Genomic DNA, 114,726 nt, shown 5'->3' with positions numbered 1-114,726 from the left:
CGCGGACGTTGCGCTGAGGGCGCTGGGCCGCTCCCATGAACATCCGCTGCAGGAGGCGGCATGAGCAGTACCACCGGAACAAGAGGAGAGTCAGTGACCCCGGTGAATCCGGCTTTCGACACCGTGGCCGACACCACGGACGTCACCGCGCTTCTGGAGCGCGGACGGGCCCTTTACATGCCGGTGCTCCGGGCCGCTGTGAACCGGCTCGCACCGCCCATGGACACTGTCGCCGCCTACCACTTCGGTTGGATCGACGCCCAGGGGCAGCCCTCCGCCGGCGACGGCGGCAAGGCCGTCCGCCCGGCGCTCGCCCTGCTGTCCTCACAGGCCGCGGGCGCCGCCCCCGACGCGGGCGTGCCCGGCGCCGTGGCCGTCGAACTCGTGCACAACTTCTCGCTGCTGCACGACGACCTGATGGACGGCGACGAACAGCGCCGCCACCGCGACACGGTCTGGAAGGTGCACGGCCCCGCCCAGGCGATCCTGGTCGGCGACGCGCTGTTCGCGCTCGCCAACGAGGTCCTGCTGGAACTCGGCACCTCCGAGGCGGGCCGCGCGACCCGCCGCCTGACCGTCGCCACCCGCAAGCTCATCGACGGACAGGCCCAGGACATCGCCTACGAGCACCGCGAACGGGTCACCGTCGAGGAGTGCCTGGAGATGGAGGGCAACAAGACGGGCGCCCTGCTCGCCTGCGCCTGCTCCATCGGTGCGGTCCTCGGCGGGGCCGACGACCGCACCGCCGACATCCTGGAGGCGTACGGCTACCACCTCGGCCTCGCCTTCCAGGCCGTCGACGACCTGCTCGGCATCTGGGGCGACCCCGAGTCCACCGGTAAGCAGACCTGGAGCGACCTGCGGCAGCGCAAGAAGTCGCTCCCGGTCGTCGCCGCGCTCGCCGAGGGCGGACCGGCCTCACGGCAGCTGGGCGAGCTGCTCGCCGCCGACGCCAAGAGCAGCGATTTCGACAGCTTCTCCGAAGAGGAGTTCGCCGCCCGTGCGGCACTCATCGAGGAGGCGGGCGGCCGTGAATGGACCGCCCAGGAGGCGCGTCGACAGCATGCGGTCGCCATCGAGGCACTGCACCGCGTCGACATGCCGGAAACCGTGCGGGCGCAGCTCACGGCGCTCGCGGACTTCGTCGTCGTACGAAAGAGATGATCGCCATCTGCTCCATATGACTCGCAGTCGCCGGGCCGCGCCCCCCCGGGGGCCCGCCCCCCGCGCCCCCCCCCCCCCCGAGGCCCACACATGCCGCATGGGCAGCCCAGACCCAGCCGCCCCACCGGAGCCCCGGGGGCGGGCGCCCCCCCGGGCGGGGGGGGAGTACGGCGCGGTCCCAATGTTTGGACCCCCACGGGCCCCGGGGGGGGGGGGGGGCCGGGGCGCCCCCCCCGGGGGCGCCGCCCGACGGAGACCCCAGCACAGCAGAGGACAAGACTGCACGAAGGGGAAGCCATGACAGCGACGACCGACGGAAGCGCCGGGGCCGTCAACCCCCGCGCGGCCACGACCAGTATTCCGACCGATACGAACCTCGCCGCGGACGACGTGCTCGAATCCGCGCGGCGCGCCGCGGACCGCGCGGTGGATCACCTCCTCGGCAGGCAGGACGAGCAGGGTTGGTGGAAGGGCGACCTCGCCACCAACGTCACCATGGACGCCGAGGACCTGTTACTCCGTCAGTTCCTGGGCATCCAGGACCAGTCCGTCGTCACGGCGGCTGCCCGCTTCATCCGCGGGGAGCAACTGGGCGACGGCACATGGGCCACCTTCCACGACGGCCCCGGGGATCTCTCCGCCACCATCGAGGCGTACGTGGCCCTGCGGCTGGCCGGGGACCGGCCGGACGACCCGCACATGGCCCGCGCCGCACGCTGGATCAGGGAACAGGGCGGCATCGCGCAGAGCCGCGTCTTCACCCGCATCTGGCTCGCCCTCTTCGGCTGGTGGAAGTGGGAGGATCTGCCGCAGCTCCCGCCCGAGCTGATGTTCCTCCCCGCGTGGGTTCCGCTCAACATCTACGAGTTCGGCTGCTGGGCCCGCCAGACCATCGTGCCGCTCACCATCGTCTCGGCGAAGCGGCCGGTGCGCCCCGCGCCCTTCCCGCTCGACGAACTCCACGCCGACCCGCGCGACCCGAACCCGTCCCGCCGCCTCGCTCCCGCGGCCAGCTGGGACGGCGTCTTCCAACGCCTGGACAAGGCGCTGCGCCTGTACCACCGGATTGCACCGCGCAAGCTGCGCCGGGCCGCCATGAACAACGCGGCGCGCTGGATCGTCGAACGCCAGGAGAACGACGGTTGCTGGGGCGGTATCCAGCCACCTGCCGTCTACTCCGTCATCGCCCTGCACCTGCTCGGTTACGACCTGGACCACCCCGTGATGCGGGCCGGACTGGCCTCCCTCGACCGGTTCGCCGTCTGGCGCGAGGACGGCGCCCGGATGATCGAGGCGTGTCAGTCGCCGGTCTGGGACACCTGCCTCGCCACCATCGCGCTGGCCGATGCCGGGGTGCGCCCCGACCACCCGGCGCTCGTGAAGGCCACGGACTGGATGCTGGGCGAGCAGATCGGCCGGCCCGGCGACTGGACCGTACGACGTCCCCGACTCGCCCCGGGCGGCTGGGCGTTCGAGTTCCACAACGACAACTACCCGGACATCGACGACACCGCGGAGGTGATTCTGGCGCTCCGCCGGGTGCGCCATCCCGACCCCTCGCGGGTCGAGGACGCCATCGCGCGCGGTGTGCGTTGGAACATCGGCATGCAGTCCCGTAACGGGGCGTGGGGCGCGTTCGACGCGGACAACACCAGTCCGTTCCCGAACCGGCTGCCCTTCTGCGACTTCGGGGAGGTCGTCGACCCGCCGTCGGCCGATGTCACCGGACACGTGGTGGAGATGCTGGCCGTCGAGGGCCGGGCCGCCGAGCCCGCCGCCCGGCGCGGCGTCCAGTGGCTGCTCGCCCAACAGGAGGAGAACGGCGGCTGGTTCGGCCGTTGGGGCGTCAACTACGTGTACGGCACGGGGTCGGTGGTGCCCGCACTGGTCGCCGCCGGTCTGCCCGCCGCGCACCCGGCGATCCGCCGGGCCGTCTCCTGGCTGGAGTCCGTGCAGAACGACGACGGCGGCTGGGGCGAGGACCTGCGCTCGTACCGCGAGGAGAAGTGGATCGGCCACGGCGCCTCCACCGCCTCGCAGACCGCGTGGGCCCTGCTCGCCCTGCTCGCGGCGGGACGGCGGGACACCGAGGCCGTACGGCGTGGGGTCTCCTGGCTGACCGGGGCCCAGCGGGCCGACGGCTCCTGGGAGGAGCCGTACTTCACCGGCACCGGGTTCCCGTGGGACTTCTCCATCAACTACCACCTCTACCGCCAGGTCTTCCCGCTCACCGCGCTCGGGCGGTACGTGCACGGCGAACCGTTCGCCGACCGCGCGGCCGATCGTGCGGTCGGCCGCAAGGGGGCCTGATGGGTGACGGGCCCCGGCCGCCCGGCCCGCCGGTGCCGCTGCTGATCGCCTGCGCGCTCGGCATCGAGCGGCTCGCGCTGCGCAGCGGCAGGGGGCGGGCCGGCGGCGCGCCGGGGCCGGTGTCCGTTCTCCGCACGGGCATGGGCCCACGAGCCGCCGACGCGGCCGTGACCAGGGCGCTCGGCGGAGGACGGCCTCCCGGCACGGCCGTCCTGGCCTCCGGGTTCTGCGCCGGGCTGGCGCCCGGCATGCACCCGGGGGACCTGGTCGTCGCCGACGAGACCCGAGGCGCGGGCGCCCCGACCGCCTGCACCGGTACCGGGCTGCTCGCCGAGGCCCTCGTCCGGGCGGTGCCCGGGCGCACCGTCCACACCGGCCCGCTGACCTGTTCCGCCCATGTCGTACGCGGGCACGAGCGGGCCGAGCTGCGGGCCACCGGAGCGATCGCGGTGGACATGGAGTCCGCCGCCACCCTCGGTGCCGCGCTGCGGTCCGGGCCGCGTCCCGTTGCGGCCGTACGGGTGGTCGTCGACGCCCCTGAGCATGAGCTCGTCCGAATTGGCACAATACACGGTGGAATATCTGCTTTCCGTGTTCTCTGTGCCGTCCTACCTGCTTTTTACGAATGGCACCGATCTTTGTTGCTCCCCAGGAGGTGAGCCAGATGGCCATGCCGCTTCGTCAGTCCATCAGGGTTGCGACGTATCTCATGGAACAGAAGCTCCGCAAGCGGGACAAGTTCCCGCTCATCGTGGAACTGGAGCCCCTGTTCGCCTGCAACCTCGCGTGCGAGGGCTGCGGGAAGATCCAGCATCCGGCGGGAGTGCTCAAGCAGCGCATGCCGGTCGCCCAGGCCGTGGGCGCCGTGCTCGAATCGGGGGCTCCGATGGTCTCCATCGCGGGCGGCGAGCCGCTGATGCATCCGCAGATCGACGAGATCGTCCGGCAGTTGGTGGCACGCAAGAAGTACGTGTTCCTCTGCACCAACGCCATGCTGTTGCGGAAGAAGATCGACAAGTTCTCGCCCTCCCCGTACTTCGCCTTCGCCGTGCACATCGACGGGCTGCGCGAGCGCCATGACAAGTCGGTCGCCAAGGAAGGCGTCTTCGACGAGGCGGTGGCGGCGATCAAGGAGGCCAAGCGGCGCGGTTTCCGGGTCACCACGAACTCCACCTTCTTCAACACCGACACCCCGCAGACCGTCATCGAGGTCCTCAACTACCTCAACGACGACCTCAGGGTCGACGAGATGATGATCTCGCCCGCCTACGCCTACGAGAAGGCGCCCGACCAGGAGCACTTCCTCGGGGTCGAGCAGACCCGCGATCTGTTCAAGAAGTCGTTCGCGGGCGGCAACCGGTCACGCTGGCGGCTCAACCACTCACCGCTCTTCCTGGACTTCCTGGAGGGCAAGGCGGACTTCCCGTGCACCGCGTGGGCGATCCCCAACTACTCGCTGTTCGGCTGGCAGCGGCCGTGCTACCTGATGAGCGACGGCTACGTCCCCACGTACCGCGAACTCATCGAGAAGACCGACTGGGACAAGTACGGTCGCGGCAAGGACCCGCGGTGCGGCAACTGCATGGCGCACTGCGGCTACGAGCCCACCGCCGTCCTCGCCACCATGGGATCGCTGAAGGAGTCCCTGCGCGCCATGCGCGAGACCGTCTCCGGGAACGGGTGACGCCCCGATCGCCGAACACCGGTCGCACCCGGGCCTCCCGCACCGACCGGCCCGGCCGCTCCCGACCCGCCGCCCCGCGCGGCGCGTCCGGGGCGGCCCGGACGCGGTGCACGGGGGTCGCCCGCCCGGCCGGCGACCCCGGCGCGTGACGCCGGGCGCGAGCACGGCCGGCGGCGGACCGGGCAGGCAATGGGCGGGGACACCGCCAGGGGTTCCCGCCGTCAGTGTGAGCCGAACGCAATCAGAGAGGGGGCCCGGGCGTGGCGATTTTGGAGAACATCCGGGGACCGCACGACCTCAAGGCGCTGAGCGAGGCGCAACTCCGTGAACTCGCCGGGGAAATCAGGGAGTTCCTCATCCGGTCGGTGGCGAGGACCGGCGGTCATCTGGGGCCGAACCTGGGTGTGGTGGAGCTCACCATTGCCCTGCACCGGGTCTTCGACTCACCCGCGGACCGCGTCCTGTGGGACACCGGACACCAGAGCTATGTGCACAAACTGCTCACCGGGCGCCAGGACTTCTCCAAACTCCGCGGCAAGGGCGGGCTGTCCGGCTACCCGTCCCGTGAGGAGTCCGTGCACGACGTCATCGAGAACTCGCACGCCTCCACCGTGCTCGGCTGGGCCGACGGCCTGGCCAAGGCCGACGAGATCCTCGGCCGGGACGACCACGTCGTGGCCGTCATCGGGGACGGGGCGCTCACCGGCGGCATGGCCTGGGAGGCGCTCAACAACATCGCCGCCGCCAAGGACCGCCCGCTCGTCATCGTCGTCAACGACAACGAGCGCTCCTACGCCCCGACCATCGGCGGCCTCGCCGACCACCTCGCGACGCTGCGCACCACCGACGGCTACGAACGCTTCCTCGCCTGGGGCAAGGAGGTGCTTCAGCAGACGCCGGTCATCGGACAGCCGCTGTACGAGTCGCTGCACGGCGCCAAGAAGGGCTTCAAGGACGCGTTCGCCCCGCAGGGCATGTTCGAGGACCTCGGGCTCAAGTACCTCGGGCCCGTCGACGGCCACGACATCGGTGCCGTCGAATCCGCCCTGCACCGGGCGAAGCGCTTCCACGGACCGGTGCTGGTGCACTGCATCACCGAGAAGGGCCGCGGCTACCCGCCCGCGCTGCGCGACGAGGACGACCGCTTCCACGCCGTCGGGGCCATGGACCCCCTGACCTGCGCGCCGCTCGTCCCGGCCGAGGCACCGTCCTGGACGTCGGTGTTCGGCGACGAGATCGCCGCGATCGGGGCGCGACGGCCGGACGTCGTGGCCCTCACCGCGGCGATGCTGCACCCCGTCGGGCTGACGAAGTTCGCGGAGGCGTTCCCCGACCGGGTCTGGGACGTGGGGATCGCCGAGCAGCACGCCGCGGTCTGCGCGGCGGGCCTCGCCACCGGCGGGCTGCACCCGGTCGTCGCCGTCTACGCCACCTTCCTCAACCGGGCCTTCGACCAGGTGCTGATGGACGTGGCCCTGCACCGGTGCGCGGTGACGTTCGTCCTCGACCGGGCGGGCGTCACCGGTCCCGACGGGCCGTCGCACAACGGCATGTGGGACATGTCCGTGCTCCAGGTGGTCCCCGGGCTGCGGATCGCCGCCCCGCGCGACGCCGACGAACTGCGCGCGCAGCTCCGCGAGGCCGTCGACGTCGACGACGCGCCCACCGTGATCCGGTTCCCCAAGGATTCGGTCGGCGAGCGGATCCCGGCCGTCGGCCGGATCGGCGGCATGGACGTGCTGCACCGGACGGACGACCCCGATGTGTTGCTCGTGGCCGTCGGCGCGCTCGCCCGGGTCTGCCTGGGCGCCGCCGATCTGCTGGCCGAGCGCGGCATCCGCTGCACCGTCGTCGACCCGCGCTGGGTCAAACCCGTCGACGCGCACCTCGCGCCGCTCGCCGAACGGCACCGCCTGGTCGCCGTCGTCGAGGACAACAGCCTGTCCGGGGGGGTGGGTTGGGCGGTCGGGCAGGCTCTGCGGGACGCCGGTGCCGACGTGCCGTTGCGGACGTTCGGCATCCCCGAGCAGTTCCTCGCGCACGGCAAACGCGCCGAGGTGCTGGCGGACATCGGACTCACGCCGGTCGAGATCGCCGGACGGATCAGCGCCGTACTGGTCGCGGGGGGAGCGGCCGGGCGCACCGAGGAGGGCACGGGATGAAGGACGACGAGACCAAGGGCTTCGATCTGGCCCGGCTCCTCGCCGAGCGTGGCGCCGAGCGCTACGAACTGCACTCCCGGCACCTCAACCACCAACTGCCCCGCATGCTGCGCACCATCGGTTTCGACCGGGTCTACGAACGGGCCGAGGGCGCGTACTTCTGGGACGCGGACGGCAACGACTACCTCGACATGCTCGCCGGGTTCGGCGTGATGGGCCTCGGCCGCCACCACCCCGTCGTGCGCAAGGCGCTGCACGATGTCCTCGACGCCTCGCTCGCCGACCTCACCCGCTTCGACTGCCAGCCGCTGCCCGGACTGCTGGCCGAGCGGCTGCTCGCGCACAGCCCGCACCTGGACCGGGTCTTCTTCGGCAACAGCGGCACGGAGGCCGTGGAGACCGCTCTGAAGTTCGCCCGGTACGCCACCGGCAGGCCCAGGGTCCTCTACTGCGCGCACGCCTTCCACGGGCTGACCACGGGCTCGCTGTCGGTCAACGGTGAGAGCGGTTTCCGGGACGGCTTCGCGCCGCTGCTGCCGGACACGGCCCTCCCGCTCGGCGATCTCGACGCGCTGAGCCGCGAACTGAGGCGCGGCGACGTCGCCGCGCTGGTCGTCGAGCCGATCCAGGGCAAGGGGGTGCACGCCGCGCCGCCCGGCTATCTGCGGGCCGCCCAGGAACTGCTGCGCCGGCACCGGGCGCTGCTCATCGCCGACGAGGTGCAGACGGGGCTCGGCAGGACCGGGGACTTCTACGCGTACCAGCACGAGGAGGGCGTCGAGCCCGATCTGGTCTGTGTCGCCAAGGCGCTGTCCGGCGGCTATGTGCCGGTCGGGGCGACTCTCGGCAGGGACTGGATCTTCAAGAAGGTCTACTCCTCGATGGACCGGGTCCTGGTGCACTCCGCGAGCTTCGGATCCAACGCCCAGGCGATGGCCGCCGGGCTCGCGGTCCTCGCCGTGATGGAGGAGGAGGACATCGTCGCGGGTGCCCGTCGCACCGGGGATCTGCTGCGGGAACGGCTGGCCGCGCTGATCGACCGCTACGAGCTGCTGCACGAGGTGCGCGGGCGCGGGCTGATGATCGGCATCGAGTTCGGCCGGCCGTCGTCGCTGAAGCTGCGCAGCCGCTGGACGATGCTCCAGACGGCCCGCAAGGGCCTCTTCGCGCAGATGGTCGTGGTGCCCCTGCTCAGGAAGCACCGCATCCTCACCCAGGTCTCGGGCGACCACATGGAAGTGATCAAGCTGATTCCGCCCCTGGTGATCGGGGAACCCGAGGTCGACCGGTTCGTCACGGCGTTCACGGCCGTCATGGATGAGGCGCACAACAGCGGGCTGATGTGGGACTTCGGCAGGACCCTGGTGAAGCAGGCCGTCGCCCACCGCTGACCCGGGCCGGGCGGCCCCGCGTGACCCTGTCCGGTCAGGGCCGGGCGCGGCTCGTCCCGCCCGGCCCTCCTCATACGATGCCGGGGCGGAAGCACTGGGACATTTTTTGCCTCTGAGGTAAGCGATTTGCCTGAGGGGAAAGTTTTTGGCCCAATGGGTACATGAACACTCCGGACGGAGCGGCGGCCGACGAGCTGCCCGAGGTCGCGCCACGCCTGCGCGACCTGCGCCGTGGCCGCGGTCTCACCCTGGAGGCCGCCGCCCAGCGGGCCGGGCTGTCGCCCGCCCATCTCTCCCGGCTGGAAACGGGGCGGCGGCAGCCCTCGCTGCCGATGCTGCTCGGTCTTGCCAGGATCTACGGTACGACGGTCTCCGAGCTGCTCGGCGAGCGGCCTCCGGAACGGGAAGCGATCATCCGCGGCGGCGTGTTCGAGGGTGCCGCGGCCGACGGCTGGCAGTACCAGCCGGCCGGCAGCCCCGGCCGGGCGATGCAGGCACTCCGCGTCCGGGTCCCGCACGGCGCGCAGGGCGACCTGGTGCGCGTCCACCCCGGTGAGGAGTGGCTGCACGTGCTCGCCGGCCATCTGCGGGTCACGCTCGGCGACACCGTGCACGACCTCGGCCCCGGAGACAGCGCGCACTACGACTCGCTCACCCCGCACCGCCTCACGGCCATCGACCGTGGTGGTGCCGAACTCCTGTTCGTCCACACCCTCCTGCAGAGCCCCGCCGCCGAGCTGTGCCTCGGCGACGGTATCCACCGCCGCTGAGACCGGCCCCGGCCGGTCCCCAGAGAGGACCACCATGTCCGATTCAGAGAACTTCGACCCGCTGGGGTCGAGCAAGAAGTACGAAGCCCAGGAACGGAAGTTCCCGCGCGGCGTCGTGATCCGGCTGATCGCCTACCTCATCGCCGGACACGTCGTCGCGGCCTTCCTCTACATCCTCTTCGCGGTGGCCGCCAAAGGCTGACCACCGCGACCGCCGGGCGGCTGCTGTCAGACCGTCTCGATCAGCCGGTCGCGCAGCCGCTCACGGGTTTCCGGGGACAGCCGCAGGCCCTCCGCCAGATAGCGCTCGGTGTCGCCCCAGGTCTCCTCGATGGAGGCGAACGCCGCGGCGAGGTAGTCGCGGTGGGCGCCGAAGAGCGGATTGAGCAGTTCCAGCACCTCGGCCGACATGCCGTCCGCAGAGGTGTCGCTGCGGCGGATCCGGTAGCGGCGGTGCGCCTGATCGGACTTCAGGTAGTCGGCCTCGATGGCGTCGCGCTCGACACCGACCGCGAGCAGGGACACGGCCATCGACAGACCGGCCCGGTCCTTGCCCGCCGCGCAGTGCATCAGCGCCGGAACACTGTCCTCGGCCAGCGCGTGCAGCACCCGGCTGTGCTCCGCGGTGCGCTCCAGGACGATCTCGCGGTACGAGGCGATCATCCGGTTCGCCCCCTTCCCATCGGCCAGGAGCGAGCGCAGCTGCTCCAGGTCGCCTTCGCGGACCATCCGCCAGAACCCCGCGCCGTCCGCCGGGTCTGAGAGCGGGATGTTGAGGTTCCGTACGCCCGGCAGCTCCACGTCGTGGCCGTCGAGCCGAAGGTCGGCCGCGTTGCGGAAGTCGAAGATCGTATGCAGCCCCAGGTCGGTGAGGAAGGCGGCGTCCTCGGGGGTGGCGTGCGCGAGATGACCACTGCGGAAGAGTGTTCCGTACCGCACCCGCCTGCCGTCCGCGGTGGGCAGTCCGCCCACGTCACGGAAGTTGCGGACACCCGTCAGCTCGGGTTCCGTCGACGGGATCTGCGGCAACTGCTGCGTCACACTGACTCCTGGGCGTCCGGCCGTCGGCGGGAGTCGCCGACAAGGCCACTTCCGCGACGATACGACATCGGTTCCTCAGGCAATCATCTCGTCCGCCCCGCTGTCGATACCCGTGTCGATCCGCCCGTCCCCGAGGGAAGTCGGTCGTGGTCAACGGCCCGTGGCGGACGGCGGGCGGTCCGGGTGACCCTGGCGGAGCCCGGGCCCCGGACCGGCCTCGGGGCCGGGCTCGAACCCTTCTCGCTCCTGCTGCGTCCGGGGGCTTCCACGCGGCCTGAAGCCCGCTGACCGATGAAGGGCATGGGACAGCCCTTCGGTACGTGGCCCCCGCCGGAAGGACGGGAAATGGCCGAAGCGGTTTTGATCTCTTGTCACGCGCACTTCTGATCATTTATCGAGCCGGCTCGCGAGGGGGCGCGATTTCCCGAGGTGCTGCGGCCGGATTCCATTGTCAACTGATGCGCGGTCAGTGCATGGGGGTGTCCGGGATTATCTTCTGGATCACCGGAATTGCCGATCTTCGTGCCTGCCGGGACATGGGCGGCGGGATTTCTGTCACATCGTCGCGGGTGCGGGAGGCCGGGGCTCCGACGCGCATGGTGCCCACTCGATGTCCGTATTGAGGCTATTTATTGATGTATATCCGTTTTGGTTTCCCAGGCTGATCACCGCTCGTGAGCGGAATCATATCCGTGACCGTGCGTGCCGATCGGCCGTTCGGGCATTCCTTGCGCGGCGCAGGAATTCAGGATCCCGGATCCACGGAGTGTGACGGGAATTCGGTTCTGAATTCCCGGTCCCGGATTCCTTCCGGGAGTCAGTGGCTTGTTCTCGCCGTCCGGCTCGCTTACGGTCACCGTCAAATCCGGACGGACCGCCTAATCCTGCCGCCGCCCGGATATCGCATCCACTCGACGCGTGGCAGGAGCGGGGGAACCAGGTAGGCCGCCGACCGGTGAAATCCGGTCGGCTCGGGGTGAAGTCGCGCTCGCCGCGGCCGGGCATCTCCAGCCCGAACCCGACAGCTCACCTCGTAGGCGCCGGAGAGGAAGCGCATCATGCCCATCCCGGGTAAGCACCGCCGTACCAAGTCCAGCGTGATCGCCCGCGGCGTCGCCGCCGTGAGCGCCGGTGGCGCCATCATCGCCCTGCCGCTGCTCGGCGCCACCGGCGCCCACGCCGCGCCGCAGACCGCCCCGGCCTCCGCCGCGCACACCGTCCCGGTCCAGCGGGCCGCGCAGGAGCCGGCCGCCGCCACGACGTACTCCGTCGTCCCCGGCGACTATCTGTCGAAGATCGCCGCCGAGCACGGGATCGAGGGCGGCTGGCAGAAGCTCTACCAGGACAACCGCGAGGCCATCGGTGCCGACCCGGACCTGATCCGCCCGGGCACCGAGCTGACGCTCGGCTCCCAGGCGTCCGGCCACGCCGCGTCCGCCGGTGCGGGCGCGGGCTCCGCCCTTCCGTCGAAGGTGCTCTCGGTGCCGTCGACGGTCCAGAAGTCCGCTCCGGCCAAGCCCGCTCCGGCCAAGCCCGCGCCGGCGCAGCCGCAGGCGGCCACGAAGGCGAAGACCTCCGCCCCGGCCGCCGCGAGCACCGGCTCCGGTTATGTCCACCCGGTTCCCGGCAACCACACCACCGGATACCGGGCCTCCGGATCCAACTGGTCCAGCGGCAGCCACAGCGGCATCGACTTCCCCGTCTTCACCGGCACCAGCGTGAAGTCCATCGCCTCCGGCACCGTCGTCACCGCCGGCTGGGGCGGTGCGTACGGCAACCAGGTCGTCGTCAAGCACGCCGACGGCCGCTACTCGCAGTACGGGCACCTGTCCTCGATCTCCGTTTCGGCGGGCCAGTCCGTGGGCGCAGGCCAGCAGATCGGCCTCTCCGGTTCCACCGGCAACTCCACCGGACCGCACCTGCACTTCGAGGTCCGCACCGGCCCGGCGTACGGTTCCGACATCGACCCGGTCGCCTACCTCGCCGCGCACGGCATCTACGTCTGAGCCGAACGCTCCGACGGACGGCAGAGGCCCGATCCGGTCCCGACGAGGGGGTGGCGCGTCACGACGACGCGCCACCCCCTCGTGGCGCCTATTCCCCCCTCGGAGTCCTGACCGGGTGGTCTATCTCACCATCCGTCAACCCCTTATTACGGTCGCGTAGGTCACATTCGACGGTGCAGGATAGACGCTTGTGGCAGACGATTCGAGAAAATTCCAACGTGGCGTCATCAATCGGAAGGGCCTCATCGGGTCGTACGCGGCGATCGGCGACAGCTTCACCGAAGGTGTCGGCGACCCCGGACCGGACGGTACCTACATCGGCTGGGCGGACCGTTTCGCGGTGCTTCTCGCGGACCGGCTTCCGGACCCCGGCGAGCGGACGAACGCCGACGGCCCCACGCACGCGGACTTCCGGTACGCCAATCTCGCCGTACGCGGACGCCTCCTCGACCAGATCGTCGAGGAACAGGTCCCCCGCGCCAAGGAACTGGCCCCCGACCTGGTGAGCTTCTGTGCCGGCGGCAACGACATCATCAGGCCCGGCACCGACCCGGACGACGTGGCCGAGCGTTTCGAGCGCGCGGTCGCCGAACTGACCGAAGCGGTCGGCACCGTCATGATCACCACCGGATTCGACACCCGGGGCGTTCCCGTGCTGCGGCACCTGCGCGGCAAGGTCGCCACGTACTCCGCCCATGTGCGGGCCATCGCCGACCGCTACGGCTGCCCCGTCCTCGACCTGTGGTCGCTGAGGTCCGTCCAGGACCGGCGGGCCTGGGACGACGACCGGCTCCACCTGTCGCCCGAGGGGCACACCAGGGTCGCGCTGCGCGCCGCCCAGGTCCTCGGGATCGACGTGCCGGCCGACCCCGACCAGCCGTGGCCCGCGCAGGCCCCGCGCGGCACGCTCGAAGTCCGTCGCGACGACATCCACTGGGCGCGCGAGCACCTGGTGCCCTGGATCGGCCGACGGCTGCGCGGTGAGTCCTCGGGCGACCACGTCGTGGCGAAGCGGCCGGATCTCCTGCCGCTCTGAGGACCGTTCCCGCAGCGGCGGCGCCCGTCAGGGGAGGGACGGGCTCCGTCGTCGCACGTCCCCGTCCGGCCGCCCCTCGTGCGCCGTGTCGGGGCGGTCGTGTCCGAATATCGGGCGCTCTTTACCCCCGTCCTCCCTTACGGGAGTAAATCGCGTCATTCTCGGAGCCCCGGCGGGGCCCGGCGGTGCCCGCTCCCACCCGTCGGATGCCCCTCCTCGCCTGGTGCGATCATATGAATGGCGGCGCTCGGTTCCGTTGGGGAACCTTCCAATTCCGGACGGCCGGGGCGAGTGGCCGACCGGTCGTGGTGCAGACGGGGGGCGGGCCGTCTTCTAGCCTCCCGCCATGCGCATCACACAGCTGAGACATTTCGGTCTCGCCGCAGTCATCGCCCTTGCCCTCGCCCTGTTCGGGACGGCCCAGCCGGCCAGTGCCGACGCTCCTGACCTCACCTTCTCCGTGGCTCAGCCCACTGTCACCCCTGGATCGAGCGTCGACATCACGATGACGCTCACCAACAACCAGGAGACGGACATCTGGTTCGTCTTCCAGTCGCTCCAGCCGACCTGGCTGACCTCCCAGCGCACCGATGTGAAGTACAGCTTCACCTCCTGTACCTCCGCGGATGTCTCGTGCACCGGCATCGGTTCCACCAGTCTCGGCTTCGGCTACTCCATCCCGCTGGCTCCCGGGGCGAGTCGTACCGTGACGCTCACGTACCAGATCGCCGCAGACTCCGGCTGCAACGCGGACATCGCGTTCTACTCGTACCTGTACTACGAGTACAACTACGGACAGAACGTGAAGGACGGCACCTACGATGTGCCGGCCGCCCGGGTGACCTGCCCGACGCCTCCCGCTTCGGGGGCTGTTCACTCCTGACCGCGCCGACCGGCGGCCCGCTCCGGTGGGGGCGGGCCGTGCGCGGGGGCCGTCCGGGGCACGTCTTCGGGGGCAGTCGGAGAGCCGCCCCGGGATTGCTCACATTTTTCCGTCATGTTTTCACAACAGTCACACGAAACATCCACGACTGCCGCATCATATGAACCGTCATGCGCGGCGTCCTTCCCCGCGGGGGAGTCGATGCCGTGCCGGGGGGAAGGCCCATGGCCGGGAAATCCGGTCGGGCGCAACCAGGGGAGGGGACCCACCGAATGAAACGCACCACACGCGGCCAACGCGCCTTACGTGCGACCGCGCTCGGCGTCGGAGTGCTGCTGCTCGCACTGGCGTCGCCGTACACGACCGCGTTCGCCGACGAGCCGTCACCCGCGGCCCGCGTCGACCTGCGCGTTCTGGTCGTCTCCGACGGCGGCCCCGCCACCGCCGCCATCGCCGCCGAACTCGACGGCGCCGGAACCCCGTACACCGTCGTCGACCTGAACAGCGCCGGCCGGCCCGTCATCGACGCGGCCTTCCTGGCGGACACCGTCGACGGACGACCGCGGGCGAAGTTCCAGGCCGTCGTCCTGCCCAACGACAACCCGTTCGCCGTCGGCTCGGCCGAGATGGCCGCGCTCGTCGCCTATGAGAAGACGTACGCGATCCCGCAGGTCGACGCGTACACCTATGCCCGGCCCCAGGCGGGTCTCCAGGTCCCCGTCCCCGCCAACGGCGGTTACAGCGGTTCGCTGGACGGAGTGCGGGCCGAGGTGACGGCCGCGGGCAGCGACGGCCCCTTCGGCTATCTCCGGGGAACGGTCCCCTTCGAGGACAACTCACCCACGGTCGCCGAGAGTTACGGCTACCTGGCCCGGCCCGCGGCCGGCGCCGACTTCACCACCTACGTCGACGCGCAGGTCCCCGGCTCCACCGGTCGCGGTTCGCTCATCGGCGAATACCGGCACGACAACCGCCGGGAACTGGTGGTCACCTTCGTCTACAGCCAGTACCAGCAGCAGTTCCGGCTGCTGGCCCGGGGCATCGTCGACTGGATGACCCAAGGAGTGCGCCTCGGCGCCGCGCGGAACTACTTCGCCGTCCACGTGGACGACGTCTTCGCCGCCGACGACCGCTGGGACTCCACGCTCAACTGCACCCCCGGCGACGTGGACTGCCCGCCGGGCCAAGGCGCCACCGACCCGATCAGGATGTCGGTCGACGACGTCCGCGACGCGGTCGCCTGGTCCCGGCAGCGGAACTTCACGATGGACCTGGCGTACAACGGCGGCGGCAGCGACGAGTACCGCGACGAACACAACGGCACCGATGACACCGCCGACGCGTTCATCGCGAAGCGAGCCGATTTCCGCTGGCTGAACCACACGTACGAACACACCTACCTCGGCTGCGAGCAGAACGTCACGGTCATTCCGTGGACGTGCGCCACCAACCCCGACGGCAGCATCCGCTACGTCGGTCAGGCGGAGATCTCCCGGCAGATCTCCCTGAACCAGCAGTGGGGCGAGCGGGCGGACCTCCCGCTGACGAGCAGCGAACTCGTCACCGGTGAGCACTCCGGCCTGAAACTGTCGCCGCAGCAGCCGGACGACAACCCCCATCTCGCCCCTGCGCTCGCCGCCAATGGCATCGCCTGGCTGGGATCCGACATGTCCCGCGACCCGGGCCAGCGTCCGATCGGCCCCGCGCTCACCGTTGCCCGGTACCCGATCAACATCTTCTACAACGCGGGCCACGTCTCCGAGCAGGTCGACGAGTACAACTGGCTCTACACCAGCCGAGCCCAGGGCGGCAGTGGCATCTGCGAGGACCAGCCCAACACCACTTGCCTCGACGAGCCGTTGGACATCGCCACCGGCTTCGACGACTACATCGTGCCACTGGAGACACGGATCGCGCTGAGCCACGTACTCGCCAACGACCCGCGTCCGCACTTCATCCACCAGTCGAACCTCGCCGAGGACCGCATCGGATACCCGGTGCTCGACGGGGTGCTCGACACGTACGAGAGCCTGTACGCCACCAACACCCCGCTCGTGAACCTCCGGATGAAGGACATCGGCGAGGAGCTGCGCAAGCGGGCCGCCTGGAACACCGCGGTCGAGAACGGAAGCGCGAGCGGCTACCGCATCGGTGCCGCCGTGACCGTGACCGCCCCCACCGGCACCGAGATCACCGCCACCATGCCCGCGGGCAGCCTCCAGAACCATCCGGCCGGTGCCACCGACTTCGGTCAGCCCTACGCGGGCACCGTCTCCGGCTGGGCCGCACCGGCCGCAGGGCAGAGCGGCGTCGCGCTGACGCTGCCCACCGCGCTCACCCCCCACGCCACCCCGGCCGAGGGCCGCCCCGCACACGGTGTGGAGCGGGCTTCGGGGCAGAACGCCCCCCGTCCGCCCGTCCCCGCCGCCGTGCTGCGGCCGACGCGCGCCGTCGGGCACTGAACGACAGCGATTCCGTACATCCTCCCGGCAACCGGGTCCTGTCCGTCGCACGGCGGACAGGACCCGCCACGCCTGCCACACCCTTCCCGCCGTGGAGCCCACCCATGCCCCTGCGTCACCCCGCGCCGCGTTCCGACACCGCGCGTGTCACCCTGCTCACCGAAGGCACGTACCCGCACAGCCATGGTGGAGTGAGTGTCTGGTGCGACCAACTCGTCTCCGGGATGCCGGACATCGAGTTCGACATCATCGCCGTGACCGCGACCGGCCGCGAGAGTACCGTCTGGGATCTGCCCGCCCAGGTCAACGACGTCACCTCGGTCCCCATGTGGGGACCGGCCCCCGCCGGATCCGTGCCGCGCGGCCGTCGGCTGCGCAGGCTCACGGAGGCGTACGAGGGCTTCCTGAGCGCACTGCTCGACCCCACCGCCGAAGCGGAATTCAGCCCAGGGCTCTACGAGTTGGCCCGCGCCGCACAGGACGGCGTGCTGAGCCCGACTCTGCGCGACGACCGCGCGGTGAGCGTCCTGACCGCCGTCTGGAACCGGAAGGGGCTCCCGGTCCGCGAAGCCTGCCCCACCCTGTACGACGCCGTCACCGCCACCGGCCTTCTGGAGCACGCGCTGCGGCCGTTCGCCGTGCGTCCGCCCGAGCGGGGCGTCACCCACGCGGTCAGCGGCGGCATCGCCGCACTCCCCGGCCTGGCCGCGGCCGAATTCCACGGTGTCCCCCTGCTGCTCACCGAACACGGCGTCTACCTCCGGGAACGGTACCTCGGCTACCGGACCGCCCCGTACCGCTGGCCTGTCAAGGCCGTCCTCCTCGGCTTCTTCCGGCTGCTGGCCGAGGAGACGTACCGCAGAGCGGCGCTGATCACCCCGGGGAACCGCTACAACCGGCTCTGGGAGGAACAGGGCGGCGCCGACCCGAAGCTCATACGCACCGTCTACAACGGTGTGGACCCCGCGGCCTTCCCGCCGGCAGGACCCGAACCGGACCGCCCGACCCTCAGCTGGGCCGGGCGCGTCGACCCGATCAAGGACCTGGAGACGCTGATACGCGCGTTCGCGGAGGTCCGCACCGCGCGACCGGAGACGGCGCTGCGGCTCTTCGGCGGCACCCCGCGCGGCGGCGAGGCGTACCGCGAGCGGTGCGAGAGGCTGGCCGCCTCCCTCGGACACGGCGACGCGGTCACCTTCGAGGGACGGGTGGACGACATCCGGGACGCCTACGCGGCGGGCAACGTGGTGATGCTCTCCAGCATCAGCGAGGGCTTCCCCTTCACCCTGATCGAGGCGATGTCGTGCGGCCGCGCGACCGTCTCCACGGACGTCGGCGGGGTACGGGAAGCGGTGGGCGACGCCGGCCTGGTGGTCCCGCCCCGCGACCCGGCCGCGATGGCCTCGGCTGCCCTGGAACTGCTGGCCGACCCCCCGCGCCGCGCCGCGATGGGAGAGACGGCCCGGTTGCGGGTGATCGAGCAGTTCACCCTCCGGCAGACCGTCGACACCTTCCGCGCGATCTACCTCGACCTCCACGCAGGCGACGGCTCCGGCCGCGCCGCCGTGCCGCCCGTCGCCCCTGCGGCGGACGCGCTCCACGCATGGGCCCCGGCCGGGCTGCCGAGCCTGGTCGCGGTCGGGGCAGCCGCCCCCGCAGGGCGCCCGGCCACGGCCGGACTCGGGGAGATGGCCGGATGAGCGGGCCGATGTCCCTGGAGCCGGACGACGGACGCGAGGACACCCTCGCCCTACGACTCGCCAGGGCTCACGGACCGGCCCGGGGCCGGGAGGCGGCGCGCACCGGCGGACCGGTACGCGGCGGCACGGGAACGAGGCACGACGGGGGAAGGAGGGCAGGCCACCGTGGGACCGTCGAGGAGCGGGCGGCCGGCCGCCCGCGCGAAGACGGCCTCGCCCTGAGACCGGGACAGCTCCCGTCACCGACGGCCGGCCCCGGAGCCGACGGGGGCCGCAACGGTATGAACGCCGGTCCCGTACCCGCCGAGGACATGCCCCCCGCCCTGCGGCTGCCCCGTGTCCCGCACCCGGCCCAGCGCTCGCGCACCGACGCGCCCGTGGACCGGCTCGCGGCCGAGCTGGCCGAGCAGATCGGGCCCGCCGTACACGCCTACGAAGTCGCGGCAGTTCTGGAGTCCGAGGGCCTGACCAGTGATGTCATCCAGCACAAGTACGGCCACCCCGACCTGTTCTCACTCGCCGCGGACCTCTACGGCAGAGTGCCGCGCTCCTTCCCCGAACCGCCCGCGCCCCCCGATCCCTGGACCCCCGACCATGTCCGGTGCGCCCTGCGCGGGGCGCTGTTCGCGCTGCCCGCGCTCGCCTATCCGCTGGTTCCGCGGATGTGGCACGGCCACCGGGACACCCTGGCCCTGATCGCCGCCGGCCTGCTCTCCTGGGCGTGGGGGCAGGCCCTCGGCCACCGCACCTATCTGCGGCTCGCCACCGGACCGCGTGAGGCGGGCCGGACCATGCTCGTCGGTGCCCCGGCCGGTGCCGTCCTGGCGTCGGCGACCGGGCTGGCCGTCGCGGGCCCGGGGACCGCCGCCGTCTTGGCGGTCGGCCAGTCCTGCTACCTCGCGGCGGCGGGCGTCCTGCTGGTCCTCGGCAGAGAACGTCTCCTGCTGTGCGCGCTCCTCCCGCTCGTCCCGGGCGCGGGACTGCTGTTCTGGTGGGAGCCCGGCCCCCTGCCACGGATCGGCATTCCGCTGCTCACCCTCGTCTCGGCGATGGCGGCGGCGGGCCAGGTGATACGGGAGAAACTCAAGGCGCCGCCGGTGCCCGGAACCCCGTGCCCCCTGGTGCGCTCCGTCCCGTACGGGCTGTTCGGGCTGGCCGCCGGGGTCCTCGTGGCCTTCTCGGCACGGCAGGGGCACACCTTGTCGATCGTCGTCCTCACCCTCAGCATGGGGTCCGCCGAGTGGCTGCTGTACCGCTTCCGGGGACTGTCGGTGTCCGCCCTGCGCGCGACCGGGACCATGCGCGGTTTCCGACTGCGGTCGGCGGCCGTGCTCGCGCTGTGCCTGCTGTGCTACCTGCTCCCGTTGATACCGGGGGCGCTGCTCACCGGCGCCGACCCCGTGGCGCTCGCCGCACTGGGCGCGACGCTGTGGACGGCCCTGCTGCTCCAGGCGTTCGGTATCGCCTGGCTCCCGGCCGGGATCTGTGCCACGGCTGCTGCGGGAGTCGCCGTCGTTCACCTGCTGGACGCGCCGGATGGGCCGCTCGCTCTGCGGCTGTACTGCGGCGCGGCGGCGATCGCGCTGGCCGTCTGCGCGCTCCGGTCGCTCGGCCGACCCACCGCCCATGTCTGACCGGGCGCGGGCGTCCGCCCCTCTCGCACCCCGGCATGCGGGGGCGACGTACTACGACCACACGCACATCCACGAACGCGACGGGACGACGAACGGCCGCACGGAGCACCACGGTTCACCGGGACCACCGCACCACCGGTACTTCGTCCAGCCGCTCTCTCCGCAACACCCCTCTCCGCGACCACCGGCCACACACCACCTCAGACCGAAAGGACACCCGTTGACATCCGCACCTCTCGCAGCGGTCACCGGAGCCGAGGGCTTCATCGGCTCGCACCTCACCGAGGCCCTGGTGGCCTCCGGCCACCGCGTCCGCGCCATGGTCCAGTACAACTCCTTCTCCTCCTACGGCTGGTTGGAGTCCCTGGCCCCCGACGTCCTCGACCACGTCGACATCGTCCTCGGTGACGTCCGTGACCCCGGCTCCGTCCGGGCCCTCGCCGACGGTGCCGGGACCGTCTACCACCTGGCCGCGCTCATCGCGATCCCGTACTCCTACCGGGCCCCGCACAGCTACGTGGACACCAACGTCACCGGCACCCTCAACGTGCTGGAAGCGGTCCGCGCCCTCGGCACCCCCCGGCTGGTGCACACCTCGACCAGCGAGACGTACGGCACGGCGCGGACCGTCCCCATCACCGAGGACCACCCGATCAACACCCAGTCCCCGTACGCCGCCTCCAAGGCCGGCGGGGACCGGCTCGCCGACAGCTACCACGCGAGCTTCGGCACCCCCGTGGTCACCCTGCGCCCCTTCAACACCTACGGTCCCCGTCAGTCGATGCGAGCCGTGATCCCCACGGTCATGGGTCAGATCGCCGCCGGCTCGCGCACCATCACACTCGGCGACCTGCGTCCCACCCGCGACTTCACCTTCGTGACCGACACCGTCCGCGCCTTCCTCGCCGTGGGCACCGCGCCCGCCGAGGCCATCGTCGGCCGGGTCTTCAACGCGGGTACCGGTGAGGAGGTCTCGATCGGTGACCTGGTCCGGCTGATCGGCAAGGTCATGGGGGCCGAGCCGGCCGTGGCAGGGGACGAGCAGCGCATCCGCCCCGCCGACTCCGAGGTCATGCGCCTGGTCGCGGACGCCCGGCGGCTGCGCGAGGCCACCGGCTGGGCGCCCGAACAGGACCTGGAGAGCGGCCTCACCGCGACGGCGGACTTCTTCCGCGACCCCGCCAACCTCGCCCGCTACAAGACCGGTGTCTACAACGTCTGACCAGCACGACCGCACACGCGCCACCCGACAGCGACACGAGACAGGAAGCCACCATGCACGCAGTGATACTTGCCGGAGGCAAGGGCGTCCGGTTACGGCCCTACACCACCGCACTCCCCAAGCCGCTCGTGCCGATCGGCGACCAGCACGCCATCCTGGACATCGTGCTCCGCCAGCTCGCCGCAGGCGGATTCACGAGCTGCACGCTCGCCATCGGACACCTCGGACACATCATCAGCGCGTACGTCGGTGACGGTTCGCGCTGGGGACTGGCTATCGACTACGCGACGGAGGAGAGTCCGCTCGGCACGATCGGCCCGCTCCTCGCGATACGAGACCGGCTGCCGGACACCTTCCTGGTGATGAACGGCGACATCCTCACCGATCTGGACTACCGCGACGTCCTGCGGACCCACCGGGCCTCGGACACCCCCCTGACGATCAGCACCTATGCCCGCGAGGTGAACATCGACTTCGGCGTCCTCACCGCAGACGGCGGAAGGGTCGTCGCCTTCACGGAGAAGCCCAGCATCGACTACCGGGTGTCCATGGGGGTGTACGCCCTCAGCCGCAAGACCCTGGAGGGCTACCCCCAGGGTCTGCCGCTCGGCTTCGACGAACTCGTCCTCGACCTGCTCCGCAAGGGTGAGCTGCCGCACGCCTACGAATTCGACGGTTACTGGCTGGACATCGGCCGGCCCGACGACTACGACCGGGCCAACGCCGAATTCACCACCTACCGGTCCCTCCTGCTCAAGGGAGCTTGAACCCCCTATGCGCATCATCGTCCTGGGCCACTCGGGATACCTGGGCGGACATGCCGCCGAGCAGTTGGGCGCCGTGCCCGGCGTCCGACTGGTCGGTGGCGGCCGGACCCCCGCCTCTGATTTCGAGGCCGATCTCGCCACGGTCGGCACCGCCGAACTCGCCGAGCGGATCGCCGCGTTCGCCCCGGACGCGGTCGTCAACTGCGCCGGAGCCGTCGGAGGCGACGCCGTGACGCTCGCCGAGGTCAACGCCAGGGGCCCGGCGGTGCTCTGCGCGGCCCTGCGCGAAGCCGCCCCCGGAGCCCGGCTCGTCCACCTCGGCTCCGCCGCGGAGTACGGTCCGACCGCGCGCGGCGAGCGGGTCACCGAGTACGCGGCCACCCGCCCGGCCGGCCTCTACGGTGCCACCAAACTCGCCGGGACGATCGCCGTCACCACGTCCGGGCTCGACGCCGTCGTTCTCCGCGTGACCAACCCGGTCGGTCCCGGCGCCCCGGCGGCCGGTCTGCCCGGCGGACTCGCACGGCAACTGCGGCGGGCGGGCACCGGCCCGGACGCGGTCGTCCGGCTCGGCGACCTGTCCGCGTGCCGAGACTTCGTCGACGCGCGTGACGTGGCTCACGCGGTCGTCCTCGCCGTCACCGCTCCGGGCCCGCTGCCCGGCGTACTGAACATCGGCAGTGGACACGCCGTGCCGGTACGAGAACTGGTCCACGGATTCACGGACGTGACCGGCTTCCGGGGCAGTGTGCGGGAAGCCGCCGACAGGTCCGGCGGGTCCACCCGTTCCGCCCAGGTGTCCTGGCAGTGCTCCGACCCGGCCGCCGCCCGCGCCACGCTCGGCTGGGCCCCCCGGCACTCTCTGCGGGAATCGCTCACCGCCCTCTGGGCAGCCACGGCCCCCGGACAACCCGAGGACCGGATCCGGTGACCCTGCTCGTACCGCTGTACGCCCACCCCGTCCTCGATCCCGGGGGCTGGCACCAGCTCATCGGGGCTGCCGAGCAGATCTACGGTGTGGTGCTCAACCCCGCCGGAGGCCCCGGCCAGTGGCGCGACCCGTCGTTCGTGGCGGTGGCTCGCGCGCTGCGCGGGGCGGGGACCCGGGTCCTCGGCTATGTCGACCTCGACTACGGAAAACGGCCTGCCACCGCGGTGATCGACGACCTCGCCCGCCACCGCGAGCTGTACGACACCGACGGCTGCTTCCTCGACCGCGCGCCCTCCTCCACCGCCGGGCTGCGTCGCTGCCGGGGGCTGGTACGGGCCGCGCGGTGCGGCGGCGCGGCCACGGTCGTCCTCAACCCGGGGGTGCACCCGGCCCCCGGGTATGCCCGGATCGCCGATCTGCTCGTGACATTCGAGGGGCACTGGATGAGCTATCTCACCGACTTCGTTCGTCCCCGTTGGACCACCCGGAAGCCACCGGAACGGTTCTGCCATCTCGTGTACGGGGTGCCCCCCGCACTCGCCCCCGTCGCTGTCCGCACTGCCCGGGAACGCGGGGCAGCCGTGTGCTGCCCGGTCCCGGGTGAACTGCCCAATCCCTGGGCGGCCCCGCCGTCCGCTCTCCTCGGGAGGACCTGATGACCCGGAACCTTCGTCCGTCGTCCAGGTACGCGGCCCGCAGCGCGCCGCTGGTGGTTGCCGCCCTGCTCCTGCTGACGGGCTGTTCGACCGGCATTCCGGGGGCCGACGGCCACCCCTCGACCCCGCCGCACGCGGGTACTCCGGCGGCCTCGTCCGCCCCGTCCGGCTCATCGTCCCCGTTCCCGAGTCCTTCCTCCGCCTCCCACGCGCCTTCCGCCTCCGCACCCCTTCCCCCGGCCGCGTCCTCGCCCGCCGAAGGGGTCGGGCGCTGGCGGCCCCGGCCCGGCACGGCCTGGCAGTGGCAGCTGAACACCCGGGTGGACCCCAGCGTCGACGTGCCCGTGTACGACATCGACGGATTCGAGAACACCGCAGCCGATGTCGCCCGACTCCACCGGGACGGCCGTAAGGTCATCTGCTACATCAACGTCGGTGCCTGGGAGAGCTTCCGCCCGGACAGCGGTGCGTTCCCGGCTGCGGTACGAGGCGGCACCAACGGCTGGGAGGGCGAACGCTGGCTGGACATCCGGCGCATCGACGTGCTCGAACCCCTGATGGCCAAGCGCTTCGACATGTGCCGTGCCAAGGGCTTCGACGCGGTGGAGCCGGACCTGGTCGACGGGTACTCCAACGACACCGGCTTCCCGCTCAAGGCCGGACACCAACTCGCGTACAACCGCATGATCGCCAGGCTCGCCCACGAGCGGGGCATGTCCGTCGGCCTGAAGAACGACCTGGCGCAGATCCCCGCCCTGGTAGACGTCTTCGACTTCGCCGTCAACGAGGAGTGCGCGCAGTACGACGAGTGCGATCAGTACCGGCCCTTCGTGCAGGCGCGCAAAGCCGTCCTCCACGTCGAATACGCCGTGCCCAACAAGGAATTCTGCGCCGAAAGCCGCAGGCTGGGTCTCTCCTCGATGAGCAAGAACCTGAAGCTCGACGTCTGGCGCGGCCCGTGCTGAACGCCCGCCACAGGGGCCGCCCGGTTTCACGGCCGGGCGGAGAGCGACGAGAGCGGACCCGCCGGAATGCGCTCCAGCACCCCGCCCGCGAACACGTCGTACAGCGGCAGCGTCTCCAGATGCACATAGCCGATATGGCAGTCGCACGCGGCCAGTGGACACGCACGCGGGCGCAGCGCCTTCCGGTAGCTCCCGTCGTAGAGGTTGCCGAGCTCCGCCCGGACGAAATGGCAGCGCCGCACCGTGCCGTCGCCGTCCACCGAGATCACCGACTCGCCCGTCCGGCACGGCAGCCCGGCCGAACGGTGCGGATGACGGCTGAACGGGAAGAGCGGGTCGAGCGCCGTCCAGCGGTCCGCCTCCTCGTCCGTGTAGACGTGCCCCTCCGCGGCGTTCACCCACAGATAGACCGCGTCCGGCAGCGCGGCACGCAACCGCCGCGCCTCCTCCAGGTGCTCGTCGAGCCCGACCACACCGACGCTGTGGCGGATGCCGAGCGTCGACAGCTCCCGGCATTTGCCCAGGAACCGCTCGTACGGCGTCTGCCCCGGGTGGTACGTGCACCACAGCGCGATCTTCTCCCGCCCGGCCTCACCCGCCTCCGCCAGCCACCCCGTCCGGCCGCTGAGATTGGTCTGGATCGCGACCCGGCCGACGTGCGGCAGCCGCGCGAGACCGACCAGCGCCCGCCGGTACCAGGAGCGGACCAGCCCCTCGCCCCACGGGGTGAACAGGACCGAGATCCGGTCGCCGGTCTGTGCCGAGGCCCAGGCGGTGAACCGCTCCAGCGCCGCACGGTCCGCGCGCAGCTGCTCCGGGCTGTCGCGCCGCTTGGCGAACGGGCAGTAGGGACAGTCGTAGTCGCAGGACGCGAGCGGACCGCGGTAGAGGATGGTCAGGTCCATGGGCGCGCTCACCTCAGTTCGTACGCGGCCATCGCGGCCCGCACGGTGGGGGAGAACAGCTCGGGGCCCAGCGCGTCCGAATGGGCCAGACCCTCGGGCGAGAGCCGCAGCAGACCGGACGCACCGGCGGCCGTGTCGAGCCAGCCGCGCTCCTCGAAGCGGGCCAGCTCGGCGGGGAAGTCGTCGGCGGGCAGGCTGCCGAACCGCTCATGGTAGTCGGCCGACGCCATGCCCTGGGCCTGGAGCACCGACTGCAGCAGATGGCGCCGGCGGGCCTCGTCGCCGTCGACGTACCGTCCCACCTCGGCGCGCGAGAAGTCCTCGGTCGAGGTGTAGCCGTCGATGATGGCCCGCACCTCGCGCATCTCCACCGCGTAGTCGAAGGAGTAGTGCAGCCGCGAGGTGTATGAACGGGCCCCGCACCCCAGGCCGATCATGCCGTCCGTCTGGCAGGCGTAGTCGTCGGGGCCGTCCGTGCGCGGGGCGTCGGCGCGACGGAACATCCGCATCGACACCTGCTCGTAGCCGTGGGCGAGGAGATGGTCCCGGCCCGCGCGGTACAGCCGCAGCCGCTGCTCGTCCCAGGCGGCGTCAGCCGCGGACCCGTCGCCCGCCTCCGTTCCCGTGCCGAGCCGTCCGAGTCCGGTCAGCGGGCGCACGTACAGCGGGTAGAGGTACAGCTCTTCCGGCCGCCACCGCAGGGCCGCGTCGAGCGAGGTGCGCCAGCTGTCCTCGGTCTGCCCGTCGATGCCGTAGATCAGGTCGATGTTGAGGATGGGGACCCCGGCGGCGCGTATCCGGTCCAGCGCGCTCTCCACCTCGGCCCGGTGTTGCGGTCGCACGGCGGCGCGCGCCTCGGCCTCGACGAAGCTCTGCACCCCGATGCTGATCCTCGTCGCGCCCCGGTCGGCGAGGACGGCCAGCCGGTCGGCGGTCGCGGTCGACGGCGACGTCTCGACGGAGAGCGGAACGGACCGCAGATCGGCGCCCATGCGCTTCTCCGCGATGTCGCAGAGCCGCTCCAGCTCGGCGGCGGTCAGGAAGGTGGGCGTGCCCCCGCCGAACGCCGCCGCCGCGAACCGCACCGGATCCCCGTCGCCCAGCGCGTCCCGGACCGCGGCGGCCTGCCGGTCCAGCGCGTCGAGGTAGCGGGTGGTCAGCTCGTCCGGGGCGCCGATCCGGGTGAACAGATTGCAGAAGCCGCAGCGGACCTCGCAGAAGGGTATGTGGAGATAGAGCGAGAGCGCGTCCTTGGGCTCGGACGCCCACAGCTCGCGCAGCGCCGGCCGGTCCGGCAGAGGGCGGTAGGCCGTCTTGTGCGGATAGGCGTAGACGTAGCTCTGGTACGGGCGGACGGCCCGCACGGTGGTCGTGGCGCGGCTCATGACGTTGTGCCCCCCGGTTCCAGGAAGAAGTGCGCGTACGGGACCGTCCACACGCACTCGTGGCCGATCCGGTGACCGGTGTGGCCGTCGTCCCCGTACGCCGTGCCGTGGTCGGAGCAGACGATGGCGAAGCAGCGGCGGCGGCTGCTCGCGGCGGCGAAGAGCCGCCCGATGTGGGCGTCGACGTATTCCAGAGCGGCGGCGTGGGTGGCGCGGGAATCGCCCGCCTCGCGTGTGGCCCCCGGGGTGTGGAACCAGTTGGGCTGGTGCAGCGCGGACACGTTGACGAAGAGGAACAGCCGCTGCTCCGGGTCCAGACCGGCGATCACCTGCTCGGCACGGGCTACCTGCGCCTCGAAGGAGGTGGGCGAGGCGACCCCGAACTCGGGCTCCCAGTGGCTCTCCCGGAACAGTCCGGGCAGCACGGACCCCAGCGCACCCTGCTTGTTGAAGAATCCGACGCCGCCGATGCAGACCGTGTGGTAGCCCACCGCGGCGAGGCCGGACGGCAGATCCGGCGTGTCGAAGACGAAGGTGCCGGGGGCCGTGGACTCACTGCCCGCGAACCGCGCCGCGAACAGCCGCGGATGCGGTCCCGGGCCGACCGGTGTCGGCAGGAATCCCGCGAACATCGCCTGGTGCGAGGCGTAGGTGAAACTGCCGGGTGCGTGCCGCTCCTCCCACCTGCCGCCCGGCAGATGCCGCGCCAGATGCGGGATGCGTCCCGTGGCCGCGAGCTCCCGCGCCACGTCGTGGCGCAGCGTGTCGAGGGTCACGAAGAGCAGGTCGTGGCTGCCCACGATCTCGCTCATGTCCGGGTTCTCGTGGACCGCGACGGTGCGCGCGGGGTCACTGGGTGGGGATTGCACGGTGGTTCCTTGCTCGGTTCAGTACGGCGGCGACCTGCGCCGCGTAGGTGTCCAGTCCCTCGGCGCCGCTGCCGGGGAGTCCGGACAGCCGCGGCAGCAGGTCGCCGAAGGCGTTGACCTCGCAGACGGCGAAGCGACGCAGGTCGGACGAGGGCAGCAGATCGACGCCGACGCACAGCGTGTCCGGGAAGCACATCGCGGCCCGTTCGCACACGGCCAGGGCCTCGGCCCAGTTGCCACCCGCGGCCGCGACGGCCGCGCGGAAATCGTCGAGGTCCCCCCGCGCACCGCCGAGGTGCAGATTGGTCATGGGGGAGCGGCTGGTGCGCACGACGGCATGGGTGGCGCGTCCCGCCACCACCACGACCCGCAGATCCGCCGCCCTGCCGTGCCGGGTCGCCTTGGGGAGCCAGCGCTCCACGTGCAGTCCGTCCGGTGCGAGGGCGTCGATGATCGCCGCGACCTCCCGCTCCGTCGTGCATCGACGCACGCGCAACGAGTTGTGGAGCCGGCCGGCCGCGTCGCGTTCCACCGAGGTGGTGGCCCGCACCCGGCCGGGCCCGGCCGTCTCCACGGCCAGAACCCCTGAGGCGGACGAGCCATGGGCGAGCTTGACGAAGGCCCTGGGCATGCCGTGGGCCGTCATCCGCTCGCGCACGTCCGCCCAGTCCCGTACCTCGGGAGCCGCGGCCCCCGAGGTCGGCGACTCGGGCACCGGGATGCCGGCGCCGTCCAGCACGGCATGGCACAGCCGCTTGTCGAACAGCACGGCGATGTCGCCGGGGGCGTCGAGCAGCCGGGCATCGGACGCGGCGGCGGCCCGCGCCACCGACCGTACGGCGGCGGTGAACCGGGCGTACCACAGAGCGGTGCCCTCGACCCTGGTGGGATCGTCGACCGCCCGGAGCCGACGCTCCACCTCGGCGTCCTCACCGGGCGAGTCCATGCGCACGGTCTCGCCCGGCCGGAAGACGGCCTCGCCGTCCAGCACGTCCAGCCAGGGAACGACCCGCGCCGGCGGCAGCCCGGCGGCGCGCACGGCGTCCTGGAAGAAGGCCACCCGGCGGTTCCCGGGCACGCCCACCACGGCGAGACGCGGTGCAGGGGCCACCGGAGTCGGGCTATTCGCTGATGGCGACATAGCGGAACTCGTCCTCTTCCGGATCCCAGTACGCGACCTCGTCGACGTCGCAGTCGACCCGGTCGGGACCGAGCAGGTTCCTGAGACGGTCCATCAGCGCCTCACCGGCGTAGTGGTGGTGCACGTCCAACGAGGTCAGGTGGGTGAGCGGCTGGCCCGAGAGCAGTGCTTCGACACCCTCGTCGCCCAGCGTCCCCATCGCGAGGGAGAGCGATTCGAGCTGGGCGACGACCGGGGCGGAAGCGATCGCGGCCGCGATCTCGTCCTGGATCTCGCTGTTCTGCAGTCCGAGGTGGCGCAGGGCGGGGAACGAAGCGCCGGACAGCACGGGCGCCAGGTCCTCGACGCCCGTGTCCCCGCCGTACTCGGTCACGCCGAGCCAGAGCTCCAGGTGCTCCAGCGCGGGCAGTTCGGACGCGCCGACCGCCCGCACGACCTCGGACGGCAGCCCGCCCGATTCGAACCGCAGCTTCTTGAGCGAGGGGTGCCGCACCGGGCGCAGGCCGAGCTTCGTCCGGCCGTCGAACGCGTCGCCGCAGCCACGCACCGTGAGCTCCTCCAGCGCGCCGAACGCCTCGACGACCGGTGTGATGTCGGCCATCTCCAGCCAGGACAGCTCGCACTCCTCGCTGACGACATCGGCGAGATAGAGCGCTTTCAGGGCCGGGAAGCGGTCCGCGTCCCCGGCCAGCAGCTCGACGACCGGGGCGAAGGACACGTAGTCCTCCTGCCACCACGGGCCGATCAGCAGGGCCCGCACCTTCGTCGTGTCGACCGTGTCCAGGAAGTGGTGCCACAGCGCGGCGAACGTCAGATCGCCCTGCCAGGCACTCTCCAGCCGCCAAGCGACCGAGTCCGCCGCCGGGAGGGGGCCGGTGTCCTCCGGGCCGGGAACCGGCAAGGTCAGGACCGGAAGGCCGTGGAACGTCTCGGGGTGTCCGATGTCACTCATGGCGCATCACTCCGAGACGGCGGTGTAACGGCCCGCGGGACCGCGGTCGTCCCAGGGCTTCTCGCGTTCCGACACGTCGACCCGCACACCGTGGGGCTCCAGTTCCTGGACGACCCGGCGCTCCACGGCCTCGGTCATGAAGTGGTGGTGCAGATCGAGGCATTCGAGATGGGTGAGCGGCTGGCCCTCCAGCAGCGCCGCCGCGCCCTCGTCGCCCAGCGTGCCGTTCGACAGGTCGAGGACCCGGAGCTGCGCGACGACCGGAGCGGACGCGACGGCCACCGCGATCTCGTTCTGCAACTCGCTGTTGCGCAGACCCAGATGCGTCAGCTTCGGGAACCGGGAGCCGGCGAGCAGCGCGGCCAGGTCCGCCACATCGGCGTCGCCCCCGTACGCCGAGACGCCGAGCCACAGGTCGAGCCGCTCCAGCGCGGGCAGCTCGCTCTCCAGGATCCCGCGCAGCGCGCCGGCCGGCATCCCTCCGGTCTCGACGGTCAACGCCCGCAGCCGCGCGTGCTTGCAGGGGGAGAAGACCAGCTCCGAACCACCGCGCACCCCCAGCTCCAGCAGACCGGGGAACGCGTCGAGCAGGGCCGTGACATCCGACTGCTCGATCCAGGAGATCTCGTTCTCCTCCATGGTCATGTCGCCGACGAAGACGGCCTCCAGCGAGGTCAGCCGGTCGGCGGCGGCGATCACCAGACCGATCGGGTAGGAGGAGGTCTCCTCGTACGACTCGCCCCACTGACCGATGATCAGCGCGCGGACCCCGGCGGGGTCGACGGTGTCGAGGAAGGTCCCGAACGCCTCCTCCCAGGTCTTGTCGTCGTCGTACGGGTCGACCGAGATGCGCCAGGCCGCCGCGTCGGCGGCCTGCGCGGGCGTCTCGCCCGTCGCGTGCTGGAAGTCGACGGCGGGCAGGCCGAGCAACTCGTGCAGGTGGTCCACACCGGACATGGCCCTGAGCTCCTGGTACTGGGGAACGACTGATGTCCGCAAGGTTTATCAAGTCCCACTGACAACGCCGTGACCGGGGACCGTCCGGAACGTGTCCGATGCGCCCCGCGAGGCCGCTCGGCGGCCGGTTGTCAGACCCTGCCCTTAGCGTCTTTCCCGTCGCCGCCACAGCGGTTGCGGCCGTCGAGGGGAGAGGTCTGTGTACCGACAGGGCGATGTACTGATCGTGCCGTTGGAGGAGTCGGCGGTGTCCGCGCATCTTGTGGAGGCGCCGGGCGAGCCGAGGGACGGCCGGGGACGCATGGTCCTCGCGCTGGGGGAGGTCACCGGCCACGCCCACGCGGTCCAGGGCCCGGGACGGCTGATGCGTGAGGCAGGTGCCTTCGGGCCGATGCTGCTGCACCTTCCCGAGGGCGGCCGGGTGGTGCACGAGGAACACGCGGCGATACCGCTGCCGAAGGGCTGGTACCGCGTGGTGCGTCAGCGGGAGTACGCACCGGGTGCGGTCCGCATCGTCGCGGACTGATCCGGCCGCAGCTCGGCGGGGCGCACCTGAAGGCGCGTCGTGAACGGCGGTCCGGTCCGTGCCGGATGACCGCGGCCCGCAGCGCACGCGGGACCTCGCGCGCACCGGCGTGGTGTGCGCGGCGCGGCACGCGGAACATCTCCGAATTCCGCATGTCGCATACCGAACATCGAACACCTGACAACGAAACACACCGACAGGGGACGGGGAAGACGGATGCAGTACGTGGACTCATGGCGGGCCGTGGCGGCGGCGACGGGAGCAGCGGACCGGGCCGCGGCCGAGGACGGGCTCCGGCTCGCCTACCGCCGCGCGGGGCTCGCGGAGCCGGAACGGATCGTGTGGGTCGACTCACCCAGGGCCGCCGTGGAGGCCGTCGAGAAGCTCGTCGACGCGGGCTGTTCGGTGCGCGACGAGGTACGGACCCGGCCCTGGGCCCGTGAGCGGCGCCGGATGTACGACGAACTGGGCCCGGCGGGCTGGTCCGCCCTGTGGTCGGCCACGGGGGCGCAGCTCTGGGAGACGACGGCGGCGCTCGCCGAGCGGATCAGGGTCGGCATCGTCGCCGATCTCGCGCGGAGCCCCGAGGAGGAGGCCGGGGTTCGCCTGCTGCTGCTCGACGCGGTCCTGGGGCAGCACGACGCGGCCTGGCTCTCCGCTTTCGACGGCCGGGGCGACCGGCTGGACGGCCTGGCCGAGGTGGCCAGGCACGCGGGCTGGTGGTGGCCCTACGAACGCGTGGTGGTGATCAGCGAACGCCCGGAGGCGCTCCACCGGGACGAGGCGGGCCGCCTCGACCGCGGGGACGGACCGGCGCTCGCCTACCGGGACGGTTTCTCGCTCTGCGCCTGGCGGGGCATGCCCGTGCCCGCGGAGTTCCTCACGGAGCTGAACGCGCTGACGCCCCGGCGGATACGCGAGGAGGAGAACGCCGAACTGCGCCGGGTGATGCTGGAGTTCTACGGCTACGAGCGTTACCTCTCCGAGTCGGGAGCCGAGCCGGTCCACCGGGACGAGACGGGGGTGCTCTGGCGGATCCCGCTGCAGGGCGACGAGGACGTGGTGATGGTCGAGGTGGTCAACTCCACCCCGGAGCCGGACGGGACCCACCGCACGTACTGGCTCCGGGTACCGCCCGGCACGAGGAGCGCCAAGGACGGAGTGGCCTGGACCTTCGGGCTCTCGGGGGACGCCTACGCGCCGGTGCGCCAGACCTGACGCCCGTGCCGGGCCGACGGCGCCGCCGGCCCGGCGCCGTCCCCGGACAACCCGGAGCACGAATGCACCGAACCGTACGGTCGGCAGACGGGGGGCGCGGACCGTGGCGGCCGGTCGCGACTTCCGGCCGGGCATCTGGCCGCGCTCGGCAGAAAGCGCCGCGAGACTCCGTGGGCGGATGCGTATGCCGTCGACGGACCGTGAGGTGTCAGCCCGTCAGCACCGCGTGGTCGATGCCCAGTTCGCGGGCGAGGGCCTCGTCCGTCCAAGCCAGCATCGTGGCGTGGGACAGCGGTGCCGCGTACGACGTCATCTGTACTGTCAGGCCGTCCAGCAGCGCGGTGAGCCGCCAGGCCACGGACATCGGGTCGTCGCAGTGGAACTCACCGGCGGCGGCGCCCTCTTCGATGACCTCGGCCAGCTCCGCCTTCCACTGCTGGTCGAGATCGCCGGCCACGTTACGCAGGACCGGGTCGCGCACCGCGGCGGCCCACGCCTCGATCCACAGCCGCCACACCTTGGCCCGGCCCGTCGGCGCGTACCAGCGTACGGCGGCGCGCAGCCGCCGTACCGCGCTGGTGCGGCGGCTCAGCAGCTTGCGCAGCTGGACGAGATCGGCTTCCGCGGCGTGTGCGAAGGCGGCCGCGATGAGCTTCTCCTTGGTCGAGAAGTGGTAGAGCACGAGCGCGTTGCTCACGCCGAGCACGGCGGCGACATCCGCGATCCGGAACGCCGCGACTCCCCTTACCTCGATCTGCTCGACGGTGGCGCGCAGGAGTTCCTCGCGTCGTTCGGCCACGCCCAGTCGCACACTTGCCACGGTGCCAGCCTAACCAATGCGCCGTCCCCGGGAGGACCGGGGCGCCGCCGGGCCGGAAGCGGAACGGGAGCAAGGTGGTGCGGAATCCCGCGGCGGCGAAGGGCGTTGGACCCTGCATGACGGGAATCGACGCACAGGAAGCACGGCGGGGAGCGCTGCTCGGTCTGCTCGGCGAGGCGGACGGCGGAGTGCTCGTGACGCTCGGGCGGGACGGCAGACCACAGCTCTCCAATGTGAACCACCACTACGACGCCGGGGAGGGTGTGGTCCGCGTCTCGGTCACCGAGGGCCGGGTCAAGACGAGGAACCTCCGGCGCGATCCCCGGGCGAGCTACCACGTCACCAGCGCGGACCGCTGGGCCTGGACGGTCGTGGACGGCACGGCCGAGCTGACCCCGGCGGCGACCGACCCGCACGACGAGACGGTGGAGGAACTGATCACGCTCTACCGCGATGTCCGGGGCGAGCACCCCGACTGGGAGGAGTTCCGCGACGCGATGGTCCGGGACCGGCGCGTCGTGCTGCGGCTGTGCGTCGAACGCGTCTACGGGCAGCCACGCGGCTGATGGCACCGACGGCGTCGAGCGGTCCGCTGGGCGCTTCCTCTCGCGCTCCGTCAGGTGGTTCCGCGCTCGCGCGGGTGTGCGCCCCGCACATAATTGATGACGACACCGACTCCCCCAGGAGATGATGTGACCGGCGCCGACCCCTCTCCTCCGCTCCGTGCCCGGCTGCGTTCGCTGCGCCCCGCCGCCTTCGGCGCCGAGCCGGAGGGCGCACGCATGGAGCGGATACGCCGTTCGCCCCACTTCGCGGACGGCGTCTTCCAGAACCCCGAGGGCGCGCGGACCGGACCGTCGGGATCGGCGCTGGAGTTCGCGAAGGTCTACTTCCGCAAGGAGGGACGGCTGCGCAGGGCTCCGGCCGGCACCATCCCCGTCCACGCCACCACTTACGCCGACCTGGCCGAACCGCCGGCCACCGGGCTGCGGCTCACCTGGATGGGCCATTCCGGTGTGCTGGCCGAGATCGACGGCAGACGGGTGCTGTTCGACCCGGTGTGGGGCGAGCGGTGCTCGCCCTTCGCGTTCGTCGGCCCCCGACGGCTGCATCCGGCACCGCTTCCGCTCGCCGCTCTCGGCCCCGTGGACGCGGTGGTGATCTCACACGACCACTACGACCACCTCGACCTGCCGACGATCAGGGCCCTCGCGGCGGCGGGCACGGTGTTCGCGGTACCGCTCGGCGTCGGCGCCCACCTGGAACGATGGGGGGTGCCCGAGGACCGGATGCGCGAGCTGGACTGGAACGAGACCGCCAGGATCGCCGGAATCGCCCTCACCGCCACTCCGGCCCGGCACTTCTGTGGACGCGGTCTGCGCAACCGGCAGCACACGCTCTGGGCGTCCTGGGCCGTGGCCGGGCCCGAGCACCGGATCTACCACAGCGGCGACACCGGCTACTTCCCGGGCTTCAAGGACATCGGCGCCGAGCACGGCCCGTTCGACGCGACCATGATCCAGATCGGCGCCTATTCCGAGTACTGGCCCGAGAACCACACGGACTACACGCCCCTGCCGGGGGCCTGGCCAGACGTTCACATGTCGCCCGCCGAGGGGGTGCAGGCCCACCTTGACCTGCAAGGAGGCCAGCCGGGTGGTGTTCTGCTCCCGATCCACTGGGGCACTTTCAACCTGGCTGTCCACGCCTGGGCGGAGCCGGGGGAGTGGATGAAGTACGAGGCCGACGAGGCCGGCCAGGCAGTGGCGTTTCCCCGCCCCGGCGAGCCGTTCGAGGCTGCGGGGAAGCTGCCTGTGGAGCCGTGGTGGCGGGGTGTGTCGCATCCGATCGCGCGCCCGTGGCGTCGCCCGCGACCTGTTGGGGTCGTTGTCGAGCCGCGCAGCGACGATCTCGACCTCGCGGGCGAGCGGTGACCTCGATCGGGGGCGACCTTGCCGAGGTCGCGCGGATGGTGGAGCGTCTCCCGCCCGAAGGGCGCGACCGTGTGCTGCGAGCCTTGGACGGGCCACCCCGCGGACAGCGTTCAGTTGTCGCTCAGCGGTTCGCGAAGCTGAGAATCGCAGGCAGGTGCCGGGGGGTGAACACCGCGTTTGGGCACTCCAGGCAGCCCCACACCACCACGGGGCAGCCGGACCCCGGCCGGCGGGCGAACGGCGAGGCGTGGAAGTCACGGCAGGACGCCAACCACACGTCGCTGTCCCCGGACAAGGCCACCGCAACCTCTTCGGGGGGAAGTTCGGCCGTAGAGGTGTCCAGTCGGCGGCCTTGGTCGTCAAGAACGACGGACGCTTCCAGCGCGGCGTCCAACGCCTCGCGCAGGCCCTTCTCGACGGCTTCCTCATGCAGCGGACGGTGCGCTTCGATGTCGGCGTAGTGCTTGGCCGCGACCCGAGGGCTGTGGCCATCGGAGAAGTCCTCCAGCACTCCTCCGGTCTGCTGGTAGCGGCGCGACTTGTCGGTCTTGCGCAGCCGCCGCAGGTTCAGCGACGCCTCTTCGCGGGATGCCTCGAAGAGCGCGGTGAGCTGGTGGCGTTCGAGGAATGCCTGCTTGACCGGGCCGAGGGAGGTGGCCTGGTGACGGCCGAAGGTGGCGATCACCTCCCCGCTGTGCAGCGTGTGAGCCCACAGCAGGTCCGTGTCGGCCAGACGACGGCCGTGAGCGGTCAGCCGCATCGCGAGGCGGATCAGGCCGCCCGGCTGGTGCACGGCGCCGCCGTCGGTCACCCGCAGTGTCTTGCGCGACTGGCCGTGGGCCCGGTTCTTGACGTAGGCGATGCTCACGTACCCGCGGGACGGGTTGATCAGGCAGTTGGCCGACAGGCGGCACGCGGCTTCCGGCTCCAGGCCGGTCTGGCACATCAGCAGCACCACGAACGCCAGCACGTCGTGCGCCGTGAGGAAAAAGTGGCTGTTGAGCCTGCCGATCCCGCCCAGCTCCGTGATCTTGTCCATGGCGCCGCGCTCGGCGCGCAGTGCTCCTGTCAGTGGTCCGCGGTGGGCGATGTGCCACGCCGCGTTCTCCCGGGTCCAGCCGTGCCAGCCCCCGCCGACCGGATCTCGGCCAGCCGTGGCCAGCCGCTCACCGGTCAGCATCCGGTCGCGGGCTGCCCGCACGTCGGCCAGGGCCGCAGCCTGGACCGCCTCGAACAGCGCATCGGGATAGGCGTCCAGCGGCCGGCCGCGGCCCTGGCCGACCTGGACCGTGGTGAAGCCCAGCCGGGCCTGCATCGCCCTGCCCAGCCTGTCAGGGTGTTCCTCCTGGACGAGCCGCAACAGCTTCACCACCTGCTGCATTCGCAGATACGGCGTGATGCTGGACTCCCCGTACCGGGCGGCCAAGCTCGTCTCGAAGGAATCCAGAAACTCCGGGAGCAGGTCCTCCAGATCCATGTCGCCCGGCATGTCCGTGGCCTGCGCCAGGTGGGTGACGAACTCGGTCAGCGTGTGGGCGTAGCCGTCCGTCGTTCCCACGTACTTGTGGCGGTTCTCCACCCCGGCCAAGCCCGCCAGCGCTCGGGCCAAGTGCCGGACCAACCGAGGGCACGCCAACGCGGAGAAGTCGTAGCACCGCTCGACCCCGCCGGAGAACCTCGCGGTGAACACCACCGGACCCACCGCCGGGAACGCCTCCGGCTCTGGCGGCAGATCCTCCGGCGCGGGAAACCGCACCCGCCGGCTCACGACGCCTCCCCGGCCCGCTCCAGCGCCATGCTCTGCGCGTCCCACTCGGCCAGCGCGGCCAGCACAATCTCCTGCGCCTCGTCCAGCACGTCGAGACAGACGTAGACGGTGGCCTCGCGGGCGTGGCCGAGGAGCAGCTGGAGGATCCGCATCGGATTACCGATCAGCAGCCGTCGCAGCTCGGCGCGCGAGAGCGGCCCGTCCAGCGGGCGGCCCAGCGCCCGGACCTGCCGCAGCAACAGCCCCAGCATGTACACGGCATAGGAATGCCTTGTGTCCGCAGAGGGCGTGTGCGGTGAGGCACGTGTAGCGATTGAGCAGGCCATCCATGGAGGCCACGTTTGCAAGGCCCGCCATTGGGCGTGTTGCATTTCGGCGAGGCCATGGTGAGGCAGATCACGCCTTGCGTCGCCCGACCAGTGCCTCGTGAAGCCGGTGCAGATCTTCTTTGTCCGGCTTGTGAGGGAACTCAGTGATGGTGGGATGCGCCTCGTACTGCCCCAGCTCACGTAGCCGGGCACGCAAAGAGTCCAATGCCGAACGGGCTTCTATGAAGTCGTTTTCCAGGGGGCCTTCCGTCGAGCGGCAGTAAGGACATCCGTAGGGCTCGACCATCGTGTAGGCGGTGATGGCCTCGGTGGTTTTCATGATGGCAAGCTGGAGGGCCGCCCTGCGATCGGCTGCTTCGGCGGCGGCCTGCTGGGTGCGGTGCCTGCGGCCGTTGGCGGGAGACGGCACGAACGCGATGAGCCAGTCGGTGACGGCCTCCACCAGGCGGTTTGGCTCGTTCTTCCGCTTCCTGAGCAGTATCCCCCCGAGGGTGCCTAGAGGCAGGGCCACAAGAGCGGGAACGTTCTGGGCGCCCCAGTTGAGGATGGTGTTCACCGACGACATGTCCTTCCTTCTGCGTGGTGCGATCCGACGGCCGGAGGGCCTCGGATCGCACCAACTCTCCTCTTCTTTACCAGGGTTTCAGCGAGTGACGGTGCAGCTCACACTCCTGTGGGTGACTCAACTGCAGCTTCCGATCGCCGTGGTTCGCGGCGTTGGAAGGTGCCTGACCTTGGATTCCCCGGCGGTCGCTTCGCGGAGCCGGACGATCTCCTCGTGCTGGGCGGCGAGCCGGGCCAGGGCCTGGCTGCGGAAGTCGGTGAGTTCTTCGACCGTTTGCTCTGACTGGGCCAGCCGTTCCCGGAGCTTGGTGATCTCTGCCTTGAGCCGGGTGATCTGGGCCTCGCGAGGGTCGGGAATTTCGCCGGTCTCTTGAAGTGCCTGTAGACGCCGTTCGAACTCGGTGCGGAGGGAAGCGTAGGGGCGGGTGCCGTAGAACGCGGTGCGGTCGACAGCCGCCTCGTTGGCGAGGGTCTTGATGTCGCACTTTCCGCCGGGCGGGATCTCGCCTCGGAGGAGCCGGTCCATGGCGGCCCGGATGCGGTTCTCGTTCTCGGTCCGCTGTGCTGCGGAGATTCTCATGCGGAGTCCTCGTCCACGGTGTTGGCGATGTCGATCTCGGCGATGACGCGGAGAGCCCGGTCGTAGTCGCCCTGGAGCCTGGCGCGTTCGGTCTTGCGTGTGGTGCCGAGTTGGCCGAGGAAGATCTCGGTGCGGTCGGCGTGCTCAGCCCAGACGGGCCGGTGGCAGGGGTGATGGGTGGCCTGCGGGCAGCGGGCGGAGTCACACATCCCGATCAGCGGGCGGTTGGCCGTCGGGGTGCCGGCCAGTTTGAGGCAGAGCGCCCGGGAGGGGTCGGTGAACCAGCAGTAGTTCGCGGACCCGAGGTGGAGAACCTTGGCGCGTTTGGTCAGCAGGTTGAGGACGTCGCGGTCACTGCGCTGTGTCTTGGGTGCCAGGGCTGTTGCCGGGTCGAGCTTCTCGTCGATGCTGGCGAAGAACTCGGTGAGGCTGCGGGCTCCGGGACCGGCCGGGAGGATGCCCTGCTGGTAGTTGCGGAACTCCTCCAGGACCAGGGCCAGGTTCCGGTCGCTCTCGTGCTTGTTGACCTCGGCCAGCAACTCGGCCTGAGCTCCGCCGGGGCGGGACGCGTACCCTTCCGTGGTGGCCACTGTGATGTGCTTGAGGTGCAGCTTGGAGGCCAGCACGCCGCCCGGACGGTAGGCCATTTCCAAGGCCAACGTGCGACGCAGCCGCCTCAGATTGACCTGGCCGTCAGGGATCGGAGCGAGTCCGAGGCGGCGGCCTGCAGGGGAGTTGACCCAGTTGCGGAACCACTTGTAGCGGACGGAGAAGGCGAACCGTCCGAAGAGCAGAGCGCCTTCTTGCCGGTCGTCATGGAGCTCTTCGGCGAGTTCGACGGCGCGATAGACGGGCTCGATGACGACCCATTCGTCGTCGGTGCCGCCCAGTGGCTGCCCTTTGACGACTTTGCTGGCGAGCCGGTAGCGGGTGAGTCCGGGGACGGGCTCTTCGAGGCGTCGGCAGCCGATGCGAAGCTCCATCAACTCGCTCGCGCGCATGCCGGAGGCCGCGGCCAGCACGATCATCGCGGCGGTGCGGACGATGCCGACCAGAGCGACGGCCTGGAGCCGGTGCAGCGGCACCGTCCAGGGCAATACGGACGTGGTGTCCGCCGTGGTGATCGCGGCGGCGTCTCGGGCGAAGACCTCCTTCACCCCGACCGATGCGACCGCGTTCTCCATCGGGCCGCGTAGGTGGCGCATCCATCGGGCCTCGAACTGCGTGATCCCGGCCTGACGGGCCAGCACTCCTGTGGCCACCGCCAACAGGGGGTCATCCGGAGACCAGCCGTTCGCGAGCCGGTCGGCGACGTGGTGGTCGGCGAGCATCGGCAGGGGTGTGCACGTATCTCTGTACTCGTTCAGCAGCTCGGTGAACTCGACCACCGGGGCCACGTGGACGGCCCGGAGCCCCGGTGCCTTGCGGGTGGAGAGCTTGTCGGTTTCCCGGATCTGCCGGGTGAGTTCAACGGCGTGCGGGCCCAGGGACGACATGAGAAACAGGGCGGCAGCGAGCATCGGCTGCATGACGGCGGTGTCGACAGGCTGGGTCTTGTTCTCGATCCGGCCGCAGGGCATCTCGGCGATGGCGGAGGCGGTGGCCCCGCCCCAGGGCCGCAGATCGGCCGGGACACGGTCAGCGGTGAACAGTTCACGGTAGTTGACCAGATCGACCACGACCTGCGCGGCCCTGCGGCGGGTTCCCGGGCTGTTCTCGCCGACGACTTCGCCGTTCTCGTCGAGGATGTAGCGCCGGTGGGCCATGTAGGCGTCGCAGATACGGGTGTCGATCTGCGCGAAGCCCGGAACCCCCTGTTCGGACAGCCACCGGCAGAATCGTATGAGCTCGTCCAGATGGCCCGCGCAACTGCGCAGGTGCAGGGCGGTGCGATGGGCCCGGGGCAGCGGAGCGACCGCCGGGTGCCGAGGGGTGAGCATGGTCAGGACAAGTTCCTTGCCGACCAGCCGCCACCGCTCGTCCGTGATCTCGGCGAAGTCGAAGCGGCGCGTGCAAAGGGCAAGTTGGACGGGTAGGCCGACGACGTCGGTGAAGTCCCAGACGTCATCTTCGAACACCGGCCGCTCTGTTCCCTCAGGCAGGGTGAATCCAGCTTCGCGGCAGACGTCGGCGCCGGCGAAGGCCACGGATCGGCCGTCGAAGGCGGCAGCAGTGGTAAGAGCGGTGGTCACGCGGTCATCTCCTCGGGCCGCAGCGGCAGTTCGCCGGCCTGGTCCTCGACGTGGTCGGCCGCCGCGGCAATGACGCCAGGGTCGAAGCGGTCCAGGACCTGCTGGATGCGGGTGGCATAGGGGCCGAATACGGCCATGAAGTGGGCTGCAGGCATCTGCTGCCACTGCCGGGAGAAGAACACCTTGAGCCGCAGCAGGTTGCCCGCGTGCCGGGGAGCGAACACGGCCAGCGGGCAGAGCAGGCAGACCCAGGGCCGGGCCGGGCACGGCTTCCCCTTCGGGCCGTGCAGCCCGGACAGCTGGTCCCCGCAGGCGGCGGTGAACACATCGCGCTGCCCGCCCACCAGCTCGGCGATCACGGAATCGTTCAGGTTCAACTCCGCGACCAGGTGCGGATAGCCGTCCGCCAGCGCGGCCGCTTCCTCATCGGTGATCACGGTGGGCGGGTGAGCCCGGCGGAGCATGTCATGCTGGGCGTCCTCGATGACCGTCTCGACCGCGTGCCGCTGGGCCGGGGTGGTGGCGGTGAGGTAGTGATCGCCCTCGACGTCCGGGGTGTGGTTCGGGTCGATCGTGGCCCGCCCACTGCCCGTCCACGTGCTCTTGTCCCGCATGGCCTCGTGGGTGGTACGAATCCGAGAACGATGGATCTTGAGGGGCTGTCTGTCGTTGCCGACGACCGCATGGCGAACAGCCCACCGCTGGACGGCGACCCGGTCGACCTTGCGGACCCGGCGATCGCCTCCGGCCCGGCTCACGCCCACCCAGAGTTTGCGGCGTTCCTCCTCAGTCACGAAGGTCCGTAGTAGTGCGGAGTGCGCGAGCCACTGTTCCAGCAGGCGGACCGCCCGGCGGGGCAGGTTCAGGCTCTCCGCCGCGGTGCGGCGTTTGATGTAGGAGAGCAGGACCGTCGAGTCACCGGCCCAGTCGATGTCCTCGAGAACCAAGTCCGCGATGCCGTCGGGGACGATGCCGGTATAGATACCGAACAGCAGCCGATAGGCGATCAGCACGTCCAGGTGCGGGAAGACCGCCCGGATCGCGTCGTGGAAACCACCGCGGTTATGGACCACCGCCGCCGAGATGTCCAGGTGCCCGCCGAACACGCTGATGCTGACGGGCCCGACCCGGGCCAGCAGCCAGCGCAAATTGCCCGGCTGCCAGCCGCCTTCACCAGGATGCCGACCGTCGGCAGCATCGGCGAGGGCCTGGCGGTGGGCGGCATACGAATCGTCGACCAAGGTCCGGCAGACCTCTGTCAGCCGCTGCCATTCCTCCTTCGCATAGGGCGGCAACGACTGGCGGAAGGGCTGGATGTTGAAGTGCCGCCCGGCAGCAAGCTCCAGAACTCCATCTGCCAAGGCGCCCCCGCTTTGGGCATAGCCCTCCAGCAGGCTGCGGGTCATGGCCTCCAGCCTGGGCGGGCCAGGCATCCAGAACTCGGCCAGCTGTCCCCGTCGCAGCTGAGCGGCGCCACCGGTGAACCCCTGAGCCGCGAGGGTGCAGACCATGCTCCGCAGGGACTGGACGTAGAAGTTGACGGTGCCCTCCGAGTCCGCAGTGCCGTGCGGATGGATCAAGTCCACGAGACCGATAGCCAGGTCCCGGGCCAGGCGAGGGTTGGGCAGGTCGTCCAGGAGATAGTCGGCGCGGCCGCCGTCGCTGAACACGCAGGTGAGACCAAGGGGTTCGTCGATCAGCATGGTCGGCATCACAGATCACCGCCCCTGGCCTCGTCAGCGAACTCGGCCGCGGCTTCCCGCTCGGCGACCGTATCGTCGGTCAGCCCGGCAGCGGCTCCGGCTCCCTCGTATGCCTCCCGGTAGATGCGGGTCGTGTCCAGGCGGCGGAGGTACTTTTCCGTGGTCAGAACAGTGGAATGCCCGAGAAGGTCACGAAGTACCAGCAGCGGGTCAGCCTTGCTCAGGTAGAAGACCAGGGCGGCGTCGGCATCGGTCTCCCGCACGAGTTTCGCGGCCTGCCGGTAGTGCCCGGTGACCAGGTATTCCAAGGTCCTCATCGAGAAAGTGTGGCGACATCGGTGGGGCCAGACATGCGGGAACCGGGGCTCGAATCGGGCCCGTATCCGGCCCGAGGTCCGCTCGAAGACCGTGGCCCAGGCCGTGAACGGGCCACCCCCGTTCTTCACCGCCAGCAGGCACGAACCGCCCTCCGGGGCGACCAGACGGCGCCGCTCGGCCGGAGTCAGGGATGCCCAGGGGCGGCGGACCCCATTGATCAGCCCGCCCCTCGCGTCCGGCTTGCTCACCATCAGCGGTTCACCCCACCGCCGTGGAGGCCGCCAGAGCGAGCCCTCCGTCGTGGCGGTCCGGTCCAGGTCGAGATAGTCGTGCAGCCCAGCGAGGGCCTCGTAAGAGGTCCACGTGGTGCGGAACTTCTTGCCCTTGGTGATCCCGGCCGGCACCGGGAACGGGATCGGAACCGCGGTTGGCTCCGGCGGCAGGGCGGGAATCTCCCAGGGCAGCAGGTAGGTGAACTCCTGCAGCCGCATCCCGGTGGCCAGCGCGTGATCCCCGACCGCCGCGTTGCGGGTCATCTCCCGCCCGTGGAAACCGGTGTCCTGCGAGCCGTCCGGCGCCAGCCCGCGCAGGCCCTTGCGGAACAGTTCAGTGAAGTCCGGCTCAAGGTACTTGATCGTCACGTGCGGCTTCGGGGTTCGACGGACCGCTAGATTCACCTTCACCTCCCGGCCGGTCCCGGCGAACAGAGCCCGCGCAGCCCGGTAGGTGAACGGCTCGGCCGTCGCATACTCCTCGTTGATCGCCCACCGATAGAACAGCGACAGGATGCTCATGTGCTGGCCCCACGTCGTCGCCGCGAACCGGGCCTTCAACGGACCCGCCGCCCGATGCTCGGCGTACCGGCTCAACCCCGCCTTCAGTCGTACCCGCGAGTCGAACAGCCCCACTCCATGTATGGCCAGGAACTCCATCCACTCCTTGACCACCCGCGCGTAGTTCTCCCATGAACTCGGCGCCGGCGCCCCGCTGGCCGGAAGCTCACGCAGCCACCGGTTCACCACCGCCGTCTCACGCGGCGCAGCTGGGCCGTCCTCGAAGCGAAGATCGTTGTCGATGAGCACGGGCATCCCCTCAGGGATCAACGGCCGATGCTCGGTGTCCCAGGACTCCCAGCCTCGGGACGAGAAATAGCTCAGGATCATGAGCGCCGACAGTAGAAACACCACACCGCTCAACGCAATGCACAAACTTCCAGGCCACAAGCCCAGTCGTACTCAATCGCGACACGAAAACTAAGCGGAGACAATGTGCCGCAGGGTGTGCGGATGCACCTCGATCTCGATCCCAAACGAAGCACACCGCGCGTTCGCCCGCCGGAATACCGCCTGCCACGCGGCTGGCTCAAGCGGCCGCCGTCATCGGCCAGCCACAACCACAGCAGCTCCCCGGTGCGCCTCACCGGGCGGCGCCGCTCCGCCGGGCCGATACGCCCGTACGGCCAGTTTCGGGCACTGCCATCCAGCACCAGCGCATACGGGCCCGTGCGGAGCACCGTCCGGTCCGTGGCCGCAGGCGTGAAGCGGCCATCGGCAGTGCAGCGGGCCACGATCGCGTCGCGCTCCACGGCCAGGAAGTGGTGCAACTGGCGCACCTTGCACGGCGGCAGGAACACCCGGCGGCCCTTGCGCCGCTTGGCCACCGCCCCCGCTACTCGGAACTCCGCCGGCCCGCCCGGCGAGGGCACCTCAGGCACCAGCAGACAGGACGCCTCACCCAGCCGCATCCCGCTGTGCGCTAGAACATCGGCGAACAGGGCGTTTCGCTCGCCGTGTCGGCCTCGCCACGGTGGATCAGCGCCGCCTTCCGGCAGTTCCCCGCGCAGTCCCACGTTCCGCCACAGTAGGTAGTCCTCGAAGGACACGAACCGCAGCGGCTCGTCCTGCGGATCTGTCTCCATTTCGGCATTCACGTGGACCCGGCGGGTCCGGCAGGTGTCATCACCGTCTTGTCGACGTACCGGAACGGCGCTCGCTTCAGCAATCCGGCGTCCAGTGACCACGCCACCCACTTGTCCAGCGCCGCCACCGACCGGTTCCAGGTCCCCACCGACACAGCACCCGGCCCGCCACACCTCAAACGCACCCGTCTGTAAGCTCGCAGGTCGTCACCGTCGCACGCCCAGATCGACGTGCCATACCGCGATGTCTCCAGAAACCGGACGAACAGCAACACGTCCCGGGCGTATCCCAGCACGCTGTTCTCTGCCCTCACACCCCAACTCGGTAACTCGCGCAGAAAACGGTTCAGTTGCAGGTCATACGATCCGTCGCCTCCCAGAATGAACGGCTGCCCTTCGCGAACGCCTACACGGTCGAGCACTGCCACCGAGCCAGCAGTACCCAGGCAGCTCTCCAGACGGGCTCGGCTCGTGGTACGCGCGCCGCGCTGGGCAGGCCGACACGTGCGAAGTCCGCCCCTGTCGGGCACGTGTGATGGCCCTCGACTTCCGCCCGGCGTCAGGGCCGTCGTCGCGCCCGCGCGGAGAAGGCCGGCCGGGAAGTTGCCCCGCAGCGCCTGGAACGGACAGAACGACCGGGGGACGGGTCAGGCGCCGACCTCCGGCCGTCTGATTCCCTTTCTGGTCCCGGACAGGCAACAGCTGAACCTGCCCAACCGGTCCGCCGCCGGGCGACCGGTCGCGAGGACTGGGCCTCGGCCGGGTGCCGCCGCCCTGGCTGTGGCCTGCGCGGCTTGCGGGCCGAGGCTGGGGTCCAGGCGTCGCGTATCTGGCGTGGGGCTTGTCGCCGCTCTCGCCGGGACCGAAGCCCGTCTTGCGGAGCTGACCACTGCTCAGAGGGTCCTCTCCGCACTCGCGCCGAGCAGAGCCGAACCTGATACGACCGAACAGGCCGTCACCTGCCAAGGCATCATGAAAGCGGACTTAGTGTCACCTAAGTGCTCTAAGTACTTCGAAGGAGTCGATATGGTGTTCGCCGCAGGAGTCGATGGCGTGGGCCCTTTGAGGTTCTGGTGCCGACGTGGCTCTCCGTGGAACGAAAGGGCTGGGTGTGAGAATGGCGAGCAGGGTACTAGGAAGATCGATACGGGTTGCGCGTGCGGTGATGACGGGTCTTCTCGCGTCCGTCGTGCTCTCCGCGTCTGGAACGGCTGCGGCGTTCGCTGACGCCGCTGAGTCTCCACGGGAGGGCGGCACGGTGTACATCGGTGCCCGAGAGGGGCACAGCGGTACTGGAGCCTTCCCCATCTACGCACGGACACCGGCGAACCCCGGCGAGCCGGGTGAGCCGGACCTCTGGGCGTACTGCATCGAGCACGACGTGCCTGCACGGACGCGGATCGAGGGCACGGTGGGCGATCTCGGGAGCTATCTCGGAGCCAACCGTTTCACCGATCCGACGGTCCAGAGCAAGGTCCTCTGGGTGCTCGCGCACAGCTATCCCGCCCTGAGCCTCGAAGAGTTCGGAACTGTGGCAGGAGCGCCCGGGATCTCACGCAATGACGCGATCGAGGCGACGCAGTACGCGATCTGGCGGTACACCGACCTCGACTTCGACGCGCCCTGGGAGTGGGAGACCGCCGATTCGGAAAAGGCCTACCGCTACCTCCTCGCCGGTGCGAACGCGAGCACCGGGATGACGCCGTCGGAAGCCGCGACCACGATCTCGATCTCCGCGCCGAGTACCCCTCAGGATGCCGGAACACTCGTCGGCCCGTTCGTCGTGAAGACCAACCGGCCCACGGTGAGCGTCTCCGTCGACCCCGCGGCGACGCTGACTGATGCGGATGGGGCCGTTCTCGACCCGGACTCCGTCGTCGACGGCCAGGCCCTGTACCTCGATCTCCGAGGCACGAACAAGTCCGGGACCGCAACGATCAAGGTGAAGGCCGCAGGTTCGGCGGTCACCGGCCACATCGTCTCGGTTCCCACCACGTCCGGAGGCACGCCCACCGCGGCGGACCACGCTCAGTCGATCATCCTCGTGGCGCCGAGCAAGGCCACGACGAGTGCCGAGGCCGTCGCGCGGTGGAACGACAGCGGGGACGACGGCACCACCGACGGCGGGGACAACGGCACCACCGGCGGGGACAGCGCTACTGGCGGGGATAACAGCACTGGTGGGGACAACGGCACCACCGGCGGTGACAACACCACCGGCGGTGACAACACCACCGGCGGGGACAACGGCACCACCGGCGGGGACAACACGGGTTCCACCACCGGTGGGGCGACTCCGTCCGCAAACCCGAGCGTGTCGGACTCGCCCACGCCCGGCGGTCCGATGGCCGAGACCGGCAGCAGCGGCACTCGTGTGATCGCGGGTATCGCCGCAGCGCTCGTACTGGTCGGCGGTGGCGCCCTGTTCACCTTCCGCCGTCGGCGTTCCGCCCGGCACTGATCCAGCCCTGCAGGCCCGCCGCTTCGCACTGCGCGAAAGCGGCGGGCCTGTCATGTGTGCGGGACTCACCGGTCGGCCGGAAGAGACGGCCGGTACGGGGAGGAGACGGGAACCCCAGCACACCCCTGCCGCACCGGGACATCGCCAACGGCGATGACCGTGGACGAGCCCGCCATTCCCCAGCGACGCCGGCTTTGATCAGTTCGGCCGGCTCACCATCGGTACGAGGGCTCCCGATCGTGCCTTTGAGACCCCTGATCGACGGCGAGCATCTGGTGGCGCAGCCCGAAGCGCGGGCCTTCGCGTGCGGCGGGGGCCAGTGAGCTGCTGTGTCCAGGGGCAGTTGGGCACCACAGCGGCCTGCCGGCCGATCGGACGCTCACGCGCCACCCCTGCCTCAGCCCGAAACCGAAGCGTCCGTCGTCCCCGAGACCTACGCCCGCTCGGGCCCGGACACCGGCCGGGCGGGCGTAGGTTCTGGCGCTGCTGAGCCGGCCGGAGTACGCCGACCTGCCATCCGCCCAGGTCTGGGCACGTGAGCTGGACGCGGGAATCTCCTGGTGTTCGCAGCGGACGATGTACCGGATCCTGTCCGCCGCTGGGCAGAACGGCGAACGTCGCCGACAGGTAACCCACCCGCCCAGAACGATCCTCGAACTGGTCGTGCACGGGCCCTCTCAGGTGTTCGCCCGGGACATCACCCGGCTGCCCGGTCCGGCCAAGAGCATCTGGTTCCACGCCTAAGTGATCACCACATCTTCAGCGCTGCATCGTCGGTCACACGGTCGAACGCGCCGAAACCGCCGAACTGGCCGAGGAGTTGATCCGCGAGACCATCGAGCGCAACGGCATCGTGCCCAAGACCGTCCACGCGGGCCCCGACACCTCCGTGACCAGCAAGAAGGTCTCCCAGTTGCCGACCGGCCTCGGTGTCACCAGGAGCTGTTCCCGCCCCAGGGGTGAGCAACGACAACCGGTTCGGCGGAAGCGGTTCCGCACCACGACGTGCGGCGCCGACCACCTCGAACGCTTCGACTCCCTGGCCCACGCCAGGCAGTGGACGGAGGCGTTCATCAGCTACTACAACCACGAGCACCGGCACTCCGGGATCGGCCTGCACACCCCCGCCTCGGTCCACTTCGGTACCGCCTACGAAGTGAGGGACCAGCGGGCCGTCACCCTCGCCGAGGCTTGCGAACGTCACTCGGAGCGCTGTGCCCGACGGTCGAAACCACCCGAGATGGCCCTCCAGGTCCGGATCAACGATCCCATCAATCGAGCGCAACTATAGCTAAATCGCCCATAGCCGAATAAACATCTCATTTTACTTGACAAGTGCCGTCCAGGTCAGAAAGATCGTCAAGCACATGCCAAACCCCTTCGCGGAGCCGACGTCCCGTACCGGCCCCGTCTCCGATCGATGACCGGGGCGAGCCACAACTACCAGCAAGCAGGACAGCGGTTGCCCGGAACCTGGCCGCCCGTCCCCAAGGTCCGACTGAAGGAGCGGAGATGGCATCCCGGCTGAACAAGACCCTGCGTGACCGCCTGACCGGCGCGGCCTGCCTCGTCACCGGAGGTGCCCAAGGCATCGGTTGGGCCGTGGCACGCCTGCTAGCCGAGCATGGCGCGATGGTCCACGTCTGTGACATATCGAGGAGTCACATCGAGGCTGCGCGCTCCACGGCATCGTCCGGATCCTTCCGCTTCGAGCAGGTGGACGTAACCGACCGGCAAGCCCTGGAGGCGTGGATATCCGCTTCGCACAGCCACCATGGGCGTGTTGACGTACTCGTGAACAATGCGGCGTACAGCCGCTGGGTAGACGACGCCGACATGAGTGATGACGACATCGAACGCACCATGCGGACCAGCTTCGACGCTATGGTGCACGCGACCCGCGCGGTGGTCCCTTTGATGCTTGCCGGCGGAGGCGGGCAGATCATCACGATGGGATCGCTGGCAGGGAGCGTCTACGTCCGCGGCCCCGCTGCAGCGTACGCCGCGGCCAAGGCAGCAGCGGAGGCGTACAGCCAGATACTGCGCCTGGAACTCGCCTCTACCCCCGTCGATGTGACGCTAGTGCGCCCCGGAGCGGTGGCTGGTACGAATTTTTTCCGTCACGTGTCCTCCCGGAGAATGTCGCGGCTCAGCGACATCTTCCCGGCAGCGACACCGGAGCAGGTCGCACGGAGTATCGCCAAGTCCCTGGTTCGACCACGTCCTGTGGTGAACGTCCCCGCCTACGTGCCGTACGTCGCGGCTTTTCACACGCTCGCGCCGGAAAAACTGAGGTGGCTCGCCCAGCTCAGCGGTGAGTCGAGGCGTGACTATTCGATGGTGAGGGGCCAGCGCACCGGGAGACGGGAACTCTGATGAAGATCGCGCTACTGGATATGGACGGCACACTCACGCCCACCGCGCTGGGGATGGCCATGCTCGGATCCCAACGTGCCACGAAGCTCATAAACCCTGCGGCGATGAAGGACCTCGGCCGCCTTTACCAGGATGCCCGGAGCTCCGTCACGGGCATGTACGCGCTCTACGAAAAATACGCTCAGACGCTGGCCGGCCTGCCCGAGTCGGCGATACAGGAGCTGGCGGAGGAGGTGTGGCAGCGCGAGAAGGTATCCGTCTACCCCCATACGAAGCCACTGATCGACACACTCCATCTGGCCGGGTATCGCACGCTTCTCGTCTCCGGGAGTCCGGACGAGATCGTGCGTCTGGTCGCCCGGGACCTCGGTGTCCATGCCGGGAGCGGAACTCGACTCGTGCGCGCCGAGGGCCAGTACACCGGCCATATCGAACTGGCTCCTGCGCTGCCGGGAGGAAAAAGGGCTGTACTGGAGGAGGCGGTGCAGCCCAGGACGGTGGACTGGAGTGTCGCGTACGCGCTGGGAAACTCCTGGCCGGACATCGAGGTGCTGAACCGCGCCGGATTTTCGCTGCTGTTCGAGCCGCACCCTCATATTCGTGAGGCCGCCGAGTGGTTCGGAATCCGCCAGGCGAATCGTCAAACCGTGCTGGAGCAGACTCGGGAGCTGCTGTCGACATCACTGACGGCGTCAGCGCGCGCCGTTGGAGGGCGAAAGTGACGAGAAGTCGGCGAAAGGCCCGGATTGCGATCATCGGCGCCGGGGTCTCCGGGATCTGCCTCGCGGTCAAGCTCAAGCAGGCCGGAATCGACGACTTTGTCGTATACGACAGAGGAAAGGCCGTGGGGGGAGTGTGGCGAGAAAACGTCTATCCGGGTGTTTCATGTGACGTCCCGAGCAGGATCTACTCCTTCTCGTTCGCACCGAACCCTGACTGGGATTCCTATTTCGCCCGAGGGGATGAGATCCTCTCATACCTCAATAGAGTGGTGGAAATGTACGGAATCGGCCCTCACCTGAGACTGGGGGAAGAGGTGGTAGAGGCCCGGTTTACCGCAGGGGAGTGGAGAGTAAGGACGTCCCGGGGCGAGGAGTCGCGTTGGGACTTCCTGATATGTGCCACAGGGCTGCTCGTGCAGCCAGCCCTGCCCGAGTTGGAAGGGAGGAGCGCCTACCGGGGGGTCATGATGCACTCCGCTCAATGGGAAAGCGGGGTGGACACACGAGGGAAGCGCGTCGCGATCATCGGCACGGGGGCGACAGGAACGCAGATGACCTGCGCACTTGCCGCAGAGACCGAGCACCTCTATCTGTTCCAGCGCACCGCGCAGTGGGTCTTCCCGAAGCCCGCGCAACGGTACTCCGCGATCGCGAAGAGACTTCATCGCGTGGTGCCGGGCTTCAGCCGGCTCGCAGATCGCTTCTGGCGGGTGGTCTTCCAGGGAACGATAAGTGCGGCAGTGGTCAGAGCAGGATGGCAGCGGAGACTGATCGCGGGGGTCTGTCGACTGTCTCTCAGACGGGTCCGTTCCAAGGAGTTGCGGCGACTTCTCACACCTCCGGACAACCCAATGTGCAAGCGGTTGGTGGCGGCTTCCGGGTTCTACCGGGCCGTGCAGCAGGAAAACGTCACAGTAATCGGTGAGGAGATCGATAGAATCACGGAACGGGGGATCTTGACCCGTGACGGTGTGGAAAGGGAAACAGATGTCATCGTTTTCGCCACGGGGTTTCGTGCAGATACCTTCATGCGTTCGATGAAAATAGTAGGAAAATCCGGAAGAACGCTTGAAGATTTCTGGTCCGACGGCCCCAAGGCCTATCGGACGGTCGCACTGCCGGGCTTCCCGAATTTCTTCATGCTCATCGGCCCGAACAGTCCGTTCTCAAGCGAGTCGGTCATGCGCATCGCCGAGACGCAGTCAGATTACGTCCTTCGCTGGATCGAACTCTTCAAATCCGGTGCCGTTGCGGAGATGTCCCCCACCCAGGAAGCCTCGGACAAATTCAACAAACTTCTGCGGAGTGGCATGCCGGGTACGGCCTTCTCGTCCGGGTGTACATCCTGGTACCACGATTCCCAGGGGGGTCTGATGGTCTGGCCCTGGACGGTGAGGGCGCATCATAAAATGCTGTCACGGATTCAGCTTTCACACTTCGATGTCCGGCAATGCGGAGAATCCAGCAAATCCGGGTCAGGAAGCGAGCGCGGCTCATGACTCCGAAACCTTCCCTGCTTTTCGTTCATGGACTGGGTGCTGACGGGACATGCTGGGGTGAAGTCCGCAGTCTCCTGGCCTGGTACGAGTCATACGCCTATGACCAACGTGGACACGGGAAAACCCCATTGGGAAACGAGGAGCTCACACTCGATCGGCTCGCGGGAGATCTCGGTGCCATCGTCCGGAGTTCCCCCGTGCCGGGTCCTGTCGTTCTCGTCGGACACTCGGCCGGAGGTGTCGCCATCCTCACGCTTGCCGCTCTTGAGCCGACGCTGTTCGGTTCGGAATCGGAGATCGTCGGCGTGGTCCTGGTCAGTACATCCCGCGCGGATCTCCGCTGCTCGGTGAGCGGGTATCCAGGACGCCTCCTGGAACGGGCTCTGCTTTCTCTGCCCAGCATCGCTCTGAGGAATGAGCGCTGCGGATATTTTGGCCGATTCATGGCACGCGGTGCGATGAAGGCAATAAGGGTGATCGGTACTTGGCGGTGGCCCCTCTACGGGGCTGACGCTTCCAGGGATGCTCGATACAAGTTCTCGACCATGCTTTCGAGCACTCCGCCGTACACGCTGAGCGTCATGCTCGGACTGCTCTCCAGGTTCTCGCTGCCGAATCTCGCCGCCATGAGGAGGGTTCCGGTCCTGATAGCGGCAGGGGAGGGTGACAGAATAGCTTCGCGTAAATATATGAGGCTACTCTCCGAAGAGCTCCCGTCCGCCCGGTTGGCCATGATCCCTCGCGCCGGCCATCTCCTGCCTCTCGAATGCCCGGAAGAATTGAGCAGAGAGATCCAGAAATTCCTGGACACGTTGTGCAAGGAGGGGAAATGATACTGCTCCCCGTGCCAACTCCGGCCGAGAATGAATATTTGGGAAAACGGGTGTGCGCTCGGGAGGCGGCCTGTCGTGGATAAGATTGTTCCGGGCGCGGCAGTCATGGACGAGGCCGTGGACGCACTGCGGCGACACGCCCCTTCATGGGCTGCCACTCCGCTCGAGGAACGCATTGCCCTGCTCGAACGACTCGTACCGAGGATTCTCAGTGTGGCCTCGGACATGGTCGCGGTGGCAGCCCGCGCGAAGGGCTACGCCCCGGACTCCCCGTGGGCGGCCGAGGACTGGGCCGGCGGCCCTTGGGCCCTGCTCCAGGGCGTCAAAGCCCGCCTTGAGGTGCTGAGTCGTATCGCAAAGGGAAGGGACCCGGTGGAGTCCCACGCGGTGCGCATCCGTGACGGACGCATCGCGGTCGATGTCTTCCCCGCCACGGGGTGGGACCGAATCCTGCTCAACGGGCATCGTGCCGAGGTGCAGATGCAGGAGGGCGCCACGCCCGAGAGTGTTCGGGCTGGCGCGGCAAAGGAATACCGTGGCGGTGCGAGCCCGCCTGGCGTCGCATTGGTACTCGGAGGCGGCAATGTCGCCTCCATCACCGCGCTCGACGTTCTCCACAAGCTCTACACCGATGGTCAGGTCGCCGTGGCGAAGACACACCCGGTCAACGCCTACCTTCGGCCCCACCTTGAGCAGATCTTCAGCGAGTTCGTCGAGCGCGACTGGCTGCGGTTCGTCGACGGAGGCGAGGCGGAGGGCGCGTACCTCACCACACATCCGGGTGTGGACTCCATTCACGTGACAGGAAGCGACCGCACTCACGACGCCCTTGTGTGGGGCACCGACGGTTTGGCCGAGCAACGGCGCCGCGAAGACACTCCCTTGGTCACCAAGCCTTTCACCAGCGAACTGGGCGGAGTCAGCCCCGTCATCGTCGTACCCGGAGACTGGAGTGACGCGGACTTCCGTTTCCAGGCCGAGCACATCGTCACCAGCAAGATGAACAACTCGGGCCACAACTGCGTCGCCAGTCAGGTTCTCATCGTGCCGTCCGGCTGGACCGGGTCCCAGCGGCTGCTGGACGAGATCCGCCTTCTCGCACGTGCGCTTCCGACGCGTGCCGGCTACTACCCCGGTACCGAGAACCGGCTGGCGGAAGTCCTGGCCCGCCACCCGGAGGCCGAGATCCTCGGTACCACAGGCCTCGTCCTGGTATCGGAACTGCACGACCAGAACGATCCGCTCATCACGGCCGAGATCTTCGCCGGCGCCCTGGGGGTGGTCGAACTTCCTGGCGACAGTCCGCGCGAGTTTCTCCGCCGCGCGATCGACTTCGCCAACGACGTCCTGCCCGGGACGCTGGGCGCCACAGTCCTCGTCCACCCCCGGACGGAAAAGGCGGCATACCCCGCCGTCCGGGACGCCGTCGCCGCGCTGCGCTACGGGACCCTGGGCATCAACTGCTGGCCAGGGGTGGGGTTCCTACTCGGTTACACCCCCTGGGGCGCCTACCCCGGCCACACCCGACAGGCAGTCGGCAGCGGCACCGGATTCGTGCACAACGCCTTCATGCTGGGAGAGATTGAGAAGACCGTGCTCCGCGCACCCTTCGCACCGGCCCCACGTGGCCTCTTCGCCGGTTCTCCGTCGCTCTCACCTCGCCCGCCGTACTTCGCCACGAGTCGCACCGGGCGCGCGACTCTTGAACGACTCACCCACTTCGTCGCCGCACCGCAGGCCCGGCGCTTGCCGGCTCTCGTCTTCTCCGCGCTCAGGAGCTGACGCAGGGCCGAGCACTTCTCCCCTTCATCAGCATCGCCTGCACCCTCATCTGCTACCGCAGACTCACCAAATCAGATGACTTCTGCATTGCCATACCCGACTGCCGCGACACGCAAGGAGCACTGAACGATGACCAGCAACCAGCTGCAAAACCCCGCGTACGGGTACAACGAGAGTTCGATCGGTCATCAGGTGCACAGCGAACACGAGAGGCTTCGCCGCCTGGAGGACGCGCTGGATCCCGAGACCATTGGCCTGCTCTCCGACTGCACGGTGCAGCCGGACTGGCGCTGTCTGGAGCTGGGGGCAGGCGCCGGATCGATCGCGTACTGGCTCGCCAAGATGTGCCCTGAGGGGCGCACCACCGCCGTCGACCTGGACACCCGCTTCCTCGACCAGGGGGCCTTCCGCAACCTCACGATCAGTGAGCAGGACGTCTTCGAGTGCGACTTCGCTCCGCAGTCCTTCGACCTGATCCACACACGTATGCTGCTCTTTCACCTCCCCCAGCGGGAGGAGATCTATCGGCGCGCCGCTCAGTGGCTCGCTCCTGGTGGATGGCTCGTGACCGAGGAACCCGTGATCATCGATGATCGCGAATCGCCCTACCCGGAGTTCAGTAAAATGACCCGAGCCGTCAGAACTCTCTTGGGAAGGCACGGCGCGGACTTGCGGTGGTCGAGGTCCCTGCCCGGTCTGGCCCTGCGGAACGGCCTGGCCGACCTGTCCGCCTCCGCCCGGATAATGCAGTGCGGGCAGGGGGGTGCGGGTGACCGCCACTGGACGTTTATGATCAACCAGATGCGCACTCCTCTGATATCCGCAGGACTCCTCTCGCAGGAAGAGTGGCAGGCGGGCATCGACTCCTTCAACGATCCGGCCTTCATGGACATCAGTCTGGTCTTGATCTCCGTCAGGGCACGTCGCCCTGTCTGACGGCATGCCACGTGAGGCAGGCCGGATCGGCCTCACCCTGGCAGACGGCCAACGCCGGCGGGTGTGTGAGCTGGAGTGCTGCGGATCGGGTGAGAAGGAGGCGTCGTACCCTGTGGCCTGGTGATGGGCTGACAGACCTGGAGCTGTGTCAACTCTCATGGCAACACGCGCGCTTGACGCATGTACCTTCTGCTTCTCATGGCACCGGTTGTGTTTTTGCTGTTCACGGACTCGCGCGTGCGGCGAGCTGCGCCCCGGGCCCTGCAGGGCGTTTCTGTGGCTGGATCCGCAGCACCACCGCAGCGTTCCGGTCATTCACGTCCCGAACACCGTGCCCGGGGTCTCTGCGGGTTCGGCCCGCAGCTCCACTGCGGTCTCGGAGACATCCGGGTCCTGGAGGGCGGCCGGGCGTCGTGCCTCCCGTATCGCAGAGATGTTGCCCGGACGCCTCGCTCACCCCGGTGCAGCGGGCCGCCGCTGTCTACGCCGGCCAGCAGGCTGCGATGCCGGAACTGCTGGAGGGTCGCACGACCGATCCAGCTACGTGGGTGCGCTCGCCGGAGAACCTCGCCCGCCTCGTAGCCAACAAGCGCGAGTCCAATGCCCACCGCCGCACCCCTGACAGAGTCAAGTCGGTTGTGCTTTTCCCGACCACACATCGGGAAAAGCACCGCCAACGCGTCTCGTCGCAGGCAGGATCGAGACACCTGAGTCGGTGTCCCCTGGTCTACGTGGGACAGCGCGTACATGCCGCAGGGGCGGCGATTCTTCCTGTGCGCCGCTCACGGCCGGTCCGCTCATGCACACCGACGGTCCGAGACGCTTCCCTGTTGCTGTAGCCCGCTTTCACGAGCCGGAAGTATTCCTCCCGCTCAGCACGGAGCTTCCTTGGCCCTGAGCCGTCCGGACCTTGCGGATCTCGAAGTCCATCGCACCCCTTGAACTGGGGTGTTGCGACAACCACTAGAACCCGAGGCTGGGCCGAGGGCGGGGCTCCGTCACCAAAGGTCGGGGCCGGATTGGGCTCGACGGCCGGTCAGGCCTTGACCGCGGGCTGCGCGCGTTCACCGGGTGCGTCCACGCGGGGCACGGAGTCGCCCTGCCATGACGAGAACATCCTGGCCGTGAACACGTAGCCGACACCACTGCCGAGCGCCACAAGGGGAATCGGCATCGCTGATTCGGGCACGGCGAAGAAGACGGCGGCGCCGATCACCGCCCAGCCGACGGCGAGGACGTTCACGCCGCCGGTGTAGCGGTAGGGACCGTGCGGGTCAAAGAGGGCCGGTACGTCGATGCGGCCCCGCTTGATGAAGACGTAGTCGGCCAGGATCACGCCGATGATGGGGGCGAAGAAGTTTCCCATGACCGACATGTAGTCGCTGAACTGGTCGATGAGCGAGGGGAAGGCGGCCAGTGCCGTTCCTGCGGCGGCGACCACCAGGGTCGACCAGAAGCGCCCCAGCCGGGTGGCGAGGTTGGCCAGCGCCAGGCCGCCCGTGTAGACGTTCATCACGTTGATCGTCCAGTTGTCAAGGACCAGCACGATCAGGACGAGGATCAGTGTGACCGAGCCGACGCCGAGGCCGGGGATCACCTCGAAGGCGTTGGCCGTCTTGCCGCCGGTCGCAGCGGCGGCGTAGGCGCCGAAGATGGTGGCTCCGACCGTACCGATCAGCGCGGCGGCCATGGTGCCGGTCCACATGTCCTTGCGGGACTTGGAGTAGCGGCAGTAGTCGGCCGCGTCCGTCACCTGGCTGAACCACGCCGCCGCGATGGCGTTCACCCATGCCGCGAACACCGCCCACTTCCAGCCGACCGAACCGGAGTAGGAGAAGACCTCACCGGGCGCGAATCCCGGCGCCTGGTGGGTGGCCATCAGCCAGAAGAGGTACCCGAGGATCACGAGCTTGACCGGGAAGGCGATCTGCGACAGCCCCTTGAGGAACTTGTATCCGAAGAGGGCGACGGAGGCCTGGAGGACCGCGAAGACGATGCTGACGCCGATGAGCGACAGCTTCACCCCGAGCCAGGCATCGATGACGGCCAGGATGCCCATGGCGCCGGCCAGGGTCTGGAAGGCGAACCAGAAGGCCGAACTGATGGTGCGCAGTACGGAGACGATCCAGCGGGAGGCTTCGATGCCGAGGAATGCCCGGGTCGACACGATCCCGGGCAGGCCGTAGTCGACGCCGACCGTGGCCATGACGGTGTAGGCGATGAAGGCGATGAGGATGCCCAGTACTTGGGCAGTGACCGCGGCCCAGAACGAGAGCCCCGTCAGGATCGCGAGTCCTCCCATGAGGATCAGGCCGGGGTTGAGCATCACGTTGAAGATGATCTGGAACAGGTCGTACCAGCGCACGGTCCGCTGGTCGTCCGGCACGGGTTCGACGCCGTACTGCTCCACTCCCGTCGGCTGGCGGTAGGACTCCGGTGCGTTGCCTTCGGAGCCTGGTCTGCGTGGAATGTCAGTGGACATGAGGGGGCCTCTGATCCGGGCGATGGGGAAGACGGAGGTAAGGGGGAGAAAGGCGGAGGGAGGACGGCGAGCGACGCCTCAGGGGAGTGGGCTGTTCGCCTCGGCGTTGGGCACAGGCGCCGGAAACCGCCCGTCCGCAGTGCCTCGCACGGGCACGGGCATGGACACGTCCGGGCGAGGAGGGGAAGTGCCTCGCACGGGCGTAGACGCCGCCCGTGCGAGGAAGAGAGGCACCGCACACGGGCGGGGATGCCGCCCGGCGAGGAAAAAGAGGGGGCGCCCGGGTCAGGACGCGGTGCCGCACCAGCGGGTGGCGAGGACGGCGTAGGTGCGGGCCGCGAGCCAGACCTCGTCGAGGTCGACGTATTCGTCGTTGCCGTGGGCGACGCGCAGGTCACCGGGGCCGAAGACGACGGACGGCACACCGGTCCGGGTGAACACGGTCGCGTCGCACACACCGTAGAGCCCGGTGTAGGAGGGCTGGTCGGAGAAGTCGGTGCCCTGGGCCGCGGCCCGGTATGCACCGGCGACGGCCTGACTGATGGTGTCGTCGGGCGAGGTGACGAACGGGTCCCAGTTGAGCTTCCACTCACAGCGCGGGCGGTGGTTGCGGAGCCACGGATCGGCGTCCGCCGCACGGTCGATGACGGCCTGGATCTCGGCCATCACGTCCTCGGCGGAGCGCTCGGGGTGATACATGACCCCGTACTCGATGGTGGCCGAGTCGGACAGGGCGAACGGGACGGTCAGTTCGCCGGGGCCGCCGCGCATGGCACCGGGCAGCAAGGAGAAGTGGCCGTTGTACCAGAGGTCGTGCCGCTGAGTCTGGGCCCATTCGTCCTCGAGCGCACGCAGCGCCTGGTAGAGGAGGAAGACCTTGTCGATGGCGTTCACGCCGATCGAGTCGCCGGACTGGGTGGGGTGGATGGTGGCGCCCCGCATGGAACCGTGCACCTTCTTGCCCTCGACCGTGACCGAGAACCACAACAGTCCGGGGCTGGCGACCACGATCGACAGCGGTGTGGGCGGCGCGCTCGGCTCCGAGACGACCGCGGCATCCGCGACGTACCCGCGCTCAACCACCGCGCCGGTCCCGCAGGCGTGATCACCGGTCTCCTCACCGACCACGCACTGCAACTGCAGCTCTCCACCGAGCTCGATCCCGGCCTCGCGCAGGGCGATCGCGGCATAGGCCTGAGCGACGAGCCCGGACTTCTGGTCGGTGGTCCCGCGGCCGTACATCCGGGAACCGATCACTTCGCCGGAGAACGGCAGGGCCTTGGTCCACTCGGCCGGATCTCCGCCGGGGACGACGTCCACATGACCGTTGAAGATCAGCGAGTTTCCCTCGCCCTTGCCGACGATCCGGCCGACGGCGTTGTCGCGTCCCTCCTCCACGGCGAAGACATCCACGGACGCCCCGGCACGGCGGTAGAGGTCGCTGAGCAGCGCGGTGGCCTCACCTTCCCGGCCGACATGTTCCTTGTACTCGATTCCTGGATATTTCGGGCTCACGGACGGGATCCGAACGAGCTCCTGCAGGCTCGCCGTCATCTCGTCGCGCAGCCCATCAACGACGGACATCAAGTGGTTCAGCTGGGAAGTCTCTTCGGGCGAGCTCACAACGCCTCCACTGGCGCACTCGGATGGTGCGATGCCCGCCACCGTCTCGGTGCCGGGCCTCGCCGCTTGGCCAGAATGAAACATGTGATTGGATTCATGCGTCAATAGCCAATCTCGAAATTTGCGTTACACGTCGAGATCGCCGAAGAGTCGCGCGCGGAGTCGCATCGGGGTCACACCCGGACCTCCGGGAACGCAGCGCACTCCACCCACCCCCACCCTTGATGAAACAAATTTTTCATGTTAGGTCTTGAGTGGAGTGTGTGAATCTATAATTTCGGCAGCCCGAACGCCGGGCGGCCAGGAAGGCGTGGGCCGGGATGAACCAGAACGATGAGGGCCGCGGAAGCGTCGAACACGTGGGGCGGACGTTCGCGCAGGCTCCTTCGCACAGCGCGCGGGAGCATGTCGAGCAGACGGAGCGCTTCGCGGCGCGCAACTACCATCCGCTGCCCGTCGTTCTCTCCTCAGGGGACGGCGCCTGGGTGACCGACGTGGACGGACGCCGATACCTCGACTGCCTGGCGGGCTACTCCGCCCTGAACTTCGGCCACCGCCCGCCGCGCCTGATCCAGCGCGCCCACGAGCAGCTCGACCGGCTCGCCCTCACCAGCCGGGCCTTCTACAACGACCAGCTCGGCCCATTCGCCGAGGCGCTCGCCCGGCTCACCGGGAAGGACCGTGTCCTGCCGATGAACAGCGGCGCCGAGGCGGTCGAGACGGCCATCAAGGTGAGCCGCAAGTGGGGCTACACCATGAAGGGCGTGGAGGCCGGCCGGGCCACCGTCATCACGATGAGCGGCAACTTCCACGGGAGGACGACCACGGTCGTCAGCTTCTCCGACGACCCGGTCGCCACCGACCACTACGGGCCCTTCACGCCCGGGTTCGTGCAGGTGCCCTACGGCGACGTCCAGGCGGTCGCCAACGCGATCGACGACACGGTGGTCGCCGTCCTCTTTGAACCTGTGCAGGGCGAGGGCGGCGTGGTGGTCCCGCCGCCCGGATTCCTGAAGGAGCTGCGCGAGCTGTGCACGCGCCGCAACGTGCTGATGGTGGCCGACGAGATCCAGTCCGGCCTGGCCCGCACCGGCCGTACCTTCGCCTGCGACCACGAGGGCGTGGTCCCGGACATCTACGTACTCGGCAAGGCCCTGGGCGGTGGTCTCTACCCGGTATCCGCCGTGGCCGCCGACGACGACGTGCTCGGCGTCATCACCCCCGGTACCCACGGCTCGACGTTCGGCGGGAACCCGCTGGCGGCCGCGATCGGCCATGAGGTGGTCGCCATGCTGTCGACGGGGGAGTACCAGGAGCGCGCCCGCGTCCTGGGCGAGCGACTGGGCACCCGCCTGCAGAAACTGGTCGGTGCCGGAGTGCTGGCGGTGCGCGTCAGGGGGGTGTGGGCCGGAGTCGACATCGATCCCGCGCTGATGACCGGACGCGAGGCGTGCGAGGGCCTCATGCGGCGCGGCGTGCTGGCCAAGGACACCCACGGGTCGACCGTACGGTTCGCCCCTCCGCTGGTGGCGACCGAGGACGAGATCGACTTGCTCGTGGACGCCCTGGCCGGAGTCCTCGACGAGGCGCGGAGCTGACCACGCGTCGGCCCGGTCCGCTGCATGGGGGCGTGGTGTCCCCCACGCAGCGGGCCGGGCACGGTGTCGCACCCCGCGCGCCCGCCGCGATGTTCTGGGCTGACATCCAGGGCGGACGTCCGGGACGGCTCGTGCGCCGTTCCGCTTCCGCCCCGTACGGTCTCCTGTGCCCGTTCCGGTCTCGTACGGCGGATGTAACGGATGTTTCAGTGCGCGCCCAGTCTTGGTAGCCTTGAAAAATGGAGACGATACCGGGGGGGCATGCATCGGTTCGGAAGCTACTGCTCTCCGCCATGGACGGCCTGAGCAATGGCGAACGCAAGGTCGCCCGGGCGGTGTTGGCCCAGTACCCCACGGCCGGCCTGACCACCGTCGCGGATCTGGCGGGCGGTGCGGGGGTCAGTTCGGCGACGGTGGTCCGTTTCGTCACCCGGCTCGGCTTCACCGGATTCCCGGCCTTCCAGCGTTGCCTTGTCCACGAGTTGAACGGGGAGTCGGGCTCCCCGCTGAAGCAGTACGCCGAGAAGACCTCGACCTCCGCGAAGGGCGTGCTTCCGGAAACGCACCATGCCTTCGCACAGTTGCTGGACGCCACTTATGCGGAGCTGCCGGAGTCGGAGTTCGCCACCCTCGTCAAGCTCCTCAGCGACCCGGCGCGAAGTGTACGGGTGACCGGGGGCCGGTTCAGCCGACTGCTGGCCGAGTACCTGGTCATCCACCTGTGGCAGCTGCGCGAGGACGTCGACGTGGTTGGCCCTGAGGAAATGCAGCGTCGCAGGGCACTCGCCGACGCTGGCACCGGCACGGTCCTGCTGATGCTCGACTTCCGCCGCTACAGCGAGTCCAGCCTCCGTTTCAGCGAGGAGATGGCCGCCCGGGGCGCCACCGTGTGCCTGATGACGGACAACTGGCTCTCCCCCATCGCCAAGCTGGCCAAGGTGGTCCTTCCCGCACGGGTGGAGTCCGCCTCGCCTTTCGATTCCCTCGTGGCCGCGATGGCACTGAGCGAGAGCCTGGTGGCTGCGGTGACGGACGCCGCGGGACGCGCGGGCCGGGAGCGGATGGAACGCTTCGAGGCGGCCACCGAGCACGCCTGAACGCACGGCCCTGGACTTCCTGTCCGGGGCCGTGCGTTCCCTGTTCCCAGGACCCGAACTCGCCGTCCAGGGCAGCGAGCTCCCCGCCGTCGGCCCCGTACTCGGCGAAGTCGCCCGGCTCCGCGAGCGGCCCGGGGCCGACCCCGCGAAGCAGCGGTGGCCGGCCCCGGGCCGTGGAGTTGACGGGCTGCCCGGACTGTCACGGCCATCCGTCCGTTGTTCCCCAAACACCAGGGGCGCCGGAAACACCAGCGGGGCTCTCCATGGCGGCAACCGTTCCGAGGTAGCCGGCCAGCAGGGCTGCGGCAAGGGCACGTACGTCCTCGTCATCGGGCAGGAAGCGCGAGGAGTGCAACGGCTCGGACGTCTTTGTGCCGACGAACAGCATGACCGAGGGCACCCGTTCGCAGAAGTACGAGAAGTCGTCCGAGCCCAGGGAGCGCAGGTCCCCGGAGACGGCGAGCCCCCTGCGGTCCAGCTCGTGCGCGATGCTCCGGACCAGTGCCGGGTCGTTGTCGAGCACGGGTTCCCCGTGGGTGATGGTCACCGATGCCGTGCAGGCGTGTGCCCGCGCGACGGACTCGGCGACCTCCGTGATCCTGCGGTGGACCAGCTCCCGGGTCGAGGACGCCAGCGCCCGTACGGTGCCGGTCGCACGCGCCGAGCCGGCGATCACGTTCGCGGCGTTGCCCGCCGAGAACGACGACACTCCCAGGACGGCGGGCGTCATCGGGTCGACGGACCGGCTCACCACGCTCTGCAGCGCGACGACGATCTCGGACATCGCCAGCAGCGCGTCGTTCGTCAGATGGGGATACGCCGCATGTCCGGGCCTGCCCCGCACGACGATCTCGAACTCGTCGGAGGAACCGTTGACACCCCCCGGAGTGCACGCCACCTCGCCGGGGGCGAGCAGGGGCTGGACATGGGCCCCCACCATGGCGACGCACTGCTCGGACTCGACGAGACCACTGGCGACGATGTCCCGCGCACCGGACGGGTACGTCTCCTCGCGCGGCTGCAGCACCGCGAGCAGCGGTACGGGAGGACCGGTCTCCGCCAGGGCTCCCGCCACGGCGACGAGTGCGGCGAGGTGGGTGTCATGACCGCACGCGTGCATGACACCCGGCCGGGCCGAAGCCCAGTCCACACCGGTGTCCTCGGTGACGGGCAGCGCGTCCATCTCCCCGCGCACGCCGATCGCCGGCCCCGGCCCGCCGATCCGCAGTACGGCACCGGTATCGGCCGTCTTGACCGCCGCACCGGCCCCCGGCAGCGCGGCCAGCACCGTGTCCCGGGTCGACGCCTCGTCCCCGGACAGGTCGGGCTCGCGGTGCAGCCGGCGTCTGAGGTCGAGTGCAGCAGGCAGGTGCCGGTCCAGGGCTGCCCACAGGGCTTCGTGCACGGCGGGGTCAGTCACGGGGCAGTCCGTAGAGGCGCTGTGCGTTGGTACGACCGATCATCGTGGCGACCCGGATGGCCTCGTCCTCGGCCCACTCGCCCTCCTCTACCCAGTCGCCGAGCGCCCGGGCCATTCCGCGCCGCCAGAGCACGGCGCCCAGGTGGTGCAGCTCGGGCGGCCCCCAGGCGTCGGAGGAGTACAGCACCTTGGTGAAGGGGGCCAGTTCGAGGCTCTCGGCGACGACGGCGGTGGAGGCGGCACCGGTGTAGTTCACCCCGAGACCGACGTCGAAGTAGACGTGCGGAAACACCTGCGCGAGGAACCCCGCGTTGCGTTGATACGGATAACAGTGCAGCAGTACGACATCGGTTCCGGCGTCCTCGATCTCCTTGAGCCAGGGCATCAGCAAAAGCGGGTCGCACCGCCGCAGATCCAGGTCGGGGTCGCCATACCCGGCGTGCAGCTGCAGGGGGAGACCGGTGTCCACGCCCGCCCACAGGACCATCCGCAGCAGCACTGGATCACTCACGCGGGCGCGGGCGCCCGTCGCCAGCTCGCGCAGCCAGGCGCCGGCCGCCCGTTCCACCTCCTGAGCGGAGGGGCGGGCGGGGGCGAAGTCGAAGCCGTACCGGTAGGCGATGATCGACTTCAGGCCGACCGCCGACACGGTGGCCTCGGCCAGCGCCGTCCGGAAGTCGTCGGCGAGGCTCGCGGCGCTGCTCGTGGCGGCGATCTCCTCAAGGACGGCCTCCAGGCGCACGATCTCCGAGAAGCGGGCGGGCATGCGGGCGGCGAGCGTCTCCGTCGGCAGCAGTTCGTCGCTCTTGAAACCGGTGTCCAGCAGCCAGTCGGAGGTACGGGCCTCGGTCAGGAAGAGGTCCGACAGCTGCTCCGGGGTGCGCCCACAGCGCGCGTTCCAGTACGTGTCCGCCGGCGCGTGGGCGGGCAGGCCGAGCAGCGGTGCGCAGTGCCGTCGGATCGCGAACCCGATCTGGGAGTCGAACTGGGTGACCCCTGACGGGATCGGACGGTCGGATTCGGTGATCATCGTCTCGAACCGGCCGCGGCTCACCGTCGCGGCGAGCGGGGCGTGCACATGGTGGTCGACCAGCGGCAGCGTGGCGATGTGGCGGCGCAGTTCAGTAGACATCGGCGACCCGCTTGCACACGGCCCGGTCGTCCAGACCGGAGACCTCTGCCAGTTCGGCCCGTTTCACCGAGCGGTGCGTCTCCAGCAGTTCGTCGGAGAACCAGCCGGACACCACGTCGTCCTTGTCGAGTTCGAGGAGGGCTTCGTCGAGGCTGTGGGGCAGGGAGGGCACCTCCGCGAGCTCCGACTCCCCGGTCTCCTCGGGCCACACCTTCGGCTGCGCGTAGTTCTCCTCGATCCCGTGCAGTCCGGCCCTCACCAGTACGCCGAGGACCAGCCACGGGTTGGAGGTGGCGTCCGCGGCGCGGTACTCCAGGTTGAACTGGTCGGCCGTGACACCGCCGCCCAGGCTGCTCGTCGGGCAGATCCGCAGCAGGGCCTCCCGGTTGCGTTCGGCCAGGAAGACCCCTGCGGAGCTCCAGCGCCGGGGCGCCAGACGCAGGTACGAGCTGGGGCTGCCCGCCGTGAACGAGAGCAGCGCGCGAGCGTGCCGGAGGATGCCGGCGCTGAACCGGCCGCCCAGCTCGGAGAGCTCGCCGGGGCGCTGTTCGTCGTGGAGGACCGGGCGTCCGGTCTGCGCGTCGCGCAGGGAGAGGTGGACGTGCACGCCGTTGCCGCTGCCGTCGGGGTGCAGCAGCGGCGCGAACGTGGCCCGGTGTCCGTGCCGGGACGCGAGGTCGCGGACCACCTCCCGCAGGATGACCGCGCGGTCCGCGGCGGTCAGGCCGTCGGTGGGGCGCAGGGTGATCTCGAACTGGTCGGCGCCGAACTCCGGCAGCCACGTCTCCGGTTCGAGTCCCATCCGGGCCAGCAGCGCCACCAGTTCGCTGCCGAACGGCTCGACGGACCGGAACCGCTCGAAGGAGAACGGGGCGCTGCTGTCGAGTCCAGGGAGCATGAACTCGTGCTCGAAGGTGGCCACCACCTCGAGCCCGGTGGCACGCCGGAGGTCGTCGAGCGCCCTGCGGGCGAACGTCCGCGGGCAGTTGTCCCACGGGGTACCGTCCGGCAGCACCTGGTCGGCGAGATACAGACGCACACCCGGCACATCTCCGCGGGTGGGGATGTCGACGCCGGTGGACTCCGCCGGCAGCAGCTTCAGGTCACCCGTCGAGCCGAACGGGTTCGGCGCGATCTTTCCGAAGGCCGTCACCGCGAGATCGGCCGGAACCCACCCCACCCCGCGGCGCAGCACCCCCTCGGCCGCGTTGCCTGGTGCGGCACGCCCCCGGGTGAAGCCGGACAGGTCGTTGGTCGCCACGAACACTGTGGATGAAGAACTCATGTCTACCTCTTCGATCGGACCGCGCCTTTGTGCCGCAGGTCCCACAAGGGCGCGGGAGGGCCGCGGGAACCTCGATCGAGAGTTACAAATCTTTCATCCATGGTCAAGAGTGCACGACACGCAACCGTCATTTCAGCGGTCGTTCGGAATCGACGTTTCAGAAACTTAATATTCAGCTATTGCCGAAAGTTAAATTTCATCCTACGGTGGCATACCCGAACCGAGTGTGGCCCCGTCCACCAACGCCGGGCACACCTCCCCGCCCGCACGGACCACCGGACGGGCAGTCGAAGGGAACGAACGTGGCGACCCGAGTGCCGTTCAAGAACCTGGCCGAGGCGGAGCGCCTCGCCAAGCGCAAGCTGCCCAAGGCCGTCTGGCTGGCCGTGAAGGCTGGCAACGAACAGGGTTGGACCCTGGACGAGAACCTGCGGGCCTTCAGCGAACTGGGCTTCTCGCCGACGGTCTTCGACCGCCCGACCTCCTTCGACTTGCGCACCACCGTCCTCGGGATGGACATCGACTTCCCCGTCCTCGTCTCGCCCGTGGGCGCCCAGGCCATCCACCCCGACGGAGAGGTCGGGGTGGCCCGCGCCGCGGCCCGCGCCGGCACCGCGACCGGACTGAGTTCCTGGGCCTCCGACTCCGCCGAGGACGTCGCCGCGGTCAATCCGAACACGATGTTCCAGCTCTACTGGGTCGGCAAACGCGACCAGATCGAGGCCCGGGTCGAGGCCGCGCGCCGGGCCGGCGCCAAGGCGCTGATCGTCACGCTCGACTGGTCGCACACACCGCGCCGCGACTGGGGCGTGCCCCCGGCCCCGCCGAGCTCCCTCGACCTCAGGACCATGGTGCGCCTCGCCCCGGAGGCCCTGTCCCGGCCGGCCTGGTTCGGCAGCTACCTGCGCCGCGGCCGGATTCCCGAACTGAAGGTGCCCAACCTGTTCGACCGTATGGGCAACGTGCCGTACTTCGGCACGGCCTGGGCCGAGTTCGAGGCGACGCCTCCGCCCACCTGGGACGACGTGAAGTGGCTGCGTGAGCTGTGGGGCGGCCCGTTCATGGTCAAGGGCATCAACACCATCCGGGACGCCAAGCTGTGCGTGGACCTCGGAGCCGACGCCATCTCGCTGTCGAACCACGGCGGCAACAACATCGACGGCAGCCCCTCGCCGCTGCGGTATCTGCCCTCGGTCGTCGAGGCCGTGGGCGACCAGGTGGACGTACTCGTCGACGGTGGCATCCGGCGGGGCTCGGACGTGGTCAAGGCGCTGGCCCTCGGCGCGAAGGCGGTCCTGGTCGGCCGTGCGATGCTCTACGGCCTCGCGTGCGCCGGCGAGGCGGGCGCCTACGCGGTGTTGGACATCCTCCGCAGCGGCATCCGCGAGACCATGTACGGAATCGGTCGGTCCAGCATCCGGGACCTGGAGCGCGCGGACCTGATGGTCCTCAACAGCGACTTCTTTGTACCTCCCACCCGCTGAAGGCACCCGCCCGCCGAACGTTTCTCCCCTCTCACTCCCCCTCGTCATCACCTCCCCACGAAGGAGTCTCCATGTCCACAGCCCCCGACGAGCCGAACCAGTCACCCGTGTGGGACCGCGCCCGGCACGTGGTGCCCCGCGGCGTCTCGTCCGGCCACCGCGTCGGCTGGCGCCAGGTGTTCGTCCGGACCTCGGGGGCGTACGTCTGGGACGAGGACGGCAAGCAGTACACCGACTACCTCAACGCCTGGGGCCCCATCGTTCTCGGGCACTGCGACCCGCGGGTGAACGAGGCTGTCTTCCGTGCGGTCAGCACCTGCGACCTCACGGGAGTGGGCCCCCAGGCCGGGGAGTACCAGCTTGCCGAGAAGATCTGCGAGGTCATGCCCTCGGCCGAGAAGGTCGCCTTCTGCACCTCCGGCACGGACGCCGCCATGCACGCCGTCCATGTCGCGCGGGCCACCACAGGCCGGCTGAAGGTCCTCAAGTTCCACGGCACCTATCACGGCTGGAGCGACCACGTGGCCGTGGGAAGCTCCCGCTCCGACCTGACTGCCGAGTCACACCTCAACACCCCCAACGGCGGAGGGCTCCACCCGGCCGTCGTCGCCGACGTCGTCGTCGTGGAGTGGAACGACGCCCAGGGGCTCCGGGACGCCTTCGACCAGCACGGCCAGGAACTCGCGGCCGCCTTCGCCGAGGGTTACGTCCACAGCTTCGGCTGTGTGCCCGCGCAGCCCGGATTCCTGGAACTCCTCCGTGAACTGTGCACCCGGCACGGGGTAGTGCTCGTCTTCGACGAGGTGAAGACCGGGTTCCGCGCGGCGATCGGCGGCTACCAGTCCCTGTGCGGGGTCACACCCGACCTCACCGTCTTCGGCAAGGCCGTCGCCAACGGCTACTCACTGGCCGGGCTGGCCGGTTCCGACGCGGCGATGGGACACCTCGGCGCCTACTCCAAGACCGAGGCCACCATCGACGGCACCTACAACGCCTCCCCCTACGCGCTGGCCGCCGCCAACAAGACGCTGGAGATCATGGAGAGCGACGACATCTTCGGCATCCTCCACGCCCGCGGCGAACGCATGCGGGGCGGCATCGAGAAGGCCATCGCCGAGACCGGAACCGAAGCCGTGGTGGTCGGCCTCGGCTCCGAGTGGTGCGTCTACTTCCGGCCGGAGGCACCCGTGAACTTCCGGGAGGCCATGCAGAGCGACGGCGAACGGTATGCGCGCTACCACGCCTCCCTGCTGTCCCAGGGCGTGCTCGAACCTGCCTTCCCCACCGGCGACCGACGACTCAACGCCGCGACCACCGAGGAGGACATCGACCGCACACTGGAGTGCGTACGCGTGGCCCTCCAGGCGGCCGCCGCCTGACCCGCACCACCCGCCTGACCGTGTTCGGTGCCGCGACCATGCAGCGAGTCCGGCCCCGAACGTGTGCGCCGGACTCGGTGTCCACAGCCGGGGCCGCCGAGTCCGGACCGCTCGGGAACCGTTGACGACTCTTCGGTGTACCGCGCCTCACTCATGCCGCCTTCCGCGCAGGCGACGCCGTGGCGGCGCAACCGGAACAGAAGGGTGAAGATGGCGGCCGGCCAAACCCCGAAGTGACGGGCGGCCGCGGTGAGCGTGATGTTCTTGGACCGGTGTCCACCAGGCTGCCGTACTTGCGAGAGCGATGTAAGGGCCCTCAGCTTTTGCCACCGGGGCCGGTAGATGTCAGCCACCGGAACAGGCCCCTGCAACGCCTGACCGTCCTGAACATCGTCCGGCTCGGATACCCACCCGGTGACAACGCCCTGGCCCCGGGCATCGCAACTGTCGGGGTCAGGGCTTCCCGGTGTCCCAGAGGGGCAGTGGGGGGGTAGTGCGTGCAGGCGGTGACGTGGAGACCAGGGCGCCGACCGTTGTCAGTGTGCCCGACGTACCACCCGTACGAGGCGCGCCCCACACGTCGCACGCCGTGCGCCGGGCAGGGGGTGCGTCACGCGGCGGGCAGGACTTTCCAGGAGCCGGTGCCGGTACCGCGGTCGGTGTAGGGGCTGGTGGTCACGTCGTACTTGGCGCCCTGCTGGGAAGAGCGGCCGTTGGTGTCGAGGTAGGTGCCGCTGCTGTACTGGTTGATGAGGTAGACGACGTCACCGCTGGTGACACGGGTGCCGTTCGTCTTGCCGGTGGTGGAGACGACCTTCCAGACCGACGTCGCCGGGCCGCGGCTGCTGGGGGTCTGGTTGGTGCTGACGTTGTAGGTGGCGTCGGGTTGGGAGGAGCGGCCGTTGGTATCGAGGTAGCCGCCGTCACCTCCGTACTGGTTCTGCAACAGGATGTTGCTGCCGTAGATCAGGTCAGCGCGGGCAGCCTCGGTGCCGGCGGCCGTGGCCGGGGCGGCGAGCGAGGCATCCGCGAAGCCGCCGACCGCCAGACCGCGGTCCTCCGCCAACACCGCGAACCCGAAGAGGCGTTCATTGAGATCGCCGCCCAGGAGGAAATCCTCCAGACCCAGGCCCAGGCCCGGCAGCGCCGCACCCGGCCCGGCGGCGCCCTCGAAGACGGCATCCGGGCCGCCCTGTGGCGGGCCCGTGCCGAGAGGGCCGGGACAGCGGCCTGCGAGAACGCCGCGAGCTCGGCCATCAGCCGCTCGACGGTGCAGCGGGCCACGACCGCCCCCTTGCGCCGCAGGGCGCGGGTGATCCGGCGGGCCCCATAGGTCCCGCCGGGCTCGGCGTGGATCTCTTCGATCAGGGGCATGAGCTGCTCGTCACGGAGCTGGCGTGCCGGCTTCGGCCGCTTCTTGCGTGCGTAATACGCGGACTCCGACAGGTCCAGCTCCCGGCATACGGGCCCGACCCCGAGGCCGCTCTCGCGCAGGTGGTTGATCACCTGGTCGGCCTCGTCCGGGGACGGTCGAGCTCCTGGGCAAAAAAGACACTCGCGGCTTTGAGGATCTCGTTCGCCCGCTTCAACTCCACTTTTCCCTTGCGGAGTTGCTTGAGCTCGTCCCGTTCGGCGGTGGTGAGCCGGCCGTCCCGCTCACCGTGGTCGGCCTCGGCCTGGCGGACCCAGCCGACGGCGCGCTGGCCTACCTGGCCGCCTACGACGTCCACCGCGTGCCGGTCTTCGGCCGCTGCGAGCCGAAGACCGGCATCGTGCCCTTCATGAACTCGGTCACCCAGGTCATGACCACCGAGCCCTACGCCAGCGCCAGACGCTTCTTCTGGATCGTCGACAACGGCTCCTCCCACCGCGACAAGAAGACCATCGACCGCCTGACCACCGCGTTCCCGAACGCTGTCATGGTCCATACGCCCGTACACGCCTCCTGGACGAACCAGATCGAGATCTTCTTCTCCATCGTCCAGCGCAAGGTCATCTCACCCAACGACTTCACCGACCTGAACCAGGTCCGGGACCGGCTCCGCGCATTCGAAAGCCGCTACAACGCCACGCCACAGCCGTTCCAATGGAAGTTCACCACCTGCGACCTGGACGATCTGTGGGCCAGACTCGACCGGCACACCACCGATCACCAGGAAGAATCCTCCGCCCGACTCGCAGCGTGATCAACCCCCGAAGGACTTCCGGAGCCGACCACTTAGGCCAGTGAGGTTAGTACTGTGGCGGCTAGGGCGGAGCGGGTAACCATGCCAGGGATTGAGGTGTGTTCCGAGCGGGCGTGGGCGCCCGAGCCGATCGCGCCGATGCCATCCAGGACTGGTGTCCCTGATGCCACGATGAAGTTTCCGTCGCTGGCTCCTCCGACGGATGTTTCGTTCAGGTCTTCTCCGAGCAGCGCTGCGCATCGGCGGGCCAGTTCGGCGTAGGCGGCGATCTGTTCGGTGCGCTCGAAGACGGGGCGGTTCCAGTTCCCGGTCACTTCCACGCGTGTTCCCGGGTCCGTTGGGCGGAGTGCGGCGAGTGCCTCGGTGACGCGTTTCTGCTCGGCCGCGGACGCGACCCGGACGTCGATGTGCGCGACGGCTCGTCCCGCGGTCACGTTGCTGCGGGTGCCGCCCTCTACCACGCCCACGTTGAGCGACGTGCCGGCGTCGGTGTCGCGCAGCCCGGCCAAGTGGAGGATCTGATGGGCCAGTTCGTCCACCGCGCTCGCCCCGGAGGTCGGATCGAGACCGGCATGGGCTTCCTGGCCCGTGACTGTGACCGTGAACAGCCCCACTCCCTTGCGGGCCGTCTTGATCGCGCCGTCGGCGGCTGCCTCGAAGACCATGGCGAGTCGGCTGTCGCGGGCCTCGCGGACGATGGCTTCGTGGGAGTGGAGGCTTCCGGTCTCCTCGTCGCCGTTCAGCATGAGGGTGCAGGGCGGCCGGGGCAGGCCCAGCGCGTCGAGTGCGCGCAGTGCCCATACCGCTTGTATGAGACCGGCCTTCATGTCGAAGACGCCCGGCCCGCTGATGTGGTCGCCCTCCCGCCGGAAGGGCCAGTCGTCCAGGGTGCCGGTGGGCCAGACGGTGTCGTAGTGGCCGAGGAGGAGGATCGGCCGGGTGTCCTCGGCGGTCGCGTCCCGGGCCGGGTAGCGGCGGATGAGGATATCCCCGACGTCCGCGCGGGGAAGGATCTCCTCGGTGGCCGGTGTGTCCAGGCGCCGGTCGAGCCAGTCGCGCAACCAGGCGAGGCAGGCGTCGAGTTCGCGGGGGTCGTCGCTGGCGCTGCCCCGGGAGGTGTACGCGGCGAGATCGGTGACCATCTCCTCGCGGTGCTCGTTGAGCCACTCGCGTACGGCCTCCGCGTGTTCCGCTTCCGGGAGCCGGCCGGGTGTCGCGGGCTCGGTGAGGTGGTCCAGGACGTCCAGCCGCGATTCCGACATCCGGTGCGGGGCGTCCTCCAGTTCGAGGAGGCCGTCCATGACGGTCCGCAGAAGCGGGGTGGGCAATCCTTCGCGGGCCGCGTGGTCGAGGACGCTGGTGTAGTGCGTGGTGACTTCGACGGGCCGGTGGCGTACGGCGAGGTCGCGCCAGATGCCGCTCCGGTCCTTCGGCTGTGTCCGTAGCCATGCTGTGAGGCGGTCGAAGGCGGCGCCGCGTTCGGCGGGGTCGGCTTCCGACCGCAGCCGATGGGGATCGAAGGCGTCGAACGCCTCCAGGGTGATGCCGAGGCGGTCGGACACGGCGAAGATCTCGCTGGCCAAGGCGGTCATGGCGGACCGGTGTCGGTCGATGAGGTCGGCCATGGGGGCGTCGGCGAGTGCGGTGGCGGCGAGCATCGCGCCGAAGCCGGCCTTGGCCCACAGATGGCCGTCGACGTTGTCGCTGGCGATCGCCGGTCCCCAGCTCTGCAGGTCGGACACGAGGGAGCGGACGCGGTCGCTGACGGGGGCGCCGTCGGGCTCGCCGATGACGAGGGCGCCCGCGCCCCCGTCCAGGATGACGCCGGGCTCGATGACGTCGGCGAAGATGTTGACGAATGCGGCGACCGTCCGCTCGGCGCCCACGTACCGTGCGATGAGTTCCTCGTTGAAGCCGTTCTGGAGGGACACCACATGGCCATGTGCCGACAATCGGGGTGCGATCCATGCGGCCGCGGTCTCTGTGGCCTGGGCCTTCACCGCGAGCAGCACCTGATCGAAGGTTCCGTCGAACGCGTCCGGAGTGGTTGCGGTGACCGGCACGGAGGTGCGGGTGCCGTCGTGCGCGAGGACGAGTCCGCCGGCACGGATCGCCGCAACGTGCGCCAGATCGGTGTCGATGACGGTGACGGGGTGTCCGGCCCGCGCGAGGGCGAAGGCGAGCGTGCCACCGATCGCGCCCCCGCCGACGACGGTGTAGGGGGCCCGCTGTGGGGAGGGGGCGGTCATCGGGTGGGTCCTTCCGTTGCGGCGGCCGATATGGGGGGCAGGGCGGCGGCGCGGGTGTCGCCGGGCTGCCAGATGCGGGGCAGGTGCAGGGCGCCCGTACCGGACCCGCCGTCCACGCGCAGGATCTCCCCGGTGATCCAGGAGGCGTCGGGGCCTGCGATCCAGCACACGGCACGGGCGATGTCGTCCGGACGGCCGGGGCGGCCCAGCGGGTTGGCGCCGATGGCCTCGGCGTACTCGACGGACACGGGGTTGCAGTCGCTGGTGACCTGGACGAAGCCAGGGCTGACGGCGTTGACGCGGATACCGTGCCGGCCCAGTTCCAGGGCGGCGGCGCGGGTGGCCATCTCCAGAGCGGCCTTGGAACTCGCGTACGGGCCACCGCCGGGCCGGGATCGCAGTGCGGACCCGGAGGAGATGTTGACGACCGCTCCGGGCCGTCCGGCGTCCACGGCGAGCCGGGCGAACGCGGCGGTGGCGAGGACGGGGGCCCGGAGGTTGACCGCGAACAGCCGGTCCCAGGCGTGGGCGTCGACGTCGGCCATGTCCAGAGACGGGTAGACACCGGCGGCGTTGACCAGGACGTCGACCGGACCGTGCTCCTGCCAGACACTCTCGACGAGGGCGCGGGGGGCATCCGGGTCGGCCAAGTCCGTGGCGTGCGCCGCCATCCGGCCGCCGAGCCGTGACGCGGTCCGCTCCAGGGACTGTGGATCGCGGTCGGTCAGAGTGAGCCGTGCGCCCTGCCGGGCGAACTCCTCGGCGATCGCCTCGCCGATACCGCCCGCCGCGCCGGTGACGATCACGTGCGTCGTCATCAGACGAACTCCTTGTCCTTGGTCTCGGGCATCGTGAGGTAGACGCCGAGGGAGATCAGCGCTGCGGCGGAGACGTAGATCCACAACAGGTCGCTGTGGCCGCTCTCGTGAAGCCAGGTGGTGAGGTATGGTGCCGTGCCGCCGAAGACCGCGACCGCCAGGGCGTAGGGGAGGGCGATGCCAGTGGCGCGGACCTCCGCCGGGAACTGCTCGGCCATGATGACGGCGCAGTTGGCGGAGTACCCGAGGATCAGCAGCATCCCGGTGAGCTGCACGAGGAACAGGCTGAGGAAGCTGCCGTCGAGCAGGTGCAGCAGGGGCCAGGCCAGAACGACGAACCCGCCGGCGAAGCCCACCATGGTGGGCTTGCGGCCGATCCGGTCCGAGAGCAGGCCCACGAACGGCAGCGCGACGACGAAGACCACCAGGCACAGCGTCTGCGAGAGCAGGGCGGTCTTCAGTTCGATGCCGGTGGTCAGATTGGCGTACGTGGGCAGGTAGTTGACCCAGATGTAGTAGGTCAGGGTGCCCGCGATCGTGATGCCGACGACGCGGAGCGTCGCCCTGGGGTGCTCGGTGAACATGGCCTTGACAGGGTTGGTACGGGTCAGGCCAGAGCCCTGGGCCAGGGCGAAGGACTCGGTGTCCTCCACGGAGACCCGCAGCCACAGGCCGACCAAACCGAGGAGACCGCCGAAGATGAACGCCGCCCGCCAGCCCCAGGAGTGCACAGCCTCGTCGCTCAGCGCGGAGGTGGTGAGGGTGCCGAGCAGCGAGGCGATGAGGACGCCGCCCGCCACCGACACCTGCTGCCAGGAGCCGGCGAACGCACGCCTGCCCCGGGCCGCCGACTCCACGAGGAAAGCGGAGGAGGAACCGAACTCGCCGCCTGCGGAGAAACCCTGTATGAGGCGGGCGACGAGCAGGACGAGGGGAGAGAAGACACCGATGGCCTCGTAGTTCGGGGTGATGGCGATGACGAACCCGGCACCCGCCATCAGGGCGACAGTGAGCGTCATGCCCTTCTTGCGCCCGTGGCGGTCGGCGTAGGCGCCGAGCACGGCGGCGCCCACCGGACGCATTACGAACCCGACGGCGAACACGGCGAGCGTGGACAGCAGGGCCACCGCACCGTCGCCTTTCGGGAAGAACTCGTCGGCGATGACCTTGGCGAAGATGGAGTACAGGGCCCAGTCGACCCACTCGACGGTGTTGCCGATGGTGCCGGCGATGATGGCCTTGCGCTGGGCCCTGCTCAGTCTGCCGGGGGCGGGGGAGTCTCCCTGGGACAGCGGACCGGCGGGCGCGGAGGAACTCGTGTTCATGGTGTGTGCTCCGGGACTTCAGGGGCGGAACGAGACGTCGTTCGGCCGGTCAGCACGGCGCGGGCCGAGTCGGCGAGCTGGGCATGCGTGGCGAACCAGACGTCGGAGTGAGCGGTGATGTGGCCGAGGAGTTCGCGCAGCGCCACCAGGCGTGAGCGGTGGCCGATGACGTGCGGGTGCAGGGTGAGCTGGAAGACACCGCCGTCGCGGTACGCGGCGTCGAACTCGTCGGCCCAGATCTCCAGGACGTCGCGAGGGCGGCTGTGCGGGCGGACGGAGCCGTAGCGGTCCATCGTGAAGTAGGGGGCGTCGTCCCGGATCCAGTCCACGGGAATTTCGACCAGGCCGGTGGGACGGCCGTCGGCGACGATCTCGTACGGCTCGTCGTCGGCCATCAACGAGGAGTCGTAGACGAAACCGAGTTCGAGCATGATGTCGAGGGTGGAGTCCGAGAAGTCCCAGGACGGGGTGCGAATCCCCACAGGCCGCCGACCAGTCAGGGTTTCCAGGGTGCCCAGGGCACGGGCAGTCAGCTCCCTCTCGTCCTCCCGGCTCAGGAGCATGTTCCGCTCGTGGATCCAGCCATGGACGGCCAGCTCGTGCCCGCCGCGTGTGTACGCACGGGCCTCCTCGGGATGGAGCAGGGCGGAGACCGCCGGCATGAAGAACGTCGCGGGGATCCGGTGACGGTCGAGCAGGTCCAGGATGCGGGCCGCGCCGACCCGGGCCCCGTACTCGCCCTGGGCGAGCCGTCCGGGACTGGTCTCGCCGTCACGCAGCGGGATCGTCTCGTGGTCGGAGTCGAAGGACAGGGCGACCGCGACCCGGGCGCCGCCGGGCCAGCGGTCGGGGACCAGCCGCCGTCCAGCACGCACGGCGTCCACTTGGCCGCGCCAGGTCTGTTCGGGCCAGCGCCAGCTCTCCGCGGGCAGGCCGGAGTCGTCTGTGGGCATGGTGACTCCACGAGGGTTGGGGAGGGGATGGGGGAGAGAAGAAAGGAAGAAGGAGGTGTGCACCGGGGCGAGCCGGCACGGAGCCGCAGCCCGGGAGGGGTCAGAGGGAGCTGACCATCCGGTGCCAGGAGTACTTCATGGTGACGAGGTGCAGCGTCACGTCGGAGGCGATCAGGCCGGGGAGGCTGCCGATGACGTCGCTGGTGTAGCGGAAGAGGTCAGCACGGCGGGGCAGCACCATGTGTCCGACGAGGTTGAAGCGTCCGGTCGCCGCGCCCAGGAATTTGGTGCCCGGATGCCGGGCAAGTTGCCGTCCCGCCGCGTCGAGCCGGTCGGGCTCGATCGAGAGCCAGACCATGAACTCCGCGTCGTACCCGAGCAGTGACGGGTCGGCCAGCGTGCGGAACTGGAGCACGCCGCGAGCGATAAGCCGCTCCATGGCCCGTGCCACGGCGGACTCGGTGTGTCCGAGCCGCCGGGCCAGCACGCTGACCTGGGTGCGGCCGTCCTCCTTGAGCGCCGCGACGAGGTCCTGTTCCAGGGGGGTGAGAGCTTGTGGCGTCACATCCCAGTCGTCCCGGTCGCACGACAACGCCAGGGAGCCGGACCGCAGGTCGGCCCCCGCCTCGGCGGGCAACAGCCCGGTGTCCCACATCGACGCCGAAGTGAAGGCGCGGATGACGGGCACGGCTTCGGTGCTGGTGATGAGATCGGCCGCCGGCAGGTCGGTGAAGAGTATCCGCATCATCTCCTCGTTGTCGCGAGCGACGAAGTCGACGATCAGATCGGCGGCGCCGGTGACCACAGCCACGAAGCGAACGTCCGGACTTGAGGCGAGCCGGTCGGCGACGGCCAGCCCCTGGCCCGGCCTGGCCTGCACCCGGACGAGCATGGAGGAACCCTCGTGCGTCCGGTCCAGTTCCATGGTGCCGACGACCCGCAGCAGCCCCCGCTCGCGCAGCGAGCGGTACCGCCGTTGGACGGTCGTCTCACTGGCGTCCACCCAACGCGCCACCGCGCTCCACGGGGCACGACCGTTGAGCTGGAGCGCGGCGATGATGCGCTTGTCCAGCTCGTCGATGGCGCCCACGGGGGCTCGGTGCTTCATGGCACTGAAGGTAACGAGCACCCCAACCGCTGTCAATGAAGGAATCCTGCATCATCGCTGGTCAGAGCCGCCTTATCCGGTATCGGTGGCGTCACGGAGGGGTAAAGAGCCCAGCTCGGCCTGGCCCGAGCGGATGGCCGGAACGTGATGGATTACACCATGTATGTGTTCGAAAAAGTTCACACGACGTCCATGGTCGTTGGGTAGAGGCGGCAGCACTCTCCGCGAGAGCGGGTCGTCCGGCGAAGCGGCGGCGCCTGTTGCCGGCGCGGTTCAAGGTGTACTTCGTGTCGGCGATGTGTGCGCACGAGGGTTTCGGTTCTGAGACGAAGTGTCCTGAGGGGTATTCCGGCAGCGTGGGCGATCTCGGCCATCCGGGAGTGCTCAGCGATGGCACCCAGCGGCAGCAAGTCCTGCTCGTTCAGCTCGAACGCCGGGCGTCCCATAGGGGTCGGGGGCGGCTCGATCGGCTGATGGGCGAGAAGGGCGTGGACCAGGACCGGACACGAGCTGCGGGGGCGGTTGAGCCTCTGGCGCATTGCCCGGACGTACTTCCTCACGGTACGAACGTTCAGGTGTTCCTGTTTCGCGATTTCGTCGTGGGTGCGCCCTTGTACGAGGTGCGCGGCAATCTGTTTCTGCGCGCGGCCTCGCGCTCGCTGGACCAGTGCTTGCGGCCTTGCGGCGTCTCGCGTTTGAACGTCGCGTTGAAGGACTCGGCGAGCGCGTTGTCCGGGCTGGAGCCGATCGTGCTCATGCACTGGGACGCCGGCTCTGAGGCAGGCGTCGGCGAACGCCCGGCTCGTGTCGGCGTTCTCCGCCCCAAGCGGTGTGGGTGGCTCCGCCGGCACCTCCGCCCGGCGCCCCCGGGGCCGGCTTGCTCCGGCCGCCCGGACCCAGTTCCGCAGCGTCTCCGGGTTGACCCCCAGATCAGAGACGACCGAGCTGATCGTCGCTTCGGGCCGCGACTCGTACCGCGCGACCGCGTCCGCCTTGAACTCCGGCGGGTAGTGCTTCATGACCACAAGATGTCCGTTCTCAGATCCTCAAGATCCACGATCTCAAGTGTTCAAGATCCGGGGTGAAGGCCCCTCGGCACAGCGTGTACAGAACGAGGGGTTGTTGCCCGACATACACATGACGCCGGCCGAGGGGATGCGCGCCCATCTGGACCTCCAGGGCGGCGCACCGTTCGGCACGATGCTCCCGATCCGCTGGGCCACCTTCAATCTCGCCCCGCACCCGTGGGCCGAGCCGGGGGAGGGGACCATCGCCGCGGCCGAGGAAACGGGCGCCGCGATCGCCCTGCCGCGACCGGGTGAACCGTTCGAACCCATGTCGCGGAGCCTGCCCACCGATCCGTGGTGGCGTCCGGTGGCTCCGCAGCCGGTGGAGCGCCGGCCCGTGGACGCCGCGCGGATCACGGAGGTCGCAGAAGAGCCGATGGGAGTCGGCCACAGCACCAGGCCGCTTCTTCACAGGGGCGGTGTTCGGCCGGAGGCCGGGCTCTACGGCGTCCGGCGCGCGCGAGCGCACGGCGGAGGGTCGTCCTCGTACCGGACGTACGAGGACGACTCCGACAACACGGCGAGCGTGCGTGCGAGGCGTACAGCGGACGCCCGTTGAGGACACGACCTCTAGGCCGTTCGAGTGTCCGCCGACTGGAGGTTCCTGGGGAAGTAATCGGTCTTGTGTGCGAGACGTCATCCCGGAGTGGGAAGGATGGCGGGCAAGTTCGACAACTGCCCGCCACGCGCAGGGAACGGGCAACTACCGTGTGTGTCCGGTGAGCAACGGTGGGCTTCCATTGGTGGAGCCCGCCCGACCGTTGAACCGAGCCCGACCGAGCACCGTAGGGGGCCCACGCATGGACGCCGTTCCCCGGTGCCCCACGTACCGAGGACACTGATGTCTCAACTTCGCGCACCCGAGGCGCGACCGGAACGCCGCGAGGGCGGACGGCACGGCCGACCGGGCAGCCGTTCGCACGCGGCCTCCACGAGGGCACGTACCACCCAGCCGTCCCACGAGACGCGCATACGTCCCCGGATGGTGCGAGCCGCGGTGCTGCCGGCCGTCGTCGCAACGCTCAGTGGAGCCGTGGCGGTCGTCTGGACCGCCCGTTCTGTTGGAGCCCCGCCATCCGCCTCGCTGTGGATCGCCCTGGGCGGGACGGGCGCCCTGGCCCTCGCCGCCGTGACGGCCGCCTACTTCGCCGCCAACCGGGTCGCCACCACCGTCTTCGGCCGTTGCCTGGCGCTCCGCCGGGTCAGTGCACAGGGCCAGGCCGAGCTGCGGCGGATGATGGAACTCCTCCGCGAGGGCGAGTCCCTCCCCACACCGGGGGCCGCACGGCCCGTCGCGCCCGGAAGCGACGGCTTCGATCTCCTCGCGCAGGAGATCGGCCGCCAGCAGCAGGCCGCCGTCGCCGCCGTCGTGGAGGCGTCCCGGCTCACCGACCGCACGGGCGAGGAACAGAAGGTCGAGGTATTCGTCAACCTCGCCCGCAGGCTGCAGTCGCTGGTGCACCGCGAGATCCAACTGCTCGACGAACTGGAGCATCAGGTCGAGGACCCCGATCTGCTCAAGGGCCTCTTCCACGTCGACCACCTCGCCACCCGCATCCGCAGGCACGCGGAGAACCTCGCCGTTCTCGGCGGCGCCGTCTCGCGGCGGCAGTGGAGCAGCCCGGTCACCATGACGGAGGTGCTGCGCTCGGCGATCGCCGAGGTCGAGCAGTACCCGCGGGTCAAGCTGGTGCCGCCGATCGAGGGCACCCTGCGCGGGCACGCCGTGGCCGATGTGATCCACCTGCTGGCCGAACTGGTCGAGAACGCCACGGTCTTCTCCGCCCCGCACACCCAAGTGCTGCTGCGCGCCCAGCGGGTGACCGCCGGACTGGCGCTGGAGGTCGAGGACCGGGGCCTGGGCATGCCGGGCAACGAGCAGCGGCGGATGAACGCCCTGCTCGCCGACCCCGACCAGGTCGATGTGGCCCATCTCCTGCAGGACGGGCGGATCGGCCTGTACGTCGTCGCTTCACTGGCCCGTCGGCACGGCATCGCGGTACGGCTGCAGAGCAACATCTACGGGGGCACACAGGCCGTACTCGTCCTTCCCCGGACCCTGTTGGGCCTGGACGAGGACGCCCCGGCCGGCCCGGACGCCGCGCAGCCGACGGCCCCCGGCCACGTGCACCACCCAACGGCCGGAAACGGCACGGAGGTTCACCACCGGCCGACTCCTCACCCCGGCCCTGCCCCGCACGCTATCCCACCGCCGGCCCCGAGCCACCCCGGCGCGCGTCCGGTGGCCGGCCCGCCGCCGAGCATCGTCCCGCCTCGGACCCCGGACGTCGCTACCGCCCCCGGCCCCCGGCCGGGCACCCAGCGGCAGCCGTACGCCCCCGGCCGGGCGCCGGACCCGTCCGTGCGCGATGGACACCTCGGCCGTCCCGCCCCGGCCGGACCCCACTCCGGAGCGCGGTCGGCGGACGACGGTCCACCGGTGCCCGACGGCGAGCGACGTGAGCCCGGGGCCTCGGGCACCCCCGTGGACCGCCCCCGTCTCCCCAGGCGCAGCAACCAGGAACACCTGGTTCCCCAGCTCAGGCAGCCCCCGGCCCCGCGCACCGGAGACGGACAGATCCTGCACGACCCGGGTCTCATGGCGGCCTTCCGGCGCGGCATCGATCTCGCCGAGGCCCGGAGTGAATCGGAGGCCGGCACCGGCGTCCGCGGCCCGGACACGGGTACGGATCGGGGCCCCGAACCGGCGGCTCAGCCTCAAACCCCGGCGCGCCCGCTGCCGGTCCGGGTGCGGACGGCCTCGCCCGCCCAGAACCGCCGGGCCCCGGGTCAGGACGCCGGCCCGGCGGCGACTCCGGCAACCGCGCCCGCCGCCGACCCCCTCGAAGTGAACCCCCTCAAGGAGTAGATGCGTCATGGCGATCGATATGTCGACCGGTCAGGTCCCCGACCTCGACTGGTTGTTGAGCGGACTGGTGCAACGTGTGCCGTACACACGCAGCGCGGTCCTCCTCTCCGCCGACGGACTGGTGAAATCCCTGCACGGGATGGATGCCGACAGCGCCGACCACATGGCGGCGCTGGCCGCGGGGCTGTACTCGCTCGGCCGCAGTGCCGGTGCGCGCTTCGGCGACAACGGCGACGTGCGTCAGGTCGTGGTCGAGCTGGACTCGACCCTGCTGTTCGTCTCCACCGCCGGATCGGGCACCTGCCTCGCGGTCCTGGCCGGACGCGAGGCGGACGCCGCCGTGCTGGGCTACGAGATGACCATGCTGGTCAAGAGCGTACGGCCGTATCTGATGACCCCGGTCAGACAGGCCGCCGCGGCACCAGGCGCCACAGGACTGTGAGCGTGTCGCTCCCGCAGGACGGGCCGTTGCTGGACGACGCGGCCGGCCGGCTCATCCGCCCGTACACCGTGAGCAACGGCAGGACCCGCCCGACGGCCGTGCTCGACCTGCTGTCCCTGGTGATGGCCACCGGAGCCGAACCGCAGGCGGCGCTCGGTCCCGAACACGCCGTCGCGCTGGGACTGTGCGGCGGCCCCACCTCCGTGGCCGAGATCGCCGCCCATCTGCGGTTGCCCGCGGTCGTCACCAAAGTGCTCGTCTCCGACCTGGTGGACTGCGGGGCAGTCACCGCGCACCCACCCGCCTTCCATGACACGCCCACCGACCGATCCCTGCTGGAGGCAGTGCTCGATGGCTTACGACGACAGCTCTGACGGCTTCGGCAGCCCCGCCACGTACGAGAACGGCGTGAGCCACGAAGGGTACGTGCCGCCCCGGGGCCACGGCCTCCCCGAGGGCTTCGGAGACCACGGGCACCTCGACGGTCTCGCAGCGCACGGGGACTCCGGGGCCTACGGGACCCCGGAAACCCACGAGACCACCCATGGATTCCACGTGCGGCCCGGCTTGCCCGGAGGTTCCGGCCACCCGGAGGGATACGGCGGCCTCGGCCCGGGCCACGGTGCCGGCGGAGCCCTCGGCCACGGCACGGTCCCCGACTCGGGCACGGCCGCCGATTTCGGTGGCGCGTCCGGCTTCGGAGAAGTCCACGGCTCGGGCGGGTCGTATGCGTACGCCGGAACCTGTGCTTCGGGGGCACCTGATTCCAGGGGCGCCGGTGCCCCGGAAGGGGGCATCACCGCGCCCGCCGGCTCCGCCGACTTCCCCGTATCGACCGGCTCCGCCGGGCTCGGCGGACCCGTTGCCCCCGAGGGCTTCCCCGTCGCGCTCAAGGTACTGGTGGCGGGCGGGTTCGGAGTCGGCAAGACGACGTTCGTCGGCGCGGTCAGCGAGATCGCCCCACTGAGCACGGAGGAACTGCTGACCCAGGCGGGCGCCGCCACGGACAACCTCGACGGCGTCGAGTCCAAGACGTCCACCACCGTGGCCATGGACTTCGGCCGCATCACCCTCGACGAGCAGCACGTGCTCTACCTGTTCGGCACCCCCGGCCAGGAGCGCTTCTGGTTCATGTGGGACGAGCTCTCCCAGGGCGCGCTGGGAGCGGTCGTGCTCGCGGACACCCGACGGCTCACCGAGTGCTTCGCCGCCGTCGACTTCTTCGAACGGCGCGGTATCGGCTTCGTCGTCGCGGTGAACGAGTTCGACGGCGCCCACCGCTACCCTCCCGAGGAGGTGCGGGCCGCGCTCGACCTGGGGCCCGAGGTACCCGTCGTGCTGTGCGACGCCCGTATCGCCAGCTCCAGCACGAGGACGCTGGTCACCCTGGTCCAGCACCTCATCGACGTCAGCTCCGCCCCTGCTCCTCCGACGGCCTTCGGAGCCCGCGCGTGACGCGGCCCGTCCCCGAGCGACTGCTGCTCACGCCCGTGGACCGTGACGCCGTCATCAGGACCCATCGGTTGCGCACCCTGGGGCTCGGAGAGCGCGCCGACGCCTCGTTCGACAACTTCGACGCCTTCGCCGACAGGGTGGCCGAGGTCACCGACGTCCCCTATTCGATGGTCAACTTCCTCGACGGTGAACGGCAGTTCTTCGCCGGGCTGCACACACCGACCGGCACGCCCAGGAGGCCCGGTCCGGGCAGCGCCGCGGCGGGCAGCAGCCGGTCCGGCCGGTACGTTCCCCTGGACCGCGGCTATTGCCCGCATGTCGTCGTACGACGCAAGGCGCTCGTGCTGGAGGACGTCCGAGACTATCCGCGCTTCGCCGGAAACCCGGTCGTCGACGAGATAGGCATCCGCTCCTACCTAGGCGCCCCGCTCATCGACCGGACGGGCGTCGCCCTGGGAGCCGTCTGCGCGGTCGACACGGTGCCCCGCTCCTGGGGCAGAGCGGGGCTGGACACGATCAAGTCCCTGGCGCGGGAACTCGTCGGGCACATCGATCAGCGGGAGGGCGTCAGCACCGGAATCTGATTGGACGGAGCCGGTCCACTGAACCATGAACGGGCACCACGGCCGTGCTTCCGCGCCCCGGCCCGGCTGCCCGCCCGACCCGTACGCGTTCAGGTCTCGACCGTCGTGCCGTCCAGGAACGTCAGCACCACCGAGTCCGCACCCGCCCGCACCCGCACCGAGTCGCGCAGCGCCTCCGGATGCAGGGAGCCCCGGGAGAGGGCGACCAGCGAGACATGCACGCTCCGCCCTCCCGGATGCGGCAGGCTGCGCAGATACGGGATCGCGGAACGCGGACCGTGGGCGTTGGACTGGACGTCACGTGCGACGGCGGCCCCTTCGGCAGCGTCGTCCCAGCCGTGCAGCGCTATCAGGGCGCTGCTCAGACCGTCCGGCGTACGGGCGAGCGCCCAGCCGGTGCCGGACAGCGCCACGGGGTTCTCCGCATGCGCGACCGCGTGCCCGCCCTCGCGCACCACCACTCCCTCGGGCGCCTCGACCCGGTGCACCCGGATCTCCCACGGACCGTGCAGCACGCTCGTCGTCTCGATCCGGTACGTCCGGTCGTCGTCGGGCAGCTTCGCCGCGTACCACGAGGAGGCCACCCGGCCCTCGCAGCGCAGCGAATGGATCCGGCGGCGCGGCGACGGGGTCCCGTCCGGGGCCACGAGCGCCAGATGGCCGTCGATGGAGCGGGCCACGGCGTGCGGGGCGGCCTCGGGGGCCGTCGCTGTCGAGTAGCCGAACTTCGCGTAGTGCGGGTCGTGTGTGCCCTCGGACGGATCGGAGGCGTCGTCGTACGGCGGATTGTGGTCGCTGCCGTGGTTGACCAGCCGCACGATGCCGTCGTCACGGGTGCCGTGCAGCAGCCAGCCGACCGACGGCAGCGCGGTGTACCGGTCGGACTCCTCGACGGGCAGCGGGAGTTCGCGTGCCGTCCACACCGGGTGGTCCGGCGGGAGCAGCAGGCCGAGGAAGCCCTTGCTGGCCCAGTACGGTGACGCCGGACCGGAGTACGGCTGGGTGCTGGGCAGGAACGTGTCGTACCAGCCGAGCGTCAGCAGCCCCCGCTCGTCCGGCACGCCGCGCTCCACGAAGTGCCGCATCGTGCCCGAGGCGAGCCGACGGGTGAGCCCCGGCGCGAGTGGTGTGCAGTCGGCCAGCGCCCCCATCCAGACCGGGGCCAGCGCGGCGAACCGGTAGGCCAGCGAACGCCCCTGGTGGACCGGGGCCCCGTCGGAGCCGAAGAAGTGCGGATAGTCCTCCAGGAACCTGCGCAGCCGCTGCCGGTAGACCTCGGTCCGGCCCCCGTCGTCGGCCCCCGCCATCCGCGACCACAGCAGCGGGTACAGATGCATGGCCCAGCCGATGTAGTAATCGAAGTTGCGGCCGTCGCCGTCGGTGTACCAGCCGTCTCCGACGTACCAGTCCTCGATCCGGTCCAGACCGCCCTCGATGTCGGCGCGGCTGTACGGGGCGCCGACCGAGGCGAGGAACTGCTCGGACACCACCTGGAAGAGACGCCAGTTGTTGTCCCAGGTGCGACCGCCGACGAACCCGGAGAACCAGTCGACGACCCGCTCCTGCACCCGGGCGTCGAGCCGGTCCCAGATCCACGGCCGGGTCTCGTGCAGTGCCACGGCGACCGACGCCGCTTCCACCATCTGCTGCGAGCAGTCCGTCAGCCTCGGCCATGCCTCGCCGCTCCCCGGGTCGGTGCCCGCCGCGAGCCCGGCGGCGTACCGCTCGACGAGCGCCGGGTCGACCGCTCCGCCCGCGCCCGCGATGCGGCACGCGGCGAGCAGGAACGAGCGGGCGAACCCTTCGAGTCCGTCCGAGACGACGCCCGACCAACTGGTGCGGCCGGGCAGCCGGTACTGGGCGAGGCCGGGGGTGGCGTAGGGCACCAGTGCGTCCAGCATCCGGTCGGCCGTCGCCTCCCAGTGGTCCCGGGTCCAGCCGGTGCGCGACGACAGGAGCCGGTCGGGTGCCGGCAGTCGGAGATGGGGGGCGACGGACATGGTGGTGCTGCTCCTTTGAGGGGTCGCTGTGGAAGGGGGCGGGGACGGGCCTTCTCGGGGGACGGGTGGCCAGTGCCCCTCCCGGCGGTGTTTGCCCGTCGGACAAACATCGCCGGTCACGGCACTAGCGGGTGAGTTCGGCCCGGTGAGTGTGGCCGCGCGAACCGCCGACGGCGACGGTGAGTACCGTCGTGCGGCCCTCGCGGATGTCCACCCCGCAGCGTCTGCCCGAGTCGCAGCCGCTCGGCCTCGGCGGAGGGGAGAGCGGTCAGTGTCAGGGCGACCGGGCGGCCACCGCGCCCGCCGAGAGAGGGCCCGGCCGCCGCGGCCGGGCCGGCGCCGAGGGCGATCGCCGCACCGGCTCCGGCCGCGGCGGCGAGCACCGAACGCCGCCCGAGCGGCGACCCGGTGGCCGAAGCGGCGGGAGCCGACAGAGCCCGGGGCGAGCGGGCGGCAGGGGCGGTGGGGCGGGCGGGGTCTACGGGCATACGCATGCGGAACTCTCCCTGCGAGATCGAGTGAGGGGCGAAGGCGTACGGAACGATCCTGCTCGGCGCCAGCATGTAAGCGGTTGCTATTCAGCCGCAAGAGGGCATAAGGAGTTACTGTGATTTTCTATGGTTGGCCGGGCGTTCGGCTGAGGTAACCGGTCACTTGCCGGCGGCTCGTCCGGACCGGGGCGCGACGGAATCGCGTACCACGATGTGGGTACCGAGCCGCAGCGCGCCCGTGGTCGGCTCGCGCCATTCGTCCTCGTCCTCGCCCTCGACGGCCAGCCGCACCGCCTGACGTCCCATCTCCTCCAGCGGTACGTGGACCGTGGTCAGTCGGGGGCGCAGCTCCTGGGCGACGGGGATGTCGTCGTACCCCACCAGGGACACGTCGTCCGGCACCCGCATCCCGGCCTCCTCCAGGGCCTGTGCCGCGCCCGCAGCGACCATGTCGTTCGCGGCGAAAACCGCCGTGAAGTCCAGCCCCTCACGCAGCAGTTCGGTCATTCGGCGATGCCCGAAGCCGCGGCTGAAGGCCCCGGGGTGGACCAGTCCGGGGTCCGGGGCGACACCGCGCAGCTCCAGGGCGCGACGGTGCCCCGCCAGGCGGTCGCGGGTGGTGGAGAGGCGGGGCGGTCCGCCCAGGTACAGGATCCGCTCGTGCCCCTGCATCAGCAGGTGGTCGGTGATGGCGAAGGCACCGCCCTCGTTGTCGTACTCGACCGAGACGGTGGGCACCCGCTCACCCAGTGGCGGACGGCCGCACAGCACGAGCTTCGATCCGCCCGCGTCCAGATCGTGTGCCCTGCGGGCCAGTTCGGCGGTGTAGCCGCGGTCGGCGATGGAGCCGCCGACCACGACCACCGCGTCGGCCCTGCGTTCGTGCATCAGGTCGATGAAGGCCAGCTCGCGCTGCGGGTCGCCCTGGGTGCAGCAGACCAGGCACAGTCGCCCGCCGAGCGCGGCCTCCCGTTCCACGCCGCGCGAGATGTACGCGTAGAACGGGTCGACGAGCTCGTTGACGATGATGCCCACGGTGCGGTTGGACACCCCGGCCAGCGCGCGGGCGTGGGCGTTGACGACGTAGCCGAGTTCCCGCATCGCGGTCTCGACCCGCTCCCTGGTCGCCTCGGCGACCGGGTAGTTGCGGTTGAGCACGCGGGAGACCGTGGCCGTCGAGACGCCCGCGCGCCGTGCGACATCGGTGACCGTCGCGCGGCGTTGCCCTTCCGCGGCTGAACCCTGCCGGCGCATCCGGCTCACCCCCTGGTGGTTGTCGTGCGTGACGCCGAGCCTAGTGCCGTGACCGGCGATGTCCGCCCGGAAGGAGCGTCGTTCGGTGCGTGCGCTCGCACGGCGGCCGGAAGTCCACGCGGCAGACTACGTGAGCTTTTGGCCAACGCGGCGAACATGAGGGCTTCCCTCGCCCGAGCGGAGCCGTGAGCCCGGGGAAGTGCCGGGCCCCGTGCGGGGCCGGAGGTCACGCGATCCTCCCGAAATCGGTCCGGCGCACCGGGTGCTCGAACGGCTCGCCCCGCGCGTACCGGGCGAGTTCGTCGACGGCGAGCGCCCCGAGCCGCCCGACCTCGTTGCCCTGGGCGCCCGCGAGATGCGGGGTGAGGAACACGTTCGGCAGTTCCCACAGCGGGTGGTCGCGCGGCAGGGGCTCGGGTGCGGTCACGTCCAGCACGGCGTCCAGCCGTCCGCTCACCAGGTGGCCGGTCAGTGCCTCGGTGTCCACCAGTGGGCCGCGGGCCGTGTTGACGAGCAGGGTGCCGGGGCGCATCAGGCCGAGCCGCCGGGCGTCGATGATCCCCCGGGTCTCGGCCGTGTCCGGGGCGTGCAGGGTCACCACGTCGCTGGTCGCCACCAGGGTGTCCAGGTCGGCCGGGGTGACGCCGAGGCGTTCCGCCTCGACCGCGTCGACATAGGGGTCGTACAGCAGCACCTCGGCGTCGAGGACCCGGAGCAGTTCGATGACCCGGCGTCCGATGCGGGAGGCGCCGACCACCCCGACGGTCAGGCCGTGCGTGCCGAGCCAGTGCTGGCGGTCGAGGTCGGCGCCGGTGCGGTGGGTGCGCCGGGCCCGGAAGAGCCCGGCCAGCGGGAAGACCCGTTTGGCGCCCATGATGATCGCCGCCAGGGTGAACTCGGCCACCGGCAGGGCGTTGGCGGCGGCGGCCGACGAGACGCTGATCCCGCGGTCGAAGGCGACCGGGGACAGAAACGTCTTCACCGTGCCGGCGGCATGGACCACCGCGCGCAGCGCCGGTGCCCGGTCCAGCAGGCCGGTATCGACGGGCGGGCAGCCCCAGCCGGTGAGCAGGACCTCGGCGCCGCTCAGTGCGGCGGTGGCCTCCGGCGAATCGAACTCGCTGATCAGGGCGGGCTGGAGGAGATCGGCGACCTCCTCCAGCCGTGCCCGTACCGGCGGCGGGAAGACGTCGTCGAGGAGTCCCGGGCTCATGACCAGGACGGTGCGGGGCCGTCGTGCGGGCGGCGCCGCGGCACCGCTGCCGGAATGAGCCGGTGCCTCTTCGGTGGTTCGCACCCTGCCTCCGGATAGTAATCGTGTTCTATGGGGTGACTGGAACGCTAGGGAGCATCGTGGTCGACCGTCAAGCTCAAACGGCGAGTCAAGTTCTCGATTGCTGGGTATTTCTGGTGATTCGTCGCCCAATGCTCCGCAGCACGGGAACGTATGGTTCCGATGACTTTCGGCCGGTCCCTTGACGCTTGGGTTAACCGCTTACTAACTTGCCGCTCCAAGAAGGCCCCATGCGTCACCCAGCCGAACAGGACGCCTCCATGGCTGAATCAGCACCCCCTCTGCCGCGGGAGAAGCGGCGGCCCAAGGCCGAGACACCCCCGCCGCCCGCCGACCGGGTCGTCGTCACGCGCCACCGGCTGACGCTCCGACAGCGGCTCAAGCGGGATCGGGTGATGCTGCTGCTCACCCTCCCCGGCCTGCTGTACTTCGTCGTCTTCCACTACGTGCCGCTGCTCGGCTACGTGGTGGCGTTCCAGGACTACCAGCCGTACCTCGGCTACCTGCACAGCGCCTGGGTGGGCTTCGCCAACTTCACGTCGGCGTTCGGCGAACCGGCCTTCTGGTCAGCCACGTTCAACACCCTGGAGATCGCCCTCATCCAGCTGGTGTTCTTCTTCCCGATCCCGGTCGCGCTCGCCCTGCTGCTCAACAGCATCACCAGCGACCGCATCCGACGCTTCGTACAGAGCGTCGTCTACCTGCCGCATTTCATCGGCTGGGTCATCATCGTCTCGATCTTCCAGCAGATCCTGGGCGGCGCCGGACTCCTGCCCCACGTGCTCGACGGGCTGGGACTGCCGCGCTACGACATGATGAGCGACCCCGACGCCTTCCCCTGGCTGCTGACCCTCCAGGTGGCCTGGAAGGACGCGGGCTGGGGCACGATCATCATCCTCGCCGCGCTGCTGAACATCGACAAGCAGCAGTACGAGGCCGCCGCCATCGACGGCGCGGGCCGGCTCCGCCGCCTGTGGCACGTGACGCTGCCCGGCATCGCCCCCGTGCTCATCCTGCTGCTGATCCTCAACCTCGGGCAGATCCTCTCCGTCGGCTTCGAGCAGATCCTGCTCCAGCGCGACGCGGTCGGCCCGGACGCCGGTGAGGTGCTCGACACCTACGTCTACTACCACGGCATCAAGGACAACGACTGGGGCGTCGCCGCCGCCGTCGGTCTCGTCAAGGCGGTCATCGGGACCGCACTCGTCCTGGGGGCGAACAAGTTCGCCCACCGCCTCGGCCACGAAGGGGTGTACCGCGGTGCTGACCGCTGAGAAGAAGCGCGCCACGACGCGCCCCACCACACCGCGGCCCCCCGCCGCCCCCGCCCGCAAGTCCGAGGGCCGGCCCCCGTGGATGGAACGGCCGACCCGCTTCGGGCAGGCCGCCAAGGCCGTCGCCGTCGTCGTGGTCGTCCTCGCCGTCGCCTACCCGCTGGTCGGTGTCATCGGCACGAGCTTCGCCTCGCAGACCGACATCATCAAGAGCTCGGGCCTCGTCCTGTGGCCCGACCACCCGACCCTGGACGCCTACCGCACCATCTTCACCGGCGGAGTCGTCACCCGGGCCCTCGTGGTCTCCATCGGCATCACCGTCCTCGGCACCCTCGCCAGCCTGCTGGTCACTGTCGGCATGGCCTACGGACTCTCCCGCCGCGACGTCACCGGCTCCCGCTTCATCCTGATGACGGCCCTGTTCACGATGCTCTTCAACGCGGGCATCATCCCGAACTTCCTGCTGGTCAAGGGCCTTGGCCTGTACGACACCTACGCGGCGCTCGTCCTGCCCACCCTGGTCAGCGCCTTCAACCTGGTGGTCCTGCGGTCCTTCTTCATGAACCTGCCAGAGGAGCTCTACGACGCAGCCAAGGTCGACGGCGCCGGAGACTTCCGCATCCTGGTGCGCATCGTCCTGCCACTGTCCAAGGCCGTCCTCGCCGTGATCAGCCTCTTCTACGCGGTGACGTACTGGAACGCCTTCTTCAACGCGCTCCTGTACCTCAACGACTCCGACAAGTGGCCGCTGCCGATGGTGCTGCGCACCTACGTCCTCCAGGGCCAGAGCCTGAACGCGGCCTCGGCCGGCGAGGTCCTCGCCCCGCAACAGGCCGTCCAGATGGCGGTCCTGGTGATCGCCGTCGTCCCGATCCTCTGCGTCTACCCGTTCCTCCAGCGCTACTTCACCAAGGGCGTCCTCACCGGCGCCATCAAGGGCTGAGCGCAGCCACCTCCCCCCACTCCTTCCTTCCCCTCTTCCAAGGAGATCCAGGTGTCGAGCTCCACCCCCGTCAACCGCCGGGCACTCTTCCGCATGGGTGCCGGCATCGGTCTCGGGCTGGCCGCCGCCCCGCTGCTCAGCGCCTGCGGCGACGGCGGCACGACCGCCAAGGCCGAGGTCAAGAGCGCCTCGCTGCTCCCCAACACCACCGTCCGCAACATCGGCCTCTCTCCCGACCTCCAGGGCACCGCCTCCGGGGTCCCGCAGGGCTTCTTCCGCTACCCGGCCAAGCCGCTGCGCGCCACGAAGGGCACCCCGCTCAAGGGCGCGGAGCCGATCAGCGCGACGCTGGAGACCTTCTCCCCGCCGCCGCCCGCACGCGGCGGGAACGCCGCCTGGCAGGCGATCGAGAAGCTGCTGGGCGGCCGGGTGGACATCACGGCCGTCCCCGCCGACGACTACGGCACCAAGTTCTCCACCATGGTCGCCAGCGGCAGCCTGCCCGACCTCTTCATGTACCCGGAGAGCGGCGGCGTCGACAACAAGGCCGCTTTCCTCCAGGCCACCTGTGCCGACCTGACCCCGTACCTCGCCGGGGACAAGATCAAGGACTACCCGAACCTGGCCGCCATCCCGAAGGCCGCCTGGCAGTCCGCGATCTTCGGCGGGAAGCTGTACGGCATCCCGATCGCACGCACCGGCACCGGAGGCGCCGGCTTCTACCGCCACGACCTGTTCGCGGAAGTCGGCGTCACCGGCCTCGACCAGATCACCGGCCTCGACCGCTTCGTCGAGCTCTGCAAGGAACTCACCCGGCCCAAAAAGGACCAGTACGCCATCATCGCGGGCGCCACCACCATGCTCGCCATGTCCGCGGGCGCGCCCTCGGCCTGGCGGCTGGACGGGAAGACCGGCACGTTCACCCTCGACCTGGAGACGCCGGAGTACCGCAAGGCCGTGGAGACGGCCCGGCTGCTGTACGAGGCCGGCTGCTACTACCCGGGCACCCTCCAGATGTCCGGGGCGCAGAAGGCCCAGTACACCGACATGTTCAAGAACGGCAAGGGCGCCTACGTCTACGACGGCATGCCCACCTACCTGGCGCCCGGCGTCGGCTACATCGCCGCCATGAAGGCGATCGACAAGACGTACGACCCGCGCCCGTTCGTCCCGGTCGGCAAGGACGCCGTCGCCTGGATGGACAACGTCAAGCTGGAGAACACCCACGTCAAGAAGGCGTCCGGGGAACGGGTCAGGCAGATCCTCGCCCTGGCCGACTTCGCGGCCTCGCCCTTCGGCAGCCAGGAGTACACGCTCATCAACTACGGCGTCGAGGGTACCGACTTCACCCGCGACGCCAAGGGCAACCCGGCTCTCACCAAGCGCGGCACCCAGGACGTCACCGTGCCGTGGAAGTTCATGGCGTCCGCGGTCCCCGCCATCTTCAGCGCCGACTCGGAGCAGGGCGTCCGGCACGTCCACGACGCGTTCACGAAGATGATCCCGATGATGGTGCCGGACCCGACGCTCCAGTACTCCTCGCCCACCTGGGACTCGAAGGGCTACGGCAGCCTCTACACGCTCAAGCAGGACGCTCTCAAGGACATCATCGCGGGCCGCAAGCCCATGTCCGCCTACGACCAGCTCATCAAGGACTACCTGGCCAAGGGCGGCGAAAAGGCCCGCGGCGAGTTCGAGGAAGCCGTCCAGAAGGGGAAGAAGTGACGAAGCGACGCACGGTTCTCCGGCTCGGCGGTGCGGCGGCCGCGGCGGCGGCCACCGCACCCGCCCTCGGCTCGCCCGCCGCCGCGCGGTCGCGCGGCTTCGACCCGGAGCCCGGATCCGACGGGGTCGGCGACCCCCTCTTCCCGACCCTCGGAAACGGCGGCTACCAGGTCGTCCACTACGACCTCACCTTCGACTTCACCCCGGTCGCCTACGACTTCACCGCGGCCGTGCGGATCGAGGCCAAGGCCACCCAGGACCTGTCGGCGTTCAACCTGGACACCGACGGCCACACCATCGAGTCCGTCACCGTCGCCGGCCGCCCCGCCCGCTGGGAGCTGTCGCCCGGACAGAGCGGCCAGGAACTCACCATCACACCCGCCCGTCCGCTCCACCACGGGCAGGCGTTCACCACCGAGGTGCGCTACCGGGGCAACGGCAAGGACCCCCGACTCGGCCTGTCGGGCTGGAAGTTCGGCAGCGACGGCGGCTTCGCCTCCGCCGCCCAGTCCTCCCGCGCCGACACCTTCCTGCCCTGCAACGACACCCCGTCCGACAAGGCCACCTGGACCTTCCACATCAGCGCCCCACCGGGCTACGTCGCCGCCGCCAACGGCGAACTCCTCCACAAGTCGCCGCGCGCCGACGGCTCCACCGTCTGGCACTTCGCCCTCCGCGAGCGCATGGCCACCGAACTCATCGGCATCGCCGTGGTCAAGGGCACCTACCTGTACGGCACCGGCCACCACGGGCTGCGCCTGCGCCACATCGTCCCGCAGGGCCAGGAGGACAAATACGCACCGATCGTCGCGCGTACCCCCGACCATCTCGCCTGGCTGGAGGCCAGGTTCGGCCGCTACCCGTTCTCCGTCTACGGCATCCACATCTACGACGGCTACACCGACGCCCTGGAGAACCAGACCCTCTCCCTGTTCTCGACCAACTGGTTCAAGCCCGACGCCAGCGGCCGGCCGGGCTACGAGACCACCATGGTCCACGAACTGGTCCACCAGTGGTTCGGCGACTCCGTCACCCCGAACGACTGGCAGCAGGCATGGCTCAACGAGGGCCCCGCGGTGTACTACGCGGGCCTGTACGCCGAGGAGCGCGGCTGGTCGGTACTGGACGACAAGATGCGGGCCACCTACGCCAAGCTCGACACCGTCCGCGCCACCGACGGCCCGCCCGGACTGCCCAAGGCGCTCGGCGGCGTGAACATCTACGACGGCGGCGCACTCGTCCTGTACGCCCTCCGCCTGCGCATCGGGCAACGGAGGTTCGACCAGGTCATGCGCGCATGGGTGCGGCGCTTCAAGGACTCCACGTACACCAGCGAGGACTTCATCCGGCACACCGTCGACGTCACGGGCGACCGGACCCTCGACCCGTTCCTGCGCGACTGGCTCTTCGGAGCCGTGAACCCGCCCATGCCCGGCCGTCCCGACTGGAAGGCGTCCGCGTGAAGCGCCGTCTCCCGCACGTCGTCCGAGGAACCGCCCCCGCCCTGCCGACCGCGCTCCTCGCCGCCCCGGCGACTGCGGCACTCACCCTGAACACCGACACCGTCACGGACACCCGCACCCGGCCCGAGGAGGGTGCCCGGTGACAGGTTGACTCGGTGCACGGAAGCACGTCCGACAGATTGAGATCTGGAACGACTGCTCGTCCACGACCGCCGGTTTCGATGTCGTCACGGACGACACGACCGTCCGGGGCGACGGGATGACCACGACGCTCCGGGGGATCGGGCCGGGGCCGACCCCCCGGTTCGTTCCCTCCGACGGCCGGGACCTGGGGGGCGGCCCGGCACCGGCCACCGGGCCCCGACCGCGGACGCCCGCCCGACCGAGGCCCTGGCACTGGGCGGCACGCGGACCCGCGTACCGCCCGGCCATGCCTCCGGCCCCGGCTCGCCCGGGGCGACGAGGTCCCGGACCCGGCCCAGCGACGGCGGCCCGGAGCGGTCGGACCGGTCCGGGAGGGCCGCTCCGGCCGGTCCGAGCCGGCGGCCGGTGCCCCGGACACGGGACGGCCGCTCGGACCCCGTCACCGGCGCAGGAAGGAACCGATCCGTTCCCGCAGCCCCCGCGCGTCGAGTCCGTGCGCGGCCAGGTGCTCGTCCATCTCCCCGTATTTGCGCAGCTCGGCCCGCCCCACCCCGAGCCCGAGCACCCGGTGCGGCACGTCGGCGAGCGCGTCGTTGGCGGCAGTCGTGGACGTCCCCGCCAGATACGGCTCGACGACCACCACGTCGGCAGACCGGAGCCCGTCGGCCGCCCGCCTCAGCCCGGCCGCGTCGAACGGGCGGACCGTCGTCGCGTACAGCACGGTCACATCGAGACCGTCGGTCGCCGCGAGCACGTTGTCGAGCATCGGCCCCACCGCGACCACCACCCCGGCAAAGCCCTCCCGGACCACCGTGAACCCGGTGCCCGCGCCAACCGGCCGCGCGCGGTCGTTCGCCTGGAGCGACAGCCGCACATACACCCGGTCGTCCCCGGCCGCCGCCCGCCGGAGCAGCGCCTCCGCCTCGTCCGGGTGGCCCGGCACATGAACCGTCCAGCCGTCGAGGGTGTCCATGAGCGCGACATCGCCCGGCGCCATATGGGTGAAACCGCCGGCCGGCCAGTCGTACGAGGCTCCGGCGCTCACCAGCACCCCGCTCACTCCCTGGTGGCCGAAGTCCAGCTTGACCTGCTCGAACGGCCGCTCCACCAGAAAACTCGCGAAGGTGTGCACGATCGGTCGCAGACCGGTGAGCGCCATCCCGGCACCCGCCCCGACCAGTAGCTGCTCCCTGATCCCCACGTTGACGACCCGGTCCGGATGGGCCCGCTCGGCCGGTCCGAACCCGTCGCGGCTGATCTCCGCCAGCACGAGTGCGAGACGAGGGTCCTCGTCCAGCAGGCGCGTCACGGTCGAGATGAACCGGTCACGCATCGTGTCCATGTGTAATGCCCCTCTTTCCGTTCGTGGCGTGGTCGTCGGTTCCGCGCGCCCGGTCAGCTCCTGGGATCGACATGGGCGACCACCACTCTCGGCTGCCCGGGGTGCGGCGCGGTGAACGCCGCGTACAGCGCCTCGTGGTCGCGCCCGTCGACGGACGCGACGGACCAGCCGGCGGCCTCGAACCGGGCGGCGATCCCTCCGGGCCGCGCGTGCGACGCCGAAGCGTTGTCGATCACCACGGTGTGCAACTGCTCCAACCCGGCTGGGCCCGCATAGGCGATCGCCTCGTGGTTGCTGCCCTCGTCCAGCTCGGCGTCCCCGACCAGCACCCATACCCGGGGGCCGCTCAGGCCCTGGGCCCGCAGCCCCAGCACGCTCCCCACGGCCATCGGCAGCCCGTGCCCCAGCGACCCGCTGCCGATCTCCACCCCCGGCACCAGCGTCCGGTCCGGGTGGTGCCCGAGCGGCGAGTCGTACGTCCCGAACCCGGACAGCAGCTCCTCGCCGAAGAAGCCGTGCGCGGCCAGGACCGCGTAGTACGCCATCGGCCCGTGCCCCTTGGACAGCAGGAAACGGTCGCGGTCGGGAGCGTCGACGGTGCGGGGCGTCACGCGCAGCACCCTGTGGTACAGCACCCAGAGCACGTCCAGCGTGGAAGTCGCGGCGGGGCCGTGTTTCTCGTCCCCCGTCATCAGGCTCATCAGCCGGTTCACGTCGTGGAAGTCACCGGTCGTCGTGACTGTCGTCCTCGTCATGCGTCCAGCGTTGAACATCAAGTGTGGTTGAGGTCAATGGGGGAAAGGCGTTCGTGACCACCCTCCCGAGTGCGGTATTGTTCTCATGCGCGTTCAGCCAGGGGAAAACCCAGGTCAGGCGGGCAGCGGGACGTGGCGCAGCTTGGTAGCGCACTTGACTGGGGGTCAAGGGGTCGCAGGTTCAAATCCTGTCGTCCCGACTCGTGAGAGTCGCAGGTCAGGGGCCGTATCGGAGGTATCCGAAACGGCCCCTTGATCATTTTTGGGGACCAGTTGCGGACCAGCCCGTTTGACCGTGTCAGCGGGTGAGCACGATCGGGCTCGGCAGGGAGCGCGGGGCGCGCAGCACGCTGAGGTGGGCGGAGAGCGCCGCCCCGGCGGCGGTGATCTTGTGTACGTCCGGGTGTAGGCGCTGCTGTCCCGCCCGCGAGGCCGCCGCATGGGTGAGCACCAGGTCCTGTCCGAGGCCAGGCAGGCCGCCGTCCGCTCGGAACAGGTCACCGGCCGGGCCTGGGGCGCCAGAGGTACGACGCCGGTCGTCCGCCGTACCGGGAACCGCTTCTCCGCGGACGCGATGTCCGCGATCAGCCCCCGCGGCCGGATGCACTTCATGGTCTTCACCGAGTCGTTCGAAGCGAAGACCATGTGCCGCTTCCTCGCCCGGCTCGTCGGACACTTCGACCACAAGATCCTTCTGATCGTCGAGCGGCACCCGGCCACCGCTCGAAGACCGTCCGGTGCCGGCTCGCCGACCACAAGGACGAGATCGAGCTGCACTTCCTGCCCTCGCACTCACCCGAGCCGAACTCTGACGAACTGGTCGAAGCCGACCCCGAACGCAGCGTGCCCCGCACCCACCGGGCCAGGAACCAGGCCGAACTCGCCGCCGAAACCAGTCGGTTCTTCCACCGTGGACGACGCCGACCCCACATCATCCGCGGATACTTCGGCAGCCCGCACGTCCGCTACCTCATCGACCAGTGAACCCCATGAGTCTCTCATCAATAACACATCCCTCACCCGGATCGCCAGGCCCCCTTCGGGAACGCGGCCCGCGCCCTCCCGCACCGTCTCGGCCGGGATCTCCCCCGAACCCTTCGGCTGCATCGACACCCGCACCCGCCCCATACGACAATGTCGGTCTTCAAGACCCCAACTGGGTCTTGAAGACCGACATCACATACAGGCCCAAATCAACCAACAGCGTCAAGAACTACCCGGGCCACCACTCGTGTATCCGTCATTCACGGATCGACCCTCAAGCGGGCTTTACGCCGTCGCCCCGCGCGGATCGTTCAGCAGACTCTCGGCCGGCACTTCGGCGAGGTAGCGCTCGAGCGAGTCGTCGAGCTCGTCGATCCATGGCGTGTGGTGCTCGGCGGCAAGGGTTCCCGTCATCACCGAACGGTATACGCGGTCGCGGTAGCCCATGATGTCGGTCTTCTTGTCGCGCTTCCACGCAAGGAAGATCTCGACGACTCGGTCGATGTCGAACTCGGGGTAGTCGGTCTGCTTCAGCAGGTCACGTACGTATTCGGCCTGGAAGTAAATCTCATCGGCAGCCGAGGAAATCTTTTCGAAGTCCGCTCGCCACTGCGCGATGGATGCGGCGCGTTCGTCCCGATCGGGCAGCGCGATTCGGCCCATGATGAGGTCGCGCACGTACCAGGCCTGTGCATCGAACATGTTGAAGGTGAACCACTGGTCCTGCGCGCCAAGGTAGGCCAGGCGCGGGTTGTCCTGCCACACCACGCCGCGGTACAGACCGTCGGGGTAGACATTGTTCGGGGAGGACAGTGCAAGCTCATTGGGGAGAAACGGGTACTTGTGCAGATATCCGGTGCAAAAGATGACAGCGTCGACGTGCTTCGAGGTGCCATCGGCGAAGTGGGCCGTATTGCCCTCGAAACGCTTGACGACGGGGCGCTCCTGGATGCCGTCGGGCCAGTCGTAACCCATCGGCGTGGAACGGAAACTCGCCGTCACCGAACGTGCGCCCATCTTGAACGCCTGGCTACCGATGTCCTCGGCCGAGTAGCTTGAGCCGATGACGAGCACATCCTGGCCCTTGAACGCTTCCGCGCCGCGGAAGTCGTGTGCGTGCGCTATGTACCCGGGGAAGGTCTCGATGCCGGCGAAATGCGGCACGTTGGGGAAGGAGAAGTGGCCGCTGGCGACGACCACGTGGTCGAACTCCTCGGTCACCGATTCTCCGGTGGGAAGATCCTCGACCGTGAGTGTGAAGGCTTCGCGCTCGGGGTCGTAATCGATCCAGCGCACAATGGTCTGGAAGCGGATGAACTTACGAACATCCGCCTTCTCCAGACGGCCGGCGATGTAGTCCCACAGCACCGGACGCGGCGGGTAGGAAGAGATGGGTCGGCCGAAGTGCTCATCGAAGGAGTAATCGGCGAACTCCAGCGCCTCTTTCGGCCCGTTCGACCACAGGTTGCGGTACATGCTTGAATGCACGGGCTCGCCGAATTCATCGAGGCCGGTGCGCCAGGTGAAGTTCCACTGGCCGCCCCAGTCGGCCTGTTTCTCGAAGCAGACAATCTCGGGGATCTCTGCTCCCGCGCGGGCTGCGGTTTCGAAGGCCCGCAATTGCGCCATACCCGAGGGGCCGGCACCAATGATCGCTACTCGTTTTCCGTTCGTCACGTACGCGTCCTTCATTTTCGTCCTGGAGCAAGCACATCCGCTCTCGAAGGCGGAACAGAGCTGTTCCGGTCGCCGGGAGCAGACAAGCTCGACCGGCCCAGAGAAGCGAATGTGCTTCGACATTAGCAGGACATAATCTTTTCGACGAGAGTACCCTTGGCCGCCAGGTCGTCGGCAGGGGCGATGGTGTAACATCCATTGGTTCGGGCCTTCGTCGGTCGGACGGCCCGGGTGCCCGAGAGCCCGGCCGAGTCGACGACGCCGGCACCGCCGAGCATCCCTGGTATGCCGAGCGCCCCGGAGCAGCCTTCGCCGGCGCGTACCGGCGCTGCTGTGATTCGTCTTGCACGCGCGGCGAGTGCCTCGGCCATGGGCGGTTCACGGTCGGGAGCGCCGGCCGGGCAACCGGCCGAGGTGGGCGGAGGAGGCGGTACCGACGGCCGTGATCCCGCGGACGTGAGGGTGCGATGGCAGAGGCTGCCACGGGAACCGTCGGAATGCCCGGCCGCTGACATGAACGACGAGGACGGTCGGCAGTGGCAGGCTGACGTGATGCGGATACCCCGAAGAGCAGCCAGAGTCGCGGTCCTGGACCCGGCGGGATCGGTCTTCCTGTTCCGGTACGACAACGAGGAAGTCGGTGTCCATTGGGCGATGCCCGGTGGCGGGTTGGAGCCGGGCGAGTCGCGGGTGCAGGCGGCTGAGCGCGAACTGCGCGAGGAGACCGGTTGGGCCGACATCGAGATCGACGGCACCATGCTGTGCCTGTGGGAACACGACTTCACCAGGGCGGGGGTGCCGGTCCGCCAGCACGAGCACATCTTCCTCGCGCATGGCCCTCGCCGAGATCCGGTCGGCGACCTCGCTGCTTCGCATGCCGCAGACAAGATCCTCCGGTGGCGGTGGTGGTCGCCGGACGATCTTTCCCGTGGCCGCGAGCCGCTGTGGCCGCCACAGCTGCCCGAATTGCTCGCCGACGTCCGGAAACAGGGTGCACCCACGACGCCCGTCGACCTCGGTCATGTCCGGAACGGAGCTGTCGGCGGGGGCTGACCGGGGGATGCGTCGCACGAGCCTTTGCGTCGGCCGACTTCGGCTGCGTAGACGCCCCGGTCTCCGGCGGTGGTTCACTGCCATGTGACGGTGATGCCGATGCCGATGCCAAGGGTGCGGGCAAGGGGCGCGGTGGGCAGCCTCGCGGCGAACTGGAACAGCGCGGTCGAATGGGCCTCCGCGAGCCGGATGCCGGGGTTGCGGTGCCGTTCCCCCATGGCCCGGTCACTGGTCGGGCGGCCGGGTCGGACCCGTGGAAGAGCCGGCGGTGAGTCCGTACGGCCGAGGACGGCATGGCCGCGCTGAACCGCGACCTGTTGGAGGGCCAGTTCCGGCATGGGGGCGGGACGTTCGAGCAGCGCGCGCCGAAGCGGATGCGGACCGATCAGTCCGGCCGACGACGGCCGCCCGTCGTCGCTTTCCGAGATGTCCCAAGGACGACACGCTCCAGCCAGGGGGCGGGTGGTGACGGCTCATCGCCGTTCGGGAAAGGCGGCTGCGGTCGGCCGGAGAATCGACTATGGTGAGCCGCGTGTGAGATTCGGCATCGACCTTCCGTGACGCGGCGCTGGGCGCAAAGCCCCTAGCGACCCTCTGCTGAGCCCTCCGGCGAGACATACCGCCGGTCGAGGCTCGTGGGTTGTCGTGCTCGTTTGCCCGCCGTTGTCGCTGACGGTGCTCATCCCTCCTCCCTTCCGGCTCTGGCCTTGCTCCGCCCGTCCCGTCCCTCGTGACGGGTCCGACGGGCTCCTCCGTGCACCCGGCTGTCTTCATCCCTTCCGGGTATCCCGCACGGACTCGCGCCGAGGTCGGGCGAACGACCACGCACCGGTGGGGACCGCCACTTCCAGAAGCGCCCGGAGCGTACCCGATCCGGGCCTCACCGGCGGTCCCCTCCCGAGAAAGGACTCAGATGACTCACTCCGATGTTTCCACCGCGCGGCAGCAGCGTGCCGACGCACTGATGGACGAACACTTCGTGCCGGTGGACACCGACAGCGCGGACGGTGAGCAGTACGACCGCGAGGAGCGGGCCGCACTGCGCCGGGTCGCCGGACTCTCCACCGAACTCTCCGACGTCAGCGAGGTCGAATACCGCCAACTGCGCCTGGAGCGCGTCGTACTCGTCGGCGTCTGGATGTCGGGCAGCGCCGATGAGGCCGAGAGCTCGCTCGCCGAGCTGGCCGCGCTGGCGGAGACCGCGGGCGCCCTGGTGTGCGACGGGGTCATCCAACGGCGGCGCAAGCCCGACCCGGCCACCTATATCGGATCGGGCAAGGCCGCGGAACTGCGGGAGATCGTGGAGGAAGCCGGAGCCGACACCGTCGTCTGCGACGGGGAACTCAGTCCCGGCCAGTTGGTCCACCTCGAGGACGTCGTGGGTGTGAAGGTGGTGGACCGCACGGCGCTGATCCTGGACATCTTCGCGCAGCACGCCAAGTCCCGCGAAGGCAAGGCCCAGGTGGCGCTGGCCCAGATGCAGTACATGCTCCCGCGGCTGCGGGGCTGGGGCCAGTCGTTGTCGCGGCAGATGGGCGGCGGTGGCGGGGGCGGCATGGCGACCCGCGGACCCGGCGAGACGAAGATCGAGACCGACCGGCGGCAGATCCACGAGCGCATGGCCAAACTGCGGCGGGAGATCGCCCAGTTGAAGACCGGCCGGGAGGTCAAGCGCGAGGAGCGGCGGCGCAACAAGGTGTTGTCGGTCGCCATCGCCGGATACACCAACGCCGGCAAGTCCTCGCTGCTGAACCGGCTCACGGGTGCCGGAGTGCTGGTGGAGAACGCACTGTTCGCCACCCTGGACACGACCGTGCGCCGCGCGGAGACCCCGAGCGGCCGCCCCTACACCATCGCCGACACCGTCGGGTTCGTACGGCACCTCCCGCACCACCTCGTCGAGGCGTTCCGCTCCACCATCGACGAGGTCGCGGACGCGCACCTGGTGCTGCACGTGGTGGACGGCTCGCATCCGGAACCGGAGGCGCAACTCGCCTCCGTCCGGGAGGTCCTGCGCGAGGTCGGCGCCGACCGGGTCAGGGAGCTCGTGGTCGTCAACAAGGCGGACGCCGCCGACCCGGACGTGCTGTCCCGCCTGTTGGCCGCGGAACCGGGCTCGATCGCCGTGTCCGCGCGCACCGGGGACGGCATCGAGGAACTCCGGGTCCTCGTCGACACCCTGCTGCCGCGCCCCGAGGTGGAGATCGAGGTCGTGGTCCCCTACACCCAGGGCGGCCTGGTCTCGCGGGCCCACCAGGAGGGGGAGGTCCTCTCCGCCGAGCACACCGAGCGGGGCACCCTGCTCAAGGCGAGGGTGGGCCCGGAGCTCGCGTCCGTGCTGCGGGACTACCCCCAGCCGTGAACCGGGCGGGAGGGCCGGAAGGCGGACCAGCCCTCCCGTCCCGCTCCGGTCGGACCGGTTGCCAGTGGACTCTCGTACCGTCTAGGCTCGCGGTATGGGTTCTCTGTGATCGGTACGTGTGGTCCGCAAGGGCGAGGGACGTCGAGCTCGGCTCCGTCACCGCGTCCGACCGCGCACTCCTGAGGAAACAAACGCACCGCGATCCTTCGCCGTGCGGTGTTTCCGCCGAACGGATCCCCTTCCGACGGTCTGCCGGGTGCGCGGAGACATCACCTCAACCCAGTGACGATCAGGAGGACTCCTGCGTGTCGACAGCGCAACTCGCTCTGCATGACATCACCAAGCGTTATCAGGACCACGTCGTACTCGACCGGGTCGGATTCACGATCAAGCCGGGCGAGAAAGTCGGTGTCATCGGGGACAACGGATCGGGCAAGTCCACGCTGATCAAGCTCATCGCCGAGCACGAACAGCCCGACAACGGGGCGCTGACGGTGGTGGCGCCCGGTGGCATCGGCTATCTGGCCCAGACACTTGAACTGCCGTTGGACGCCACGGTCCAGGACGCCGTCGATCTGGCGCTGGCCGACCTGCGGGAGCTGGAGGAGGGCATGCGCCGGGCCGAGGCCGAGCTGGCCGAACGGCCCTACCAGACCGGGCAGGACGCCGAACTCACCGCACTCCTGGAGAGTTACGCGGCACTGGTCGACCGTTATCAGGCCCGCGGCGGCTACGAGGCCGACTCCCGGGTGGAGATCGCGCTGCACGGGCTCGGGCTGCCCGGGCTGGAGCGCGGCCGGCCGCTGAGCACCCTGTCCGGCGGTGAGCGCTCGCGCCTGGCACTGGCCGCGACGCTGGCCTCGGAACCCGAGGTGCTGCTGCTGGACGAGCCGACCAACGACCTGGACGACCGGGCGGTGGGCTGGCTGGAGGAACACCTCCGCAAACACCGGGGCACCGTCGTCGCGGTCACCCACGACCGGCTGTTCCTCGACCGGCTCACCACCACGATCCTGGAGGTCGACTCCGGCAAGGTGGCGCGCTACGGCGACGGCTACGAGGGCTATCTCACGGCCAAGGCGGCCGAACGGCAGCGCCGGCTGCTGGAGTACGAGCAGTGGCGTGCCGAACTGGAGCGCAGCCGGGAGCTGATCGTGTCCAATGTGGCACGTCTGGACAACATTCCACGCAAGTTGCCCTTCGCCGTCTTCGGCGCCGGGCAGTTCCGGATGCGCGGGCGCGGCCACGGGGCGATGGTGCGGATCCGCAACGCCAAGGAACGCGTCGCGCGGCTGACCGAGAACCCCGTCGCACCGCCGCCCGAGCCGCTCACCTTCACCGCGGACCTCACCACCGAGGCCGCGCAGCCCGAGGAGACGGTGGTCGAGCTCACCGACATACGGGTCGGCGACCGGCTCGCCATCGACTCCCTGCGCCTCGGCCCCGGTCAACGGCTGCTGATCACCGGTCCGAACGGGGCAGGCAAGACGACGCTCCTGCGGGTGCTCTCCGGAGAACTGGTACCCGACAGCGGATCGGTGCAGGTGTCGGGCCGGGTGGGGCATCTACGGCAGGAACACACCCCCTGGCCGGCGGGAATGACGGTGCTTGAGGCATTCCGCAGCGGACGGGTCGGTGACATCGACGAGCACACCGAGGCGCTGCTCTCACTCGGATTGTTCAGCCCGGGCGACCTGCGACAGCGGGTGGAGGACCTGTCGTACGGGCAGCGGCGCCGCATCGAACTCGCCCGGCTGGTGACCGAACCGGTGGACCTGCTGCTGCTGGACGAGCCCACCAACCACCTCTCGCCCGCGCTCGTCGAGGAACTGGAGGAGGCGCTGACGGACTATCAAGGCACGGTGGTCGTCGTCACCCACGATCGCCGCATGCGGTCCCGCTTCAGCGGCGCCCACCTGATGCTGCGCGGCGGACAGATCGCCGAGTTCACCCACGCCTGATCGCCGAAAGCGGCATTGGCGGCCGGGGCGAAGGGAAACGGCCGAGGCGGGCCGTCCCCCTTCGCCCCGCGGCGAGGGCCTCGGCCCCCTCCGGCGGCCAAGGCCGTCGGTCAGAGGTGGACGGGCAGGCTCTTCAAGCGCCAGGTACCCGGGAAGAGCTGCCGTTCCAAGGCCGACGGCGGCACCGCGAGGGTGAGGCCGGGGAAGCGGTCGAGCAGGGTGTCGAGGGCCACCTCGGTCTCCTGATGGGCCAGGGCGGCGCCCAGGCAGTAGTGCGGGCCGAAGCCGAGGCCGACGTGCCCCTCGTGCGGTGCGCCGTCCCGGGTGATGTCGAACCGCTCGGGGCCGGAGAACTGCTCCGGATCGTGTCCGGCGGCGCCGACCACCGCTATCACCTGCTCGCCCTTGCGGACGCCGACGCCGCCGACATCGAGGTCCTCGGTCGCGTAGCGCGGCTGGGTGACATGTACCGGACCGCACCAGCGCAGCAACTCGTCCACGGCCCGGGGAAGCAGCTCCCGGCGCGAGCGCAGCAGGGTGAGCTGGTCGGAGTGGGTGAGCAGCGCCTCGACGCCGTTGCCGATGAGATGGGCGGTGGTCTCGTTGCCGGCCGTGACGAAGGTCATCACGAGTGTGGCGACCTCCTCGTCGGTGAGCGCTTCCCCCTGCTCGTCCCGGGCCTGGAGCAGACCGGTGAGGAGATCGTCGGCGGGCGCGGCCCGACGCCGGTCGATCAGCAGATGGAGATGGTCGACCATGCCGGCCACCGCGGACCCGAGCAGCGAGGGGTCCATGGTGTAGAAGGCTGAACCCCATGTGTGCCACTGATCCCGCTCGCCCTCGGGGATCCCGACGATCTCGCAGATGACGCTCATGGACAGCGGATAGGAGAAGTCCTCAAGAAGATCGACCGTTCCGTTCCGCGCCCGGTCGGGGAGCGCGGCGAGCAGCCGGCCGGCCAGCTCTGTCACCCGTGGTCGCAGGGCCTTGACCCGTCGTACGGTGAACGCCCGCGAGGACAGCCGCCGTAACCGCATATGGTCGGCACCGTCCTGGGACAGGATGCTGTTCACCAGGTACGGCACGTACTCGGCGGGGATCCCCCCTGCGTCCAAGGACTGCTCGTACGTGTGCGGCAGGTCCATCCCCGGCACGTTTCGGGGGTTGTTCACCAGGCGTGGATCGGTCAGCACCGCCTTCACGTCGGAGTACCGGGTCGCCAGCCAGAGGGGTTCGCCCCATGGATACGCGGCCCGGACCAGTGGCGCCTGCGCTCTGATCCTGGCGTAGGTGCCGAACGGATCGCGCAGTGCCTCGGGGTCCATCAGGTCCAGTGGCGTGGAGGCGTCCCCGAGACCGGGGACGTCGGTCGCTGTCATCGTCGCTGCCCTTCGAACCGCGGGGGTGTCGGCCCCCGACCACTCAACTGCTGTTCGCCACAGTGTCGGCCGGGACACCGGTGCCGAGAAAGGAAGGCGGTGCTTACTGTGTCACCTCAGGGTTGCCGGAGAAAAACACGGAACCCAGGATGGGCGCGCCCGATCTCTGCGACGAATCGGCTATGTTTCCGGCGGAAGGAGCAGGATTCGATGCATTCTCGCGCTGATCGTCTGCCCTCGTTGACCGGGTTGCGCTGGTTCGCGGCGCTTTTTGTATTTGTTTGCCACATCGCCCAGCAGGGCATTTTCTCCGACCCGCGGGTGGCGTCGGCGCTGGGGCGCCTCACGTCGCTCGGCTCGATCGCCGTCTCGCTCTTCTTCGTGCTGAGCGGCTATGTGCTGACCTGGTCGGCGCGTGACGGCGACTCCGTCGGGAGTTTCTGGCGGCGCAGGATCGCCAAGATTTATCCGCTGCATTTCGTCACCTTCTGCATCGCGGGCGTCATTGTCCTCAGCCTCTCGGAGCCGGTGTTGCCGGGCGGTTCGGTCTGGGACGGCATGGTGTCCAATCTGCTGCTGGTGCATTCCTGGCTGCCCGATGTGTCGATCGTCTCAGGATTCAACACCCCGAGCTGGTCGCTCTCCTGTGAATTGGCCTTCTATTTCACGTTTCCCTTGTGGTACCGACTTCTGCGCCGGGTCCGGGCACAACGGCTGTGGTGGTATGCGGCTGGGCTGGCGGTGGCCGTGATGTGCCTGCCGTTCGTGGCCGGACTGCTGCCGCACAGCGCGGAGGTGGCCCCCGGGATGCCGTTGCGGGAGATGTGGTTCACGTACTGGTTCCCGCCCGTGCGGGCGCTGGAGTTCATCCTCGGCATCGTGCTGGCGTTGCTCCAGCGCGAGAGGCTCTGGCGAGGGCCGGGAACGGGTACGGCCGTGCTGCTGCTCGCGGGCGCGTTCGCACTCAACCAGGTGGTTCCCCCCATGTTCACCTTCACCGCCACCACCGTCGTCCCCGTCGCCCTGCTGATCGCCGCCGTCGCGGACGACGACGTGCGCGGGCGCCGCACGGGACTGAGTTCGACGGTGCTGATCAGGCTGGGCGAGTGGTCGTTCGCCTTCTATCTGGTCCACTTCCTGGTCATCCGTTACGGGCACCGGCTGCTGGGCGGCGAGCAGGGGTACGCCCGGCAGTGGGACACCGCCGCGGCGCTCGGCGTCACCGTGGCGGCTCTGGGGACCACGGTCCTCGCGAGCGCACTGCTGCACATCTTCGTCGAGCGGCCCTGCATGACCCTGTTGCGCGGCCGTCGCACTCCCGGGGACTCCGTTCCCGCCCCGGGGACGGATTCACACAAGGCTCTGCTGGAAAGGACGTGAGGAACATGGCCGACCAGACCGTTCTCAGCCCTGCGCTGCTGGACTACGCGAGGAGGGTCTCCCTGCGGGACGACGACCTGCTGCGGGAGCTGCGGGAGCTGACGGCCGGCCTCCCCGGCGGGCGCGTCATGCAGGTCATGCCGGAGGAAGCGCAACTCCTCGCCCTGCTGGTCCGGCTCACCGGAGCCGTCCAGGTGCTGGAGATCGGTACGTTCACCGGGTACAGCACGCTGTGCATGGCCCGGGCGTTGCCGCCCGGCGGGCGGATCGTCACGTGCGACATCACCGAGCGGTGGCCCGGGGTGGGCGCCCCGTTCTGGCGGCGGGCCGGAGTGACCGACCGCATCGACCTGCGCGTCGGCGACGCCGCCCGAACCCTGGCCGAGCTGCGGAAGGATGAGGGCGACCAGATCTTCGACCTGGTGTTCGTCGACGCAGACAAGACCGGATACCCGCACTACTACGAAGAGGCACTGGCGCTGGTCCGTCCCGGCGGTCTGGTGGCCGTCGACAACACACTCTTCCTCGGCCGGGTGGCGGACCCGGAGGCCGACGACCCTGACACCGTGGCGGTGCGCGAACTCAACCAGTGTTTGTTCGATGACGAGCGGGTGGACATCGCCCTGCTGACGATGGCCGACGGGATCACCCTGGCGCGTCGGCGGGAGTGACCGACGCGCGACGGGAACGGCAGACGCGGGTGCCCATCGCCAGGTGCGGTGGGCAGCGTCGTACCCGGACGGCATGGCGGGGGCGCGGCTGATGGGCGGTGACGCCCTGGCCACGCCCCCGTCGCGCCCGGCACGGGCCCGTGAACCCGGGCCCGTGCCGGGCGAGTGCGCCGGCAAGGCGCGGTGGGCACCCGCGTGTCCACCGCACCGCCGTTCGTTCGGTCCGTCCGATCACCGGAATCGGTTGATGGCCGTCAGATGGCGCTCACGCATCTCGAAGTCGCGTACGCCGAGCCCTTCCCGGGGGGCCAGGCACAGGACGCCGACCTTGCCCTGGTGGACGTTGCGGTGCACCTCGGAGACCGCGAGCGCGGTGTTCTCCAGGCGATGGGTGCGGGAGAGCGTCGGATGGATGCGGCCCTTGGCGACGAGCCGGTTGGCCTCCCAGGCCTCGCGGTAGTTGGCGAAATGGGTGCCGATGATCCGCTTCAGGGACATCCACAGGTAGCGGTTGTCGTAGCGGTGGTCGTAGCCGGAGGTGGACGCGCAGGTGACGATGGAGCCGCCCCTGCGGGCGACGTACACGCTCGCACCGAAGGTCTCGCGGCCCGGATGCTCGAAGACGATGTCGACGTCCTCGCCGCCTGTCAGCTCACGGATGCGCTTGCCGAACCGCTTCCACTCCTTGGGGTCCTGGGTGTCCTCGTCCTTCCAGAAGCGGTAGTCCTCGGCGTTGCGGTCGATGATCAGCTCGGCGCCCATCTTCCGGCAGACCTCGGCCTTCCGAGGGGAGGAGACGACACAGATGGGGGTGGCCCCGCCGGCAAGCGCGAGCTGGGTGGCGTAACTGCCGAGTCCGCCGCTCGCGCCCCAGATCAGCACGTTGTCGCCCTGCTTCATCCGGGCGCCGTTGCCGGAGACCAACTGCCGGTACGCGGTGGAGTTCACCAGGCCCGGCGCGGCGGCTTCCTCCCAGGTGAGGTGCGCCGGCTTCGGCATCAGCTGATTGGACTTCACCAGCGCGATCTCCGCCAGGCCGCCGAAGTTGGTCTCGAAACCCCAGATGCGCTGCGCGGGGTCGAGCATCGTGTCGTTGTGACCGTCGGGGCTCTCCAGCTCGACGGACAGGCAGTGCGCGACGACCTCGTCGCCGGGGCGCCACGCGTGCACCCCCGGTCCGGTGCGCAGCACCACACCGGCCAGGTCGGAGCCGAGCACGTGGTACGGCAGGTCGTGGCGGGCGGCCAGCGGTGAGGTGCGGCCGTAGCGTTCGAGGAAACCGAAGGTGGGCAGCGGCTCGAAGATCGAGGACCAGACGGTGTTGTAGTTGACCGAACTGGCCATCACCGCGATCAGTGCCTCTCCCGGCCCGAGCCGGGGGACCGGCACCTCGTCCACGTGCAGGGATTTGCGCGGGTCCTTCGCCGCACTGCTCATGCCGTCGAACATGCCGACGTCCTCCTTGCGGACGGTCACGGCCCGGTAGGACTCGGGCAGCGGCAGCGCGGCGATGCCGTCGGCGGTGTGACCGGGCTCGGTGAGCGCGGCGAGCAGGTCGGTCATGGCGGGGTTCACGTGCATCGCGGGTGTGCTCCGTTCTGTCGGACTGCGGGGAATGCGGCCGGAGCCGGGCAAGGGGCCCGGCTCCGGAAGGGGCCCGGGTTCGGACCTGCGGTCAGACCCCCGCCGTCCGGTGTTCGACGGTGAGGCGTTCCAGGATCGGGACGATTCCGGCGGGTGTGGGGTCGGCGAGCATCTCCTCGCGCAGCCGGCGCGCGCCTGCCCGGATCACGGGATCCTCCACCGCCGCGCGCACCGCCGCGGTCAGGGTGTCCGCCGTGAGGTCCTCCGGAGGCAGGTGGAAGCCGGCGGACAGGCGCTGCAACTGCTGTGCCTTGAGCGGCGCGTCCCATAGGGAAGGCACCAGGAGTTGCGGAACGCCGTGCAGCAGGGCGGTGGCCCAGGTGCCCGCCCCGCCGTGGTGGATGATCGCGTCGCAGCTGGGCAGGAGTGCGTCGAGCGGGACGAAGTCCACCGGCACGATGTTGTCGGGGAGGTGGCCGAGCCGCTCGCGCTGGGAGGAGTCCAGGGTGGCCACCACCTCCATGTCGAGTCGGCCCAGCGCCTCCAGCAGCGTCGGGAAGGAGACGGCGTCGCGGCCGTAGGTCTCGCGGGCGGAGGTGCCGAGGGTGAGGCAGATCCGCGGGCGGTCGGGCTCGCGGGCGAGCCAGGGTTCGATCACCGAGCGCCCGTTGTAGGGGACGTACCGCATGGGCACGGTGGTCTGCCCCACGTCCAACCGGGTGCTGTGCGGGCCCGGATCGATCACCCAGTGGCCGAGCACGTCCCGCTCGTCGAACTCGTACCCGTACCGCTCCAGGGTCCAGCCGAGCCATTCGGCGACGGGGTCCTCGCGCAGCTCCTCCGGCACCGCGGACAGCGCTTCGAGGAACCGCCTACGGGACCGCCCGATCGCGTCCGGTCCCCACAGGATGCGCGCGTGCGCGGCGCCGCAGGCGCGGGCCGCGACCGGGCCGGCGTAGGTCCAGGGCTCCCACACGACCAGGTCGGGCCGCCAGGAACGGGCGAATTCGACGACGGCGTCCATGGTCGCCGCACCGTTGAACGGCGCGAAACAGAAGGCGGACATCAGCGTCTGCTGGCCCAGCAGATACTCCCAGCCCGCCTCCTGGGCGCCGCCGTCCTCGGTGAACTCCAGACCCTTGTTGTACGGCACCAGATCGCTGCCCATCTCGGCCAGCAGCTCGATGGCCGGCTGGTCGTCGCCGACCGGGACCGCGCTCAGACCGGCGGAGGTGATGACGTCGGTGAGCGAGGGGGGACTGGCGACCCGGACCTCGTGACCGGCCGCGCGGAGCGCCCAGGCCAGTGGCACCAGACTGTAGAAGTGCGTGTTGTGGGCGAGCGAAGTCAGCAGGACTCGCATCGGCGGCTCCGGTCTCTGCGAAAGCGGACGGGGTACGGCGCGGGCACGGGCTCAGCGCTCACGGACGGGGAAGCGGGCGTAGGCGCGCACGACGGGCGAGCGCGGCCGCATCAGCACCCGGCCGGTGACGCCGAGCCCGGGCAGGGCATCGGCCAGGGCCGACACGGCGGTCCAGGCGGCCAGCCGCACGACGGGCCACGCGAGCGCGAGGTGAGGCCCGTCGGGTCCGCCGAGCGGCCAGGTACGGGACGCGTGCCGAGGAGCACCCGGTACGGCCGAGGCCAGCACCACCACCTGGTCGTCGGCGTGGATGTCACGGCCGCCGAAGCGGACGTCCTCGTGGGCGACCCGGTGCTCCAGCCGGGCGGGGGGTCGGACGAGCAGCGTGCGGTCGACGGCCGCCGACGCCGCCGAGGCGTGGCGGGCGTTCGCCCAGTCCCCGGAGCGGCCCAGCAGGCCCCGCACGGTGTTCGCGATGAGCGTCGCCGCCGGTTCCGGGGCGCCGACGGCGAGGACGAGCCCGATGCGTTCGACGTCCTGGCGCGCGACGCCCCGGCTCAGCAGCGTTCCGATGACGTCGGCCGGCCGGGCGGCACCCGCGGTGGCCTTGCGGGCGACGAGTTCACGGACCAGCGCGGCCACCTCCTGGACGGCGGCGGCGGAATCCCGGGCCACCGCCAGTGTCTGCGGCGTGAACCGGGCGTCCAGCTGCGGACCGCACCGGGCAAGGAGCCGGGCCGCCTCCGCCCGCTCGCCCTCCCCGACGCCGAGCAGCCTCAGGACGAACGCCGCGGCGTACGGCCGGGCGACATCCGCGACCAGGTCGAATCCGGCGGGGTCGGCGGGCAGAAGACCGTGGATCAGCCCTTCCCCGTCGGCCCGCTCGCTGCCACCCAGTACGGTGTCGCTCAGCACCGGCGCGGCCAGTCCGCGCAGTCGGGCGAACGTGGTTCGCTCGTACTGGGGGAACGCGGCGGCGACCGGCAGCAGGTCCGCGTGCGGGCGGCGTCCCGCCCGGTCGAGTGTGCCGAAGCGGGGATCGGCGAGCACCCGGTCCGCGACGGCGTGGTCGGCCGTGACCCAGGCGTCGAGCAGGTCACTGCGGAACCACGGGACGTGCGCGCGGATCCGCTCCTCCCACGGGGTGCTGTCGGCGTCGGTGGCGCGCAGGATCATCGCGTACGGGTCGCCCTGGTTGCCCGCGAACCAGATTCCCGCGCGGGTCAGCTGGAGCCGGCGGCCGAGTTCGCGGGTCTGGTCCTCGTGTGCGGCCGGGGCCTCGATGGTGACGGACATGGCTCCTCCCTCTCTGTTCTGCTCTCAGCCGCCGCTCAGCGGTGGGTGCCGACGAACAGGCCGGGGCGGCCGCTACCGCCGTGTTCGAGGTAACGCACCTCGCAGCCGGCGTTCTTGAAGGCCTGTTCGTACGCGGAGCGCGGGAACAGGGAGATCCGGTGGCTTTCGGTCAGGACACGGACGCCGTCCTCGGCGTGCGCGACCAAGTAGCGCACCTCGATCCGGGTGGCACCGTCCTCCAGGACCGAATGCGACATCCGGCAGATGGTGCGGTCACCGGCCTCGGTGAGACTCGCGCCGATGTGGCCGGGCGTGAACGACTCGGGAAACCACCAGGGTTCGACGAGGATCACGCCGCCCGGGGTGAGGTGCTGGGCGAAACGCCCGAGCGTGGCCTCGAGTTCGGCGGTGTCACGGAGGTGACCGATGGAACTGAACATGCAGATCACCGCGTCGAACCGGCGGTCGAGCCGGAACGTGCGCATGTCGCCCTGGTGCAGCGCCACGTCCGGGTTGCGGCCGGCCGCGAGGGCGAGCATGTCCGGGGAGAGTTCGACGCCCTCCACATGACCGAAGAGGCGGGTGAGGTGACGCAGGTGCTGACCCGTCCCGCAGGCCACGTCGAGCAGTGACCCGGTGTCCGGACGTTCGGCCCGCACCAGCGCGGCGATCTCCTCCGCCTCACGCCGGTAGTCCTTGCCCTTTCCCTCGTGCACCAGGTCGTAGACGGCCGCGATCTCATCGCTGTACATCAGTATCCTCCGGGGTGGGCTCGGCACGGTCGGTCCGGCTGACGGACGCCAGCCAGTCGTGAACCGCCGAAGCGGTGTCCGCCGCGTGGTCGGTGAGCATGGTGAAGTGGTTTCCGGGCACGTCGGCGACGCTCGTGGCGTTCGGAACCCGGGACCGCCAGCCGTCCGGCCCGTCGTCGCCGGTCCACTCGCGCAGCGGCTCCGAGGCCCGCACCAGCAGCACGGGAGCGCGCAGCGGGGTGAGGTGGCTGCCGAGCAGCAGTCGGTGATACCGGGCCATGGCGGTCAGCCGGTGCTCCGCGGGCGGCACCGGGCTGCGCTCCAGCGACCAGCGGAGCAGGTCGTCACGCCAGACGCCCATCGCGCCGGGGTCGTCCGGCAGGTAGACGTCCATCAGGACGACCGCTGCCGGACCGGTGCCGCGCGCCTCCAGGTACGCGGCCAGGGCGTGTGCGACGTTCGCACCGGCGGAGTGGCCCGCGAGCGCGAACGGCTCGCCCTCGCAGTGCTTCAGCAGCGCGTCGGCCCGGTCGGCCAGCAGCGCGTCGAGCGACGCGGGCAGCGGCTCCGCCGGATCGCCGAAGCCGGGCAGCGGCAGGACGGTCACCTCCCGGCGGTCGCGCAGGGCGTCGGCGAAGCGCGCGTACTCCCGGGGGCTCGACGTGGCCGCGGTGCCGGCACAGCAGTACAGCCGTGGCCGCGCTGTCCCGGTCGCGAGACCCACCGGCGCCGGGAGTTCCGGGACGGGGCCGTCTCCGGTGAAGAGCGGCCGGAACTCGGCCAGCCCGGCCATCAGCGACACCGCCTCCTCGGTCCGGCCTCCGGCGACTGCCGTACGCAGGGCGGTGAGCAACGTCCCGTTCGACGGTGGCGGGGACGCGGACGCTCCGGTCGCCTCGCGGCCGGCCAACTCGGCCAGCCGGTCCGCCAGCGAGGCCGGGTCCTCGTGATCGAAGACGAGACCGGCGGGCAGGTCCAGCCCGGTCGCCTCCGCCAGGCCGTCCCGCAGACTCACCGCGGCCAGCGAGTCGAAGCCGAGATCGCGGAAGGAGGCGCGCGCATCCACCTGCGCGGCACCGGCGTGGCCGAGCACCTTGGCGGCCAGTCCGCGCACCAGTTGCAGGGCGAGCCCCGGTCGCTCCTCGGGCCGCGCCCGCTTGAGACGGGGCACGGCCTCGTCGCCCTCCGCCCGGCCGGACTGCGCCGCATCGCCCCAGGTGGCGGATCGGGCCGCGCGGGCCTGCGGGATGTCGCGGATCAGCGGGCTGGGACGCCGGGCGGTCAGGGTCGGCGCGAACCGGTCCCAGTCGAGGTCGGCGACGGTCACGTTGACGTCGCGGTGGTCGAGGGCCTGCTGCAGCGCGATCAGTGCCGTTTCCGGCCGCAGGGGCCGCAGCCCGTGCCGCTCCAGATAGCCGTCCGGCGCGAGTTCGACCATGCCCTTTCCGCCCCAGACCCCCCAGGCGATGGAGGTGGTGGGTTGTCCTTGGGTGTGGCGTTGTTGGGCGAGGGCGTCGAGGTGGGCGTTGGCGGCGGCGTAGAGGGATTGTC

At 70.0% G+C, this 114,726-nt stretch carries 98 protein-coding genes, 1 tRNA gene, 2 pseudogenes and 1 riboswitch (1 of these 102 only partly in view); of the genes and pseudogenes, 57 read left to right on the top strand and 44 right to left on the bottom strand.

Going from position 1 to position 114,726, the window contains the following annotated elements:
- From hpnE to ACIHCL_RS29490, 9 genes are all read left to right on the top strand, one after another.
- A protein-coding gene (gene hpnE, locus ACIHCL_RS29530; RefSeq protein ID WP_399866621.1) for a hydroxysqualene dehydroxylase HpnE crosses the window boundary here: on the top strand, positions 1-64 show its 3' end. 1,325 nt of this gene lie to the left of the window's left edge; only the last 64 of its 1,389 coding nucleotides appear in the window; its start codon lies beyond the left edge, outside the window; the stop codon is at positions 62-64.
- Positions 61-1,164, top strand: a complete 1,104-nt coding sequence (locus ACIHCL_RS29525) for a polyprenyl synthetase family protein (RefSeq protein ID WP_399866619.1) — start codon at positions 61-63, stop codon at positions 1,162-1,164. The genes hpnE and ACIHCL_RS29525 overlap by 4 nt, the downstream gene beginning before the upstream one ends.
- A 297-nt stretch (positions 1,165-1,461) precedes the next feature.
- Positions 1,462-3,474 (top strand): squalene--hopene cyclase, encoded by a 2,013-nt coding sequence (gene shc, locus ACIHCL_RS29520; RefSeq protein ID WP_399866617.1) that lies wholly within the window; start codon positions 1,462-1,464, stop codon positions 3,472-3,474.
- Positions 3,474-4,133 (top strand): 1-hydroxy-2-methyl-2-butenyl 4-diphosphate reductase, encoded by a 660-nt coding sequence (locus ACIHCL_RS29515; RefSeq protein ID WP_399866616.1) that lies wholly within the window; start codon positions 3,474-3,476, stop codon positions 4,131-4,133. Before shc ends, ACIHCL_RS29515 begins: the two co-directional genes overlap by 1 nt.
- A gap of 5 nt (positions 4,134-4,138) precedes the next feature.
- Positions 4,139-5,158, top strand: a complete 1,020-nt coding sequence (gene hpnH / locus ACIHCL_RS29510) for an adenosyl-hopene transferase HpnH (RefSeq protein ID WP_399866614.1) — start codon at positions 4,139-4,141, stop codon at positions 5,156-5,158.
- Between the two features lie 260 nt (positions 5,159-5,418).
- Positions 5,419-7,320 carry a 1-deoxy-D-xylulose-5-phosphate synthase gene (gene dxs, locus ACIHCL_RS29505; protein ID WP_399866612.1) on the top strand — a complete coding sequence of 634 codons (1,902 nt, stop codon included), beginning with the start codon at positions 5,419-5,421 and terminating at the stop codon, positions 7,318-7,320.
- Positions 7,317-8,711 (top strand): aspartate aminotransferase family protein, encoded by a 1,395-nt coding sequence (locus tag ACIHCL_RS29500; protein WP_399866610.1) that lies wholly within the window; start codon positions 7,317-7,319, stop codon positions 8,709-8,711. The genes dxs and ACIHCL_RS29500 overlap by 4 nt, the downstream gene beginning before the upstream one ends.
- A 161-nt stretch (positions 8,712-8,872) precedes the next feature.
- The gene (locus ACIHCL_RS29495) at positions 8,873-9,481 is read left to right on the top strand and encodes a helix-turn-helix domain-containing protein (RefSeq protein ID WP_399866609.1); all 609 of its coding nucleotides are present in this window, start codon (positions 8,873-8,875) and stop codon (positions 9,479-9,481) included.
- 34 nt (positions 9,482-9,515) lie between these two features.
- Positions 9,516-9,683: a DUF6126 family protein gene (locus ACIHCL_RS29490; RefSeq protein WP_399866607.1), complete on the top strand. Its 168-nt coding sequence runs from the start codon at positions 9,516-9,518 to the stop codon at positions 9,681-9,683.
- 26 nt (positions 9,684-9,709) lie between these two features.
- Here ACIHCL_RS29490 and ACIHCL_RS29485 read toward each other — a convergent pair whose 3' ends face one another.
- Positions 9,710-10,522: a tyrosine-protein phosphatase gene (locus ACIHCL_RS29485; protein WP_399866606.1), complete on the bottom strand. Its 813-nt coding sequence runs from the start codon at positions 10,520-10,522 to the stop codon at positions 9,710-9,712.
- A gap of 898 nt (positions 10,523-11,420) precedes the next feature.
- A riboswitch (cyclic di-AMP (ydaO/yuaA leader) is annotated at positions 11,421-11,575 on the top strand.
- Between the two features lie 5 nt (positions 11,576-11,580).
- On the opposite strand from ACIHCL_RS29485, the gene ACIHCL_RS29480 reads away from it, so the two are divergent.
- The 11 genes from ACIHCL_RS29480 to ACIHCL_RS29430 all read left to right on the top strand — a co-directional run bounded on the left by ACIHCL_RS29480 (position 11,581) and on the right by ACIHCL_RS29430 (position 24,784).
- Complete coding sequence (locus ACIHCL_RS29480; protein WP_399866604.1) at positions 11,581-12,528, top strand: peptidoglycan DD-metalloendopeptidase family protein; 948 nt, start codon at positions 11,581-11,583, stop codon at positions 12,526-12,528.
- A 190-nt stretch (positions 12,529-12,718) separates the two neighbouring features.
- Entirely contained in the window at positions 12,719-13,564 is an 846-nt protein-coding gene (locus ACIHCL_RS29475) for an SGNH/GDSL hydrolase family protein (protein ID WP_399866602.1), read from the top strand.
- Between the two features lie 346 nt (positions 13,565-13,910).
- A complete protein-coding gene (locus ACIHCL_RS29470) occupies positions 13,911-14,447 on the top strand; it encodes a hypothetical protein (RefSeq protein WP_399866600.1) in 537 nt (178 codons plus the stop codon).
- A gap of 272 nt (positions 14,448-14,719) precedes the next feature.
- Positions 14,720-16,909 carry a hypothetical protein gene (locus ACIHCL_RS29465; RefSeq protein ID WP_399866598.1) on the top strand — a complete coding sequence of 730 codons (2,190 nt, stop codon included), beginning with the start codon at positions 14,720-14,722 and terminating at the stop codon, positions 16,907-16,909.
- A gap of 104 nt (positions 16,910-17,013) precedes the next feature.
- Complete coding sequence (gene pelF, locus ACIHCL_RS29460) at positions 17,014-18,609, top strand: GT4 family glycosyltransferase PelF (protein WP_399866597.1); 1,596 nt, start codon at positions 17,014-17,016, stop codon at positions 18,607-18,609.
- A complete protein-coding gene (locus ACIHCL_RS29455; RefSeq protein ID WP_399866595.1) occupies positions 18,606-20,243 on the top strand; it encodes a hypothetical protein in 1,638 nt (545 codons plus the stop codon). The genes pelF and ACIHCL_RS29455 overlap by 4 nt, the downstream gene beginning before the upstream one ends.
- A 220-nt stretch (positions 20,244-20,463) precedes the next feature.
- On the top strand, positions 20,464-21,465 hold the full coding sequence (locus tag ACIHCL_RS29450) for a GDP-mannose 4,6-dehydratase (protein ID WP_399866593.1): 1,002 nt from the start codon (positions 20,464-20,466) through the stop codon (positions 21,463-21,465).
- 53 nt (positions 21,466-21,518) lie between these two features.
- On the top strand, positions 21,519-22,232 hold the full coding sequence (locus ACIHCL_RS29445; RefSeq protein ID WP_399866590.1) for an NDP-sugar synthase: 714 nt from the start codon (positions 21,519-21,521) through the stop codon (positions 22,230-22,232).
- Between the two features lie 7 nt (positions 22,233-22,239).
- A complete protein-coding gene (locus ACIHCL_RS29440) occupies positions 22,240-23,163 on the top strand; it encodes an NAD-dependent epimerase/dehydratase family protein (RefSeq protein ID WP_399866587.1) in 924 nt (307 codons plus the stop codon).
- Positions 23,160-23,819 (top strand): spherulation-specific family 4 protein, encoded by a 660-nt coding sequence (locus tag ACIHCL_RS29435; RefSeq protein WP_399866585.1) that lies wholly within the window; start codon positions 23,160-23,162, stop codon positions 23,817-23,819. Before ACIHCL_RS29440 ends, ACIHCL_RS29435 begins: the two co-directional genes overlap by 4 nt.
- Positions 23,819-24,784: an endo alpha-1,4 polygalactosaminidase gene (locus ACIHCL_RS29430; protein ID WP_399866583.1), complete on the top strand. Its 966-nt coding sequence runs from the start codon at positions 23,819-23,821 to the stop codon at positions 24,782-24,784. The genes ACIHCL_RS29435 and ACIHCL_RS29430 overlap by 1 nt, the downstream gene beginning before the upstream one ends.
- 26 nt (positions 24,785-24,810) lie before the next feature.
- On the opposite strand, the gene ACIHCL_RS29425 is transcribed toward ACIHCL_RS29430, so the two are convergent.
- Genes ACIHCL_RS29425 through ACIHCL_RS29400 form a run of 6 tightly spaced genes read right to left on the bottom strand, consistent with a single transcriptional unit; the run spans position 24,811 to position 30,993 of the window.
- Positions 24,811-25,689 (bottom strand): STM4011 family radical SAM protein, encoded by an 879-nt coding sequence (locus tag ACIHCL_RS29425; RefSeq protein ID WP_399866580.1) that lies wholly within the window; start codon positions 25,687-25,689, stop codon positions 24,811-24,813.
- An 8-nt stretch (positions 25,690-25,697) separates the two neighbouring features.
- Positions 25,698-27,074 (bottom strand): STM4012 family radical SAM protein, encoded by a 1,377-nt coding sequence (locus tag ACIHCL_RS29420; RefSeq protein WP_399866578.1) that lies wholly within the window; start codon positions 27,072-27,074, stop codon positions 25,698-25,700.
- Positions 27,071-27,886: an STM4013/SEN3800 family hydrolase gene (locus ACIHCL_RS29415; protein WP_399866640.1), complete on the bottom strand. Its 816-nt coding sequence runs from the start codon at positions 27,884-27,886 to the stop codon at positions 27,071-27,073. The genes ACIHCL_RS29420 and ACIHCL_RS29415 overlap by 4 nt, the downstream gene beginning before the upstream one ends.
- A 37-nt stretch (positions 27,887-27,923) precedes the next feature.
- The gene (locus tag ACIHCL_RS29410) at positions 27,924-29,084 is read right to left on the bottom strand and encodes an STM4014 family protein (protein WP_399866577.1); all 1,161 of its coding nucleotides are present in this window, start codon (positions 29,082-29,084) and stop codon (positions 27,924-27,926) included.
- The gene (locus tag ACIHCL_RS29405; protein WP_399866576.1) at positions 29,065-30,036 is read right to left on the bottom strand and encodes an STM4015 family protein; all 972 of its coding nucleotides are present in this window, start codon (positions 30,034-30,036) and stop codon (positions 29,065-29,067) included. The genes ACIHCL_RS29410 and ACIHCL_RS29405 overlap by 20 nt, the downstream gene beginning before the upstream one ends.
- A gap of 6 nt (positions 30,037-30,042) precedes the next feature.
- Complete coding sequence (locus tag ACIHCL_RS29400; RefSeq protein ID WP_399866574.1) at positions 30,043-30,993, bottom strand: STM4015 family protein; 951 nt, start codon at positions 30,991-30,993, stop codon at positions 30,043-30,045.
- Between the two features lie 199 nt (positions 30,994-31,192).
- On the opposite strand from ACIHCL_RS29400, the gene ACIHCL_RS29395 reads away from it, so the two are divergent.
- Both ACIHCL_RS29395 and ACIHCL_RS29390 read left to right on the top strand, forming a co-directional pair.
- Positions 31,193-31,519 carry a hypothetical protein gene (locus tag ACIHCL_RS29395; protein WP_399866572.1) on the top strand — a complete coding sequence of 109 codons (327 nt, stop codon included), beginning with the start codon at positions 31,193-31,195 and terminating at the stop codon, positions 31,517-31,519.
- 216 nt (positions 31,520-31,735) lie between these two features.
- Entirely contained in the window at positions 31,736-32,737 is a 1,002-nt protein-coding gene (locus ACIHCL_RS29390) for a DUF6745 domain-containing protein (protein ID WP_399866569.1), read from the top strand.
- Positions 32,738-32,945: 208 nt separating this feature from the next.
- Here ACIHCL_RS29390 and ACIHCL_RS29385 read toward each other — a convergent pair whose 3' ends face one another.
- Positions 32,946-33,557, bottom strand: coding sequence for a TetR/AcrR family transcriptional regulator (locus ACIHCL_RS29385; RefSeq protein WP_399866567.1), 612 nt, complete (start codon positions 33,555-33,557; stop codon positions 32,946-32,948).
- Between the two features lie 116 nt (positions 33,558-33,673).
- Here ACIHCL_RS29385 and ACIHCL_RS29380 point away from each other — a divergent pair, with 116 nt between their 5' ends.
- Complete coding sequence (locus ACIHCL_RS29380) at positions 33,674-34,123, top strand: PPOX class F420-dependent oxidoreductase (RefSeq protein ID WP_399866564.1); 450 nt, start codon at positions 33,674-33,676, stop codon at positions 34,121-34,123.
- A 126-nt stretch (positions 34,124-34,249) separates the two neighbouring features.
- On the top strand, positions 34,250-35,491 hold the full coding sequence (locus ACIHCL_RS29375; protein ID WP_399866561.1) for an MBL fold metallo-hydrolase: 1,242 nt from the start codon (positions 34,250-34,252) through the stop codon (positions 35,489-35,491).
- A 121-nt stretch (positions 35,492-35,612) separates the two neighbouring features.
- On the opposite strand, the gene ACIHCL_RS29370 is transcribed toward ACIHCL_RS29375, so the two are convergent.
- From ACIHCL_RS29370 to ACIHCL_RS29330, 9 genes are all read right to left on the bottom strand, one after another.
- Positions 35,613-37,259 (bottom strand): hypothetical protein, encoded by a 1,647-nt coding sequence (locus ACIHCL_RS29370; RefSeq protein ID WP_399866558.1) that lies wholly within the window; start codon positions 37,257-37,259, stop codon positions 35,613-35,615.
- Positions 37,256-37,510, bottom strand: coding sequence for a hypothetical protein (locus tag ACIHCL_RS29365; RefSeq protein WP_399866557.1), 255 nt, complete (start codon positions 37,508-37,510; stop codon positions 37,256-37,258). The genes ACIHCL_RS29370 and ACIHCL_RS29365 overlap by 4 nt, the downstream gene beginning before the upstream one ends.
- Before the next feature lie 145 nt (positions 37,511-37,655).
- Positions 37,656-38,144: a hypothetical protein gene (locus tag ACIHCL_RS29360; protein ID WP_399866555.1), complete on the bottom strand. Its 489-nt coding sequence runs from the start codon at positions 38,142-38,144 to the stop codon at positions 37,656-37,658.
- Between the two features lie 126 nt (positions 38,145-38,270).
- Entirely contained in the window at positions 38,271-38,732 is a 462-nt protein-coding gene (locus tag ACIHCL_RS29355) for a hypothetical protein (RefSeq protein WP_399866553.1), read from the bottom strand.
- The gene (locus ACIHCL_RS29350; protein ID WP_399866552.1) at positions 38,729-40,924 is read right to left on the bottom strand and encodes a site-specific integrase; all 2,196 of its coding nucleotides are present in this window, start codon (positions 40,922-40,924) and stop codon (positions 38,729-38,731) included. The genes ACIHCL_RS29355 and ACIHCL_RS29350 overlap by 4 nt, the downstream gene beginning before the upstream one ends.
- Entirely contained in the window at positions 40,921-42,636 is a 1,716-nt protein-coding gene (locus ACIHCL_RS29345) for a hypothetical protein (RefSeq protein ID WP_399866550.1), read from the bottom strand. Before ACIHCL_RS29345 ends, ACIHCL_RS29350 begins: the two co-directional genes overlap by 4 nt.
- The gene (locus ACIHCL_RS29340) at positions 42,636-44,108 is read right to left on the bottom strand and encodes a site-specific integrase (protein WP_399866548.1); all 1,473 of its coding nucleotides are present in this window, start codon (positions 44,106-44,108) and stop codon (positions 42,636-42,638) included. The genes ACIHCL_RS29345 and ACIHCL_RS29340 overlap by 1 nt, the downstream gene beginning before the upstream one ends.
- 29 nt (positions 44,109-44,137) lie before the next feature.
- A complete protein-coding gene (locus tag ACIHCL_RS29335; RefSeq protein WP_399866545.1) occupies positions 44,138-44,863 on the bottom strand; it encodes a hypothetical protein in 726 nt (241 codons plus the stop codon).
- Between the two features lie 8 nt (positions 44,864-44,871).
- Positions 44,872-45,291: a site-specific integrase gene (locus ACIHCL_RS29330; RefSeq protein WP_399866543.1), complete on the bottom strand. Its 420-nt coding sequence runs from the start codon at positions 45,289-45,291 to the stop codon at positions 44,872-44,874.
- A 737-nt stretch (positions 45,292-46,028) separates the two neighbouring features.
- Here ACIHCL_RS29330 and ACIHCL_RS29325 point away from each other — a divergent pair.
- The 9 genes from ACIHCL_RS29325 to ACIHCL_RS29285 all read left to right on the top strand — a co-directional run bounded on the left by ACIHCL_RS29325 (position 46,029) and on the right by ACIHCL_RS29285 (position 55,472).
- The gene (locus tag ACIHCL_RS29325; RefSeq protein ID WP_399866541.1) at positions 46,029-47,324 is read left to right on the top strand and encodes a Cys-Gln thioester bond-forming surface protein; all 1,296 of its coding nucleotides are present in this window, start codon (positions 46,029-46,031) and stop codon (positions 47,322-47,324) included.
- Positions 47,325-47,900: 576 nt separating this feature from the next.
- On the top strand, positions 47,901-48,068 hold the full coding sequence (locus tag ACIHCL_RS29320; protein ID WP_399866539.1) for a hypothetical protein: 168 nt from the start codon (positions 47,901-47,903) through the stop codon (positions 48,066-48,068).
- Between the two features lie 76 nt (positions 48,069-48,144).
- Positions 48,145-48,615 (top strand): integrase core domain-containing protein, encoded by a 471-nt coding sequence (locus ACIHCL_RS29315; protein WP_399866538.1) that lies wholly within the window; start codon positions 48,145-48,147, stop codon positions 48,613-48,615.
- 221 nt (positions 48,616-48,836) lie between these two features.
- Positions 48,837-49,700: an SDR family NAD(P)-dependent oxidoreductase gene (locus ACIHCL_RS29310; RefSeq protein WP_399866536.1), complete on the top strand. Its 864-nt coding sequence runs from the start codon at positions 48,837-48,839 to the stop codon at positions 49,698-49,700.
- Entirely contained in the window at positions 49,700-50,422 is a 723-nt protein-coding gene (locus ACIHCL_RS29305) for an HAD family hydrolase (RefSeq protein ID WP_399866533.1), read from the top strand. The genes ACIHCL_RS29310 and ACIHCL_RS29305 overlap by 1 nt, the downstream gene beginning before the upstream one ends.
- A complete protein-coding gene (locus ACIHCL_RS29300; RefSeq protein WP_399866531.1) occupies positions 50,419-51,921 on the top strand; it encodes a flavin-containing monooxygenase in 1,503 nt (500 codons plus the stop codon). Before ACIHCL_RS29305 ends, ACIHCL_RS29300 begins: the two co-directional genes overlap by 4 nt.
- Positions 51,873-52,754 carry an alpha/beta fold hydrolase gene (locus ACIHCL_RS29295; RefSeq protein ID WP_399866529.1) on the top strand — a complete coding sequence of 294 codons (882 nt, stop codon included), beginning with the start codon at positions 51,873-51,875 and terminating at the stop codon, positions 52,752-52,754. The genes ACIHCL_RS29300 and ACIHCL_RS29295 overlap by 49 nt, the downstream gene beginning before the upstream one ends.
- Positions 52,755-52,829: 75 nt before the next feature.
- Positions 52,830-54,536, top strand: a complete 1,707-nt coding sequence (locus ACIHCL_RS29290) for an aldehyde dehydrogenase family protein (protein ID WP_399866528.1) — start codon at positions 52,830-52,832, stop codon at positions 54,534-54,536.
- A gap of 129 nt (positions 54,537-54,665) precedes the next feature.
- A complete protein-coding gene (locus ACIHCL_RS29285) occupies positions 54,666-55,472 on the top strand; it encodes a class I SAM-dependent methyltransferase (RefSeq protein ID WP_399866525.1) in 807 nt (268 codons plus the stop codon).
- A gap of 1,036 nt (positions 55,473-56,508) precedes the next feature.
- Here ACIHCL_RS29285 and ACIHCL_RS29280 read toward each other — a convergent pair.
- Positions 56,509-57,954 carry a purine-cytosine permease family protein gene (locus tag ACIHCL_RS29280; protein WP_399866524.1) on the bottom strand — a complete coding sequence of 482 codons (1,446 nt, stop codon included), beginning with the start codon at positions 57,952-57,954 and terminating at the stop codon, positions 56,509-56,511.
- 285 nt (positions 57,955-58,239) lie between these two features.
- Positions 58,240-59,577 carry a M20 family metallopeptidase gene (locus tag ACIHCL_RS29275; protein WP_399866521.1) on the bottom strand — a complete coding sequence of 446 codons (1,338 nt, stop codon included), beginning with the start codon at positions 59,575-59,577 and terminating at the stop codon, positions 58,240-58,242.
- A gap of 320 nt (positions 59,578-59,897) precedes the next feature.
- Between ACIHCL_RS29275 and rocD the strand changes: the two genes are divergently transcribed.
- Together rocD and ACIHCL_RS29265 are read left to right on the top strand one after the other, a co-directional pair.
- Entirely contained in the window at positions 59,898-61,175 is a 1,278-nt protein-coding gene (gene rocD, locus ACIHCL_RS29270) for an ornithine--oxo-acid transaminase (protein WP_399866520.1), read from the top strand.
- 239 nt (positions 61,176-61,414) lie between these two features.
- Positions 61,415-62,272, top strand: coding sequence for a MurR/RpiR family transcriptional regulator (locus ACIHCL_RS29265; RefSeq protein ID WP_399866518.1), 858 nt, complete (start codon positions 61,415-61,417; stop codon positions 62,270-62,272).
- Between the two features lie 199 nt (positions 62,273-62,471).
- On the opposite strand, the gene ACIHCL_RS29260 is transcribed toward ACIHCL_RS29265, so the two are convergent.
- The 3 genes from ACIHCL_RS29260 to ACIHCL_RS29250 are packed head-to-tail and all read right to left on the bottom strand — an operon-like array spanning position 62,472 to position 66,109.
- Positions 62,472-63,692: a M20 family metallopeptidase gene (locus ACIHCL_RS29260; RefSeq protein ID WP_399866516.1), complete on the bottom strand. Its 1,221-nt coding sequence runs from the start codon at positions 63,690-63,692 to the stop codon at positions 62,472-62,474.
- Positions 63,685-64,824, bottom strand: a complete 1,140-nt coding sequence (locus ACIHCL_RS29255; RefSeq protein ID WP_399866514.1) for an amidohydrolase family protein — start codon at positions 64,822-64,824, stop codon at positions 63,685-63,687. The genes ACIHCL_RS29260 and ACIHCL_RS29255 overlap by 8 nt, the downstream gene beginning before the upstream one ends.
- Positions 64,814-66,109: a glutamine synthetase family protein gene (locus ACIHCL_RS29250; protein ID WP_399866512.1), complete on the bottom strand. Its 1,296-nt coding sequence runs from the start codon at positions 66,107-66,109 to the stop codon at positions 64,814-64,816. The genes ACIHCL_RS29255 and ACIHCL_RS29250 overlap by 11 nt, the downstream gene beginning before the upstream one ends.
- Positions 66,110-66,411: 302 nt before the next feature.
- Here ACIHCL_RS29250 and mftD point away from each other — a divergent pair, with 302 nt between their 5' ends.
- Positions 66,412-67,593 carry a pre-mycofactocin synthase MftD gene (mftD, locus tag ACIHCL_RS29245; RefSeq protein ID WP_399866509.1) on the top strand — a complete coding sequence of 394 codons (1,182 nt, stop codon included), beginning with the start codon at positions 66,412-66,414 and terminating at the stop codon, positions 67,591-67,593.
- A gap of 71 nt (positions 67,594-67,664) precedes the next feature.
- Positions 67,665-68,972 (top strand): aspartate aminotransferase family protein, encoded by a 1,308-nt coding sequence (locus tag ACIHCL_RS29240; RefSeq protein WP_399866506.1) that lies wholly within the window; start codon positions 67,665-67,667, stop codon positions 68,970-68,972.
- Between the two features lie 610 nt (positions 68,973-69,582).
- On the opposite strand, the gene ACIHCL_RS29235 is transcribed toward ACIHCL_RS29240, so the two are convergent.
- Together ACIHCL_RS29235 and ACIHCL_RS29230 are read right to left on the bottom strand one after the other, a co-directional pair.
- Positions 69,583-70,038: a hypothetical protein gene (locus ACIHCL_RS29235; RefSeq protein WP_399866649.1), complete on the bottom strand. Its 456-nt coding sequence runs from the start codon at positions 70,036-70,038 to the stop codon at positions 69,583-69,585.
- Positions 69,939-70,478 carry an IS3 family transposase gene (locus tag ACIHCL_RS29230; RefSeq protein WP_399866504.1) on the bottom strand — a complete coding sequence of 180 codons (540 nt, stop codon included), beginning with the start codon at positions 70,476-70,478 and terminating at the stop codon, positions 69,939-69,941. Before ACIHCL_RS29230 ends, ACIHCL_RS29235 begins: the two co-directional genes overlap by 100 nt.
- Before the next feature lie 104 nt (positions 70,479-70,582).
- On the opposite strand from ACIHCL_RS29230, the gene ACIHCL_RS29225 reads away from it, so the two are divergent.
- A complete protein-coding gene (locus ACIHCL_RS29225) occupies positions 70,583-71,158 on the top strand; it encodes a transposase (RefSeq protein ID WP_399866502.1) in 576 nt (191 codons plus the stop codon).
- 32 nt (positions 71,159-71,190) lie between these two features.
- Here the strand turns inward: ACIHCL_RS29225 and ACIHCL_RS29220 are convergent, their stop codons facing one another.
- The 6 genes from ACIHCL_RS29220 to ACIHCL_RS29195 all read right to left on the bottom strand — a co-directional run bounded on the left by ACIHCL_RS29220 (position 71,191) and on the right by ACIHCL_RS29195 (position 78,636).
- The gene (locus ACIHCL_RS29220) at positions 71,191-73,407 is read right to left on the bottom strand and encodes a 2-dehydropantoate 2-reductase (RefSeq protein ID WP_399866500.1); all 2,217 of its coding nucleotides are present in this window, start codon (positions 73,405-73,407) and stop codon (positions 71,191-71,193) included.
- On the bottom strand, positions 73,404-74,225 hold the full coding sequence (locus ACIHCL_RS29215; RefSeq protein WP_399866498.1) for an SDR family NAD(P)-dependent oxidoreductase: 822 nt from the start codon (positions 74,223-74,225) through the stop codon (positions 73,404-73,406). The genes ACIHCL_RS29220 and ACIHCL_RS29215 overlap by 4 nt, the downstream gene beginning before the upstream one ends.
- On the bottom strand, positions 74,225-75,550 hold the full coding sequence (locus ACIHCL_RS29210) for an MFS transporter (protein WP_399866497.1): 1,326 nt from the start codon (positions 75,548-75,550) through the stop codon (positions 74,225-74,227). The genes ACIHCL_RS29215 and ACIHCL_RS29210 overlap by 1 nt, the downstream gene beginning before the upstream one ends.
- Positions 75,547-76,503 carry a polysaccharide deacetylase gene (locus tag ACIHCL_RS29205; RefSeq protein WP_399866495.1) on the bottom strand — a complete coding sequence of 319 codons (957 nt, stop codon included), beginning with the start codon at positions 76,501-76,503 and terminating at the stop codon, positions 75,547-75,549. Before ACIHCL_RS29205 ends, ACIHCL_RS29210 begins: the two co-directional genes overlap by 4 nt.
- 100 nt (positions 76,504-76,603) lie before the next feature.
- Positions 76,604-77,611 (bottom strand): Lrp/AsnC family transcriptional regulator, encoded by a 1,008-nt coding sequence (locus ACIHCL_RS29200; protein ID WP_399866493.1) that lies wholly within the window; start codon positions 77,609-77,611, stop codon positions 76,604-76,606.
- A 179-nt stretch (positions 77,612-77,790) separates the two neighbouring features.
- Positions 77,791-78,636, bottom strand: a complete 846-nt coding sequence (locus ACIHCL_RS29195) for a transposase (RefSeq protein WP_399866491.1) — start codon at positions 78,634-78,636, stop codon at positions 77,791-77,793.
- A gap of 100 nt (positions 78,637-78,736) precedes the next feature.
- On the opposite strand from ACIHCL_RS29195, the pseudogene ACIHCL_RS29190 reads away from it, so the two are divergent.
- The 6 genes and pseudogenes from ACIHCL_RS29190 to ACIHCL_RS29165 all read left to right on the top strand — a co-directional run.
- A pseudogene (locus ACIHCL_RS29190) lies at positions 78,737-79,006 on the top strand (MBL fold metallo-hydrolase); the annotation flags it as partial.
- A 513-nt stretch (positions 79,007-79,519) separates the two neighbouring features.
- Complete coding sequence (locus ACIHCL_RS29185; RefSeq protein WP_399866490.1) at positions 79,520-81,547, top strand: ATP-binding protein; 2,028 nt, start codon at positions 79,520-79,522, stop codon at positions 81,545-81,547.
- A 7-nt stretch (positions 81,548-81,554) separates the two neighbouring features.
- On the top strand, positions 81,555-81,989 hold the full coding sequence (locus ACIHCL_RS29180) for a roadblock/LC7 domain-containing protein (protein ID WP_399866489.1): 435 nt from the start codon (positions 81,555-81,557) through the stop codon (positions 81,987-81,989).
- Positions 81,990-81,991: 2 nt separating this feature from the next.
- The gene (locus ACIHCL_RS29175; RefSeq protein ID WP_399866487.1) at positions 81,992-82,363 is read left to right on the top strand and encodes a DUF742 domain-containing protein; all 372 of its coding nucleotides are present in this window, start codon (positions 81,992-81,994) and stop codon (positions 82,361-82,363) included.
- Between the two features lie 523 nt (positions 82,364-82,886).
- Positions 82,887-83,444, top strand: coding sequence for a GTP-binding protein (locus ACIHCL_RS29170; protein WP_399866638.1), 558 nt, complete (start codon positions 82,887-82,889; stop codon positions 83,442-83,444).
- Positions 83,441-84,028 carry a GAF domain-containing protein gene (locus ACIHCL_RS29165; RefSeq protein WP_399866485.1) on the top strand — a complete coding sequence of 196 codons (588 nt, stop codon included), beginning with the start codon at positions 83,441-83,443 and terminating at the stop codon, positions 84,026-84,028. Before ACIHCL_RS29170 ends, ACIHCL_RS29165 begins: the two co-directional genes overlap by 4 nt.
- A gap of 89 nt (positions 84,029-84,117) precedes the next feature.
- Here the strand turns inward: ACIHCL_RS29165 and ACIHCL_RS29160 are convergent, their stop codons facing one another.
- From ACIHCL_RS29160 to ACIHCL_RS29150, 3 genes are all read right to left on the bottom strand, one after another.
- Positions 84,118-86,028 carry a DUF2264 domain-containing protein gene (locus tag ACIHCL_RS29160; RefSeq protein ID WP_399866484.1) on the bottom strand — a complete coding sequence of 637 codons (1,911 nt, stop codon included), beginning with the start codon at positions 86,026-86,028 and terminating at the stop codon, positions 84,118-84,120.
- Between the two features lie 650 nt (positions 86,029-86,678).
- Positions 86,679-87,773 carry a LacI family DNA-binding transcriptional regulator gene (locus ACIHCL_RS29155; RefSeq protein ID WP_399866483.1) on the bottom strand — a complete coding sequence of 365 codons (1,095 nt, stop codon included), beginning with the start codon at positions 87,771-87,773 and terminating at the stop codon, positions 86,679-86,681.
- 226 nt (positions 87,774-87,999) lie between these two features.
- Entirely contained in the window at positions 88,000-88,986 is a 987-nt protein-coding gene (locus ACIHCL_RS29150; RefSeq protein ID WP_399866481.1) for a hydroxyacid dehydrogenase, read from the bottom strand.
- A 341-nt stretch (positions 88,987-89,327) separates the two neighbouring features.
- Here ACIHCL_RS29150 and ACIHCL_RS29145 point away from each other — a divergent pair, with 341 nt between their 5' ends.
- The 5 genes from ACIHCL_RS29145 (at position 89,328) to ACIHCL_RS29125 (ending at position 94,615) form a co-directional block, all read left to right on the top strand.
- Positions 89,328-90,341, top strand: a complete 1,014-nt coding sequence (locus tag ACIHCL_RS29145) for an ABC transporter permease (protein WP_399866479.1) — start codon at positions 89,328-89,330, stop codon at positions 90,339-90,341.
- Between the two features lie 82 nt (positions 90,342-90,423).
- Positions 90,424-91,284, top strand: a complete 861-nt coding sequence (locus ACIHCL_RS29140; RefSeq protein ID WP_399866636.1) for a carbohydrate ABC transporter permease — start codon at positions 90,424-90,426, stop codon at positions 91,282-91,284.
- Positions 91,285-91,335: 51 nt separating this feature from the next.
- Entirely contained in the window at positions 91,336-93,009 is a 1,674-nt protein-coding gene (locus tag ACIHCL_RS29135) for an extracellular solute-binding protein (RefSeq protein WP_399866477.1), read from the top strand.
- Positions 93,006-94,472 carry a M1 family metallopeptidase gene (locus ACIHCL_RS29130; RefSeq protein ID WP_399866476.1) on the top strand — a complete coding sequence of 489 codons (1,467 nt, stop codon included), beginning with the start codon at positions 93,006-93,008 and terminating at the stop codon, positions 94,470-94,472. Before ACIHCL_RS29135 ends, ACIHCL_RS29130 begins: the two co-directional genes overlap by 4 nt.
- Positions 94,469-94,615 carry a hypothetical protein gene (locus tag ACIHCL_RS29125; protein ID WP_399866474.1) on the top strand — a complete coding sequence of 49 codons (147 nt, stop codon included), beginning with the start codon at positions 94,469-94,471 and terminating at the stop codon, positions 94,613-94,615. The genes ACIHCL_RS29130 and ACIHCL_RS29125 overlap by 4 nt, the downstream gene beginning before the upstream one ends.
- A gap of 440 nt (positions 94,616-95,055) precedes the next feature.
- On the opposite strand, the gene ACIHCL_RS29120 is transcribed toward ACIHCL_RS29125, so the two are convergent.
- Together ACIHCL_RS29120 and ACIHCL_RS29115 are read right to left on the bottom strand one after the other, a co-directional pair.
- Positions 95,056-95,958, bottom strand: coding sequence for a transketolase family protein (locus ACIHCL_RS29120; RefSeq protein ID WP_399866473.1), 903 nt, complete (start codon positions 95,956-95,958; stop codon positions 95,056-95,058).
- Positions 95,959-96,011: 53 nt separating this feature from the next.
- On the bottom strand, positions 96,012-96,713 hold the full coding sequence (locus tag ACIHCL_RS29115; RefSeq protein WP_399866472.1) for a transketolase: 702 nt from the start codon (positions 96,711-96,713) through the stop codon (positions 96,012-96,014).
- Between the two features lie 126 nt (positions 96,714-96,839).
- On the opposite strand from ACIHCL_RS29115, the gene ACIHCL_RS29110 reads away from it, so the two are divergent.
- A tRNA-Pro gene (locus tag ACIHCL_RS29110) sits at positions 96,840-96,913 on the top strand.
- 98 nt (positions 96,914-97,011) lie between these two features.
- Here the strand turns inward: ACIHCL_RS29110 and ACIHCL_RS29105 are convergent.
- The gene (locus tag ACIHCL_RS29105) at positions 97,012-97,164 is read right to left on the bottom strand and encodes a hypothetical protein (protein ID WP_399866471.1); all 153 of its coding nucleotides are present in this window, start codon (positions 97,162-97,164) and stop codon (positions 97,012-97,014) included.
- Here ACIHCL_RS29105 and ACIHCL_RS29100 point away from each other — a divergent pair.
- Positions 97,153-97,368: pseudogene (locus tag ACIHCL_RS29100) on the top strand (hypothetical protein); the annotation flags it as partial. The gene ACIHCL_RS29105 and the pseudogene ACIHCL_RS29100 sit on opposite strands and share 12 nt — an antisense overlap.
- A complete protein-coding gene (locus tag ACIHCL_RS29095) occupies positions 97,359-97,697 on the top strand; it encodes a transposase (RefSeq protein ID WP_399866648.1) in 339 nt (112 codons plus the stop codon). The pseudogene ACIHCL_RS29100 and the gene ACIHCL_RS29095, both read left to right, overlap by 10 nt.
- A 285-nt stretch (positions 97,698-97,982) precedes the next feature.
- On the opposite strand, the gene ACIHCL_RS29090 is transcribed toward ACIHCL_RS29095, so the two are convergent.
- Positions 97,983-99,374, bottom strand: coding sequence for an NAD(P)-binding domain-containing protein (locus ACIHCL_RS29090; protein ID WP_399866469.1), 1,392 nt, complete (start codon positions 99,372-99,374; stop codon positions 97,983-97,985).
- Positions 99,375-99,887: 513 nt separating this feature from the next.
- Between ACIHCL_RS29090 and ACIHCL_RS29085 the strand changes: the two genes are divergently transcribed.
- On the top strand, positions 99,888-100,427 hold the full coding sequence (locus ACIHCL_RS29085) for an NUDIX hydrolase (RefSeq protein ID WP_399866468.1): 540 nt from the start codon (positions 99,888-99,890) through the stop codon (positions 100,425-100,427).
- Positions 100,428-100,501: 74 nt separating this feature from the next.
- Here ACIHCL_RS29085 and ACIHCL_RS29080 read toward each other — a convergent pair whose 3' ends face one another.
- A complete protein-coding gene (locus ACIHCL_RS29080) occupies positions 100,502-100,765 on the bottom strand; it encodes a hypothetical protein (protein ID WP_399866466.1) in 264 nt (87 codons plus the stop codon).
- Positions 100,766-101,340: 575 nt separating this feature from the next.
- Between ACIHCL_RS29080 and hflX the strand changes: the two genes are divergently transcribed.
- Together hflX and car(A) are read left to right on the top strand one after the other, a co-directional pair.
- On the top strand, positions 101,341-102,789 hold the full coding sequence (hflX, locus tag ACIHCL_RS29075) for a GTPase HflX (RefSeq protein WP_399866465.1): 1,449 nt from the start codon (positions 101,341-101,343) through the stop codon (positions 102,787-102,789).
- Positions 102,790-103,094: 305 nt separating this feature from the next.
- A complete protein-coding gene (gene car(A) / locus ACIHCL_RS29070; protein WP_399866463.1) occupies positions 103,095-104,750 on the top strand; it encodes an ABC-F type ribosomal protection protein Car(A) in 1,656 nt (551 codons plus the stop codon).
- Positions 104,751-104,860: 110 nt separating this feature from the next.
- On the opposite strand, the gene ACIHCL_RS29065 is transcribed toward car(A), so the two are convergent.
- Positions 104,861-106,129 (bottom strand): cytochrome P450, encoded by a 1,269-nt coding sequence (locus ACIHCL_RS29065; protein ID WP_399866461.1) that lies wholly within the window; start codon positions 106,127-106,129, stop codon positions 104,861-104,863.
- A 210-nt stretch (positions 106,130-106,339) separates the two neighbouring features.
- Here ACIHCL_RS29065 and ACIHCL_RS29060 point away from each other — a divergent pair, with 210 nt between their 5' ends.
- Positions 106,340-107,509: an acyltransferase family protein gene (locus tag ACIHCL_RS29060; RefSeq protein WP_399866460.1), complete on the top strand. Its 1,170-nt coding sequence runs from the start codon at positions 106,340-106,342 to the stop codon at positions 107,507-107,509.
- Positions 107,510-107,514: 5 nt separating this feature from the next.
- Positions 107,515-108,180, top strand: a complete 666-nt coding sequence (locus ACIHCL_RS29055) for a class I SAM-dependent methyltransferase (RefSeq protein WP_399866458.1) — start codon at positions 107,515-107,517, stop codon at positions 108,178-108,180.
- A 231-nt stretch (positions 108,181-108,411) separates the two neighbouring features.
- On the opposite strand, the gene ccrA is transcribed toward ACIHCL_RS29055, so the two are convergent.
- The 5 genes from ccrA to ACIHCL_RS29030 all read right to left on the bottom strand — a co-directional run.
- On the bottom strand, positions 108,412-109,743 hold the full coding sequence (gene ccrA, locus ACIHCL_RS29050) for a crotonyl-CoA carboxylase/reductase (protein ID WP_399866634.1): 1,332 nt from the start codon (positions 109,741-109,743) through the stop codon (positions 108,412-108,414).
- Positions 109,744-109,855: 112 nt separating this feature from the next.
- The gene (locus tag ACIHCL_RS29045; protein WP_399866457.1) at positions 109,856-111,127 is read right to left on the bottom strand and encodes an activator-dependent family glycosyltransferase; all 1,272 of its coding nucleotides are present in this window, start codon (positions 111,125-111,127) and stop codon (positions 109,856-109,858) included.
- A gap of 51 nt (positions 111,128-111,178) precedes the next feature.
- Positions 111,179-112,423 carry a hypothetical protein gene (locus ACIHCL_RS29040; protein WP_399866455.1) on the bottom strand — a complete coding sequence of 415 codons (1,245 nt, stop codon included), beginning with the start codon at positions 112,421-112,423 and terminating at the stop codon, positions 111,179-111,181.
- Positions 112,424-112,458: 35 nt separating this feature from the next.
- On the bottom strand, positions 112,459-113,175 hold the full coding sequence (locus tag ACIHCL_RS29035; RefSeq protein ID WP_399866453.1) for a class I SAM-dependent DNA methyltransferase: 717 nt from the start codon (positions 113,173-113,175) through the stop codon (positions 112,459-112,461).
- On the bottom strand, positions 113,162-114,726 hold a 1,565-nt coding region (locus ACIHCL_RS29030), incomplete at its 5' end, for a thioesterase domain-containing protein (RefSeq protein WP_399866452.1). The genes ACIHCL_RS29030 and ACIHCL_RS29035, both read right to left, overlap by 14 nt.

Origin of the sequence: Streptomyces sp. NPDC052042 (assembly GCF_044548345.1) — a bacterium.
Classification (GTDB): Bacteria; Actinomycetota; Actinomycetes; order Streptomycetales; family Streptomycetaceae; genus Streptomyces.
This window is presented reverse-complemented; position numbering and strand designations above follow the sequence as displayed.

Excerpts from the sequence above, each read along its gene's own strand:
- ACIHCL_RS29525 (WP_399866619.1), top strand. The coding sequence starts at position 61 with ATGAGCAGTACCACCGGAACAAGAGGAGAGTCAGTGACCCCGGTGAAT.
- shc (WP_399866617.1), top strand. The coding sequence starts at position 1,462 with ATGACAGCGACGACCGACGGAAGCGCCGGGGCCGTCAACCCCCGCGCG.
- ACIHCL_RS29515 (WP_399866616.1), top strand. The coding sequence starts at position 3,474 with ATGGGTGACGGGCCCCGGCCGCCCGGCCCGCCGGTGCCGCTGCTGATC.
- hpnH (WP_399866614.1), top strand. The coding sequence starts at position 4,139 with ATGGCCATGCCGCTTCGTCAGTCCATCAGGGTTGCGACGTATCTCATG.
- ACIHCL_RS29500 (WP_399866610.1), top strand. The coding sequence starts at position 7,317 with ATGAAGGACGACGAGACCAAGGGCTTCGATCTGGCCCGGCTCCTCGCC.
- ACIHCL_RS29495 (WP_399866609.1), top strand. The coding sequence starts at position 8,873 with ATGAACACTCCGGACGGAGCGGCGGCCGACGAGCTGCCCGAGGTCGCG.
- ACIHCL_RS29490 (WP_399866607.1), top strand. The coding sequence starts at position 9,516 with ATGTCCGATTCAGAGAACTTCGACCCGCTGGGGTCGAGCAAGAAGTAC.
- ACIHCL_RS29480 (WP_399866604.1), top strand. The coding sequence starts at position 11,581 with ATGCCCATCCCGGGTAAGCACCGCCGTACCAAGTCCAGCGTGATCGCC.
- ACIHCL_RS29470 (WP_399866600.1), top strand. The coding sequence starts at position 13,911 with ATGCGCATCACACAGCTGAGACATTTCGGTCTCGCCGCAGTCATCGCC.
- ACIHCL_RS29465 (WP_399866598.1), top strand. The coding sequence starts at position 14,720 with ATGAAACGCACCACACGCGGCCAACGCGCCTTACGTGCGACCGCGCTC.
- pelF (WP_399866597.1), top strand. The coding sequence starts at position 17,014 with ATGCCCCTGCGTCACCCCGCGCCGCGTTCCGACACCGCGCGTGTCACC.
- ACIHCL_RS29455 (WP_399866595.1), top strand. The coding sequence starts at position 18,606 with ATGAGCGGGCCGATGTCCCTGGAGCCGGACGACGGACGCGAGGACACC.
- ACIHCL_RS29445 (WP_399866590.1), top strand. The coding sequence starts at position 21,519 with ATGCACGCAGTGATACTTGCCGGAGGCAAGGGCGTCCGGTTACGGCCC.
- ACIHCL_RS29440 (WP_399866587.1), top strand. The coding sequence starts at position 22,240 with ATGCGCATCATCGTCCTGGGCCACTCGGGATACCTGGGCGGACATGCC.
- ACIHCL_RS29430 (WP_399866583.1), top strand. The coding sequence starts at position 23,819 with ATGACCCGGAACCTTCGTCCGTCGTCCAGGTACGCGGCCCGCAGCGCG.
- ACIHCL_RS29425 (WP_399866580.1), bottom strand. The coding sequence starts at position 25,689 with ATGGACCTGACCATCCTCTACCGCGGTCCGCTCGCGTCCTGCGACTAC.
- ACIHCL_RS29420 (WP_399866578.1), bottom strand. The coding sequence starts at position 27,074 with ATGAGCCGCGCCACGACCACCGTGCGGGCCGTCCGCCCGTACCAGAGC.
- ACIHCL_RS29415 (WP_399866640.1), bottom strand. The coding sequence starts at position 27,886 with ATGAGCGAGATCGTGGGCAGCCACGACCTGCTCTTCGTGACCCTCGAC.
- ACIHCL_RS29410 (WP_399866577.1), bottom strand. The coding sequence starts at position 29,084 with ATGTCGCCATCAGCGAATAGCCCGACTCCGGTGGCCCCTGCACCGCGT.
- ACIHCL_RS29405 (WP_399866576.1), bottom strand. The coding sequence starts at position 30,036 with ATGAGTGACATCGGACACCCCGAGACGTTCCACGGCCTTCCGGTCCTG.
- ACIHCL_RS29400 (WP_399866574.1), bottom strand. The coding sequence starts at position 30,993 with ATGTCCGGTGTGGACCACCTGCACGAGTTGCTCGGCCTGCCCGCCGTC.
- ACIHCL_RS29390 (WP_399866569.1), top strand. The coding sequence starts at position 31,736 with ATGCAGTACGTGGACTCATGGCGGGCCGTGGCGGCGGCGACGGGAGCA.
- ACIHCL_RS29380 (WP_399866564.1), top strand. The coding sequence starts at position 33,674 with ATGACGGGAATCGACGCACAGGAAGCACGGCGGGGAGCGCTGCTCGGT.
- ACIHCL_RS29365 (WP_399866557.1), bottom strand. The coding sequence starts at position 37,510 with ATGCTGGGGCTGTTGCTGCGGCAGGTCCGGGCGCTGGGCCGCCCGCTG.
- ACIHCL_RS29355 (WP_399866553.1), bottom strand. The coding sequence starts at position 38,732 with ATGAGAATCTCCGCAGCACAGCGGACCGAGAACGAGAACCGCATCCGG.
- ACIHCL_RS29345 (WP_399866550.1), bottom strand. The coding sequence starts at position 42,636 with ATGCCGACCATGCTGATCGACGAACCCCTTGGTCTCACCTGCGTGTTC.
- ACIHCL_RS29340 (WP_399866548.1), bottom strand. The coding sequence starts at position 44,108 with ATGATCCTGAGCTATTTCTCGTCCCGAGGCTGGGAGTCCTGGGACACC.
- ACIHCL_RS29335 (WP_399866545.1), bottom strand. The coding sequence starts at position 44,863 with ATGGAGACAGATCCGCAGGACGAGCCGCTGCGGTTCGTGTCCTTCGAG.
- ACIHCL_RS29325 (WP_399866541.1), top strand. The coding sequence starts at position 46,029 with ATGACGGGTCTTCTCGCGTCCGTCGTGCTCTCCGCGTCTGGAACGGCT.
- ACIHCL_RS29320 (WP_399866539.1), top strand. The coding sequence starts at position 47,901 with ATGTACCGGATCCTGTCCGCCGCTGGGCAGAACGGCGAACGTCGCCGA.
- ACIHCL_RS29310 (WP_399866536.1), top strand. The coding sequence starts at position 48,837 with ATGGCATCCCGGCTGAACAAGACCCTGCGTGACCGCCTGACCGGCGCG.
- ACIHCL_RS29305 (WP_399866533.1), top strand. The coding sequence starts at position 49,700 with ATGAAGATCGCGCTACTGGATATGGACGGCACACTCACGCCCACCGCG.
- ACIHCL_RS29295 (WP_399866529.1), top strand. The coding sequence starts at position 51,873 with ATGCGGAGAATCCAGCAAATCCGGGTCAGGAAGCGAGCGCGGCTCATG.
- ACIHCL_RS29285 (WP_399866525.1), top strand. The coding sequence starts at position 54,666 with ATGACCAGCAACCAGCTGCAAAACCCCGCGTACGGGTACAACGAGAGT.
- ACIHCL_RS29280 (WP_399866524.1), bottom strand. The coding sequence starts at position 57,954 with ATGTCCACTGACATTCCACGCAGACCAGGCTCCGAAGGCAACGCACCG.
- rocD (WP_399866520.1), top strand. The coding sequence starts at position 59,898 with ATGAACCAGAACGATGAGGGCCGCGGAAGCGTCGAACACGTGGGGCGG.
- ACIHCL_RS29265 (WP_399866518.1), top strand. The coding sequence starts at position 61,415 with ATGGAGACGATACCGGGGGGGCATGCATCGGTTCGGAAGCTACTGCTC.
- ACIHCL_RS29255 (WP_399866514.1), bottom strand. The coding sequence starts at position 64,824 with ATGTCTACTGAACTGCGCCGCCACATCGCCACGCTGCCGCTGGTCGAC.
- ACIHCL_RS29250 (WP_399866512.1), bottom strand. The coding sequence starts at position 66,109 with ATGAGTTCTTCATCCACAGTGTTCGTGGCGACCAACGACCTGTCCGGC.
- ACIHCL_RS29240 (WP_399866506.1), top strand. The coding sequence starts at position 67,665 with ATGTCCACAGCCCCCGACGAGCCGAACCAGTCACCCGTGTGGGACCGC.
- ACIHCL_RS29220 (WP_399866500.1), bottom strand. The coding sequence starts at position 73,407 with ATGACCGCCCCCTCCCCACAGCGGGCCCCCTACACCGTCGTCGGCGGG.
- ACIHCL_RS29215 (WP_399866498.1), bottom strand. The coding sequence starts at position 74,225 with ATGACGACGCACGTGATCGTCACCGGCGCGGCGGGCGGTATCGGCGAG.
- ACIHCL_RS29210 (WP_399866497.1), bottom strand. The coding sequence starts at position 75,550 with ATGAACACGAGTTCCTCCGCGCCCGCCGGTCCGCTGTCCCAGGGAGAC.
- ACIHCL_RS29205 (WP_399866495.1), bottom strand. The coding sequence starts at position 76,503 with ATGCCCACAGACGACTCCGGCCTGCCCGCGGAGAGCTGGCGCTGGCCC.
- ACIHCL_RS29200 (WP_399866493.1), bottom strand. The coding sequence starts at position 77,611 with ATGAAGCACCGAGCCCCCGTGGGCGCCATCGACGAGCTGGACAAGCGC.
- ACIHCL_RS29185 (WP_399866490.1), top strand. The coding sequence starts at position 79,520 with ATGTCTCAACTTCGCGCACCCGAGGCGCGACCGGAACGCCGCGAGGGC.
- ACIHCL_RS29180 (WP_399866489.1), top strand. The coding sequence starts at position 81,555 with ATGGCGATCGATATGTCGACCGGTCAGGTCCCCGACCTCGACTGGTTG.
- ACIHCL_RS29160 (WP_399866484.1), bottom strand. The coding sequence starts at position 86,028 with ATGTCCGTCGCCCCCCATCTCCGACTGCCGGCACCCGACCGGCTCCTG.
- ACIHCL_RS29155 (WP_399866483.1), bottom strand. The coding sequence starts at position 87,773 with ATGCGCCGGCAGGGTTCAGCCGCGGAAGGGCAACGCCGCGCGACGGTC.
- ACIHCL_RS29150 (WP_399866481.1), bottom strand. The coding sequence starts at position 88,986 with ATGAGCCCGGGACTCCTCGACGACGTCTTCCCGCCGCCGGTACGGGCA.
- ACIHCL_RS29145 (WP_399866479.1), top strand. The coding sequence starts at position 89,328 with ATGGCTGAATCAGCACCCCCTCTGCCGCGGGAGAAGCGGCGGCCCAAG.
- ACIHCL_RS29140 (WP_399866636.1), top strand. The coding sequence starts at position 90,424 with ATGGAACGGCCGACCCGCTTCGGGCAGGCCGCCAAGGCCGTCGCCGTC.
- ACIHCL_RS29120 (WP_399866473.1), bottom strand. The coding sequence starts at position 95,958 with ATGGACACGATGCGTGACCGGTTCATCTCGACCGTGACGCGCCTGCTG.
- ACIHCL_RS29115 (WP_399866472.1), bottom strand. The coding sequence starts at position 96,713 with ATGACGAGGACGACAGTCACGACGACCGGTGACTTCCACGACGTGAAC.
- ACIHCL_RS29085 (WP_399866468.1), top strand. The coding sequence starts at position 99,888 with ATGAACGACGAGGACGGTCGGCAGTGGCAGGCTGACGTGATGCGGATA.
- ACIHCL_RS29080 (WP_399866466.1), bottom strand. The coding sequence starts at position 100,765 with ATGCCGGAACTGGCCCTCCAACAGGTCGCGGTTCAGCGCGGCCATGCC.
- hflX (WP_399866465.1), top strand. The coding sequence starts at position 101,341 with ATGACTCACTCCGATGTTTCCACCGCGCGGCAGCAGCGTGCCGACGCA.
- ACIHCL_RS29065 (WP_399866461.1), bottom strand. The coding sequence starts at position 106,129 with ATGACAGCGACCGACGTCCCCGGTCTCGGGGACGCCTCCACGCCACTG.
- ACIHCL_RS29060 (WP_399866460.1), top strand. The coding sequence starts at position 106,340 with ATGCATTCTCGCGCTGATCGTCTGCCCTCGTTGACCGGGTTGCGCTGG.
- ACIHCL_RS29055 (WP_399866458.1), top strand. The coding sequence starts at position 107,515 with ATGGCCGACCAGACCGTTCTCAGCCCTGCGCTGCTGGACTACGCGAGG.
- ccrA (WP_399866634.1), bottom strand. The coding sequence starts at position 109,743 with ATGACCGACCTGCTCGCCGCGCTCACCGAGCCCGGTCACACCGCCGAC.
- ACIHCL_RS29045 (WP_399866457.1), bottom strand. The coding sequence starts at position 111,127 with ATGCGAGTCCTGCTGACTTCGCTCGCCCACAACACGCACTTCTACAGT.
- ACIHCL_RS29040 (WP_399866455.1), bottom strand. The coding sequence starts at position 112,423 with ATGTCCGTCACCATCGAGGCCCCGGCCGCACACGAGGACCAGACCCGC.
- ACIHCL_RS29035 (WP_399866453.1), bottom strand. The coding sequence starts at position 113,175 with ATGTACAGCGATGAGATCGCGGCCGTCTACGACCTGGTGCACGAGGGA.